The 111,004-nt window shown below is 74.1% G+C and carries 99 protein-coding genes and 1 pseudogene (2 of these 100 cut by a window edge); 35 read left to right on the top strand and 65 right to left on the bottom strand.

The genetic code is table 11. From position 1 onward, the window contains the following. The 6 genes from AC07B0_RS06370 to AC07B0_RS06345 all read right to left on the bottom strand — a co-directional run. A protein-coding gene (locus AC07B0_RS06370) for a class I SAM-dependent methyltransferase (protein ID WP_478897006.1) crosses the window boundary here: on the bottom strand, nt 1–693 show its 5' portion. It extends 243 nt beyond the left edge of the window; the window shows 693 of its 936 coding nt (coding positions 1–693); the start codon lies at nt 691–693; its stop codon lies off the left edge, out of view. Nucleotides 694–871: 178 nt separating this feature from the next. Beyond that, nucleotides 872–1,816 carry a TIGR04222 domain-containing membrane protein gene (locus tag AC07B0_RS06365; protein ID WP_478897004.1) on the bottom strand — a complete coding sequence of 315 codons (945 nt, stop codon included), beginning with the start codon at nt 1,814–1,816 and terminating at the stop codon, nt 872–874. A gap of 83 nt (nt 1,817–1,899) precedes the next feature. After that, nucleotides 1,900–2,460 (bottom strand): hypothetical protein, encoded by a 561-nt coding sequence (locus AC07B0_RS06360; protein ID WP_478897002.1) that lies wholly within the window; start codon nt 2,458–2,460, stop codon nt 1,900–1,902. Between the two features lie 64 nt (nt 2,461–2,524). Further along, complete coding sequence (locus AC07B0_RS06355; protein WP_469377790.1) at nt 2,525–3,259, bottom strand: SDR family oxidoreductase; 735 nt, start codon at nt 3,257–3,259, stop codon at nt 2,525–2,527. Between the two features lie 98 nt (nt 3,260–3,357). Further along, nucleotides 3,358–3,888 carry an SRPBCC domain-containing protein gene (locus tag AC07B0_RS06350; RefSeq protein WP_356878422.1) on the bottom strand — a complete coding sequence of 177 codons (531 nt, stop codon included), beginning with the start codon at nt 3,886–3,888 and terminating at the stop codon, nt 3,358–3,360. 61 nt (nt 3,889–3,949) lie between these two features. Next, nucleotides 3,950–4,957 (bottom strand): NUDIX domain-containing protein, encoded by a 1,008-nt coding sequence (locus AC07B0_RS06345; protein WP_478897000.1) that lies wholly within the window; start codon nt 4,955–4,957, stop codon nt 3,950–3,952. Between the two features lie 220 nt (nt 4,958–5,177). On the opposite strand from AC07B0_RS06345, the gene AC07B0_RS06340 reads away from it, so the two are divergent. The 5 genes from AC07B0_RS06340 to AC07B0_RS06320 all read left to right on the top strand — a co-directional run bounded on the left by AC07B0_RS06340 (nt 5,178) and on the right by AC07B0_RS06320 (nt 15,105). Continuing rightward, the gene (locus AC07B0_RS06340; protein WP_478896998.1) at nt 5,178–6,929 is read left to right on the top strand and encodes a VanW family protein; all 1,752 of its coding nucleotides are present in this window, start codon (nt 5,178–5,180) and stop codon (nt 6,927–6,929) included. 80 nt (nt 6,930–7,009) lie between these two features. Then, nucleotides 7,010–7,531 (top strand): hypothetical protein, encoded by a 522-nt coding sequence (locus AC07B0_RS06335; RefSeq protein WP_478896996.1) that lies wholly within the window; start codon nt 7,010–7,012, stop codon nt 7,529–7,531. A 355-nt stretch (nt 7,532–7,886) separates the two neighbouring features. Continuing rightward, nucleotides 7,887–9,701 (top strand): RNA ligase family protein, encoded by a 1,815-nt coding sequence (locus AC07B0_RS06330; RefSeq protein WP_478897245.1) that lies wholly within the window; start codon nt 7,887–7,889, stop codon nt 9,699–9,701. Continuing rightward, nucleotides 9,701–12,613, top strand: coding sequence for a poly(A) polymerase (locus tag AC07B0_RS06325; RefSeq protein ID WP_478896994.1), 2,913 nt, complete (start codon nt 9,701–9,703; stop codon nt 12,611–12,613). Before AC07B0_RS06330 ends, AC07B0_RS06325 begins: the two co-directional genes overlap by 1 nt. 335 nt (nt 12,614–12,948) lie before the next feature. Beyond that, entirely contained in the window at nt 12,949–15,105 is a 2,157-nt protein-coding gene (locus AC07B0_RS06320; protein ID WP_478896992.1) for a discoidin domain-containing protein, read from the top strand. Nucleotides 15,106–15,211: 106 nt separating this feature from the next. Here AC07B0_RS06320 and AC07B0_RS06315 read toward each other — a convergent pair whose 3' ends face one another. From AC07B0_RS06315 to AC07B0_RS06295, 5 genes are all read right to left on the bottom strand, one after another. Then, the gene (locus tag AC07B0_RS06315; protein ID WP_356883880.1) at nt 15,212–16,129 is read right to left on the bottom strand and encodes an NADP-dependent oxidoreductase; all 918 of its coding nucleotides are present in this window, start codon (nt 16,127–16,129) and stop codon (nt 15,212–15,214) included. Between the two features lie 138 nt (nt 16,130–16,267). Further along, the gene (locus AC07B0_RS06310; RefSeq protein WP_478896990.1) at nt 16,268–17,647 is read right to left on the bottom strand and encodes a GH1 family beta-glucosidase; all 1,380 of its coding nucleotides are present in this window, start codon (nt 17,645–17,647) and stop codon (nt 16,268–16,270) included. After that, the gene (locus AC07B0_RS06305) at nt 17,644–18,537 is read right to left on the bottom strand and encodes a carbohydrate ABC transporter permease (protein WP_469384948.1); all 894 of its coding nucleotides are present in this window, start codon (nt 18,535–18,537) and stop codon (nt 17,644–17,646) included. The genes AC07B0_RS06310 and AC07B0_RS06305 overlap by 4 nt, the downstream gene beginning before the upstream one ends. Beyond that, nucleotides 18,527–19,549 carry a carbohydrate ABC transporter permease gene (locus tag AC07B0_RS06300; protein ID WP_478896988.1) on the bottom strand — a complete coding sequence of 341 codons (1,023 nt, stop codon included), beginning with the start codon at nt 19,547–19,549 and terminating at the stop codon, nt 18,527–18,529. Before AC07B0_RS06300 ends, AC07B0_RS06305 begins: the two co-directional genes overlap by 11 nt. Nucleotides 19,550–19,559: 10 nt before the next feature. Then, nucleotides 19,560–20,879: an ABC transporter substrate-binding protein gene (locus AC07B0_RS06295; RefSeq protein WP_478865784.1), complete on the bottom strand. Its 1,320-nt coding sequence runs from the start codon at nt 20,877–20,879 to the stop codon at nt 19,560–19,562. Nucleotides 20,880–21,073: 194 nt separating this feature from the next. Between AC07B0_RS06295 and AC07B0_RS06290 the strand changes: the two genes are divergently transcribed. The 3 genes from AC07B0_RS06290 to AC07B0_RS06280 all read left to right on the top strand — a co-directional run bounded on the left by AC07B0_RS06290 (nt 21,074) and on the right by AC07B0_RS06280 (nt 23,445). Next, nucleotides 21,074–22,399 (top strand): ROK family transcriptional regulator, encoded by a 1,326-nt coding sequence (locus AC07B0_RS06290; RefSeq protein ID WP_469384945.1) that lies wholly within the window; start codon nt 21,074–21,076, stop codon nt 22,397–22,399. A gap of 294 nt (nt 22,400–22,693) precedes the next feature. Continuing rightward, nucleotides 22,694–22,939: a helix-turn-helix transcriptional regulator gene (locus AC07B0_RS06285; RefSeq protein WP_055639523.1), complete on the top strand. Its 246-nt coding sequence runs from the start codon at nt 22,694–22,696 to the stop codon at nt 22,937–22,939. Next, nucleotides 22,936–23,445 (top strand): hypothetical protein, encoded by a 510-nt coding sequence (locus AC07B0_RS06280; RefSeq protein ID WP_356883873.1) that lies wholly within the window; start codon nt 22,936–22,938, stop codon nt 23,443–23,445. The genes AC07B0_RS06285 and AC07B0_RS06280 overlap by 4 nt, the downstream gene beginning before the upstream one ends. 101 nt (nt 23,446–23,546) lie before the next feature. Here AC07B0_RS06280 and AC07B0_RS06275 read toward each other — a convergent pair whose 3' ends face one another. Further along, nucleotides 23,547–24,623, bottom strand: a complete 1,077-nt coding sequence (locus tag AC07B0_RS06275; protein ID WP_467292525.1) for an RNA ligase (ATP) — start codon at nt 24,621–24,623, stop codon at nt 23,547–23,549. Between the two features lie 205 nt (nt 24,624–24,828). Here AC07B0_RS06275 and AC07B0_RS06270 point away from each other — a divergent pair, with 205 nt between their 5' ends. Next, nucleotides 24,829–25,572, top strand: a complete 744-nt coding sequence (locus AC07B0_RS06270; RefSeq protein ID WP_467292523.1) for an SDR family oxidoreductase — start codon at nt 24,829–24,831, stop codon at nt 25,570–25,572. A gap of 192 nt (nt 25,573–25,764) precedes the next feature. Here AC07B0_RS06270 and AC07B0_RS06265 read toward each other — a convergent pair whose 3' ends face one another. The 3 genes from AC07B0_RS06265 to AC07B0_RS06255 all read right to left on the bottom strand — a co-directional run bounded on the left by AC07B0_RS06265 (nt 25,765) and on the right by AC07B0_RS06255 (nt 29,340). Next, the gene (locus AC07B0_RS06265; RefSeq protein WP_478896985.1) at nt 25,765–26,508 is read right to left on the bottom strand and encodes a peptidoglycan-binding domain-containing protein; all 744 of its coding nucleotides are present in this window, start codon (nt 26,506–26,508) and stop codon (nt 25,765–25,767) included. Nucleotides 26,509–26,631: 123 nt separating this feature from the next. Further along, entirely contained in the window at nt 26,632–27,939 is a 1,308-nt protein-coding gene (locus AC07B0_RS06260; protein WP_478896983.1) for a choice-of-anchor A family protein, read from the bottom strand. Between the two features lie 195 nt (nt 27,940–28,134). Beyond that, nucleotides 28,135–29,340, bottom strand: coding sequence for an MFS transporter (locus AC07B0_RS06255; RefSeq protein WP_478896981.1), 1,206 nt, complete (start codon nt 29,338–29,340; stop codon nt 28,135–28,137). 396 nt (nt 29,341–29,736) lie between these two features. Between AC07B0_RS06255 and AC07B0_RS06250 the strand changes: the two genes are divergently transcribed. Next, the gene (locus AC07B0_RS06250; RefSeq protein ID WP_478896979.1) at nt 29,737–30,234 is read left to right on the top strand and encodes a hypothetical protein; all 498 of its coding nucleotides are present in this window, start codon (nt 29,737–29,739) and stop codon (nt 30,232–30,234) included. Nucleotides 30,235–30,323: 89 nt separating this feature from the next. Next, entirely contained in the window at nt 30,324–31,157 is an 834-nt protein-coding gene (locus AC07B0_RS06245; protein WP_478896977.1) for a MerR family transcriptional regulator, read from the top strand. On the opposite strand, the gene AC07B0_RS06240 is transcribed toward AC07B0_RS06245, so the two are convergent. Beyond that, on the bottom strand, nt 31,136–31,510 hold the full coding sequence (locus AC07B0_RS06240) for a hypothetical protein (RefSeq protein WP_467292514.1): 375 nt from the start codon (nt 31,508–31,510) through the stop codon (nt 31,136–31,138). The two genes, AC07B0_RS06245 and AC07B0_RS06240, sit on opposite strands and share 22 nt — an antisense overlap. Nucleotides 31,511–31,609: 99 nt before the next feature. Between AC07B0_RS06240 and AC07B0_RS06235 the strand changes: the two genes are divergently transcribed. Beyond that, the gene (locus AC07B0_RS06235; RefSeq protein ID WP_469377350.1) at nt 31,610–32,107 is read left to right on the top strand and encodes a hypothetical protein; all 498 of its coding nucleotides are present in this window, start codon (nt 31,610–31,612) and stop codon (nt 32,105–32,107) included. Between the two features lie 332 nt (nt 32,108–32,439). Here AC07B0_RS06235 and AC07B0_RS06230 read toward each other — a convergent pair whose 3' ends face one another. Continuing rightward, a complete protein-coding gene (locus AC07B0_RS06230; RefSeq protein ID WP_478896975.1) occupies nt 32,440–35,172 on the bottom strand; it encodes a DNRLRE domain-containing protein in 2,733 nt (910 codons plus the stop codon). A 317-nt stretch (nt 35,173–35,489) separates the two neighbouring features. Between AC07B0_RS06230 and AC07B0_RS06225 the strand changes: the two genes are divergently transcribed. The 3 genes from AC07B0_RS06225 (at nt 35,490) to AC07B0_RS06215 (ending at nt 37,043) form a co-directional block, all read left to right on the top strand. After that, nucleotides 35,490–35,792, top strand: coding sequence for a hypothetical protein (locus tag AC07B0_RS06225; RefSeq protein WP_356870669.1), 303 nt, complete (start codon nt 35,490–35,492; stop codon nt 35,790–35,792). Between the two features lie 142 nt (nt 35,793–35,934). Next, nucleotides 35,935–36,396, top strand: a complete 462-nt coding sequence (locus tag AC07B0_RS06220; protein WP_356870667.1) for a Crp/Fnr family transcriptional regulator — start codon at nt 35,935–35,937, stop codon at nt 36,394–36,396. A gap of 203 nt (nt 36,397–36,599) precedes the next feature. Continuing rightward, nucleotides 36,600–37,043 carry an SSI family serine proteinase inhibitor gene (locus AC07B0_RS06215; protein WP_356870665.1) on the top strand — a complete coding sequence of 148 codons (444 nt, stop codon included), beginning with the start codon at nt 36,600–36,602 and terminating at the stop codon, nt 37,041–37,043. Between the two features lie 111 nt (nt 37,044–37,154). On the opposite strand, the gene AC07B0_RS06210 is transcribed toward AC07B0_RS06215, so the two are convergent. Both AC07B0_RS06210 and AC07B0_RS06205 read right to left on the bottom strand, forming a co-directional pair. Next, nucleotides 37,155–37,997, bottom strand: coding sequence for a GNAT family N-acetyltransferase (locus AC07B0_RS06210; protein WP_478896973.1), 843 nt, complete (start codon nt 37,995–37,997; stop codon nt 37,155–37,157). A gap of 80 nt (nt 37,998–38,077) precedes the next feature. After that, nucleotides 38,078–38,515, bottom strand: a complete 438-nt coding sequence (locus tag AC07B0_RS06205; RefSeq protein WP_478865793.1) for a hypothetical protein — start codon at nt 38,513–38,515, stop codon at nt 38,078–38,080. A gap of 136 nt (nt 38,516–38,651) precedes the next feature. On the opposite strand from AC07B0_RS06205, the gene AC07B0_RS06200 reads away from it, so the two are divergent. Further along, a complete protein-coding gene (locus tag AC07B0_RS06200; RefSeq protein ID WP_478896971.1) occupies nt 38,652–39,386 on the top strand; it encodes an SIR2 family NAD-dependent protein deacylase in 735 nt (244 codons plus the stop codon). 18 nt (nt 39,387–39,404) lie between these two features. On the opposite strand, the gene AC07B0_RS06195 is transcribed toward AC07B0_RS06200, so the two are convergent. The 8 genes from AC07B0_RS06195 to AC07B0_RS06160 form a co-directional block, all read right to left on the bottom strand. Continuing rightward, the gene (locus AC07B0_RS06195) at nt 39,405–39,887 is read right to left on the bottom strand and encodes a VOC family protein (protein WP_356870657.1); all 483 of its coding nucleotides are present in this window, start codon (nt 39,885–39,887) and stop codon (nt 39,405–39,407) included. Nucleotides 39,888–40,003: 116 nt separating this feature from the next. Continuing rightward, nucleotides 40,004–43,579, bottom strand: a complete 3,576-nt coding sequence (locus tag AC07B0_RS06190; RefSeq protein WP_478896969.1) for a bifunctional glycosyltransferase/CDP-glycerol:glycerophosphate glycerophosphotransferase — start codon at nt 43,577–43,579, stop codon at nt 40,004–40,006. 183 nt (nt 43,580–43,762) lie between these two features. Then, nucleotides 43,763–44,137: a hypothetical protein gene (locus AC07B0_RS06185; RefSeq protein ID WP_467292497.1), complete on the bottom strand. Its 375-nt coding sequence runs from the start codon at nt 44,135–44,137 to the stop codon at nt 43,763–43,765. A gap of 95 nt (nt 44,138–44,232) precedes the next feature. Beyond that, nucleotides 44,233–44,667 carry a roadblock/LC7 domain-containing protein gene (locus tag AC07B0_RS06180; RefSeq protein ID WP_356870652.1) on the bottom strand — a complete coding sequence of 145 codons (435 nt, stop codon included), beginning with the start codon at nt 44,665–44,667 and terminating at the stop codon, nt 44,233–44,235. A 71-nt stretch (nt 44,668–44,738) separates the two neighbouring features. Next, a complete protein-coding gene (locus tag AC07B0_RS06175; RefSeq protein WP_356870650.1) occupies nt 44,739–45,503 on the bottom strand; it encodes a transcriptional regulator in 765 nt (254 codons plus the stop codon). Next, on the bottom strand, nt 45,500–45,910 hold the full coding sequence (locus AC07B0_RS06170) for a hypothetical protein (protein ID WP_356870648.1): 411 nt from the start codon (nt 45,908–45,910) through the stop codon (nt 45,500–45,502). The genes AC07B0_RS06175 and AC07B0_RS06170 overlap by 4 nt, the downstream gene beginning before the upstream one ends. 237 nt (nt 45,911–46,147) lie before the next feature. Next, entirely contained in the window at nt 46,148–46,807 is a 660-nt protein-coding gene (locus AC07B0_RS06165) for a DUF6461 domain-containing protein (RefSeq protein ID WP_478896967.1), read from the bottom strand. 67 nt (nt 46,808–46,874) lie between these two features. Further along, on the bottom strand, nt 46,875–47,438 hold the full coding sequence (locus AC07B0_RS06160; RefSeq protein WP_356870644.1) for a TetR/AcrR family transcriptional regulator: 564 nt from the start codon (nt 47,436–47,438) through the stop codon (nt 46,875–46,877). Between the two features lie 143 nt (nt 47,439–47,581). Here AC07B0_RS06160 and AC07B0_RS06155 point away from each other — a divergent pair, with 143 nt between their 5' ends. Beyond that, nucleotides 47,582–48,859: an RsbRD N-terminal domain-containing protein gene (locus AC07B0_RS06155; protein WP_478896964.1), complete on the top strand. Its 1,278-nt coding sequence runs from the start codon at nt 47,582–47,584 to the stop codon at nt 48,857–48,859. Here AC07B0_RS06155 and AC07B0_RS06150 read toward each other — a convergent pair. Continuing rightward, entirely contained in the window at nt 48,741–50,717 is a 1,977-nt protein-coding gene (locus AC07B0_RS06150; protein ID WP_469377367.1) for an APC family permease, read from the bottom strand. The two genes, AC07B0_RS06155 and AC07B0_RS06150, sit on opposite strands and share 119 nt — an antisense overlap. A 151-nt stretch (nt 50,718–50,868) precedes the next feature. Here AC07B0_RS06150 and AC07B0_RS06145 point away from each other — a divergent pair, with 151 nt between their 5' ends. After that, nucleotides 50,869–51,282: an SHOCT domain-containing protein gene (locus AC07B0_RS06145; RefSeq protein WP_356870638.1), complete on the top strand. Its 414-nt coding sequence runs from the start codon at nt 50,869–50,871 to the stop codon at nt 51,280–51,282. Nucleotides 51,283–51,330: 48 nt separating this feature from the next. Here AC07B0_RS06145 and AC07B0_RS06140 read toward each other — a convergent pair whose 3' ends face one another. Next, nucleotides 51,331–51,786: a (2Fe-2S)-binding protein gene (locus AC07B0_RS06140; RefSeq protein ID WP_356870636.1), complete on the bottom strand. Its 456-nt coding sequence runs from the start codon at nt 51,784–51,786 to the stop codon at nt 51,331–51,333. A 15-nt stretch (nt 51,787–51,801) separates the two neighbouring features. After that, a complete protein-coding gene (locus AC07B0_RS06135) occupies nt 51,802–54,030 on the bottom strand; it encodes a xanthine dehydrogenase family protein molybdopterin-binding subunit (RefSeq protein ID WP_478896962.1) in 2,229 nt (742 codons plus the stop codon). 458 nt (nt 54,031–54,488) lie between these two features. Between AC07B0_RS06135 and AC07B0_RS06130 the strand changes: the two genes are divergently transcribed. Then, on the top strand, nt 54,489–55,913 hold the full coding sequence (locus AC07B0_RS06130) for a PP2C family protein-serine/threonine phosphatase (RefSeq protein ID WP_356870632.1): 1,425 nt from the start codon (nt 54,489–54,491) through the stop codon (nt 55,911–55,913). 138 nt (nt 55,914–56,051) lie between these two features. On the opposite strand, the gene AC07B0_RS06125 is transcribed toward AC07B0_RS06130, so the two are convergent. Continuing rightward, complete coding sequence (locus AC07B0_RS06125; RefSeq protein ID WP_356870631.1) at nt 56,052–57,551, bottom strand: DNA-binding protein NsdB; 1,500 nt, start codon at nt 57,549–57,551, stop codon at nt 56,052–56,054. A gap of 229 nt (nt 57,552–57,780) precedes the next feature. Here AC07B0_RS06125 and AC07B0_RS06120 point away from each other — a divergent pair, with 229 nt between their 5' ends. Continuing rightward, the gene (locus tag AC07B0_RS06120; RefSeq protein ID WP_356870629.1) at nt 57,781–58,905 is read left to right on the top strand and encodes an aminoglycoside phosphotransferase family protein; all 1,125 of its coding nucleotides are present in this window, start codon (nt 57,781–57,783) and stop codon (nt 58,903–58,905) included. A 206-nt stretch (nt 58,906–59,111) separates the two neighbouring features. After that, nucleotides 59,112–60,890, top strand: coding sequence for a 3-oxosteroid 1-dehydrogenase (kstD, locus tag AC07B0_RS06115; protein ID WP_478896960.1), 1,779 nt, complete (start codon nt 59,112–59,114; stop codon nt 60,888–60,890). A gap of 22 nt (nt 60,891–60,912) precedes the next feature. On the opposite strand, the gene AC07B0_RS06110 is transcribed toward kstD, so the two are convergent. The 4 genes from AC07B0_RS06110 to AC07B0_RS06095 all read right to left on the bottom strand — a co-directional run bounded on the left by AC07B0_RS06110 (nt 60,913) and on the right by AC07B0_RS06095 (nt 65,759). Beyond that, the gene (locus AC07B0_RS06110) at nt 60,913–61,413 is read right to left on the bottom strand and encodes a hypothetical protein (protein ID WP_281209983.1); all 501 of its coding nucleotides are present in this window, start codon (nt 61,411–61,413) and stop codon (nt 60,913–60,915) included. 152 nt (nt 61,414–61,565) lie between these two features. Then, a complete protein-coding gene (locus tag AC07B0_RS06105; protein ID WP_478896958.1) occupies nt 61,566–62,384 on the bottom strand; it encodes a maleylpyruvate isomerase family mycothiol-dependent enzyme in 819 nt (272 codons plus the stop codon). A 34-nt stretch (nt 62,385–62,418) separates the two neighbouring features. Continuing rightward, nucleotides 62,419–65,250 (bottom strand): ATP-binding protein, encoded by a 2,832-nt coding sequence (locus tag AC07B0_RS06100; RefSeq protein ID WP_478896956.1) that lies wholly within the window; start codon nt 65,248–65,250, stop codon nt 62,419–62,421. A 101-nt stretch (nt 65,251–65,351) separates the two neighbouring features. Further along, entirely contained in the window at nt 65,352–65,759 is a 408-nt protein-coding gene (locus AC07B0_RS06095) for an ACT domain-containing protein (RefSeq protein ID WP_356870621.1), read from the bottom strand. A 26-nt stretch (nt 65,760–65,785) separates the two neighbouring features. Between AC07B0_RS06095 and AC07B0_RS06090 the strand changes: the two genes are divergently transcribed. Further along, nucleotides 65,786–66,964 carry a low temperature requirement protein A gene (locus AC07B0_RS06090; protein WP_469377378.1) on the top strand — a complete coding sequence of 393 codons (1,179 nt, stop codon included), beginning with the start codon at nt 65,786–65,788 and terminating at the stop codon, nt 66,962–66,964. Between the two features lie 96 nt (nt 66,965–67,060). Here the strand turns inward: AC07B0_RS06090 and AC07B0_RS06085 are convergent, their stop codons facing one another. The 5 genes from AC07B0_RS06085 to AC07B0_RS06065 form a co-directional block, all read right to left on the bottom strand. Further along, the gene (locus AC07B0_RS06085; RefSeq protein ID WP_469377756.1) at nt 67,061–67,288 is read right to left on the bottom strand and encodes a DUF397 domain-containing protein; all 228 of its coding nucleotides are present in this window, start codon (nt 67,286–67,288) and stop codon (nt 67,061–67,063) included. Between the two features lie 190 nt (nt 67,289–67,478). Further along, nucleotides 67,479–68,654, bottom strand: coding sequence for a thiolase domain-containing protein (locus tag AC07B0_RS06080; RefSeq protein WP_356870615.1), 1,176 nt, complete (start codon nt 68,652–68,654; stop codon nt 67,479–67,481). Next, nucleotides 68,651–69,709 (bottom strand): thiolase domain-containing protein, encoded by a 1,059-nt coding sequence (locus AC07B0_RS06075; RefSeq protein ID WP_356870613.1) that lies wholly within the window; start codon nt 69,707–69,709, stop codon nt 68,651–68,653. Before AC07B0_RS06075 ends, AC07B0_RS06080 begins: the two co-directional genes overlap by 4 nt. Continuing rightward, nucleotides 69,709–70,668 carry a Zn-ribbon domain-containing OB-fold protein gene (locus AC07B0_RS06070; RefSeq protein ID WP_356870611.1) on the bottom strand — a complete coding sequence of 320 codons (960 nt, stop codon included), beginning with the start codon at nt 70,666–70,668 and terminating at the stop codon, nt 69,709–69,711. The genes AC07B0_RS06075 and AC07B0_RS06070 overlap by 1 nt, the downstream gene beginning before the upstream one ends. Before the next feature lie 84 nt (nt 70,669–70,752). Next, nucleotides 70,753–71,553 (bottom strand): crotonase/enoyl-CoA hydratase family protein, encoded by an 801-nt coding sequence (locus tag AC07B0_RS06065; protein ID WP_356870609.1) that lies wholly within the window; start codon nt 71,551–71,553, stop codon nt 70,753–70,755. 199 nt (nt 71,554–71,752) lie between these two features. Here AC07B0_RS06065 and AC07B0_RS06060 point away from each other — a divergent pair, with 199 nt between their 5' ends. Continuing rightward, the gene (locus tag AC07B0_RS06060; protein WP_478896953.1) at nt 71,753–73,384 is read left to right on the top strand and encodes an acyl-CoA synthetase; all 1,632 of its coding nucleotides are present in this window, start codon (nt 71,753–71,755) and stop codon (nt 73,382–73,384) included. 99 nt (nt 73,385–73,483) lie between these two features. On the opposite strand, the gene AC07B0_RS06055 is transcribed toward AC07B0_RS06060, so the two are convergent. Further along, complete coding sequence (locus AC07B0_RS06055) at nt 73,484–73,699, bottom strand: hypothetical protein (RefSeq protein WP_356870605.1); 216 nt, start codon at nt 73,697–73,699, stop codon at nt 73,484–73,486. A 222-nt stretch (nt 73,700–73,921) separates the two neighbouring features. On the opposite strand from AC07B0_RS06055, the gene paaK reads away from it, so the two are divergent. Both paaK and AC07B0_RS06045 read left to right on the top strand, forming a co-directional pair. Further along, entirely contained in the window at nt 73,922–75,229 is a 1,308-nt protein-coding gene (gene paaK / locus AC07B0_RS06050; RefSeq protein WP_469377387.1) for a phenylacetate--CoA ligase PaaK, read from the top strand. 121 nt (nt 75,230–75,350) lie between these two features. Then, a complete protein-coding gene (locus tag AC07B0_RS06045; protein WP_356870601.1) occupies nt 75,351–76,205 on the top strand; it encodes a YhjD/YihY/BrkB family envelope integrity protein in 855 nt (284 codons plus the stop codon). Nucleotides 76,206–76,250: 45 nt separating this feature from the next. On the opposite strand, the gene AC07B0_RS06040 is transcribed toward AC07B0_RS06045, so the two are convergent. Then, entirely contained in the window at nt 76,251–77,768 is a 1,518-nt protein-coding gene (locus AC07B0_RS06040; protein WP_478896951.1) for a fatty acyl-CoA synthetase, read from the bottom strand. Between the two features lie 208 nt (nt 77,769–77,976). Here AC07B0_RS06040 and AC07B0_RS06035 point away from each other — a divergent pair, with 208 nt between their 5' ends. Next, entirely contained in the window at nt 77,977–80,403 is a 2,427-nt protein-coding gene (locus AC07B0_RS06035; protein WP_478897243.1) for a penicillin acylase family protein, read from the top strand. Nucleotides 80,404–80,498: 95 nt separating this feature from the next. On the opposite strand, the gene AC07B0_RS06030 is transcribed toward AC07B0_RS06035, so the two are convergent. Next, nucleotides 80,499–81,638 carry a calcium:cation antiporter gene (locus tag AC07B0_RS06030; protein ID WP_356870597.1) on the bottom strand — a complete coding sequence of 380 codons (1,140 nt, stop codon included), beginning with the start codon at nt 81,636–81,638 and terminating at the stop codon, nt 80,499–80,501. 154 nt (nt 81,639–81,792) lie between these two features. Between AC07B0_RS06030 and AC07B0_RS06025 the strand changes: the two genes are divergently transcribed. Beyond that, nucleotides 81,793–82,344 carry a DinB family protein gene (locus AC07B0_RS06025; protein ID WP_356870595.1) on the top strand — a complete coding sequence of 184 codons (552 nt, stop codon included), beginning with the start codon at nt 81,793–81,795 and terminating at the stop codon, nt 82,342–82,344. Nucleotides 82,345–82,374: 30 nt separating this feature from the next. Here the strand turns inward: AC07B0_RS06025 and AC07B0_RS06020 are convergent, their stop codons facing one another. Further along, entirely contained in the window at nt 82,375–83,931 is a 1,557-nt protein-coding gene (locus AC07B0_RS06020; RefSeq protein WP_356870593.1) for an acyl-CoA synthetase, read from the bottom strand. Between the two features lie 32 nt (nt 83,932–83,963). Continuing rightward, on the bottom strand, nt 83,964–85,070 hold the full coding sequence (locus AC07B0_RS06015) for a nitronate monooxygenase (RefSeq protein WP_478896949.1): 1,107 nt from the start codon (nt 85,068–85,070) through the stop codon (nt 83,964–83,966). A 146-nt stretch (nt 85,071–85,216) separates the two neighbouring features. On the opposite strand from AC07B0_RS06015, the gene AC07B0_RS06010 reads away from it, so the two are divergent. Further along, nucleotides 85,217–87,067, top strand: a complete 1,851-nt coding sequence (locus AC07B0_RS06010) for a serine hydrolase domain-containing protein (RefSeq protein ID WP_478896947.1) — start codon at nt 85,217–85,219, stop codon at nt 87,065–87,067. Here the strand turns inward: AC07B0_RS06010 and AC07B0_RS06005 are convergent. Beyond that, on the bottom strand, nt 87,064–87,594 hold the full coding sequence (locus AC07B0_RS06005) for a TioE family transcriptional regulator (RefSeq protein WP_478896945.1): 531 nt from the start codon (nt 87,592–87,594) through the stop codon (nt 87,064–87,066). The genes AC07B0_RS06010 and AC07B0_RS06005 overlap by 4 nt on opposite strands. 57 nt (nt 87,595–87,651) lie before the next feature. Next, nucleotides 87,652–87,789 (bottom strand): annotated as a pseudogene (locus tag AC07B0_RS06000) (MerR family DNA-binding transcriptional regulator); the annotation flags it as partial. A 90-nt stretch (nt 87,790–87,879) separates the two neighbouring features. Between AC07B0_RS06000 and AC07B0_RS05995 the strand changes: the two are divergent. Next, nucleotides 87,880–89,037 (top strand): erythromycin esterase family protein, encoded by a 1,158-nt coding sequence (locus tag AC07B0_RS05995; RefSeq protein ID WP_478896943.1) that lies wholly within the window; start codon nt 87,880–87,882, stop codon nt 89,035–89,037. Nucleotides 89,038–89,049: 12 nt separating this feature from the next. Here the strand turns inward: AC07B0_RS05995 and AC07B0_RS05990 are convergent, their stop codons facing one another. Continuing rightward, complete coding sequence (locus AC07B0_RS05990; protein ID WP_356870585.1) at nt 89,050–89,427, bottom strand: VOC family protein; 378 nt, start codon at nt 89,425–89,427, stop codon at nt 89,050–89,052. A 97-nt stretch (nt 89,428–89,524) separates the two neighbouring features. Further along, nucleotides 89,525–90,130: a TetR/AcrR family transcriptional regulator gene (locus tag AC07B0_RS05985; RefSeq protein ID WP_467292449.1), complete on the bottom strand. Its 606-nt coding sequence runs from the start codon at nt 90,128–90,130 to the stop codon at nt 89,525–89,527. Nucleotides 90,131–90,217: 87 nt separating this feature from the next. On the opposite strand from AC07B0_RS05985, the gene AC07B0_RS05980 reads away from it, so the two are divergent. After that, nucleotides 90,218–91,390 carry an FAD-dependent monooxygenase gene (locus AC07B0_RS05980; RefSeq protein WP_467292447.1) on the top strand — a complete coding sequence of 391 codons (1,173 nt, stop codon included), beginning with the start codon at nt 90,218–90,220 and terminating at the stop codon, nt 91,388–91,390. 73 nt (nt 91,391–91,463) lie between these two features. After that, nucleotides 91,464–91,913 carry a nitroreductase family deazaflavin-dependent oxidoreductase gene (locus AC07B0_RS05975; protein WP_469377405.1) on the top strand — a complete coding sequence of 150 codons (450 nt, stop codon included), beginning with the start codon at nt 91,464–91,466 and terminating at the stop codon, nt 91,911–91,913. An 11-nt stretch (nt 91,914–91,924) separates the two neighbouring features. On the opposite strand, the gene AC07B0_RS05970 is transcribed toward AC07B0_RS05975, so the two are convergent. The 4 genes from AC07B0_RS05970 to AC07B0_RS05955 form a co-directional block, all read right to left on the bottom strand. Next, nucleotides 91,925–93,511: a phytoene desaturase family protein gene (locus AC07B0_RS05970; protein WP_469377407.1), complete on the bottom strand. Its 1,587-nt coding sequence runs from the start codon at nt 93,509–93,511 to the stop codon at nt 91,925–91,927. Then, on the bottom strand, nt 93,508–95,598 hold the full coding sequence (locus AC07B0_RS05965; protein ID WP_478896940.1) for a serine/threonine-protein kinase: 2,091 nt from the start codon (nt 95,596–95,598) through the stop codon (nt 93,508–93,510). Before AC07B0_RS05965 ends, AC07B0_RS05970 begins: the two co-directional genes overlap by 4 nt. Further along, entirely contained in the window at nt 95,580–96,521 is a 942-nt protein-coding gene (locus tag AC07B0_RS05960) for an oxygenase MpaB family protein (RefSeq protein WP_478896938.1), read from the bottom strand. The genes AC07B0_RS05965 and AC07B0_RS05960 overlap by 19 nt, the downstream gene beginning before the upstream one ends. Nucleotides 96,522–96,582: 61 nt before the next feature. Continuing rightward, complete coding sequence (locus AC07B0_RS05955) at nt 96,583–96,948, bottom strand: YybH family protein (RefSeq protein ID WP_478865811.1); 366 nt, start codon at nt 96,946–96,948, stop codon at nt 96,583–96,585. A gap of 260 nt (nt 96,949–97,208) precedes the next feature. On the opposite strand from AC07B0_RS05955, the gene AC07B0_RS05950 reads away from it, so the two are divergent. Beyond that, complete coding sequence (locus AC07B0_RS05950) at nt 97,209–98,075, top strand: helix-turn-helix transcriptional regulator (RefSeq protein WP_356870569.1); 867 nt, start codon at nt 97,209–97,211, stop codon at nt 98,073–98,075. Nucleotides 98,076–98,125: 50 nt separating this feature from the next. On the opposite strand, the gene AC07B0_RS05945 is transcribed toward AC07B0_RS05950, so the two are convergent. The 7 genes from AC07B0_RS05945 to AC07B0_RS05915 form a co-directional block, all read right to left on the bottom strand. Then, complete coding sequence (locus AC07B0_RS05945) at nt 98,126–99,526, bottom strand: amino acid permease (RefSeq protein WP_478897241.1); 1,401 nt, start codon at nt 99,524–99,526, stop codon at nt 98,126–98,128. Nucleotides 99,527–99,687: 161 nt separating this feature from the next. Further along, on the bottom strand, nt 99,688–100,134 hold the full coding sequence (locus tag AC07B0_RS05940) for a MoaF-related domain-containing protein (protein ID WP_356870565.1): 447 nt from the start codon (nt 100,132–100,134) through the stop codon (nt 99,688–99,690). A gap of 95 nt (nt 100,135–100,229) precedes the next feature. Next, complete coding sequence (locus AC07B0_RS05935) at nt 100,230–101,096, bottom strand: tyrosinase family protein (protein ID WP_469377414.1); 867 nt, start codon at nt 101,094–101,096, stop codon at nt 100,230–100,232. A 19-nt stretch (nt 101,097–101,115) separates the two neighbouring features. After that, nucleotides 101,116–101,559 (bottom strand): tyrosinase family oxidase copper chaperone, encoded by a 444-nt coding sequence (locus AC07B0_RS05930; protein ID WP_356870562.1) that lies wholly within the window; start codon nt 101,557–101,559, stop codon nt 101,116–101,118. After that, nucleotides 101,556–103,088, bottom strand: a complete 1,533-nt coding sequence (locus tag AC07B0_RS05925; RefSeq protein WP_478896936.1) for an FAD/NAD(P)-binding protein — start codon at nt 103,086–103,088, stop codon at nt 101,556–101,558. The genes AC07B0_RS05930 and AC07B0_RS05925 overlap by 4 nt, the downstream gene beginning before the upstream one ends. Before the next feature lie 78 nt (nt 103,089–103,166). Further along, a complete protein-coding gene (locus AC07B0_RS05920; protein WP_356870558.1) occupies nt 103,167–104,174 on the bottom strand; it encodes an ABC transporter permease in 1,008 nt (335 codons plus the stop codon). Nucleotides 104,175–104,227: 53 nt separating this feature from the next. Beyond that, a complete protein-coding gene (locus AC07B0_RS05915) occupies nt 104,228–105,028 on the bottom strand; it encodes a class II aldolase/adducin family protein (RefSeq protein ID WP_469377422.1) in 801 nt (266 codons plus the stop codon). A gap of 394 nt (nt 105,029–105,422) precedes the next feature. Here AC07B0_RS05915 and AC07B0_RS05910 point away from each other — a divergent pair, with 394 nt between their 5' ends. Next, nucleotides 105,423–105,830: a PPOX class F420-dependent oxidoreductase gene (locus AC07B0_RS05910; protein WP_478896934.1), complete on the top strand. Its 408-nt coding sequence runs from the start codon at nt 105,423–105,425 to the stop codon at nt 105,828–105,830. Nucleotides 105,831–105,850: 20 nt separating this feature from the next. Here AC07B0_RS05910 and AC07B0_RS05905 read toward each other — a convergent pair whose 3' ends face one another. Beyond that, entirely contained in the window at nt 105,851–107,041 is a 1,191-nt protein-coding gene (locus AC07B0_RS05905; RefSeq protein ID WP_356870552.1) for an acyl-CoA dehydrogenase family protein, read from the bottom strand. Between the two features lie 64 nt (nt 107,042–107,105). Then, a complete protein-coding gene (locus AC07B0_RS05900; protein WP_478896932.1) occupies nt 107,106–107,915 on the bottom strand; it encodes an ATP-grasp domain-containing protein in 810 nt (269 codons plus the stop codon). 71 nt (nt 107,916–107,986) lie between these two features. Here AC07B0_RS05900 and AC07B0_RS05895 point away from each other — a divergent pair, with 71 nt between their 5' ends. Next, the gene (locus AC07B0_RS05895; RefSeq protein WP_478896930.1) at nt 107,987–108,523 is read left to right on the top strand and encodes a hypothetical protein; all 537 of its coding nucleotides are present in this window, start codon (nt 107,987–107,989) and stop codon (nt 108,521–108,523) included. Here AC07B0_RS05895 and AC07B0_RS05890 read toward each other — a convergent pair. The 3 genes from AC07B0_RS05890 to AC07B0_RS05880 are packed head-to-tail and all read right to left on the bottom strand — an operon-like array spanning nt 108,514 to nt 110,840. After that, nucleotides 108,514–109,053 (bottom strand): hypothetical protein, encoded by a 540-nt coding sequence (locus AC07B0_RS05890; protein ID WP_478896928.1) that lies wholly within the window; start codon nt 109,051–109,053, stop codon nt 108,514–108,516. The two genes, AC07B0_RS05895 and AC07B0_RS05890, sit on opposite strands and share 10 nt — an antisense overlap. Nucleotides 109,054–109,104: 51 nt before the next feature. Further along, a complete protein-coding gene (locus AC07B0_RS05885) occupies nt 109,105–109,941 on the bottom strand; it encodes a class II fructose-bisphosphate aldolase (protein ID WP_467292417.1) in 837 nt (278 codons plus the stop codon). After that, nucleotides 109,938–110,840, bottom strand: a complete 903-nt coding sequence (locus AC07B0_RS05880; protein WP_356870544.1) for an SIS domain-containing protein — start codon at nt 110,838–110,840, stop codon at nt 109,938–109,940. The genes AC07B0_RS05885 and AC07B0_RS05880 overlap by 4 nt, the downstream gene beginning before the upstream one ends. Nucleotides 110,841–110,982: 142 nt before the next feature. On the opposite strand from AC07B0_RS05880, the gene AC07B0_RS05875 reads away from it, so the two are divergent. Then, a protein-coding gene (locus tag AC07B0_RS05875) for a DeoR/GlpR family DNA-binding transcription regulator (protein ID WP_356870542.1) crosses the window boundary here: on the top strand, nt 110,983–111,004 show its start. The gene runs 758 nt beyond the window's last position; 22 of the gene's 780 nt are visible here — the first part of the coding sequence; its start codon is at nt 110,983–110,985; its stop codon lies off the right edge, out of view.

Raw genomic sequence — 111,004 nt, 5'->3', positions numbered from 1 at the left:
GCTGCGGCCCTCCAGCCAGGCCAGCAGGGCCGCCTGGTGGGGTGCGGGGTCGCCCCAGGTCGCGTAGAGCTTCGAGGCGGATACGGCGATCACCCGGAGTCCGCCGGTGGCCACGGCGGCCCAGACGGCCGCGGCGACGCCCGGGCAGTGCGCGGACCGGTAGTCGTCGAAGACGACGACGGCGTCCTCGGTGGCGACCCGGCGCGAGGAGGCGATGTCCTGGACGACGTGCTCGTGCAGGTGCGAGGCGTCGACGTGGACGAAGCGACAGCTGCCGGGACGCACCCGGTCGGCCACGACGGAGGTCGGCGCCTGGATGACCGTGGGCAGTTCCTCGTGGAACGCCAGGTAGTTCGTCTCGAACCCGCGCCGCGTGAGCGTCGGGTAGGAGTCCTTCATCTCCGCCAGGTTGAAGTCGTCGGGCGCGGGCGAGTCGAAGAGGTCGCAGACGGTGAACTCCTCGCCGTCGCGCAGGTATCCGGCCAGGAAGATCGCGCTCTTGCCCATGAAGGCGCCCAGTTCGAGGATGTCGCCCGAAGAGTCGGCTTCCTCGTTCTGACGGGTGAGGAACCAGTCGAACAGCACCTGGTCATACGCCGAGAACCAGCCCTTGACCTCGCCGAATGTACGGGGAACGGGCGGTGCAGGCTCGGCGTCGGGGGTGGTGACGGGAGCCTGTGAAACGTGCGACACGGAGAGTCATCCTCCAGCGGAGTGGCAGCGGTTCAACTCTGGTACCTGGCCAGGTAAGCAGACCATAATCCCCCGAACGCGCGTCTGACGAGACTTCGCGGAAGGGACTCCTTCCACTTCGGCGGCGGTGACCGCGGCGGGAACCCGGCGGGGACCGCCGCGGGCCCCCCGCGTGCGCTCAGAAACCGCCGCCGCAGCCCGCGCACCCCGCGCCCAGGGACGGGGGCTCCGAGATGCGGCCGCCGTCCGAGGAAGAGGAGGAGGCGGAGGAAGAGCGGGAGCGCGCGGGAGCGCCCCCGGCCCGCCCGGGCTCGTGGCGCCCGGGCGCGGGGCCGCCGCTCATGGCCAGCGCGAGTACGGGGAGCGTGACGGCGTCCAGTCCGCGCCGGCTGACCTGCGCGACGGTCCTGCGGCTCTTTACGGGCAGGCTGGTGCCGCGGTCGGGGCGCGGCTCCCACGACCCGTCAGCCAGGACCCGCTCGTACAGGGCCCGGCCGGCCGGGCTCGCCCCGCGGGCGCGGGGCCGGGGGTCGCGCTGCCCGTACACCACCGCCCAAACGGCCAGGAGCAGGGCGAAGGCCACGAGCGGCCGGAGCCACTGCCCGGGGCCGTCGGCGACGGCGGACCAGATCACCGCCGCGACGCCGAGGACGCCGGCGAGGAGCGCCGCCGCGGCCTCGAAGCCCGTGGCGTCGTCGGCCGCCTTCTCGCGGGCCGCGTCCATGGCCAGGCCCTGCTCGACGAGCCGGGCGGCCACCCGGAGCACCGCGGCCGAACCGGCCGCCTCGGCGCGCACGGCGGCGGCCGGCCGGGTGGCCCCGGCGCCCTTGCGGGCGAGGACGGCGGCCTGCACCGGGTCGCGCGGGCTCCGGGCCGTCAGGTCGAGCCCGTACTCCGCGGTGACCGGCAGGCGCCCCGCGAGGTGGAGCGCCGCCATCGCGGTCTCGACGACCGCCGCGTTGCCGTTGCGCAGGTACGCCACCTCGTACATCGTCAGTGGTTCCCGGGGCGGCCGCGGAGTGCGCACCGGGGGCCGGGTCATGCGGCGGTGGGCCCGCAGCCGCAGGAGATCCCCCGCCACCAGCAACAGGGCGGACGGCAGGAACAGGTACGGAAACCACACGGCTACCCCCCGGTGTACGCGCCTGGGGTGAGTGTGGCGCCGCCCCCGGGGTCCGGCAACACCCCGGGCGGCCTCGGTCGCCGCTACGCGCGGGGAAGGGCCAGCCGGCGCAGCCGCTGGGCGGCGGCGCCGCGTACGCGGCCGGTCCGGGCGGACGCGGCGAGGAGGGCCAGCGCCTCGTACGGGGCCGGGGAGAGCGCGGCCGTGTGCTGGCACCAGTCGGAGGCGGCGGTGAGTTCCGCGGCCGACCAGGCGCGGCCCGCCGCCAGGGCCTTGAGCAGGCTCCACTCGCGCAGCCGGCGGGCCGGGAAGGCCCGGCCGTCTACGGCGGGGCGCAGGGCGCGGGCCCAGTCGGGGAACTCCCCGTCGGCCGGGAGCCGTACGGCCCGGCGGTCCAGGTGGGTGACGACGGCGCTCTCGGCCATGACCGGGTCGGGGTCGCGCAGGACGGCGGCCACCGCCTCGGCCTCGGCCGCGACGGCGCCCGAGGCGGCGGCGAGCCGGTCGAGGTGTCCGGCGTAGCCCGGGCGGCCGGCGTCGGGCCGCTGCGGGAGCGGAGTCGCCGGCTCGCGGAGGGTCCGCCCGGCGGGGTCCGCCTGGTCGCCGCCCGGCTCCCGGATCGTCTGGTGCTCGCGTATCCCCATGCGGCCATTCCACACGACCGGGGTGCGCGGGCGGCGCGCAGGGGTCCCCTGGGGCGTGTGGCGGTCAGACCTGCTCGAAGTAGAAGGACTTGATGAAGCAGTCCCGGGGCTGGCCGACGGCGAAGAGGACGCAGTCCACCAGTGACTGCGCGGTGAGCGGGTCCTTTGCGGTGCGCGGGGCGCCCTCCCAGGCCGGGGAGAGCGGGTCGTGGTTGTCGAAGTCGGGCGGGTAGAGGGAGATCACCCGGACTCCCTGGCCCCGCAGGCGGCGGGAGAGGACCTCGGTGAAGCCGGCCTGGGCGCTCTTGGCGGCGTAGAAGGAGTCGTGCGCGTCGGAACGGTGGTTCCCCTTCTCGCCGCAGCCCGAGACCATGGTCACGATGTCCGGCTTCGCGGAGGCGAGGAGCAGCGGCAGGAAGGCCTTGGTCACCAGGACGGTGCCGGTGGCGCCGGAGGCGAGGGTTTCGACGACGTCCTCGTCCGAGGCGGACAGCAGGTCCGCCCCGTGCTGGTAGCGGGAGGCGTTGTTGAGGAGGATGTCGACGTGGTCGGTGCGGGCGGCGACGGCGGCCGCGAACTCCCGTACGGAGGCGGGGTCCGTGAGGTCGCAGGCGAAGGCGTGGACGCGGTCCGCGTCGAGGCCCTGCGCGCGGATCTCCCCGCGGACGCGTTCGGCGGCCTCCAGCGTCCTGGCGGAGAGGTAGATCTCGGCGCCCTCGGCGGCGCACCGCAGGGCGAGGGTCCGCCCGAAGTCCCGGCCGGCGGCGGTGATGACGACGCGGTGGTGTGCGAGTGTCATGTGGTTCCCCCTGGTTCGTGGTCGCTGCACATGATCACAGGTGTGCCGTGCCGTCGCCGCGGCGGGGCCGGGGCGCGGGCGGCCCCGCCCGGTGGGGTTCAGAGGCCGTGGGACTCGTATCCGCCGGAGCCCTGGGCCTCGTCGTGTCCCTGTTCCGGCAGCGGGGCGCCGGTCTCCAGCAGCGTCTTGAGGCTGGAGGCGAGCAGGGGCCAGGCCCGGCCGCACATGCCGATGAGGGTGCCGCCCGGTACGAATCCCTCGTGGTGGACGGTCAGCCGCGCGAGGGTGTCGCCGACCGGCTCGATCTCGTAGGTCACCCGGGTGCGCGGCTGGCCCGCCAGTTCGGCGCGCAGTTCCTCGTCGATCCCGACGGCGGCGGCCCACTGCGGGGTGAAGGTGTGCCAGGTGTAGGAGAGCCTGCGGTCCGGTACGCAGTCCAGGACCACCTGTTCGGGGTCGCTGGTGCGGGCGCCGCGCTCGACCCAGGCCATCGGTGAGCCCACCGACCAGTCCGTCTCGAAGCTCAGGCCCCAGTAACGGCGGGTGAGGGCGGGTTCGGTGAGGGCCTGCCAGACCCGGGCCGGGTCGGCCTGGACGTACAGGGTGTAGGTGATGTCACTGTCGGTCATGGCCCCATGCTGCGGGACCGGCCGCCCCCGGCGCCGGATTGGTCCGGTCGCGGCGGGGGCGTCACCAGCGGGTGCCGTGTTCGGGGAGTTCCGTCGGCGGGGTGCGGGGCGGCGCGGGGAGGGAGAGGCGGGCGCAGGCGGCGTGCACGGCCGCGAGTTCGTGGTGGCCCGCCGGTCCCCAGTCGCTGAGTTCGCGGACCTGTTCGGGGGTGGCCAGCAGCCGGGCGTACGCGGGGTCGGCGGCCGGGGACACGGCGGTGAGGCGGGCCGCGGTGCGGGCGAGGGCTCCCCGGTCGGCGTACCGGTAACCCAGCGGGAGGGCGGATACGGCCGGTTCCGCCGTCGGGGACGGCAGGTGTGCGGCGCCGGTGGCGCGGGCGACGAGCAGCAGGACCCGGCCGTCGGGGGCGAAGAGCCAGCCGGAGCGTTCCCGTACGGGCAGGTGGGCGGGGACGGGGCCGGGGATCCAGGGGCCGTGCTGCGGGGTGCGGCGGGTGCGCAGGACGCCGAGCCGGTCGAGGGCGGTGGGGGCGGTGGGGCGGCCGGCCTCCAGCAGGGCGGGGCCGGAGCCGTTGATGCGGGCGCGCAGGGCGGACAGCGCGCGGCGGGCGTCGCCGGGGTCCATCAGGGCGGGCAGGTCGGCGGGTTCGGCGAAGTCGATGCCGGTGACCTCCTGGGCGGGGAGCCGGACGGACTCGATCCGGTCGGGGGTCCAGGTGCCGCCGTCGTAGACGTGGAGGATCTCGCCGGGGAAGCGCATCTCGGGCGGGAAGCCCGGGGTGTCCGCGGGGATCCAGTCGACGGCGAGGCCGTGCGGGTAGTGGCCGTCGACGCCGAGTTCCTCGCGCATCTCGCGGGCGGCCGCGGTGGCGGGCGACTCCCCCGCGTCCACGGCTCCGCCGGGCAGCAGCCGGTCGGCGCGGTAGTCGACGCTCTGGACGAGGACCCGCCCGTCGGTGTCGGTGACGAGGACGACCGCCGCGGTCCAGAGCGTCGCGCGGGAGGCGCCGTACTCCTGCGGGGTCATCCAGGTGCCCGCCCGTCCGGGGTCGTCGGTCAGCTGCGGCATCGGTACTCCGTTCGACGTGGGTGGGCCCGTCGGCTGTGCAACAGCGGGCGCGGTGCGCGGGTTACGGCGGACACCGGGCCGGAACACCCAGATCCGCTTTACCCTCCCTATACCTCCTTATTACCTGGTTATGTCGATCTTGATACGGTCCGCCATGCGGGCTGGCGGTGTGAAAACCGCCGGTCCGACCACGTCACCGGCCCGAGGAGAGAGCACAGCCATGCGACGCGCACGCCGTACGGAGACCCGCGAGGCCACCGGAAAGCGGTGGACCGCGCCGAAGGTCGCCGGGGTCACGGGCGGCGCCGCAGTGCTCGCCTTCGGCGGGCTGTACGCGGCCGGGCTGCTCCTCGCCGGGGAGGAGGTCGCGCCGGGCACGAAGGTGCGCGGCGTCGACATAGGCGGGATGACCCGCGCCGACGCCCGCCGGGCCCTGGCCCGGGACCTCGGACCGTCCGCGACGGCCCCGCTCGGACTGCGGATCGGCGAGCGCACCGAGCGGGCGGCCCCGGCCACCCTCGGCCTGTCGCTGGACACCGCCGCCACCGTCGACCGCGCCGCGCGCGCCGGTTCGGGTCCGTTCACCGTGATCGGCCGGCTCTTCGCCGCGGGCGACCCGGACGTGCGGCCGGTGGTCCGCTTCGACGAGAAGGCGGCCCGGGCGGCCCTCGACGGGCTCGGCAAGAAGACCGGCCAGGGAGCCCGCGAGGGCTCGGTGACCTTCGAGAAGGGCAAGGCGAAGGCCACGGCCCCGGCCGCGGGGATCGCCCTCGACGCCGACCGCTCGCTCGACGTGCTGCGCGCGGCCTACCCGCGCCCGGCGGGCTCCGCGGACCCGGTGGAACTGCCCGTGCGGCGCACGGAGCCCCGCGTCGGACAGCAGGAGACGGAGCGGGCCCTGAAGGAGTTCGGCGAACCCGCGGTATCGGCGCCGGTGACCCTCACCGTGGAGGGCAAGCGCGTACCGGTCGCCCCGGCGGTGCTGGGGCGGCACCTGTCGATGAAGGACGACGGCAAGGGCCGCCTGGTGCCCGTCCTGGACGAGAAGGCCCTGCTGGCCGATCCCGCCGTCGGCGGGCCGCTGCGGCAGGCCTCGCCGGGGCCGGTCGAGACGAAGCTGCGGGTCGACGGCGCCGGCCAGGTCTCGGTCACCGAGGACGGCCGCGCGGGCCGCCAGGTCACCGCCGGGACCCTGGGCAAGGCCGTGCTGCCGCTGCTCACCCGCAGCGGCGCGGCGGCCCGCACGGGCGAGGTCGCCACCGAGGAGGTCCAGCCCCGGCTCACCCGCGAGGGCGTCGCGCGGCTCGGCATCAAGGAGAAGGTGTCCTCGTTCACCGTGCCGTTCGAGCGGGCCCCGTACCGGACGACGAACATAGGCCGGGCCGCCGAGCTGATCAACGGCTCGGTGGTCATGCCCGACGAGACGTGGAGCTTCAACCAGCGGGTCGGCGAACGCACGAAGGAGAACGGCTTCGTCGACGGCATCATGATCAACAACGGCCGGTACGAGAAGGCCGCGGGCGGCGGTGTCTCGGCCGTCGCGACCACCGTCTTCAACGCGATGTTCTTCGCGGGCGTCAAACCCGTGGAGTACGGGGCCCATTCCTTCTACATCGAGCGCTACCCGGAGGGCCGCGAGGCCACGGTCGCCTGGGGCAGCCTCGACCTGCGCTTCGCCAACGACTCCGGCAGGGCCCTCTACATCCAGGCCGAGGCCACCGACACCTCCGTCACCGTCACCTTCCTCGGGACGAAGAAGTACGACGAGGTCAAGGCGGAGAAGGGCCCCCGCACCAACGTCAAACCGCCCGCCACCCGCACCGGTACGAGCCCCGCCTGCGAGCCGCAGTCCCCGCTGGAGGGCTTCGACGTGGCCGTCGACCGGATCTTCGTGAAGGGCGGTCAGGAGGTGAAGCGCGAGACGATGAAGACCCGGTACACCCCGCGCGACACCGTCACCTGCGGCTCCTGAGAAACCGCCCGTTCCTCTCTTCTCACCCATCAGTGTGACGGCGGGCGTCCCGGGCCGCCGCGGTACGGCAGGCTGGGCGGATGCAGTCGCGCCGGGCCCTGCCCCTGATCCTCGCCGTGCTGATGCTGGCCACCGGATGTGTGACCGTGCGGCCGACCGGGCCCGCCGGGTCGCCACGGCTGGATCCGGCGGCGTCCCGCACCGTCCCCCGGCAACCCGCCTCCACCGCCTGGCCGTTGACGCCCCTGCCCGAGGCCGCCACGCCGACGCCACCGGCCCCCGGGCCCCCGGCGCCCGTGGCCGCCGCCGCGGAGCGGGCCGCACCCGAGCGGGCCGCACCGCCCCGGGCCGACGACCGGCCGCCGCGCCGGGCCGCCCCCGCGCGGCCGGCCCGGCCCGCGAAACCCGCGCGGCCCGCGCGGCCCGCGCACCGTGCGCGTGACGCCGGCCCCGCGGCGAAACCCCGCACACCGAAGGCGCCGAAGCGGCGGCCCGCGCGCCCCGCGCCCCGGCCCGCGCCGCAGCGCACGTTCGACATGGCGCCCCTGTGCGCGGCGGCCCGGGGCCGGGTGGACCCGGCGATCGTCGCCCTGTGCCGCTAGGGCCTGTCGTCAAACTCCCGTCGTCGCCCGGAGGGCGGCCCTGCGGCGTCTGGTGCGTGCTCTCGGTGCGCCGGGCGGAAGCCCGCGTACTGGACGTACTTGGCTTTCGCCCGGTGCGGCGAGAGCGCGTGCCAGGCGTCGCGGGGCAGACGGGAGTTTGACGACAGGCCCTAGGGCCGTGACCGGGGGCCCGGCCGGGCCGGCTGGTGTTCCCGGCGGGCGGACGGCCGGCGGTGGCCGTCCCGGAGGGCGCCGGCTGAGCCGAACGCCCCGTGCACGGCGGTAAATCGGGTGGATCTGCCCGATCCGGATACCTAGAGTGACCGGACACCCCGCCGCCGACCAGGAGCCCGCCATGCGCACCCACTACCCCCGTACGGCGCATCTGCCCTGGTCCCCCGGTGCGTCCTCGGACGACGTACGGGCCTCCGGGCCCTCGGCGCTGGCCGGGCGCGAGGTGGTGGTCACCGAGAAGCTCGACGGGGAGAACACCACCCTGTACGCGGACGGCCTGCACGCGCGCTCGCTCGATTCGGCGCACCACCCCTCCCGGGCCTGGGTGAAGGGCCTCCAGGGCCGGATCGGCGCCGGGATCCCCGACGGCTGGCGGGTGTGCGGGGAGAACGTGTACGCCCGTCACTCGCTGGCCTACGAGGACCTGGACAGCTGGTTCTACGGGTTCTCGGTGTGGGACGGCGACCACTGCCTGGACTGGGACCGGACCGTGCGATTCCTGCGCCGTCTCGGCGTGCCCTCCCCGCGCGTGCTGTGGCGCGGCGTCTACGACGAACGCGCGCTGCGCCGGCTGCGTCTCGACACCAGCCGCCAGGAGGGCTACGTCGTCCGGACCGTGGCGGGCTTCGGACGCGAGGACTTCGGCCGCTACGTCGCCAAGTGGGTCCGGGGCGGTCACGTGCAGACCGACACCCACTGGATGTACGCCCCGGTGGTGCCGAACGGGCTCGGCCCGGCGGCTCCGCTGTGGGCGGCCGCCTCGGGCGCGGAGCCGGACGTCCCCGGGCTGCTCGGTGCGCTCGGCATGGAGCCGCGACCGGCGCCCGGGGCGCGGGAGGCCGCCGCCGACACGGCCGCCCGGCTCGACGCGGCGGGCCGGACCGGGGAGGCCCGGCTGACCGGCGTGCTGGCCGCGGTCCTGCACCGGGAACCCCGCGCGGCCCTCGCGGCGCGGCTGGCCGGGGGCCCGCTCGGCATGGCGGCGGCGCGCCGGGTGGCGGACCTGGTGGGGCTGTACCCGGCCCTGCGGCGGCCGTTCCCGGACGAGCGGCGGCGGGCCGGGCTGGTCCGCATGGCGGCGGCCGCCGACCTCGGGGTGCTGCACGCGCTGGCGCTCTCGGTACCCGGCTCCCCCGACTCCCCCGGCTCCTCCGACTCCCCCGGGTCCGACGGTGACGCGGGGGCGCGGGAGTGCGCGGAGTGGTCCGCGCTGTACGCGGAGGAGGCGGGGCTGCTCGGCCCGGACCCGCTGGGCGCGCTCCGCGAAGGGCTGCGGCGGGCCCTGGCGGGCCTGGACGCGGACGCGGCGGACCGGTGCTGGGCGGAGGCCCGCGAGGCCTTCGGACGGGGCGGGATCTCCACCCCCGAGGAGGCCGTCGCGGCGACCTGGCGCTGGCGCGACGCCGCGTCCCGACCGCGGCTGGTGCAGTTGTGCGGGCCTTCGGGCAGCGGCAAGAGCACCTTCGCGCGGACCCTGCCGGGGGTGGACGCGTACGTCGGTCTCGACGACCTGCGCGCCGCCCGGGGCTCGCGGGCCGACCAGCGGGCCAATCCGGAAGTGCTGCGCGAGGGCCTGGACCGGCTGGACCGGGCCCTGGCCGCGGGCGGGACGGTGGTCTGGGACGCCACCTCGCTGACCGAGCAGCAGCGCGGCCTGGCCGGGGCCGTGGCACACCGCCGCGACGCGCTGGTCACCCACGCGGTGGTGCTGGTCGGGGAGGCGGAGCTGCTGCGGCGCAACGCCGTGCGGCAGCATCCCGTACCGGAGGCCGTCCTCACCGGGCAGCTGCGCCGGTTCAGCCCGCCCTATCCGGGCCAGGCGCACCGGACCTGGTACGTCGGAGCGGGCGGCACGGTCGAGGACACGGCCGGCGGCGCGGGCCCGCGGGACGAGACGCGCGGTGACGGCGCCGGCGACACGGGGGAGGACGTCTGATGCGTACCAGTGAGGAGCTCTACCACCAGGTCCGCTGGGACCCGCGGTTCGATCCGGCGCGGTTCACGCTCGGCCTGCTCCAGCGCGGCGCCGCCCCCAAGCGGGTCCCGCTGCCCTCCTTCGTGCCGGGCGGCGACATCCCCTGGCACCGGGTGCTGTTCGTCGAGGCGGACGGCGAGCTGGTGTGGGACCGCGCGACCGGGGTGGACGTGATCGACACGACCCCGGCGGGGCGGGTCCGTGAACGGCGTCTGCTGGACGCCCCCTTCTTCGCCGCCCGCACCCCGCACGCATGGGACCCCGCGGGCGGCGGCGCCTGGCGGCCGGTTCGGGCCGAGCCCGTCGCCGCGGCTCCGGCCCGGGTCCGGCTGCTGTCCTGGAACACCCTGTGGGACCGCTACGACGCCCCGCTCATCGCCACCGCGCGGCGCAGGCCGCTGCTGCTGGCCGACCTGGAGGCCGCCGACGCCGACGTGATCGCGCTCCAGGAGGTCGAACCGGCCCTGCTGGCACTGGTGCTGGCCGCGCCGTGGGTGCGGGCGGGGTACACCCTGAGCACCGATCCGCACGGCGGGGACGTGCCGGGCTGCGGGCTGCTGATCCTCAGCCGGCTGCCGGTGCGGGAGGCGGGGCTGCACGTGCTGCGGCGGCACAAGGCGGTCGCCGCCGTCACCGTGGACACCGCCGCCGGGCCGCTCGTCGTCGCCGCGACGCACCTGACCAGCGACCACACCGAGAACGGCGCCGCGCTGCGCGCGGTCCAACTGGCGCGGATCGCCGAGGGGACGGCCGGTCTCGAAGCGGACCTGGCGCTGCTCGGCGACTTCAACGACGGCCGGTCCGGGGCCGAGGGGCCGGCCGCCGCGCTGGGGCTGCGGGACGCGTGGAGCGAGGTGCACGGGGCCGGCGACGACACCCCGACCTTCGACCCCGTCGGCAACCCGCTGGCCGCGGTGGGCTCCCTGACGGGCCGGCCGGGCCGCCTGGACCGGATCCTGCTGCGGTCGTCGGCCGCGCGGGTGGCGGCGGCCGCGCTGCGGGGCGACTCCCCCGCCCCGGAGGGGCTGTTCATCTCGGACCACTACGGGGTGGAGGCGACGCTGGAGTACGGGACGCTGGAGTACGGGACGCCGGACGCGGGGCCCGCGCGGCTCGGCGTACCGGCGACCGCGCGGACGGCGGTGGCCTGGCTGCCCCCGGAGGACCCGGCGGTGGCGGAGCTGCGGCGGCGGCACGACCCGGCGTACGGCCGGTGGCCCGCGCACGTGAACCTGCTGTTCGGCTTCGTACCGGAGTCCTCCTTCGACGGGGCGCTGCCGCTGCTGGGCGACGTCGCGGCCGGGACGGCGCCGTTCACCGCCCGGCTGGAGGGCGTGCACGCCTTCGGGCACCGGGAGGAGGCCACCGTGTGGCTGGACCCGGCGGCCGACGGGGACACCGCGTGGCAGGCGCTGCGGCGGGCGTTGGCGGAACGCTTCCCCGGGTGCGCCGGGCCCGGCCGCGCCGGCGGCTACACCCCGCACCTGACGCTGGGGCGGAGCCGGGATCCGCGGCGTGCGGAGCGGGAGTTCACCGCGCGGCTCGCGGGCGGGCGCAGCGCGCCGGTCGGGCGGCTCGCGGTGCTGTCGCGGCGCGGCGAGGGGCCGATGGAGGTCCGGGCGACGGTGGAACTGGGCACGGGCGAGGTGCGCACGCTGCCCGAGGCATCGCCCCTGGCCGCCTACCGTACGGGGCCGCCGGAGGCGACCTGGCCGGAGCGGGCCGCCCGGGAGGAGCGGCGGCTGCCCACGGCGGAGGTCGTGGAGCGGGTGGCCGCGGCCCTCGGGGACGGCGCGGTGGTGCGGGTCGCCGGGTCGCGGCGGATGGGGTGCGCTCCGCCGTGGGCCGATCTGGACCTGGTCGCGCTGGTGCCGGGCGGGCCGGGCCGCGCCGGGCTGCGGGAGCGGGTGGCGGCCGCGCTGCCGGAGGCCGTGCGGCTGCGGGAGGTGACGGGGGCTCGGGTGCCGGGGCTGCGGTTTCGCCTCGGGCAGCGGGACGTCGACCTGGTGGTGGTCGCCACCGGCGGCACCGACCCGGCGGAGGCCGTCGTAAGGCGGGCGGAGCTGGGCGAGGCCGCCGCGGTGGCGCTGAGCGCGCTCGGCGACGCGGACGCCGTACGGGAGTCCGTGGGCGCGGAGGGCGCCGCCGCCTTCTCCCGGCTGGCGCTGGAGGTGAAGGCCTGGGCGCGGGCGCGGGGTCTGGACTCGGCTCCCTTCGGCGGACTGCCGGGGCTGGCCTGGGCGGTGCTGGCCGCGCGGACCGTCCGGACGGCCCGGGACCTGGAGCCGGCGGCGCTGCGGCGGGAGTTCTTCGGGACGTGGGCCGCCTGGGACTGGAACGAGCCGGTGGAGCTCCTGCCGTCCGGTCCGGCGGGGCCGGGGAGCGGATCCGGCCCCGCGCCGGTCACCGTACTGACCCCGTCGGAGCCGGTGCGCAGCTGTACCGCTCAGGTCGGGGCCGGGCTGCGGGACCTGCTGGTGCGGGAGCTGTACCTGGCCTGGGAGGTGCTGGAGGCGGAGCCGGACGGCTTCGAGGGGCTGCTGTGCGCCCCGCCGCTGCACCGGCGGCACGCGGCCTGGGCCGTGGTGACCGTACGGGGTGAGGCGCCCGGGGAGTTCGAGGAGAACCTGGGGCGGGCCCGGGGCCGGATGCGGGCCCTGCTCGGCGCGCTGGAGGAGGCCGGGGTGGCCGACGCGCACGCCTGGCCCCGCCCCTTCGAGCTGACGGCCACGCTGGCCCGCTACGCGGTCGGGCTGGGCTGCGCGCCGCCGGACGCGGACCGGCTGGACGGCGTCGGGGCCGCGTGGTCCGCATCGCTGCCCGGGGTCGAGGTCGGCCGGGCCGCCTGCGGCGAGGTGCCGGACCTGATCTGACGGGCCGCCGGACGGCGACGAGTATCGAACGCACGGCGCCGTCCGCCTCCCCGGTGCGGACACTTCCCGAAGGCCGTCCGCCTGCCCGGAGCTCCGTCCCGCCTCAGCGGGCACGGCGGAACGGAGCGGTCAGGAGCATCAGTAGAGCCTCGTCGGGATTTTTCGTCAACACTTTTCACAAGGATTGAAGAAACCCCAAGTTCACAGGCCTGACCGGCAATTGACACACCATTCGGCCTTCGTTTCATGAACGCCCAACCCCTTGACGGCCCCCGTGGCGGGCAGTTCACTCACGCTTCGATCCCCCCGGATCCAAGACGTCAGGAGTGCCCCCCATGCCACGCCTCTCCGATCACCCGCCACGACTCACCGCCGCGGCCCTCGCCGCCGCACTGGTCGCGGCCCTGCTCGTGCTGCTCCCCGGCACCGCCGCCACGGCGGCGCCCACGCTCCTCTCCCAGGGCAGGCCCGCCACCGCCTCCAGCGTCGAGGGCGCCGGCACCCCGGCCGCCGCGGCCGTCGACGGCGACAACGGCACCCGCTGGTCCAGCCAGTTCGCCGACCCGCAGTGGATACAGGTCGACCTCGGCGCGCCCGCGCAGCTCAGCCAGGTGGTGCTGCGCTGGGAGGCGGCCGCCGCCAAGGCGTACCGGATCGAGCTGTCCACCGACGGCGCCAACTGGTCCACCGCGTACTCAGCCTCCGCCGGAGCGGGCGGGACCGCGACGCACGACATCACCGGCACCGCCCGGTACGTGCGGATGTACGGCACCGAGCGCACCACCGGCTACGGCTACTCGCTGTGGGAGTTCCAGGTGTACGGCACCGACGGCAGCGGCCCGGTCATCCCCGGCGGCGGCGACCTCGGCCCCAACGTGATCGTCTTCGACCCGTCGACGCCGAACATCCAGGGCCGGCTGGACCAGGTCTTCGCGCAGCAGGAGTCGGCGCAGTTCGGCTCCGGCCGCTACCAGTTCCTCTTCAAGCCGGGCACCTACAACGGTCTCAACGCCCAGATCGGCTTCTACACCTCCGTCTCGGGCCTGGGGCTGAACCCCGACGACACCACCATCAACGGGGACGTGACCGTCGACGCCGGCTGGTTCGGCGGCAACGCCACCCAGAACTTCTGGCGTTCGGCCGAGAACCTCGCGCTCAACCCGGTGAACGGCACCAACCGCTGGGCCGTCTCGCAGGCCGCGCCCTTCCGCCGGATGCACGTGAAGGGCGGCCTCAACCTGGCTCCGAACGGCTACGGCTGGGCGTCGGGCGGCTACATCGCCGACTCCAAGATCGACGGGCAGGTCGGCAACTACTCGCAGCAGCAGTGGTACACCCGGGACAGCTCGATCGGCGGCTGGTCCAACGCGGTGTGGAACCAGGTGTTCTCCGGGACCCAGGGCGCGCCGGCGCAGTCGTACCCGAACCCGCCCTACACCACCCTCGACACCACGCCCGTCTCGCGGGAGAAGCCCTTCCTGTACCTGGACGGGGCCGAGTACAAGGTCTTCGTGCCGGCGAAGCGCGTGAACGCTCGCGGCACCTCCTGGGGCGGCGGCGCGCCGCAGGGCACCTCGGTGCCGCTCAGCCGGTTCTACGTGGTCAAGCCGGGTGCGACCGCGGCGACGATCAACCAGGCGCTGGCCCAGGGCCTGCACCTGCTGTTCACGCCCGGGGTCTACCACGTGGACCGCACCATCCAGGTGAACCGCCCGGACACGGTCGTGCTGGGCCTCGGCCTCGCCACGATCGTCCCGGACAACGGGGTGACCGCGATGAAGGTCGCCGACGTGGACGGGGTGCGGCTCGCGGGCTTCCTCGTCGACGCGGGCCCGGTCAACTCGCCCACCCTGCTGGAGGTCGGCCCGGCGGGCGCCGCCACGGACCACGCGGCGAACCCGACGACCGTGCAGGACGTGTTCATCCGGGTCGGCGGCGCGGGCGCCGGCAAGGCGACGCTCGGCATGGTGGTCAACAGCCACGACACGATCGTCGACCACACCTGGATCTGGCGGGCCGACCACGGGGACGGGGTGGGCTGGGAGACCAACCGCTCCGACTACGGGTTCCGCGTCAACGGGGACGACGTGCTGGCCACCGGGCTGTTCGTCGAGCACTTCAACAAGTACGACGTGGAGTGGAACGGCGAGCGCGGCCGCACGATCTTCTTCCAGAACGAGAAGGCGTACGACGCGCCCAACCAGGCCGCGATCCAGAACGGTTCCGTCAAGGGCTACGCGGCCTACAAGGTGGCCGACTCGGTGAACACCCACGAGGGCTGGGGCCTGGGCAGCTACTGCTACTACAACGTGGACCCGACGATCCGTCAGGAGCACGGCTTCCAGACGCCGGTGAAGCCCGGAGTGAGGTTCCACGACCTGCTGGTGGTCTCGCTCGGCGGCAACGGCCAGTACGAGCACGTCGTCAACGGCACCGGCGCGCCCACCTCCGGTACCTCGACGGTCCCTTCGACCGTGCTCTCGTTCCCCTGATCCGTCCCTGACCCCCGGAGCGGACGGGGCGGCCGGCGGGCCGCCCCGTCCGCGTACGGGAGGGCGCACGCCCTCAAGGTGTCGCGGGCGGGGACCGCCGTGCCGCTCAGACCTCGATGACGATCTTGCCGGCGGTGTGGCCGGCCTGGCTGAGGGCGAAGGCGGCCGCGAGTTCGGAGAGCGGGAAGGTCTCGGCGACGGTGACGGTGAGGCGGCCCTCGTCGGCGAGGCGGCCCAGGGCGGCGAGGTCGGAGCCGACGGGGCGCACCCACATCCACTGGCCCCCGGCGCCGAGGACCGTCTGGTCGGCGATGGAGGCGTGCCGGCCGCCCTCGGCGAGGACGGCCCGGGTGGTGTCGAGGACGCCGCCGACGAAGTCCGCGACGACGCTGACCCCGTCGGGGGCGAGGGCGCGGACCCGGTCGGCGAGGCCGTCCCCGTACTCGACGGGTTCGCAGCCCAGTTCGCGCAGCCGGTCGTGGTTGCGGGGGGAGGCGGTGCCGATGACGCGGGCGCCGAGCGCGCGGGCGATCTGGACGCCGAGGGAGCCGACGCCGCCGGCCGCCCCGTGGATGAGTACGGTGTCGCTCTTCCCGGTGTCGAGGCGGGTCAGCAGCTGGAAGGCGGTGAGCCCGGCGAGCGGCAGTCCCGAGGCCTGCTGCCAGGTCAGGGAGGCGGGCTTCGGCGCGAGGGCGCGTACGGGCACGGTGACGAACTCGGCGAAGGTGCCGCCGTGCACCCAGTCCTTGCGGGCGTAGGCGATGACCTCGTCCCCGGCCGTGAACTCGGGGGTGTCGATGCCGACCCACTCGACGGTGCCGGCGACGTCCCAGCCGGGGACGACGGGGTAGGCGACGTCCATCAGGCTGTCGAGCCCGCCCGACATGATCTTCCAGTCCACCGGGTTGACGGACGCGCACCGCACGCGGACGAGGACCTCGCCGGGGCCGACCTTGGGGACCGGCAGCCGGGTCTCGGAGAGCACCTCCGTTCCGCCGTACGTCTCGTACGCCATCGCCCGCATGGTGCCCTCGATGTCCTCGGACATGCGCCTCGCCTCTCCGTGAGCTGGTGGAAGCACTCCCTTCCTCATCCCACCACGAAAGGCCGTGCCCGACCCGGCAGGCGGGGCGGGCACGGCGCGGCGCGTCCGGCGGGGCGGTCACCGGGTCCGGTGGGCGGCGATCACCTCCGCGTAGTGGCGGCCGCTGGACTTCACGGTGCGCCGCTGGGTCGGGTAGTCCACGTGGACGAGGCCGAAGCGCTTGTCGTAGCCGTAGGCCCATTCGAAGTTGTCCAGCAGCGACCAGGCGTAGTAGCCGGCGAGGGGGGCGCCGCGGCGGGCGGCGCGGGCGCAGGCGGCGAGGTGGGCGGTCAGGTAGGCGGCGCGTTCCGGGTCGTGGACGCTGCCGTCGGGGGCGACGGCGTCGGGGTAGGAGGAGCCGTTCTCGGTGACGTGGATGCGGCGGGCGCCGTACTCGTCGGTGAGGCGCATGAGCAGGGTTTCGATGCCGCTCGCGTCGACCTCCCAGTCCATGCCGGTGCGGGGGACGCCGGGGCGGTCGATCTGGCGGGCGTGGGGGGCGGGGCCGTCCGGGTCGGCGGTGACGGTCTGCGGGAAGTAGTAGTTGAGGCCGGTCCAGTCGAGGGGGGCGCCGATGACGTCGAGGTCGCCGGGGCGTTCGGGCAGGTCGACCCCGTACACCTCGCGCATGTCGGCGGGGAAGCCGCGGCCGTGGACGGGGTCGAGCCACCAGCGGTTGACGTGGCCGTCCATGCGGCGGGCGGCCGCCCGGTCGGCGTCGCCCGGGGTGGCGGGTTCGATGGTGGACAGGTTGTTGACGATGCCGATCCGCGCGCCGGGGGCGGCGGCGCGGACGGCGGCGGTGGCCAGGCCGTGGCCGAGGAGGAGGTGGTAGGAGGCGCGGACGGCGGCGGTCAGGTCGGTCAGGCCGGGCGCCATCCTGCCCTCCAGGTGGCCGATCCAGGCGGAGCACAGCGGCTCGTTGAGGGTGGCCCACTCGGTGACGCGGTCGCCGAGGCGACCGGCGACCAGGCCGGCGTACGAGGCGAAGTGCTCGGCGGTGGCCCGTTCGGGCCAGCCGCCGCGGTCCTGGAGGGCCTGGGGCAGGTCCCAGTGGTAGAGGGTGACGGAGGGGGCGATGCCGGCGGCGAGGAGTCCGTCGACGAGGCGGTCGTAGAAGTCGAGGCCCTTGGCGTTGACCGGGCCGTCGCCGCCGGGGACCACGCGCGGCCAGGCCACGGAGAACCGGTAGGCGTTGGTGCCCAGTTCCTTCATGAGGGCGATGTCCTCCTGCCACCGGTGGTAGTGGTCGCAGGCGGTGTCGCCGTTGTGGCCGCCGTCGACGGCTCCGGGGGTGCGGGAGAAGGTGTCCCAGATGGAGGGGGCGCGGCCGTCCTCGTCGACGGCGCCCTCGATCTGGTAGGCGGAGGTGGCGGTGCCCCAGACGAAGTCGCGGGGCAGGGCGGCGAGGTCGACGGCGTGGCTGGTGGTGACGAAACGGGTTTGGGAAAGGGTCACTTGACGGCTCCTGCTGTGAGTCCGGCCACCAAGTACCGCTGAAGCAGCAGGAATCCGGCGACGACGGGGATGCTGACGACGAGCGAGGCGGCCATGATCTGGTTCCAGTACACGTCGTTCTGCGTGGAGTAGCCCTGGAGGCCGATGGCGAGGGTGCGGGTGGTGTCGTTGGTCATGACCGAGGCGAACAGCACCTCGCCCCAGGCGGTCATGAAGGCGTACACGGCGACGGCGACGATGCCGGGTACGGCGGCGGGGACGACGACGCGGAACAGGGCGCCGAGGGGGCCGCAGCCGTCGACGGTGGCGGCTTCGTCGAGTTCGCGGGGGACCGAGTCGAAGTAGCCGATGAGCATCCAGATGGAGAAGGGGAGGGAGAAGGTCAGGTAGGTGAGGACGAGTCCGCCGCGGGAGCCGTAGAGGGCGACGCCCGTGGTGTTGCCGATGTTGACGAAGATCAGGAAAAGCGGCAGGAGGAAGAGGATCCCCGGGAACATCTGGGTGGACAGCACCGTGACGGTGAACACCCGCTTGCCGCGGAACCGGTAGCGGCTGACGGCGTAGGCCGCGAAGACGGCGATGACCACGGACAGGACGGTGGCGGCGCCGGCGACGATCAGGGAGTTGAGGAAGTACTTGGCGAGCGGGATGGTGTGCCAGATGTCGGCGTACGGACGGACGGTGAGCCCGCTGGGGATCCAGCGGAACTGGCCGGCCACGTCCTCCAGCGGCTTGAGGGAGCTGGTGACCATCACGTAGACGGGCAGCGCCACGAAGCCGGCGAGCAGGGTGAGGAAGACGGCCCGCACCGCCCTGAACGAGGCGGGCGGGTCGAGCGGGCTGCGCGTCCGCGTCCGTGTTCGCGTTCGTGTTCGCGTGTCAGTGGGCATCGGATTTCCTCCGTCCGCGCGTGGTGACCAGCAGGTACACGGCGGTGACCAGCAGCAGGAAGAGCAGCAGCAGGACCGACATGGCCGATCCGGTGCCGAAGTTCCAGGTGACGAAGCTGGACTGGTAGATGTGGATGGAGACCAGGTCGGCGGCCTCGGGGGCGGACTTGCCGAAGAGGACGAACGGTGTGTTGAAGTCGTTGAAGGTCCACAGGAACAGCACCAGGAGCAGGACCTGGTTGACCGCTCCGACGGAGGGCAGGGTGATCCGCCGGATCTGCTGCCAGACGCCGGCGCCGTCGAGGGCGGCGGCCTCGTACAGCTCCCGGGGGACGTTCTGGAGCGCGGCCGTCACGATGAGGAAGGCGAACGGCCAGCCCTTCCAGACGGAGACGACGAGCAGGGCCCAGAAGCTGTTGTCGCCGAGCAGCCAGAAGGTGTGTTCGGCGCCACCGATGCCGAGCTGGTCGTGCAAGACGTGGTTGACCAGGCCGTTGTCCCGCTGGAACATGAACGACCAGGTGATGACGGCCGCGTAGACGGGCAGGGCGTACGGGACCAGGAACAGCGCCCGCAGGAACCCCCGGCCGCGGAAGTGCTCCTGCGTGAACACGGCGGCGGCGGTGCCCAGGAGCCAGCACAGGCCGACGGACAGCAGGGTGAACAGGCAGGTCGTGAGGAAGGACCCGAGCAGGGCCTCACCGACGGGCCGGTCGACGTCGACGGCGAGTTCGTAGTTGTCGAAGCCCGTCCAGGGGGCGCCGGTCCAGTCGCGGATGTGGAACTGGGTGAGCTCCCGGAAGCTCGCCACGATGCCCATCGCCATGGGGACGAGGTGGACGAGCAGTTCGAGGAGGAGTGCGGGCAGGAGCAGCAGGTAGGGCAGGGCGGCGCGGCGGGCGCGGGCGCCGCGGCGGACCCGGCGGGCGGTGCGCCGCACCGGGCCGGCCGCGGGTGGTGGCAGGGGCGGGGTCGCGGCCGGTACGGGGGGCGCGGACGGTGAGACGGTCATCGCGGGCGGCTCAGTTCGCCATCTGCTGCTGGGCCTTGGTGAGCTTCGCCCGCACCGATTCGGTGGTGACGGGGCGCCCTGCGGCGGCCTCGGCGAACAGTTCCTTCACGGCGGTGCCCACGGCGGTCTCGAACTGGGACTCCTCGGGGACCTGCGGGAGGGGTGCGGCGCTGGTGCCGAGGGTTTCGCGCAGCACGGTGAGGTCGTCGGTGGCGAAGGCGGGGTCGCTCTGGGCGGCCTTGACCGGCGGGATGGACCCGTAGGTCTTGTTGAGGAGCTTCTGCTCCTCGTCGCTGGTCATGAACTTCACGAACTTCAGGGCGCCGTCGATGTTGTCGGTGTTCCTGAAGACGGCCAGGTTGATCCCGGCGACCATGGAGTTGGTGTTCCGGCCGCTGCCGGGGGTGCCTCCGGCCGGGACGGGGACGGGGGCGACCCCCCAGTCGCCGTCCTTCATGCCGTTGGCCTTGAAGCTGGTGGCCGCGTTCTGCCACAGGACCATCGCGGTCCTGCCGTTGGCGAAGTCCTGGAGAGACTGGTTCTTGTCATACTCGGCGTTCCCCGGGGCGATGATCTTGTCCTTGGCCATGAGGTCGACGTACTGCTTGACGGCCTCGACGTTGCCCGGGCTGTCGAAGGTGGGCTTGCCGGAGGCGTCGAAGAAGGCGGCGCCGTGCTGCTGGGAGAAGACGAAGGCCTGGTGGATGTTGTTGGAGAGGTTGGCCCCCTCGGCGCCCAGCGCCCACTTTCCGTCCTTGGACAGCAGCCGGCCGGTGGTGACCATCTCGTCCCAGGTGGCGGGCGGCTTCTCGATGCCCGCTTCCCGGAACATCTTCTTGTTGTAGTAGAGCGCGTACGACATGGAGTAGAGGGGGACGGCGGCCGGGTCCTGGCCGGTGGCGCCGGCCGATCCGATGGCGGAGGCGACGAAGCGGTCCTTGCCCCCGATGGCGTCGAAGTGCTCGGCGTCCCAAGGCAGCAGGGCGCCGGTGGCCTGGAGCGAGGAGGACCAGGTGTTGCCGATGTTGAGGACGTCCGGGCCCTGGCCGGAGGCGGTGGCGGCGAGGATCCGGTTGAGCAGGTCCGACCAGGGGACGACTTCGAGCTTGACCTTGATGCCGGTCTGCTGCTCGAACTTCTTGAGCTCGGGGCCGAGGGCCGCCTCGTCCGCCGCGATGTCGGGGCCCTGGTTGGAGGCCCAGTAGGTGAGCTCCTTGGGGGCGGTGTTGGTTCCGCCCCCGCCGTCCGCGGTGCCGCCGCCGCAGGCGGTGGCGGTGACGGCGAGGAGGGAGACGGTCACGGCGGCGGCAGCGGCTCGGGTTCTACGCATGGCGGATCGGCCCCTTTCGGCAGGGTCGTGGGAAGGCCGGCACGCCGGGCCCCGGGTGTCGTCGGCCAGTGACCTCGGCAGCACCTGTTGCGTCCAGGCCTTAATTTAGGACGTGAGTTAAGCCTCGCGAAAGGGTCGCGTCAAGGGGTCGCGCAGGGGTATGTTGCGAGCGAAGTCACGGCGGAAGGAGCCAGATGACCACGGGGCGTAGCGGACGTACGGTGCGGGACCTGCGGCGCGGTAACCGCAGCGCCGTCCTGCGGCGGTTGTACTTCGGCGGACCGATGAGCCGGCAGGAACTGGGGCCCGAGACCGGGCTGAGCTCGGGCTCCGTCAGCAACGTCGTGGGTGAGCTCGTCGCGGACGGACTGCTGGAGGAGGCCGGGATCGTCGACTCCGACGGCGGCCGGCCGCGCACCCTGCTGCGGGTGGCCCCCGGCAGCGCCCACATGATCGGGGTGGACGTCGGCGAAACCCGGGTGCGGGTCGAGCTGTTCGACCTCACCCTGACCGAACTGGCCCGCACCGAACTACCGTTGCTGCCGCGCGGCTGCTACGACGTCGGCCCGATCGTGGACCACGTACGGACCGGCATCGCCACCGTCCTCGCCGACGCCGGCGTCGGCACGGACCGCCTGCTGGGCGTCGGCGTGGGCGTCCCGGGCATCGTGGACCGCGAGGCACCCGGCGGAACGGTGGTGCACGGACAGACGATCGGCTGGGACGCGGTACCGCTGGAAGCGCTGCTCCGCGCGACGAAGGCCCTCCCGGAGGAGGTCCCGTACCTCATCGACAACGGCGCGCGGACCCTGGGCCAGGCCGAGATGTGGTTCGGGGCGGGCCGGGGCGCACGGGAGGCGGTCGTGGTCCTCTTCGGGTCGGGCGTCGGCGCGAGCCTGATCACCGACGGCTCGGGCACCGCCCTGGAGTGGGGGCACTTGACGGTGTCCGTGGGGGGCCGCCGCTGCCGGTGCGGGGCGCGGGGCTGCCTGGAGGCGTACACCGGGGCGGAGTCGGTCCTCGCCCGGTGGGCCGAGCGGGGCGGGAATCCGGGCCGGGGGAACGGCGGGGCCGACGAGGCCGAAGGGGTCGAAGGGGTCGAGGGGATCGACGAGGAGGAGGCGCTGGCGGCGCTGCTGGCGGCGGCGGACGGAGGCGACGCGCTCGCGCTGGAGGTCCTGGAGGAGACGGCGGAGTACCTGGGCGCCGGCCTGTCGGACCTGATCAACCTGTTCCGGCCGGAGCGGATCCTCATCGGCGGCTGGGCCGGCCTGCTGCTGGGCCCGCACGTCCTCCCGGCGGTCCGGGAGCACGCGACGCGCTACTCGCTGCGGCACCCGGCGGCCCGGGTCTCCATCGACCTGGGCTCCCTCGGCCCGGACGCGGTCACCGTGGGCGCGGCGACGCTCCCCCTGTCGGCCTTCTTCGCCGCGGGCGGCCGCCGCACCCTCCCGGAACGCCCGCCCGAACAGCCGGGCTGGCAGACGGCGCTGGAGGTCCGGAGCACGACGGCCACGTGACCGGGCTGAGCGGACCCGGGGCGGGCGCCGGGCCGACGCGGGGCTGATCCGCCCGCGGCCTCCGCCGCGCTCCCGTCGAGGTGGACGTCGAGTCAGCCCGGGCCGGGATGCCTTGGCCGCGCTCGAATCTTCGAAGCCGACCACCGCCACGTCCTGCGGGGTCCGGCGCCGGCATTGCCGCAGCACCAGGCAGGCCCCCCTGGGCCGTGCGGCCGTCCGTCGCGAACAACACCCCGTCCGGGTAAGGCGTTCCGGATGTTGTGCTTCCGCTGCTGAATGTAGTACTTCTTATACATGAGCGAGCAGGTGCACAACAGGCTGGCGGTGGTCCGCGCCGAGCGGAAGGTGTCGCGACAGGCACTGGCCGAGGCAGTGGGCGTCCACTACCAGACCATCGGCTACATCGAGCGCGGGCAGTACAACCCCAGCCTCGACCTGGCCCTGAAGGTGGCCCGTTTCTTCGGTCTGCCGGTGGAGGCGCTGTTCTCCCTGGAGCCGTTCCAGCCGCTCACCGACGAGGTCTACGGGAGGAAGCAATGACGACCACGACGCGCTACGACCGGCGCATGTACACCCTGATGAACGACCGCCGGGCGGCGGCGGTCTATGCCACGACGGGACGCCGCCGACTGCTGGTCGGGACGCACATGGCCCTCACCGCGGTCGGGGTGGGAGCGTGGATCGCCACGGTCTTCGGCCCCGGACTCGGGCCGGCCGTCGTGGTCGCCGTCGCACTGCTGCCCTGGGTCCTGCTCACCGGCATGCTCAACGGGGCCACGCGCGGACTGCTCGAACTGCGCGGCCGGATGCTGGACGAGAGGCAGCTCGTCGAGCGCGACCGGGTACGGGCGCTGGCCCACCGCATCACCCTGTGGCTGCTGGTCGCCGCCGCGTTCGGCACCGGCGCCCACAGCGCCCTGACGGACACTCCGCTCCAGGCAGCCGCGACCCCGTTGCTCTTCGGCGTCCTCGCCGTGCACTGGATGATGCCGCTGTGGGTGGCGGGGCTGCGGGTCCAGGACGACCTGACCGACGACGAGTCGTAGGCCCGGGCACGGGCCGGACGCCGCCCGTCCGACGCGTTCACGCGCCGGACGGGGGCCGCGGACCGCGGCGCCCTGAGGCTCCGCCCCGCCGGCCACCGGCCTCACTCGAACTCCGTACCCCCCTTGCGCGTCAGGTAGCCGGGGCTGACCGCCTTCGCGATGGCGCGGCCGCCGACCACGGGGCTGTAGCGCTCCGGTACCGGCCGGATGACGACGCCCTCGCGCAGGTGCAGGCTCCGCCCCGAGACGGTCTCCCGGCCGGTGGCCAGCTCCAGTACGGTCTCCAGGGCGTACGGCCCCTCGAACAGCCTGGGTACCAGCGGCAGTTCACCCTCCTCCAGCACCTCGGCCGGGTCCAGCCAGCGCACCTGCCCGTCGATCTCCGCCGACACGTCGAAGACGGCGTAGCCGGGCGGCGCGTCGGCGGCCCCCGCCAGCGCCCCGTACGCCAGGTCCTGCACCCCGGCCCCGTACACCTCCCCGAAGACGCCGACCCGGCTCGCGCCCAGCCGTTCGGCCAGCCGCGCCGCGACGTCCGGTACGCCGTGGCCGCGTACGGCACGCCAGTACACGTTCCGCTCGTCCTCCTTGAGCGCCAGGCCCTTGGAACCGTGGCCCTTCGAGGACACGAGGACCCGCTTCTCCTCGGCGACGTACGTCAGCAGGCAGGCCGTGCCGTGGAGCTTCTCGGTCAGGACCACCGTCTCACCGGGTTCGAAGATGTGCGGGTAGCGTTGGAGGTTCTCCACGTCCACCCAGGGCAGCAGATCGGGGGCCGACTCGACGTCGCCGTTCATCGTCGTCGGGACGGGCGGGGACCACTTGACGATGCCCAGCGCCCCGGCGAAGTCGACGCCCTCCCGCGCGGCCGACGCGAGGTCCACGCCGTCCAGGGCGCGCGGACGGCACACCAGCCCCTGCGAGAGCTCGCCCCGCAGCCGGACGGCCTTGACCCGGTCGGCGGCGCTGCCGGCCAGCCGCCCGGTCAGACCCAGCTCCTCGATCAACTCGGCTGGCAGTACGGCTTGTTCGGGTATATAGAGGGCCAAGTCGCCGGTCCGGTAGACGCCTTTGGCGACGACGGCGCGGTAGAGGCCCACTTGGGCCAGTTCCAGCGCATCGGCGTTCGGATGGTCGTGGACGGTCAGCTCTTCGACGGTCACGCGCAGGGTGGACATGGTGCGGCTCCTCGGGTTCCGGCACGGTCGGATACCGGTACGGCTACGGGTACGGGGGCGGGGGACGTCGGGGACGGCCCGCCACGCCCGACCACTCTCCACGCCGCCATTCACGCTGGTCCAGCGGATATCGGGGGTGTTAGCCTGCGCCGCGCCCGACCCCCCGCACGGGGCCGCGGCCCACGGCCCGCCCCAGGAGGTTCACATGACACGTCGTCCGGTCACGGTCGTCACCGGCGGCAGCCGGGGCATCGGTGCGGCCACCTGCGTACGGCTCGCCGGCGAAGGCCACGACCTGGTGCTCGGCTACGCCCGCGACGAGGCCGCCGCGGAGTCCACGGCCGAGCGCGCCCGGGCGGCGGGCGCCCGCTGCGTGACGGTACGCGGTGACACCTCCGAGGAGTGTGCCGTGGAGCGGCTCTTCGACATCGCGGGCGCCGAGTTCGGGGTGGTCACCGGCCTGGTGAACAATGCCGGGGTGACCGGTCCGCTGGGCCGTCTCGCCGACGCCCGCACCGAGGACCTGCGGCGCGTGGTGGAGGTGAACCTCCTCGGGTACCTGCTGTGCTGCCGCCGGGCCGCCCGGGACATGGCGGAGGGCGGCGGCGGAGCCATCGTGAACGTCTCCTCGGCGGCGGCGACGCTCGGCAGCCCCGGCGACTACGTCCACTACGCGGCCACCAAGGCCGGTGTCGACACCCTCACCGTCGGCCTGTCCAAGGAGCTCGGACCGGACCGGATCCGGGTCAACGGCGTGTCCCCGGGCATCATCGAGACCGACATGCACGCGGCGATGGGCGACCCCGACCGGCCGGCCCGGGCCGCGGCCGGGATCCCGCTGGGGCGGGCGGGGCGGCCCGACGAGGTGGCCGGAGCCATCGCCTGGCTCCTGTCCGAGGACGCCTCGTACACGACGGGCGCGATCCTGCGGGTGTCCGGCGGCAGATGAGCCCGTACGGTCACGGCACTAGGGCCTGTCGTCAAACTCCCGTCGTCGCCCGGAGGGCGGCCCTGCGGCGTCTGGTGCGTGCTCTCGGTGCGCCGGGCGGAAGCCCGCGTACTGGACGTACTTGGCTTTCGCCCGGTGCGGCGAGAGCGCGTGCCAGGCGTCGCGGGGCAGACGGGAGTTTGACGACAGGCCCTAGCCGAAGGCCGCGCGGGTCGCCGGGCCGTAGACGCCGTGGGGGTCGCCCTTGATGCCGCGGTCGCGCTGGAGCTGGGCGACGCCCCGCTGGGTCTGCCCGTCGTAGACGCCGGTGGTCGAGACGTACGTGAACCCCTGCCCGTAGAGCCGTTCCTGAAGGGCCCGCACCTCGGGGCCGCGGTCTCCGGGGCGCAGCGTGCCGGAGGTACCGGCGGCGGGCTTCGCGGGCGCGGTGGTGGGCGGCCGCGGGCTCGCCGCCGGGGTCGTGGGCGGCGGGGTGGGGAGGGCCGGCGCGGTGGAGGCGGCCGGTGCCGGGGCGGGGGTGCCCGCGGTGGCGGAGCCGGAGGGGGCGGCGCTGGCCGCGGGGTCCGGTTCGGCCGTGTCGCCGGTGTCCGGGCTGCGGGCCGGCAGCGCGGGGACGGACAGCCCGGGCGGGGTGACGGCCCGCGCGGGCGGCGGCTCCGGGGAGCGCAGCAGGACCACGAGGGCGCCCGCCGCGGCGAGGGCGAGCAGCGCGAGCGCCGCCAGCGGCCGCCGGCTTCCGCGCCGCCCCTCGACGCGGGGCATCCCGGTCGGCGCCACCGGGCCGGTCGGGGCCGAAGCCGGTACGGCGGCCGTCGTCAGGCCCAGCGGCCAGGCGGGGGTCGTGGCGCGGGCCGGTGGCGCGGGCGGGGTGACGTAGGGGCGTACGAGCAGGCGGTCGTCGGGAACGAGCCCGCTCTCCTCGGTGTGGTGGGACACGATGGCTCCGGACTTGGGTGTCTTGCCGGTCAGGGCGGGCCGGGGAAGGGGCGGGCTTCCCGGCGGGCGGAGGTGAGGACGGGGGCCGGTGCGGCGGTGCGGGACCGGCCCCCGTCCGGCCCGTCAGGCCCTGCGCCGCCGGGCGACCAGGACCATGCCCGCGCCGGCGGCCAGTACCGCGGCCCCGCCGATGGCGAGGGGGACCGCCATGCCGGCGCCGGTCAGCGCGAGGTCGCCGCCGGGGCCGCCCGGGCCGGCGGCCGGAACGGCGGACGGGCCCGGCTGCCGGGAGGACGGCGAGACCGCCGGAGAGGCCGTCGGGGGCGCGGCACTCGACCCGGTGGCGGAAGCGGACCCGGGAGCGGAAGCGGAGGCGGAGGCGACGGGCTGCCGGGAAGGGCCGGCCTCCGTCTGGGGCCGGACCCCGTCCTCGGCGGGAAGGGGGTCCGGAGCGGCGGGGAGGCAGCCCGTGAACGGGTGGTGGCGCGTCTCGGCACTGCCCTTGCCGGTGAGGGACCGGGCGATGACGGTGCCGTCGACCGGACCTCCTTCGCCCAGGTCGAAGGAGGCGTGGGGCGCGAGCACGGTTCCCGGCCACGCGTGGGCACCGCTCTTGACGATCTTCGTGGCCTCGGGGAAGTTCCACAGCAGCCGCGACAGGACCGGGCCGTCCTCCCCCTCGTCCTCGGTCGCGTCCCCGCCGTCCCCGCCGTCCTGCGCGTCCTGGAAGCGGAAGCCGCCGCTGCCCGCCGCGGCCTGGTCGTACGTCACTCCGGTGACGTTGACCACCGTGACCGCGCCCGCCGGGACGTCGAGGTGGACCTCCTTCGCCCTCTCCAGGTCTGCGGCCGGTACGACGAAGGCGTTGTACCGGGAGTCGGTTCCGGTCAGCCGCAGGCGTCCGCCGCGCAGGCTCCGGTCGGTGTCCTCCGGGCTCACGCCGGCGAGGGCCGCCGAGGTCTTGCGCAGGGCGGTGAACTCGGCGGCGAAGTCGACGGGCGAGGGGCCCTTGGCCAGCTCGCCTCGGGGCGCTTCGGCGACCCCGTTCAGGGTGCCGCCGTAGGTGCCGTTGCCCTTCGCCACGCGCACCTCGCCCGTCACGCCGCCCGCCACGAGCAGGGCGTTGCCTCCGGGCAGGGCGGAGATCCGCTCCGGGCTCAGTTCCCGGCCGACGGTGAACCCGCCCCGGAAGTCGGCGTTCCCGCCGACCGCGACGGCGCCCTCGGCGCCGCGGGTGTGGCGGGCGTCGCCCTCGATGAACTCGCCGTACTGGCGGGCCACGCCCAGCACGTTGGCGCACGTGTCGCCCGCCGGGACGGCCCGGTCGAGGGCGGCCGCTCCGCGGGATGCCGCGTGGGGGCCGGTGAGAGCGAGTACGAGGGAACCGCCGACGAGGGTGGGGGCGAGCACGGAACGGACGGATATCGGCATGAGGAGCATCTCCGAGGGGCAGCCCTTACGGCGGTTCTTGATCGGACTCTTTCCCTCCAGGACCACTCCGGTCAAGCCGGATGTCCGATCCGCCCCATCCATCCGTTCCGTACGGGACGGACCCGACTCCGGTGGCTTCCGGCGGCACCGGGGTTCCACCGCCCCGCTGTGCGGGTGCCGGCTTCGGGGAGCCGCTCAGCGGTCGGAGGCCGGGGCGTTCCCGGACCGCTCCGGCGCCGCGTCGGCCGGGCGGCCGAGCGGGTGGTCGGGTACGCCGGGGACCGGCCCCGCCGGGTGCCGGCACGCCGCCGCCACGGTGAGGGCGGCGAGCAGCATGAGCGCGGCCCCCGTGAGCGGGGCGGCGGTGACGGAGACGCGGTCCACGGCGAGTCCGCCGGCGAGCGCGCCCGCCGCGATCGCGAAGTTGAACATCGCCACCATCAGGGAGGAGGCGGCCTCGGAGGCCCGGGGCGCGGCCCCCAGCATCCAGCCCTGGAGGCTGACGGAGACCCCGCCGTACACGAGGCCCCAGACGAGCAGCAGGGCGGTCCCGGCGGCGGCTCCGGGCAGGACGGCGATCAGCGCGAGGACGAGGGTCAGGGTGGCGCTGACGGTGAGCAGCGTACGGCGCGCGTCGCGCGGCCCGGCCAGGAAGTTGCCGGCGACTCCGGCGACGCCGTAGCCGAGGAGGAGGGTGCTGACGAACCCGGGCTCGATGCCGGAGACGTCCCGCAGGATCGGACTGACGAAGGTGTAGGCGGCGAACTGGCCGGTCACCACGAGGAAGGTGACGGCCACCCCGGCGCGGACCCCGCGGTTGCGGCGGAGCAGGCCGGGCAGTTCGGCGAGGGCGACGGGCCGGGTCGGGGGCAGTGGGGGCAGCAGCAGGAGCAGGGCCGCCAGGGTGAGGGCCCCGAGGACGCCGACGGCGGCGAAGGCGGTGCGCCAGCCGCCGAGTTCACCGAGCAGGGTGCCCGCGGGAACACCGAGCACGGAGGCGGTGGGGACGCCGCCGAAGACGACGGCCGTGGCCCGGCCGACGTGGCGGGCGGGGACCAGGCGGACGGCGAGTCCGCCCGCCACGGCCCAGAACCCGCCGACGCTGACGCCGACGAGCAGCCGGGCGGCCAGCACCACGGCGAAGGACGGGGCGACGGCGGCGGCGAGGTTGGCGACGGCCATCAGGGCGATGAGCAGGCACAGGACGCGTCGCCGGTCGGCCCGGGCGGCGCCGACGGTGACGAGCGGGGCGCAGAACCCGGCGACGATCCCGGGCACGGTGACCATCAGCCCGGCGGTCCCCTCGGACACCCCGAGCGCGGCACCGACGGGCGTGAGCAGCCCGACGGGCAGCAACTCGGAGGTGATCAGCCCGAAGATGCCGAGCGAAACGGCCGCCACGGCCGCCCACCCCTTGGCCCCGCCCTCCGGACCCGTCCGGGGATCCGGCTCGGGGCGTGTCCCGGGGCGGGGTTCCGGCTGGGGTCCGGGATCCGGATCGGGGCGGGGTTCCGGGACGTCGGGCGCGGCGGGGAAGGGCATGGGCGGGACTCCGTACGGGCGGCGGACCGGCAGGGGTACGCGGCACGGCGGCACCGGGCGCCGGGGGTCGCGCCTCCCCCGTCGCCCGCGCTGCCGTGCCGTGCCGCTCGCGTTCACGCCCATTCTGCGACGGCCGCCGCCGGTTGCGGCAACCCCGTGCAGGATCGATTCGGCAACGACCGGCCCCGACCCGCCGTCACCCGGACGCGTGAGGTTCGGGCTTCGGCGGGCCGCCGACTACGGCATGGTGGTCGGATGCAGTTACGCCGGGCCGCCCTGCCCCTCTCCCTCCTCGCGCTCCTCGCGAGCGCCGGCTGCGTCTCCGTCGGCCCGGAGTCCGGCGCTCCCGGCCCGGTACGCGGTTCCGTACCGCCGCTGGGCCGGCCGGACGCTCCCGGGGGGCGGCGCTCCGACGACGGGCCGCCGGTGCTGTCCCTGCCGCTGGGCGAAATCCCCGACCCCGAATCCGAACCCCCGCCGGCGCGCGGCCGGGCGGCGGAACAGGAGGAGCGGGAGGACGGGCCGCCCGCCGCGCGCGCCCCGCGCAAGGCCGGGCCGCCCGCCGGGGCGCGGCACGCGAAACCCGCCGCGCCCCGGCGCGTCCGGCCGGTGAAGCCGACGCCGCCCCGCCCTCCCCGGCCGGCGGTGCCGCGTCTGCCCCGGGGGGAGGAACTGTGCGCCGCCGCGGAGGGCACCGTGCCGCCGTCGGTCGTCGACCTGTGCGTCCGCCAGTACGGCGGCCTCGGCCGCTGAGCCCATGACGCGCTGACCTGGCCCTCCGCGCCCTTCCACCCGGCAGACTTGACCCTCACACCGTGTCAGGCCGTCCACTGGAAGGCGTCATGTTCACCATCGGAGACTTCGCCAAACACGGCCGGGTGTCGGTCCGCATGCTGCGTCACTACGACGCCCTCGGACTGCTGCGCCCGGCCCGTGTCGACCCGGCGAGCGGCTACCGCTCCTACGAGGCCGGGCAGCTGGCCCGCCTCAACCGCCTCATCGCGCTCAAGGAGCTCGGCTTCACCCTGGAACAGGTGGGGGCCGTCCTCGACGAGAAGGTGGGCGCGGAGGAAATGCGCGGCATGCTGCGGCTGCGCCGGGCGGAACTGGAGACGGCCGTGGCCGAGGCGGCCGCACGCCTGAACCGGGTCGAGACGAGGCTCCGGACCATCGAGAGCGAGGGAACCGTGCCCACCGAAGAGATCGTAGTGAAGAGCCTGCCGCCCGTCCGGCTGGCCGAACTGACCGGAGTCGCGAGCAGCTTCGCCCCGCAGGACGTCGGGCCGGTCATCGGCCCGCTGTACGAGGAGCTGTGCCGCCGCTTCGAGGCCGCCGGGGTGGTTCCGGCCGGTCCGGGCATCGCCTCGTACGAGGACGCTCCGGACGCCCCGCCCGGCTCCGTGCTGGTGCACGCGGCGCTGCCCGTGGCGGCGGCCGTCCGCGGCGAGGACCTCGGGGGCGGGGTGCGGATCGTGGAGCTGCCCGGGGTCGAGCGGGCGGCGACGGTGGTGCACCGGGGCCCGATGGACGGCGTACTGACGACCGCGCAGGCCCTGGCCCGGTGGATCGACGCGCACGGCCACCGCAGCGCCGGGTACGCCCGCGAGCTGACCCTGGCCTGCCCGGAGGACCCGCAGGGGTGGGTCACCGAGCTTCAGGAACCGCTGGCCACCTGACGGGACCTCCCGGCGGGGGCTCCTGCCGGGCCGTCCGCGACGGGACCGCGACGGCGGCGGTCCCGGACGGACGCGCATCGCCGGGCCGTTCCCTCGCGGGCGGTCCGCAGCCGGCGCATCGCTCCGTGTCCGCGCCGCCGCCATTCGGTGACGGGGAGCCCGGCGCGCTGGCCGCCGCCGCTGATCAGGGCGTTGACCGGGGCGTGCGGATCGGCGGCCACGCCCTTGGCGATCAGCACCCCCACCACGAGCGGCACCAGGACCACGGCGAGCGCGGAGCCGGCGGTGGTCACGTGCCGCATGCGCGGCGGGTGCGTGGCGGACACGGCGTCCGCGGGGGTCCCTGAGGTCATGCCGTCATTGCATCAACGGCGGCGCTCCGGGGAATCGGGGCGGATACTCAGGCCGTTGCCGGTGAGGTACTCAGACGCACGGCGGAAGGGGTGGGGGCGATGGCCGGTCCGCAGGGCTTCGAGCCCGCGAGCGGCGACGGACCGCCGGTGGAGCCGGCCGCGCGGGCGGGCGAACTCCGCACGGCGTACGAGGGGCTGTTGCAGATCCGCCGCCTGCTGGGCGGCGGGGAGGGACGCCCCGCCCCGTGGGAGCTGCGGTCCGCACCCCGGTCGGTGGCGCTCGTACTGGAGGCGGCGGGTTTCCCGCCGTCGGCGGTGGACGCGCGGGGCGGGCGCTGCCGGACGGGCTACCGGGTGACCGCCGGCCCGGGCGGCGACCCGGCCGGAACCGGAACGGGCCGCACGCGCGCGGGCACGGACGCGGACGCGGACCGGGTGACGGTGACCTGGACCGGTCCGCCCGGGTCCGGCGCCGCCGGGGAGGAGCGGGAACGGCTGACGGCCTGCGCGGCGGAACTGGAACGGCACGGGTGGGAGTGCCTGCTGTACCGGGGGCCGCGCGGCCGGCGCTTCCTGGAGGTCGAACCGCCCCGTTGACCGGCCGACCCGGCGGGCGGTCAGGCCAGGGTGATCGCGTACAGGACCTCGCGTTCCTCCGGCGGCCCGAACACCGCCGCGTGCCCGATCGCGACGCCGTCCTCGACCACGCTGCGCACGGTGACACCTCGGTCTCGGGCAGCCCACCGTCTCCGACCACTTGCGCCTGCTCCGCCACCTCGTCACCGGCCGGCGCGACGGGCGCGGCGTGGTCTACGCCCTGCACGACGCGCACGTGAGCCACCTGCTCCCACGGCCCCCGGGCGTAGCCCGCACGCGCGAAGGGGGCGCGGACCGGTCCGGTCCGCGCCCCCGCCGTCACCGCCTTCCGGTTACGGCGTACCGAAGGTCAGCGTCAGCTGCGGCGTCCCCTCGTTCGCCGCCGCCTCGGAGGACCACAGCCACAACGCGTCGGTCCCCGAGCCGGTCAGCGCCAGGCCGTAGGCGCCGCCCAGCGCGCCCGCGACGGTCGCCGTGTTCAGCCCGGCGGTGTGCACGGCCGAGCCGTCCGGGATCCCGGGGAACGAGCCGAGTGCCGGGGATCCGAGGCCCGGGCGGTTGTTGTACGTGGTCCCGTCCTCCGTCCACGCGCCGGTGACCGGGACGACCGAGACGGTGTCCGTGGTGCCGGCGCCGCCCATGGTGCTGGTCTTCACGCTGAGCGTGGCCGACTTGAGCACCGTGCCCGCGGGTGCGGCGGGCAGGTCGAAGCGGAGGTAGCTCGCGTACAGCGGGGTACCGCGGACGGCGAGGGAGCCCGAGGCGCCGTAGTTGGCGGCCGGGGCGCCCGCGTTCGCGTACGTGTCCTCGGCCGCGGTGACCCGGACGACCGAGTCCGCCGGGGCGGAGGCGAGGGTGAAGTGGTTCTGCACCTGCGCCGCGCTCAGGACGGTCGGGTACACGGCCGTCTCGTCCAGCTGGCCCGCCCAGTGCTCGCTGGTGGGACGGTCCGGCCAGCCGCCGAGGCCGTCACCGCCGACGCGCCAGAAGCCCGAGAAGTTCTCGTGCGCGGTGACGTTGAGGGTGCCCCGCTGGACCCCGTCCACGTACAGGGTCATGCCGCCGGGACCCTGGGTGGCGACGACGTGGTGCCACTGGTTGTCGTTGTACGCGCCGGGCGTGGTGATGGTGCGGGTGGCGCCCGTGTAGACGCCGAAGACCAGCCGGCCGTCGTTCGTCATGTAGACGTGCTTGTCGTACTGGCTGCTGCCGTTGATCTGCTGGTTGCCGAAGCCGACGAGCTTGCCGCCCCGGGTGGTGTTCGTCTTGAACCAGGTCTCGACGCTGTAGGTGCTGCCGACCGACTGCCGGCGCTCCCCGTACACGTGGGCGTTCGTTCCGTTGAAGCCGATCGCCGTGCTCGGGCCGCTCACCGCTCCGGGCGTCTGGCGCAGGGCCGGGCCGTTCAGGTGCACGCCGGCCTGGTTCCCGCCGTCCGAGGAATCCGCGACGTACGGGACGGCGGATTCGTCGTAGCGCCAGAACAGCTGGGCGCCGTCCGCGCGGACCCGGCTCGGGTACGGCTCCTCGGAGGCCGGTACCGTCACGCTCGCGGTCCCCGACAGGGCGCTGGTGTTGCCCGCCGCGTCCGAGGCCGTCACCCGGTAGGTGTACGACTGGCCGGCCTGGGCGGTGGTGTCCGTCCAGGAGGCCTGCGGCCGCTGGAAGAACAGCGAGTCGGCGGTGACCGTGGCGATCGGCGCCGCCGCGCCGTTGCGGTGGATCCGGTACGTCAGCGCGCTGTCGTCCAGGTCGAGGCTGGTGCGCCAGCGCACCTGGACCTTGCCCGGGCCGAAGCTGACCGCGCTCGCGACGGGCACCGTGGGCGCGCCCGTGTCACCGGTGGAGGCGAAGCGGGTCAGGCTCTGCTGGGCCGCCCCGTTGACGGTGGTGAACTCGCCGCCGACCCAGAGGTACCGCGTGCCGTCCTTGGCGCCGACCGTCATCACGCGCGGGCCGATGCCCTCGCCGATGCCGTCGTTGGTGTCGGGGGCCCAGCCCAGCTTGCCGACGCTGGTGGTGGGCTGTGCCAGCAGGTGGTGGCGCTGGCCGTCGGGGAACTCCCCGACGCTGGCGCAGTCGTGCGCGTGCGAGGCGCTGTACAGGACGTTCTGGTACGGCAGGACGGCCTGCGTGGCGCCCAGGCAGGTGTCGCGCCAGCGCTGGCCGAAGCCCGCGAGGTCGAGGGCGATGCGGCCGTCGAAGACGCCGCCGCCGGTGCCCTCGTTCGCGGTGTAGAAGCCGGTGTCGTCGGTGGCGATGTCCTTGACGACGGAGTTCGTCTCGATGAAGCCCGGATAGGACGTGGTGAGGGCGCCGCTGGTGGCGTCGACGACGGCCAGCGCGTGCGTGTTCGTCCCGTTGACGGTGAAGAAGTCCCCGCCGAGGAGGACGTTCTTCCCGTCCGGGGTGACCTCGACGGCGCGGCCCGGATCGTCGGCGTTGGCGGTGAAGGGCCGCAGCGCGCCGTCGGCGGTGGCGACGGCCGCGAAGCGCTGGCGGGGCTGGCCGGCGACGGTGAGGAAGTCGCCGCCCGCGTAGACGGTGTCGCCGGTGACGGCGATGGCCCGGACGGTGGCCGCGAACGCGGGGCGGAAGGAGGGCTTCACGGTGCAGGTCGCCACGTCGATCGCGGCGATGCTGGAGACCGGCGTGCCGTTGACCGCGCCGAAGTAGCCGCCCGCGTAGAGGGTCTTCTTGTCCGGCGAGAGGGTGAGCGCGCGGACGGTGGCGGTGCCGGAGCCGATCGTGAAGGACAGGTTGCAGGAGGTCGGGGCGCCGGTCGCGGCGTCGAACGCCGCGAAGTTCACCACCGGTTTCTCGCTGCCGCCGGAGCCCGCGGGCGGGCGTACGGCGGAGAACGTGCCGCCGGCGAAGACCGTGCCGCCCGCCTCCGCGAGGGCCCAGACGACACCGTTGGGCTGCCACGTGGGCAGCGCGTCGGCGGTGAAGGCCACGGGCGGGGTGACGGCCGCGGCCTGCGGGACGAGACCGAGGCCGACGACCGCTCCGGTGCCGGCCAGGGACAGGGCGAGAGCGGCCGCCAGCCCTCTGGATCTACGCATGAACCCCCCAGTTCGTCGTGCGTGGTGCTGCGCGTGCGGCGCGCGGGGTGCGCGGCGCCCGGCCGTACGCCCGCGGGGCCGCGAACGGGTGAGCGGACATACGTACGGGCGCACCTTAGGGCGAATCGTCCCGTCGGTCATCGGAATTGACCTATCGGATGCACAACGGTGCGACTTCGCCGGGCGCGACGCGTCAACCGCGCGGACCCCGGGCCACTCCTTCGCACACGGTCACCCGCCGAAAAGGCCCCCGGGCGGGGCCGTGCCCCTCTACCGTGCCCTCAGGGGACGGGTCATGGCACCGAAGGGTGGGGCGGATGGACGAAGAAGAAGACATGCGGCTGGCGAGGATGACCCCGGAGATCTCCCGCCGCACCCTCACGATGCTGCGCGGTCTCGCCGGCCTGGAGCCGCCGGAACAGGTGCCGGAGGACGCCATGATCGTCGCGGACGGGATCCTCGCCGACCACGGCACGGACGGCCTGCGCGTCCTGGTGATGACCTTGGCCGCCTGGGCGACGGCACAGATCGAGAACGTCGCCGAACTGAGCAAGCGCAGCCACGAGGCGGTGCTCGACGCGATGGAGCTGGCCTGCCTGGAGGCGAGCGCCGAAGAGTAGCGCGCCCCGGTCCGCGGCGCCCGCCGGCGGCGGGCCCCGCGGGCTCGCGCACATCCGCCGACACGCCGCGGCACCATCCGGGCCCGCGTCGGCGACACTGGGGGGAGCAGCAGGCTGCGGGGGGTCGTGATCGGAGGCCGTCGTGAGCACACCTTCCCCTATCCGCATCGCCGCCGTCCTGTCCGCCGAGTACCGGGGACGGCTGATGTCCCATGCCCGGGAGGTCAATTTCCGCGAGGGCGCGCGGATCTTCGCCGAGGGCGCCAAGGCCGACTCCTTCTGGATCGTGCGGTCGGGCACGGTGACCCTGGAGATCCCGGTGCCGGGCCACCGGGCCGCTCCCGTCGAGAGCCTCGGCCCCGGGGAACTCGTCGGCTGGTCGTGGCTGTTCCCGCCGTACGTGTGGCAGCTGAGCGCCGAGGCGATGACTCCGGTACGCGCCTACGAGTTCGACGGGCCGACCGTACGCCTGCTCATGGACGCCGATCCCGCCTTCGGGTCCGCCGTCGGGCACTGGGTCGGGCGCGTCCTCGCCGTCCGGCTCCAGCAGACCCGCACCCGGCTCATGGACCTCTACGCCCCGCGCACCGGCGCGACCCGCTGAACGCCGCGCCAAAGGTTTCAGGGTGGGTGTTCGGCCGATTCGCGCACGCGTTCCCCCACAGGTCACGCGTCCGGGACGGCTGCGGACTGCATTCATTCGCATACGATCGGTGACGAGAAATGGAGGTGCCCACGGGCGTTCCGGCCGCGGATGGGCAAGACTCCCGTCCGTTATCCGAAACGCCGACCCGAGGAGTGTTCGTAATGCGGTCCATCACCAGGAGTCTGGGGCTGACCTCCGGCGCCGTGGCGCTCACCGCCGTCACCGCGCTGGCCGGAACGGGTGCCGCCGACGCGGCGCCGGCCGGAACGCAGAGCCTGTACGCACCGTCCGCGCTCGTGGTGAGCCTGACGGCCGGTGAGGACGCCGACAGCGGTACGGTGCTGCGCGCCGCCACACTGACGTGCTCGCCGACGCCCGGCGGCACCCACCCCGCTGCGGCCGCCGCGTGCGCCGAATTACGGGCGAACGGCCCCGTACTGGACGCCCTCGCCGAACCCCGGCCGGACGTCGCGTGTACCAGGGAGTGGAACCCGGTGACGGTCACCGCGGTCGGGGTGTGGCAGGGCCGCAAGCTGAGCTACACCTACACGTTCGGCAACCCGTGCAACCTGCGCGCCAGCAACGGCGTGCTGTTCGGGATCTGAGGCGCCGCCGGCCGGAGCGTCCGGCAGGGTTCCTCCGGTCCGGGCGGGGCGGCGCCGTGCGACCGCCGCCCCGCCCGGCCGGCCGGGACCCCGGGCAACGGGGCTGTCCCGTCAGCCCAGTTCGAGGCTCGTGATCCCGTACAGGCCGGCCAGGTCGAGTTCCGGCGCCGGGCCCGTGTACATCCGGGCGGTCTCGAAGACCGGGACCAGGCCCAGTCCGGCCGCGAGCCGCGTCGCGGCGGGGTTCGCGTCGGGTACGTCCAGGGTGACCTCCCCTCCCGGGGCGTGCCCGGCGAGGCGCCGCAGCAGGGCGGCGGCCACCTCCGGCCCGTCGGCGTAGAGCGGCCCGATCCGGGCGGCCGCACCGCACGGGCGGATCACGCCGAGGCCCTCGATCCGCCCGTCCCGGACGGCGGCGAGGGCGGTGCGGCCGGGCAGTCCGGTCCACAGGGAGAGGAAGGCGTCGCGGGGCTCGGGGAAGAACCGCCGGTCGTAGGCGGCGAGCCGGGCGAAGGGGAGCGAAGCCGCGTCGACGATGTCCACGGCCCCGTCGTCACCGGGAGCGGGGACGCCCTGGTGGCGGACGTTGGTCCAGGCCGAACGGAACCCGGACGTACGGTAGTTGTCCTGCTGTTCGACGACGCCGTCCAGTCCGACGAGCCGCCCGTCGAGCCGGGCCGTCGCGGCCCGCCACACCCGCAGGCCGTACCCCCGGCCGCGCAGGTCGGGGCGGGTGATGTAGAAGCCGATGAAGCCGAAGCCCGCGCCGTAGCGGACGGCCGAGACGCAGGCCGCGGGCTCCCCGTCGAGCCGCCCGACGAGGAAGCCCTCGGGGTCGGCGGCCGCGAAGGCGAAACGGTCGGAGTCCCCCGGGTCCCAGCCTTCCTCCTCGGCCCAGGAGCGCATCAGTTCCATGTCGGCGCCGCTCGCGCCGGCGATCTCGAATCGCGTCATGTCCCGTGTTGTACCAGACCCGGACGCTGCCGGAACGGGCGTCGTGGACGCCCCGGTTCCGCCCCGGGCAGGGTCGGGGTTCAGCCCGCGCAGATGACGTCGTCGAGCTCGATCGGCCGCGAGTCGAGGCGTACGTAGGCCGTGAAGTCGGTGGTGCCTTCGGCCCAGTGGGTGGTGACGGTGGCCCAGCCGACGCCCGCCGACTGGGCGACGGTGGCCGTCCCGACACTGATGTGGAGGGGGGTGCTGCGGGAGCAGAGCAGCACGTCGGTGTCGGGCAGGTGCGCCTGCTTGTGCTTGAGCTGCCGCGAGACCAGCCGGCGGCGGTCCTGGTCGGAGGGACCGTGATCGCCGTAGAAGCCCGTGAGGAAGCGGGTGATGTCCTCGGCGGTGTGCCGGTGGTGGTGGCGGGGCACCGGGCCGGCGAGGGCGGTCGCGGGGGCCGCCGAGGCGAGCGGGAAGGACGCGCAGAGCAGGGCGAGCAGCAGGGCTCCGGGCCCGTAGGGGTTCGTCTTCATGTCCGATCTGTAGCCGCTCGCCCGCCCGGGGCCTCAGGGGCGCGGCGCGGGCTCACTCCGGTGGGGGCGCCGCGCAGGTGGTGGGGGCCGCCAAATGGGGTCGCGTCGCCGGAGGGGCCCTGCGTAGGGTCGGGACATGGGGAAGCCGCTCGTCGCAGTGTTCAGTGGGGCAGGAATGTCCACGGATTCCGGGATTCCGGACTACCGGGGGCCGCAGGGGCTGTGGCGGCGCGATCCGGATGCCGAGAAGCTCGTGACGTACGAGTACTACATGGCCGATCCGGAGATCCGCCGCCGGTCCTGGCGGATGCGCGCCGAGGTGTGGGCCGCCGAGGCGCGGCCGAACGCGGCGCACCTGGCCGTGGCCGGGCTGGAACGCGGCGGCACTCCGGTGCGGGTGATCACGCAGAACGTCGACGGGCTCCAGCAGCTCGCGGGGATGCCCGCGCGCAAGGTGTTCGAACTGCACGGGACGGCCCGGTCGGTGGTCTGCACCGCCTGCCGTGCCCGGTCGCAGACGTCCGAGGCGCTGGCCCGGGTGGCCGCCGGGGAGCCCGATCCGCCCTGCCTGGCCTGCGGCGGGATCCTGAAGACGGCCACCGTCATGTTCGGGGAGCGGCTCGACCCCGAGGTGCTGAGCCGGGCCGTCGCCGTGGCCAAGGGGTGTCAGGTCTTCATCGCCGTCGGCACGACCCTCCAGGTCCAGCCCGCCGCCTCGCTGGCCGGTATGGCGGCCGCGGCGGGGGCCCGGCTGATCATCGTGAACGCCGAGGAGACCCCGTACGACGCGCTGGCCGCCGAGGTGATCCGCGAGCCGATCGGCACCGCGCTCCCGGCCCTCCTGACCCGGATCACCGCCGGGGGCACCTGAGCCGGAGCGCGCGGGGTGTCAGCCGCCGTCGGCGGCCCGGCGCATCGCCGCGACGTCGAGCTTCTTCATGCCGAGCATCGCGGTGGTGGCCCGGGCGGCCCGCTCCGGGTCCGGGTCGGCGATCAGCTCGATCGCCTCGACGGGGGTGACCTGCCAGGACACCCCGAACTTGTCCTTGAGCCAGCCGCAGGCGACCTCCTGGCCGCCGTCGCGGGTCAGTTCGGCCCAGTAGTGGTCCGCCTCGGCCTGGTCGGCGCAGTGGATCTGGAAGGAGACGGCTTCGGTGAAGGGGAACTGCGGGCCGCCGTTGAGGCCGATGAACTTCTGTCCGTTGACCTCGAACTCGACGACCATCACCTCGCCGGCCGGGCCGGGCCCCGCCTCGGTGTAGCGGCCGATCCTGCCGAGCGTGCCGTCCTTGAAGACGGACAGGTAGAAGTCGGCGGCCTCCTCCGCGTTGCCGTCGAACCACAGACACGTGGTGAAACCCTTGGTGACCATGACTGCCTCCAGTCGCGAGCGGGCGGGACCTCCGCGTCCCCTCCACCAACAGACCGGCCCCGCGCCCGAAATTCATCGGTGGGCGCGGGGCCGGTCTTCAGGTGCACTCGTGCGGGCTACTTCCCGAGCATGCGGTCGACGACCCGCTCGGCCGCCCGGCCGTCGTCCAGGTCGCAGAACTCGGCGCGGAAGGCCTCGCGGGCGCCCGCGTACTCGGCGCCGAGGGCGTCCGCGTTGCGTACGGCCCCGATCAGGCTCGCGGAGTCCCTGAGCAGCGGGCCCGGCGCCTTCTCCTCCAGGTCGAAGGTGAAGCCGCGCAGGGTGTCGCGGTAGTGCTCCAGGTCGTACGCGAACAGCAGGATCGGCCGGTCGGTGAGCGCGAAGTCGAAGATCGCGGAGGAGTAGTCCGAGATCAGCACGTCGGCGACGAGCAGCAGGTCCGTGGTGTCGGGCCAGCGGGACACGTCGACGACGAATCCGTCACGGACGCCCTCGCGGACCTGCTCCGTCACCTTGTGGTGGCCGCGGACGAGCAGGACGTGGTCCTCGCCCAGTTCGCGCCGGGCCGCGTCGAGGTCGATCCGCAGGTCGAGCTTGTAGCCGCCGGTCCACGCGAGCCGGTTCTCGCGCCAGGTCGGGAGGTAGAGGACGACCTTCTTGCCCTCGGGCAGGCCGAGCCGGCGCCGGACCGCGGCGACGCGTCCGGCGTCGGGCAGGACCAGGGCGTCCGTGCGCGGGCTGCCGGACTCGACGACCTCGCCGTCGTAGCCGAGGGCCCGCTTGAGGACGGGCGTGGCGTACGAGCCCGGGGAGGCGAGCAGCGTCCACTGGGCGCTGTCGTGCCGCAGCCCCTCCAGTACCTCGGGGCTGGTGTAGTAGTCGTGGGTGAAGTCGTAGCCGATCTGCTTCAGCGGGGTTCCGTGCCAGGTCTGGACGACGGTCTGTCCGGGGCGGCGCCGGAAGGTCATCGGGACGCTGTCGTTGACGACGTAGTAGCGGGCGCGGGCCAGGACGTCCCAGGCCTCCAGGCTGCCGTACTGGACGGCGCGCGCGGTCGGCGGGACCTCGGCGCGGCCGTCGCGGACCAGCCAGACGTGCTCCAGCTTCTCGCCGCGGCGCACCAGCTCCTCGTGGATGGCGCGGGGGGAGTCGCCGGCGCCGTTCCCCTGGAAGACGTCGTAGACGACCAGGTCCTTGACCGGCAGGTTCCGCTGCGCCGGGTAGGTGACGTCGCGGGCGACGCGCTGCGCGTAGCGGGAGCGGTCGTGCGGGCTCAGCAGCGGGTCGGCGACGAGCGCCATCCGGTCGTGGAGGCGGGCCTCGACGCGCATCCGGCGGCCCTGGACGGTGATCGCGTGCGGTCCGGTGACCAGCGCGGGCGGGACCAGCTGGACGGGTACGCCGCGGTCGACGCCGAGCAGTCCGGCGGTGGTTCCGCCCTGGCTCACGGGGCGCAGCGTGGGCCACCAGCGGCCCTGCGGAAGGGTGGTGCGGCCCCCGTACGCCGGGGGCACGACGGGCTCGAAGGAGGCCTCGAAGCGGTCGCCGTCCCGGGTGACCGGGTAGCTGAACTCCGTGCCGTACTGGTCGTGCAGGACCAGCTCGTACGGCTCGTCGGCGGCGGACGCGGGCAGGCGGAAGCCGCCCCGCAGGGTCAGGGTGCCGTCCCGGGCGGTGACGGAGTCGACCAGCGGCGGCGGGGCCTGGACGGAGAGGATCAGGTGGCCGCTCATGCCGCGCTTGGCGAAGACGGCGCGTCCGGCGGGGTCCCCGGGCAGCGGTGCGACCAGGGCGGTGAAGCCGCCGCGCTCGTCGTGCGCCAGGGGGTGGCGGGTTCCGTCGGCGCGGACCACGGTCAGGTTCCAGGGCTCCGGGGTCCACTCGCCGCCCTGGTCGGCCGGGGCGGGCACGGCGCCGAGCCGGTCCAGCGGGAGGACCGCGGTGAAGGGGATCCGGCCGCCGGGTCCGCCGGTGGTTCCCTCGGGGGTGGTCAGCGGGAAGGTGTGGACGGTGCCGCTCGCGGCGTGCCGGGCGTGCAGGGTGGCGCCGGCGCCCACCTCGGCGGCCAGTTCGCCGGAGAGTTCCAGGGTGTCGTCGCCGAGGAGGCGTACGTCCAGGGCGCGGGCGCGGACGATCTCGACCTGGACGGTCAGGGCCCCGGAGACGGTCGGCAGGATGCGCACGTCGGGGGTGACCCAGTGCGCGGGCGGGGTCAGTCCGCTGTCGTGCTCGCCCCCCTTGAGGCGGGCCCGGTGGAGTCCTCCGGCGCCGGTGACGGCGATGGAGGTGGACCATATGCCCTCGCGCCACTTGCCGCCCGACTGGAAGACCGTGGGGTCGACGACGGCGGTGAAACCGGCCCAGTCGGCGTGCCTCAGGGCGAGGTGGGGGGCGTGGACGGTGGCCATCGGGGAGGCGACGGTGCGGGTGCTGACGACGGTGCGGCGGCGCTTGCCGCTCTCCCGGAAGACGAGCATCTTGCGGGAGCCCAGGCGGCTCTCGGCCCCCATGTGGCCGGGCAGGGCGTAGCCGCGCAGCAGGAGCTTGCCGTCGGTCCAGGAGGCGTGCTCCAGCCGGCTCACGACGCGGCGCTCGCGCGGGCCGAGGGTGAGGAGCTTGGGCGGGACCGGGGCCTGGAGGAAGGGGTAGTCGGCCTGCGGGCGGGCCAGCCCCTTGACCGGCACGCTGTAGGTGAAGTCCCGCTGGTGCTGGACGAGGGCGATGAACTCGTCGACGCGTCCTTCGCGGGCCAGGTAGGCCTTCAGCCGGTCGGCGACGGTGAGGTCGTTCCAGGGGTCGGTGCCGATCTCCCGGATGAGGCCGCCGACCTCCTTGACGAAGGCGTCGCGGAAGTCCTGGCCGCCCTCGCCGACGTACTTGTAGATGAGGGGGAGTTCCTCGCTCAGCACGTTGCGGTCGTAGTCGCGCAGGTAGCGGGCGTACTTCTCGCCGGACTTGCCGAGGAGGGCCTCGCGGACCAGGCGGACGGAGGTCACGCGGTCGATGACGGAGACGGGGTCGGTGGAGCGCTGGGTGATGGAGCGCTCGCCGGTCTCGCGGACCCGCCAGTGGTAGACCACGTCGCCGATGACGTCGACGCTCTTGGCGAAGTAGTGGGCGGGGATGCTGACGGGGGCGTCCTCGTAGAGGATGCCCTCCGGGTACCGGAAGCCGTGCTCGTCCCAGAAGCTGCGCCGGTAGACCTTGTTCCACGCGGTGCGGTCGGTGACCAGCGCCGGGAACTTGGAGATGTGGGTCTTCAGCTGGGTCTTCGCGAACGCGACGCGGTGGCCCCAGGACTGCTGCATGCCGACGGAGCGGAAGCGCCTGACGTTGCCCGCCGCGAAGTCGGAGCCGGTCTCGTCGAGGGCGTCGACCAGCCGCTGGTAGGCGTGCGGGGGCATGGTGTCGTCGCTGTCGACGAAGGCGAGGTACTCGCTGCCCTCGGAGGCGTGCCGGGCGCCCACGTTGCGGGCGGCGCCCAGGCCGGCGTTCTTCTGGAGGACCAGCCGGAAGCGTTCGTCGCGCGCCGCGAAGGCCTCCGCGATCGCCGCGCTGGTGTCGGTGGACCCGTCGTCGACGATCACGACCTCGAAGTCGTCGAACGTCTGAGCGGCGATGGACTCCAGGCACTCGTCGAGGTAGAGCTCGACGTTGTAGACGGGGACGACGATGCTCAGGCGCGGGGGCATGGGTGGCGGGTTCTCCAGCGTTTTTACTTTGTTGATGAGTTGTTGATCAGCCGATTACAGCATCTTACTCTGTAACGGGATGATAAAGTCCGCCCATCCCGGACATATCCCTGAGGGCCGCCGGGGCGGACGGCAAAGAATTCAACCGCCCGCCACCGCGCCGTCGCGGCCTTCCCGTCGGCGTCAGACTTCGAGCTCGCTCTCGATCTTCTTCAGCTGGTGGCGGGCCATCGCGAGGTTCGCCCGGCCGCGGTCGAGTGCCAGATAGAGGAAGAACCCGTCCTGGTTCCTCCCCTTCATCAGCCGGATGAGGTGGTACTGACCGCCGAGCGTGATCAGGATGTCCTCGATCTCGTCCTTCAGACCGAGCATGTCCATCGTGCGCACCTTGGCGCGCACCACGTCGGTGTTGCCGGCGGCCGCGACCGCGAGATCGAGGTCCTTGCCGCCGCCGACGGTGCCCAGCGGCATGCCGCTGCCGTAGTCGACGAGTGCCGCGCCGAGCGCGCCGTCGATGGTGGTGAGGGCTTCCTTGAGGGCGGTCTCCACGTTGACCATTGGGATTCCTCTTTCTGCTGGGGCGTCGAACTGCGCCGGTTGCTTGATTGCTCTCGTTTGCTATGGGGGAAGGCGGGGGGCTCGGGGCGCACCGGTCAGGGCCCGGGGGCGCCGGTGGACGGCGCCGCGGGTCCCCGGCGGCCGAGGCTGTTCTCTATGAGCTCGGTGATGTGCAGGCTGGAGCGGCGGGCCTCCAGGTGGAGGCGTCCCACGTTCACGCGGGTCCCGGCGATCAGGGTGAGGACGGCGGCCTCGCCCGCGGCGTACGTGGCCACGTACCCGTGCTCGCCCCGTACGAGGAGTTCCCGGAAGGCGCCCTGGCCGGTGCTGTCGCTGAGCCGCTGGGCGACGCCGAGGGCGGCCGCGGTCAGCGCCGCGACGGACTCGGTCTCGGTGGCGGCGCTGTCCTGGGCCAGCACCAGACCGTCGGCGCTCGCGGCGAGGGCTCCGGTGAGCTGGGGCACCCTGGCCCGCAGCCGGAGGAGCTCGGCGAGTATCTCGGCTTCGGTCTCGGCGGGCACGGTGTTCATGTCGGCCCTCCTCCCCTCGGGCTGCCTACGGTCGAAGCGGTCGGTGCGCAGGACCGGCCGCAGCGGGAGCCTCACAGGCTTGCCTCCAGTGCGTCGCGTAGCCGGCGGAGCAGTGCCACGTCCGGGGATTGAGCCTCGGTGATCCAGTCGGGCAGGGTCGGTACCGGCGGCGGGACCGGCGGCGTCCGCGGGGTTTCGACCAGCCCGGCCGCCGCGAGTCTTCGTACGTCGAGCAGGGTGTGGAAGGCGGGCCGGCCCAGTACCCACGCGAGGTCGGCGGGGGTCCGCACGCCGTCCGCGCGCTGGAGCAGGATGCGCTGGCGGGCGGTGACCGTCTGGCCGGGCGCGGCGGGCCGGGGCACGACGGGTGCGGTGTCCAGCAGCGGGTAGGGCCAGACCGCGTCCAGCAGTTCGCGGCGGCGGCGGGTCTCGCGCTCGACGGCGGCGGCGGGCACGGAGCGGACGGAGCCGATCCAGTGGGTGGCCCCCCGGCGGAACCGGGAGGGGCCGCTGCCCGGGGAGAGCGCGAAGAACGCGGCGTCGAAGATGGCGGCGAGGTGGCATATCTCCAGCTCGCCGCCGGCCAGGCCGCCGCTGTCGACGAGGAAGCGGGCGACCTGGCGGCGGGCGCCGGCCGCGTTGACGGCCTCGTTCCAGCGTTCGGGTGCGAGGCCGCCGCCCGTCGTCAGGAGTACGTCCAGCCCGGGGGTGGAGGGACTCTCGGCGTGCACGATCCTGCCGTCCTCCAGGAAGAGGGTGCCCCGGTCGCGTAACAGGGCGCCGGTGGCGCGTTCGGCGGCGAGCCGGGTGAGCAGGGGGGATACCGCGGTGGTCATCTGAGCACCAGTCCTTCGGCCAGTGCGCGGAGCCTGTGCCGTGCGAGGGCGAGATTGCCTTCGGCCCTGTCGAGCCACAGGTGGAGGAATACGCTGCTGTCGAAGCTGGTCTCGACGAAGCGCAGGACGTGATAGCCGGTACGGGTGGTGACGATCAGGTCCTCGACGGGTGGGCCCGAGCCCGGTCCGCCGGGGTCGGCCGGTGTGCCCGCCGCGGGGGTGAACGACTCGTACTCGGCCGCCGCCCGGGCCAGTTCGGCGGTCTCGGCGGCGGTGGTCTCGTGATCGCCGACCGGCGAGTCCCCGGCGGTGCCGAGGGCCAGTCCGCTGCTCCAGTCGACCAGCGCGGCCCCGCGCGCACCGGGCAGGGCCATGGCTTCGAGCAGGCATTCGTCGATCCCGGGCACGCGGGCTCCCCTCCCGGCCGGACGTGCGGGGTGCACGGTCGTACGGCGCGACATGAGGGAACTTACTCAAGTTCCACAGTGCGAAAGGGCGTTCTGGCATTTTCCGCTGGAACATGCGCGGTAGCACGTGACAGCTTGGCCAGAACCCGTTCGTTTTTGATCAAGCGTGCGAACGCTGCTCACCCGATCCGATCATGAACGGCACGGCGCCCGCCACCGGGCCTCCGCCGGGTCCCCTCACCGGGTGCGGGTCACGAAGGCCGGGAGCGGGGCGTCCTCCACCAGGCGGCGGGGCAGGGCCAGGCCGAAGCGGTGCTCCAGGACGGCCAGGGTGAGGCGGTCGCGCTCCGGGCGGGGTTCGCCGTCCGGCCACGGGTGGGTGCCGTCCGGGGCGAGGATCCCCGCGCGCACCAGTTCGGGCAGCAGGAAGTCCGGCCGGTGGCCGCCGCGCCAGCACTCCTCGCCGAGCCCGAAGCAGCACACCAGTTCCCCGTCGCACGCGTACGCGAACTGCTTGGGCGGGTGGTCCGGCTGCGGATCGAGGTGGACGGCCTCGGCGCCCCGGGAGACCTCTGCGAGCCGCTCCGCCCCGGCGGGGATGCCGTGTTCGACGGCGAACGACCAGCCGCCCCACGCGCCGACGCGGGCCACGCCGTCGCCGTCCGCCGTCTCCGCGGCCATGCTCCAGGCGGCCGCCGCGCCCATGGGGCCGGGACGCACCCCCGGCACCGCCCCCAGCCGGGCGGCGAGTTCGGCCGGGCCGATGCCCCGGGCGAAGGTCAGGCCGACGAACCAGCCCTCCCAGCCCGCCAGCCACCGGATTCCGGTGCCGTCCTCACCGGTGCCCCCGTCGACACCGCCGTCTTCGCCGCCGCCGTCCTCGCCGTCCCGTGCCACGGCGTCCGAGATCCCCGCCCCGCCCACAGTCGCCCCCCGCGCTCGCTGCTCCCCGGCGGCACGATAGTCAGTCCGCGGGGCGCTCCGGGAGCAGACGCTCCACCATCACCCCGAGGAGGCGGTCCGTCTCGGACGCGTCCAGCATCGTCGGCGCCGTCAGGTCGTCCACGATCAAGCCCAGCATCGCGAGGTAGAGCAGGACCACGCCCTCGCGGTCCCCGGGCAGCCCGGCGTCGAGGTGCCAGGTGACGTTCGCCTCCAGCTCCAGCTTCTGGAAGCCGGCGAGTTCCGCCTGGAGTTCGGGCCGGCGGGTGCCCTCCAGGCGCAGTTCCAGCATCGCGACGTGCACGCTGCGCTCGCGCCGCATCCGCTCCAGGAGCTTCTCCAGGAGCGCCTTCGTGTCGAGCGGCCCGGCCAGGTCGGCCGGGTCGGGGACCAGCCGCTCGCGGGTCCGGTGCAGTATCTGCACCAGCAGCTGGCCGCGGTTGGCGAAGTAGTTGGAGGCGGTGCCCGTCGGGACGCCTGCCTCCGCGTCGACGGCGCGCAGCGTCAGGCCCCGCGAACCCTCACGGGCCAGGACTTCGATCGCCGCGTCGAGGAGCGCGGCGCGGCGTTGCGGGTTCTGGCGCATGGGCGGGTCCCTGGGGGTGTGGGCGGAGGGTGCGGGCGGAGGGCGTACGTGAGCACTGCATGTGCAGTGCTCAGGACACGCTAGCGGACCTGCGGGCTCCGGCCCCTCCCCACCGCCCCCTCCCCCGTGTCACGCTGCGGGTCATGGAGCGGATCATCGAGGAGATACGCGAGGACCTGGACCGCCGGATCGCCGTGGCGGCGGACCGGCTCGCCGACCGGACCCTGACCGAGGACCCCGCCTACGCCGCCCTGCTCGGGCGCGGGGAGCTGCGCGAGCGGATCCACCACACCCTCCGCCAGGCCGTCGAGGGTCTGGTCCGCGGCGCGCGGGGGCTGCCGCCGGACCTCTCCGACGCCCGGGCCACCGGCGCCCTGCGCGCCGAACAGGGGCTGCCGCTCGCCTCGTTGCACCGCGTCTACCGCGGCGGCGGGCGGATGCTGTGGCAGAGCCTCACCGAGGCGGTGGCCGCCCACGACCGGGCGGCGCTGCCCCGGCTGCTGCCGACGGCGCCCGCGCTGTGGGACGTACTGGACCGGATGTCGGACGCCGCATCGGAGGGCTACCACCGGGCCGAAGCGGAGCGGCGCGAGCGCGAACGGGAGCGCCGGGCGGCCCTGCTGGACGCGCTGCTGGACGGTACCGGGCTGCCCGCGGCGGAGGCCGCCGCCCAGCTCGGGCTGCCCGAGCGGGGCCGCTTCGCCGTGATCGCGCTGGACGGCGGCGACCCCGGCGGGTCGGCCGGGCCCAGACCCGGCGGGGCCGGCGGTGGCGCCGCCCCGCGCGTCCTGTGGCGGGTCCGCGCCGACGGGGAGACCGGCCTGGCCGAGCTGGGCCACCACCCGCTGGAGTCCCTGCGCGAGCTGCTCGACCCGCTCGGGGTGCGGGCCGGGGTGAGCCCGGTCGTGACGGACCCCCGGGAGCTGGCCGGGGCCCGCCGGCTGGCCGGGCTCGCCCTGCGCACCTCCGCGCGGCCGGCCGGTCCGGGCACCGCCCTGCTCGACGAGCGGCTCCCGGGGGCGCTGGTCGCCTCCGACGCGGAGCTCGCGGCCCGGCTGCGCCGGGTGGTGCTGGGGCCGGTACTGGCCCTGCCCCCGGAGGACTGCCGGGTCCTGCTGACCACCCTGGGCACCTGGCTGACCTGCCGGGGCTCGACGACGTACGCGGCGCAGCGGCTGTACTGCCACCGCAACACGGTCTCCAACCGGCTGCGGCGCCTGGAGCAGCTCACCGGCCGTACGCTGTCCGACCCGGCGCACGTGGTGGAGCTGGCGCTGGCCCACGCCGCGGTGACCCAGCGCGCTACGGGCGCGGCCCCGCCGGTTCCCGAGGGGCCCGGGGGTCCCGCGGTTCCTCCGGCCCGGGCCGGCGCGCCGACTCCAGCAGGTACGGCACGTCGATCACCGCGACCCCCGGGGTGAACAGCAGCCGTGCCTTGAGCCGCAGCGCGTTCTGGTTGTGCAGGGGCTGTTCCCACCAGTGCCCGACCACGTATTCCGGGATGACCACCGACAGCATGTCCGTCCCCTCGGCCGCCGCCTCGGCCTCCAGGTAGGCCAGCACCGGTCCGACGACCTCGCGGTACGGGGAGTGCAGCACCTTCAGCGGCATGCCCGGGTCGTGCTCGGCCCAGGCCAGGCGCAGCCGTTCGGCCTCCTCCTCGTCGGCGGCGACGGAGAGCGCGGTCAGGGTGTCGGGCCGCAGGCCCTGCGCGTAGCCGAGGGCCTTGAGGGTGGGGGCCTGGAGGGAGGCGACGAGGACCACCACGTGGTGGCGGGCCGGCCTGTGCGGTTTCACGCCGGGGGCGACGGCGACCTGCCGGGCGACGTGGTCGTAGTGGCGGCGGACCCCCTTCATGCCGATGAACAGCGCGGGCATGGCGATGACGACGAGCCAGGCGCCGTGGGTGAACTTCGTGAGCAGCACGATGACCAGGACCACGGCGGTCATCGCGGCACCGACCGCGTTGATGGCGAGCCTGCGGTGGATGTGGATGCGTTCCGTCTTCGGGGTGGCCGGCGAGGCGAGTTCGCGGCGCCAGTGCCGGACCATGCCGGACTGGGAGAGGGTGAAGGAGACGAAGACGCCGATGATGTACAGCTGGATGAGGCGGGTCAGTTCGGCGTCGAAGGCCACGATGAGGGCGATCGCGGCGAGGGCGAGCAGGACGACTCCGTTGGAGTAGACGAGCCGGTCGCCGCGGTTGAAGAGCTGGCGGGGCGCGTAGCGGTCCCTGGCGAGGATCGAGGCGAGCATCGGGAATCCGTTGAAGGCGGTGTTCGCGGCGAGGATCAGCACGCCCGCGGTGACGGCCTGGAGCAGGTAGAAGAGGAAGTGCCAGCTGCCGAAGGTGGCCCGGCCGATCTGGGCGAGGGCGGTGGACATCGGGGTGCCCGGGGGCAGGCCCAGTTCGGTGGGGTCGGCGGCGACGTGCACCTGGTAGGACATCGCGAGGACGGTGATGCCCACGAACATCGTCACGGACAGCACGCCCATAGCGGCGAGCGTGGTGGCCGCGTTCTTGGCCTTGGGCTTCTGGAAGGCGGGCACGCCGTTGCTGATCGCCTCGACGCCGGTGAGGGCGGTGCAGCCGGAGGCGAAGGCGCGCATCGCGAGGAACACGAGGGCGAGGCCGGTGTAGGTGCCGGTGGCGGTGATGGGCAGGTCGGCCGACTCGGCCCTGATGGTGTCCCCGGTCGCCATCCGGACTGCGGCGAAGGCGAACATCACGTAGATGACGAGGACGAAGCCGTAGGTGGGAACGGCGAAGACGCGCCCCGACTCCCGTACGCCGCGCAGGTTCATCAGGGTCAGCAGGACCACGAAGGCGACGGACAGGGCGACTTCGTGGTGGCTGAGCGAGGGGACCGCGGAGGTGATGGCGGCGACGCCGGAGACGACGGAGACGGCCACGGTCATCACGTAGTCGACGAGCAGGGCGCTGGCGGCGGTCAGGGCCGCGGTCGGTCCGAGGTTCTCGGAGCTGACGACGTACGCGCCACCGCCGCCGGGGTAGGCGTGGCAGGTCTGCCGGTACGAGGCGATGACGACCACGAGCAGGAAGACGATGGCGGCGGCCGCGTACCAGGTGAGGTGGAGCAGCGCGACTCCGCCGAGGGCGAGGATCAGCAGGATCTCCTCGGTGGCGTAGGCCACGGAGGAGAGCGGGTCGCTGCAGAAGATCGGCAGGGCGAGCCGTTTCGGCAGCAGGGTCTCGCCCAGGCGTGCCGTGTCGAGGGGCTCACCGACCAGCACGCGTTTCGGATTGATACGCCTCATTCCTGCATGATCGTCCATTTAGGCCGGTTTACCGGGGAACCTGCCCGTTCGTCCGGTCCGGTGGCGATCTTGGCGGGGCGCTGCGATGGTGATCACGTCGGCTGCCGCGCTCCAGGGCGCGAGCCGCCGCCCGAACGGAAGGAGGACGGCCGTGGACGGATCCTTCAATCTCGCCTACGACTACCCGGTGCTGGGCGCGTTCTGGACCGTGATGTGGATCTTCCTCTGGGTCATGTGGCTCATCCTGCTGTTCCACATCATCGTCGACGTGTTCCGCGACCACGAGATGAACGGCTGGCTGAAGGCCGCCTGGCTGCTGTTCCTGATCCTCATCCCGTTCCTGGGCGTACTGGTGTACGTGATCGCCCGCGGGAAGAACATGGGCAAGCGCGAGATCAAGCACGCGCAGGAGCAACAGGAAGCCTTCAACTCGTACATCCGCGAGACGGCCGGGACCCCCGGCAAGAGCACCGCGGACGAGCTGGCGAGACTGTCCGAGCTCAAGGCCAAGGGCGACCTGAGCGAGGCCGAGTTCCAGGCGGCCAAGCAGAAGCTGCTGGCCTGACGCGACCGTCCGCGACCGGTGAGGGGCCGGCCCGGGAGGGCCGGCCCCTCACATCTTGGCCGCCGCGCTGCGGATGGCCTCGCGGATGCGGAAGTAGGTGCCGCAGCGGCAGATGTTGGCGATGGCGTCGATGTCCTCGTCCGTCGGCTCGCTCGTCCGCTTCAGCAGGGCGACCGCGGCCATGATCTGGCCGGGCTGGCAGAAGCCGCACTGGGCGACGTCCTGTTCGAGCCAGGCCTCCTGGACGGGGTGCAGCCGGTCCCCGTCCGCCAGGCCCTCGATGGTCGTCACCGTCTTCCCCGCGCAGGCGGAGACCGGCACCACGCAGGGGCGTACGTCCACCCCGTCGAGGTGGCTGGTGCAGGCCTTGCAGACGTCCACCCCGCAGCCGTACTTGGGCCCGTTGACGCCGAGCATGTCGCGGAGCACCCACAGCAGGGGCAGGTTGTCGGGGGCGTCGACGGTGACGCTCCGCCCGTTGACGGTGAAGGTGTGCGAGGGCACGGCGTACTCCAGCGGTTAGCGCGGGTAGGGGGTGAAGTCGACGTCGAAGTCGAGGGGGAAGCTGCGCGGCTTGGAACCGGTGGCGCGGGCCCAGGCGTTGGCGATCGCGCCGACGGCGGCCGGCACTCCCAGCTCGCCCGCGCCGCCGGGCTCCGAGCCGGTCGCCGGGAGCACGAAGACGCGCACGTCGCGGGGGGTGTCGCGCTGCTGCGCCCAGTGGAACTGGCTGTAGCTGCCCTCCAGCGGGAGGCCCTTGTCCAGGTGCAGACCGGCCCGCAGGGTGGTGGAGATCGCGTCGGTGAGACCGCCGATCATCTGTGCCTCCAGCCCGCGCGGGTTGACGGGCAGGCCCACGTCGACGGCGATGACCGCCTTGGTGACGCGGACCCGCTCCGGATCCCGGGTGTCGATCTCCACGAGGCAGGCCGTACGGGACTTGTACTCCTCGTGGAAGGCGATGCCCTGCGCGCACCCGGCCGGCATCGCGCGGCCCCACTCGCCCTCGGCGGCCGCCTTGTCGAGGACGGCGCGCTGGGCGTCGCTCTTCAGGAAGGTCCGGCGGAAGCGGTAGGGATCCTTCCCGGTGGCCGCGGCGAGTTCGTCGACCACGATCTCCTCGGCCCCGCGCGTGTTGGCCGAGTACACGGAACGCCAGGACGCGGTGGGGATGCCGGTCGGCACCTCGGTGAGGGCCTGGGTGGTGAGCCCGAAGTGGTACGGGGACTTGACCGTGGTGAGGAACAGCGTCTGGGCGAGGGTGGCGTTGCCGATGCCCAGCGGCAGGCTGGCCGCCGTGGCGGTGATGATCTCGCCGAGTCCGTGCCGGAAGTCCGTCTCGGCGGCGGCGACCCGGTGCTCGAAGCTCAGTACCTCGCCCAGCAGGTGGGTGGCCCGGATCCGGTGGTGGGTGGCGGGCCGCATCCGGCCGTGCCGGGTGTCGTCCACCCGGGTCCACATGAGCTTCACCGGGCGGCGGCAGGCCTTGGAGATCCGGGCGGCCTCCAGCGCGGCGTCGAAGAACAGCCGGCGGCCGAAGGAACCGCCCGCCTGGACCACGTGCACCTTCACCTTGTCCAGCGGGAGCCCGAGGTCGGCGGCGATGGTCTGGCGCGCGACGATCGGGGACTTGAGCCCGGACCAGATCTCGGCGCGGTCGTCACGGACGTCGGCGATCGCGGAGTTGGTCTCCATGGGAGCGTGGCTGACGAAGGCGAAGTCGAACTCGGCGTCCACGTACGGGGTGAGCAGCGGCGGCACCAGCAGCGGCGGGGTGGCGGCGCGCAGCTTCGTACGGATCTGGGCGTCCGACAGCTGGTCGGCGGGCCCGGGGCCCCAGGTGACCTGGAGGGCGGCCTTGGCGTCGAGGGCCTGGCCGAAGGTCTCGGCGACGACGGCGACGCCGGTCGGGACGGTCACCACCTCCAGGACCCCGGGCATGGCCCGGACCGCGGCGAGGTTGGCGACGGCCCGCACGCTGCCGCCGAGGGTGGGCGGGCGGCGCACCACGCAGGGCTTGGCGCCGGGAACGTCGAGGTCGAGGGTGTAGCGCTGGGCGCCGGTGACCATCGCGCGGGCGTCGATCCGGCTGGTCGGAGTGCCGACCAGGGTGTGCTTCGCGGCCGGCTTCGGGGCGGCGCCGAGGACGGTCAGTCCCGGGGCGGCGGCGGCCACGGCGAGGCTGCCGTAGCCGGCGGTGCGGCCGTCAGGGGCGCGCACGGTGCCGTTCGCGGTGGCCAGGCGGGAGGCGGGCAGGCTCCAGCGCTCGGCGGCGGCCGCGACGAGCCGGGCGCGGGCGGTGGCGGCGGCCTGCCGGACGGGCCCGTAGAGGGAGCGGATGGAGTTGGAGGAGCCGGTCAGCTGGTTGAAGAGCAGCTCGGGGCGTGCGTCGTCCAGCTCCACGCGGACGGCGTCCAGCGGGGTGTCGAGCTCCTCGGCGACGAGCATGGCGACGGCGGTGGTGAGACCCTGGCCGACCTCCTCGCGCGGCAGCCGGAAGCGGACGGTGCCGTCCGTCTCCACGACCAGGGCGAGCAGGGCGGAGGTGGGCGCTCCGGCCAGGATGAACAGGTCCCCGAGGTCCACCAGGTCGGCGATGGCCGGCAGGCTCGGGATCACGGCGTGGGCGGGCTGCGGTGCGACGAGATCGGCGCCGGCGCGGGTGACCAGGGCGAGCGTCGGCGCCGCGACGAGGTGGGTGAGGAAGGAGCGGCGGCTGCGTCCGGCCGCGCGGCCCTGTTCGGTCATGTCGTCGTGTCCCCAACCCCTGCCCGGGCCCGCCGACGCGGACCGCCCCCGGCTCGTTACCGGCACGTAGCGTAGCGATCACGGGGTGAGCTGGGAAGCGGGAGGCGGAACCGGTGTCCGGTGGTGCACGTCGTCACCCCGGGGGGTCCTTCGTTCGGGGGTTAACCCGGAGGAGCAGCGGCCGTCCCGGGAAGCGGGCGCGCTCGCGCCCCCGCTCGCACAACTCGCCCGTACGAGCGAACCACCACCCCCGGAAGACCGGTTTCCGGCCGGACGCGGGGGCCCCGGACCGGATTCGTTCGCACACGGCAGGAGGCCCCGGCTCGCCGGTGGCATATGCCCCGAGCAAGACCGTTACGGATGTTGCCAAACGCCTTACAGCCCAACTCCCGCTGTGCAACAGTCGTAACCGGTCCTTCTTTCAGACCTGGCCGTGCCGCGCCTGTATCGGAGTTCTCATGCCGTCCCACCTGTACGCGGACCTTCCCGCGCAGCCGCCCGAGCCCGGGTCGGTGGACGCACTGATCTCACAGACCCGCCGGCTGCGGGGCGAAGTGGACGCGGTGCGCCGCGACACCGTCGTGGACGACGACGACGCCCAGGGCCGCTGGCAGCGCGCTCTGTGCGACCTCGCCGTACACCACCTCGACGACCTCGGCCAGCACCTCGGCCAGCTCAAGGAGGGCCTGCCGCCCGCCCCCGAGCCCCTCGAACTGCCCCACGCGGCCCCCGAGCCCACCGCCGAGGACCGCCAGACGCGCGTCGGCAGCGCCGAGTGGAACCTGCTGACCGACGAGGTGACCTGGTCCGAGGAGCTCTTCCAGATCTTCGGCCGCTCCCCCGAGGCGGGCGCGCTGCCCCTCGACGAACTGGGCTCCACCCTGTTCTCCGAGGACCAGCCGACGCTGACCGCGATGGTCACCGACTGCCTGGTGGACGGCAAGCCGATAGACGGCGAGTTCCGCATCGTCCGGGCCGACGGCCGGGTACGGACGCTGCACATGAGGGGCGAGCCGGTCCTCGACTCCGACGGCTGCACGGCCTCCATGTGGGCCGTGCTGCGGGACGTGAGTGAACTGCGCAGGAGCCAGCGGGCGGTACGCGAGTCGCGTGACTCGCTCCAGCGCCAGCGGGAGATCGCGCAGACCGAGCACCGGCTGGCGGTCGAGCTGCAGGAAGCCGTGCTCCCCCCGTGGCGCGGCTCCCTGCGGTTCCCGCACGACAACGCCGGCGCGATGGACGTGGCCGCGCACTACCTGCCCTCCGCGACCAGTGCCCTGATCGGCGGAGACTGGTACGACGCCCTCGAACTCCCCGACGGGCGCTCCCTGCTGACGGTCGGCGACCTGACCGGACACGGGGTCAGCGCGACCTCCGGCATGGCGATGATGCTCGGCGCCCTGCGCGGCATGGCCATGGCCGGCATCGAGCCGGGCCCCCTCATGGGCTGGCTCAACCAGCTGCTGGAAACCTCCGTACAGCCCGCGCTCGGCTCCGCCGTGTGCTGCCGCTACGATCCCGCCCGGCGCGTCCTGTCCTGGGCCCAGGCCGGCCACCCCGCTCCCCTGCTGTTCCGCCGGGGACAGGGGCGCTCGCTGCTGCCGCCGGAAGGCGTCCTGCTGGGAGCCACCTCCGGGGCGGTGTACGGACAGGCCGAGGAACGCCTGGAGGCGGGCGACGTACTCGTCCTGCACACGGACGGACTGACCCCGCGCAGCATCGAGTTCAGCCGCGCGGACGGCACCGAGCGACTGCTGGCGCTCGCGCCCCGGTTCTCCGCGGCCCGGTCCGCGCGGGACTGCGTGCGGATGGTGACGGAGGAGTTCGGCGAGAGCGAGCGCGAGGACGACGCCTGCGTGCTGGTCGCCCGGATCGGCGGCTAGTACGGGACCGGTCCGACGGACCGGCGGCGTCACGGGAACCGCAGGGTCACGGGATCGCCGGAACGGGATCAGGGGAATCGGGGGCCGCGCCGGAAGGCGCGGCCCTTCTCGTCCCCGCCACGGCACACCGGCGGCCCCTCAGACCCCGGTGCCGCGCGGGGCGCGCGGCGCCGGGCCGTCGGGGAGGGCCAGCTCGATCTCCTCGCGCAGGTCCTCGATGCGCGCGTACCCGGCGTACTGGCCGGTGAGCCGGTACATCTCGCGCAGCCGGTCCCAGGTGCGGTGCGAGGAGGTCTCGTTCATCGAGACCAGGGCGAGGCGGGCGTAGCGGTCGGCCTGTTCCGGATCGTCGGCGATGAAGCAGGCCGAGGCCATGGAGATGTAGTCGAAGATCTGCGAGCGCTGGTAGCCGTCACCGCGCAGCCGCAGCGCCTCCCTGGCGTGGCGCGCGGCGACCGGCGCGGCCGTCGCGTCGTGGTCGGCGAGCGTCCGGTACGCCAGGGCCTGCATGCCGTGCAGGTCCGCCTCGTCGAAGTGCTGCATCCACGAGGGCGGCGGGACGTCGCCCTTGTCGGAGACGAACAGGTCCTCGGCCTCGCCCAGCGTGCGCCGCATGGCCTGGCCCTTGCCCATGGCCGCCTGCGCCCAGGCCTCGATGGTGTGGAGCATGGCCCGGGTGCGCGGCAGGGTCTGTTCCCCGGAGCCCGACTGGGCCAGCTTCATCAGGTCCAGGGCCTCGTGGGGCTTGCCCAGGTGCACCATCTGGCGGGCGGCGCGGGACAGTGCCTCGCCCGCCCGCGGGCGGTCCCCGCCCTCGCGCGCCGCGTGGGCGGCGATGACGAAGTACTTCTGGGCGGTGGGTTCCAGGCCCACGTCGTGGGACATCCAGCCGGCCAGTACCGCGAGGTTGGCCGCCACCCCCCACAGCCTGCGCTGCAGGTGGTCGGGGTGGTGGTAGGCCAGCATGCCGCCCACCTCGTTGAGCTGGCCCACCACGGCCTTGCGCTGGAGCCCGCCGCCTCTGGAGGCGTCCCAGGCCCGGAAGACCTCGACGGACCGTTCCAGGGCCTCGATCTCCTGGGAGCCGATCGGCGCCGCCTCGTAGCGGTCGTAGCCCGCCGGATCGGCGTGGTGGGCGTCTCCGCCGAAACTCCGGGCCTCCTTGGCGGTGGCGGGGTCGGTGTGCAGCCAGTCGTACATGGCGTTGCTGAGGGCTGAGCCGGCGGTGAGCGCGGCTCCCGCGCCCATCAGGCCGCGACGGTTGAGCATGAGGTCCATTCCCGTGAATTCGGTGAGGACCGCGGCTGTGCGTTCGGGCGCCCAGGGCACTCCGTCGGGGTTCTCCTTCGCCCCGTCCGGCTGCCGTTTCGAGGTGCGCCGCTGCCGTACGAACCCGAGGTCCTCGATGGTCACGACACGACCGAGCCGCTCGGTGAACAGGGCTGCCAGTACGGTGGGAACCGGTTCGCGGGGGGTCTCCCCCATGTCGATCCAGCGCCGCACCCGCGAGGTGTCGGTGGCCAGCTGGTGGTGGCCCATGGCGGCCGCCTGCCGGTTGACCATCCTCGCGAGTTCGCCCTTCGACCAGCCGGCGAGGCCGAACAGGTCGTTCAGGCGGGTGTTTGGTCCCTTGATCACGTCAAGCCCCCAGGTTCTCGGCTGAGTTGACAGTAACCCCCCGTCAGGTGCCCAGCGACTATTCGCCAGGCTTCGCCAGGGCACGCCCGATGGTTCGCCACCTGCCGCCCGGTGTCAGGTAGGAATGCGCCTCCCCGACCCGGTCACCGGCGGAACTCCCCAGGGTGAAGCCGGGATCGGCGGGGTGGCGTACGCAACTCGTCGGCGCACGAAGGGAACCGTAAACGCCATGTACGCAGCAACGTCCTCCGTGTCCGCCCCGGTCCGGCCGCACCGCACGCTCCAGGCGGGCGGCGGCCCCTACCTCGACCCCGGCCGGCCGCCGGCCCCGGCGCAGGGCGCCGTGCGGGCCCGGCGCCTGCCGGGGGCCGGGTCACAGCCGCTCAGCGGAAGGATCGACCTGTCGGGGCCGCAGGGGGCGCAGCTGCGCACCGCGCTCGCGTCGGTGCAGCGGATCTGTCCGGAGTTCGCGCCGGTCCAGGTGCTGCGGCGCAGCGGCCGGTCGGTCCTCCTGGTGGGGACGACCGGACGGATGACCGCCGTCGCGAAGGTTTTACTGGACCATTCGCCCGAGTGGCGCGAGCGGTACCGGCACGAAATAGCGACGTACCGGGCGTTCGTCCGGCACCGCCCGCCGGTCCGGGTACCTCGGCTGATCGCCGCCGACCCGGAGAACTGCGTACTGGTCGTCGAGCGGATGGCGGGCCGGGTCGCGGCGCTCCAGCGGCATCCGGTGGAGGCCCCGCCGCGGCCCGACCTGCGGGCGGCGCTGGGCGCGGTGTGCCGGGTGAACCAGTGGCGTCCGCCGGCCGAGCTGTTCGGGCACCCGGTGGACTACGCGCGGCGGATCGCGCGGGACCACCAGCTGGGGCTGCTGACCGACCGGGACTTCGGCGACCTGCAGAAGCTGCTCCACGGGCTGCGGCCGGCGAGCATCCCGTGGCAGTTCAACCACGGTGACGCCCTGCTGTCGAACCTGCTGCTGTCGCCGGCCGGACCGGTGCTCCTCGACTGGGAGCACGCGGGCTGGTACCTGCCGGGCTACGACCTGGCGACGCTGTGGACGGTGCTGGGTGACGCCCCCGCGGCGCGCAGCCAGATCAGCCGGCTGGCCCAGTCGGCCGGCCCCGCGTCCCGGGACGCCTTCCTGGTGAACCTGATGCTGGTGCTGACCCGGGAGATCCGGATGTCGGAGACGGCCGTGCAGCGGTCGATGCTGGCGACCGCCCCGAGCCAGCCGTTGCCCGCGGGTGCCCTGTCCTCGGGCGAGGAGCAGCGGCTGCTGCTCCGCCGCCTCCACGACGACGCCGGGATGGCCCGCAGAGCCGTCCGCGCGGCCGTCGGCACGCGCTGACTCCGGCGCCCGGAGCCCCGAACGGCGATCCCGTGTCCCGCACACCCGGTGTGCGGGGCACGGGATTCCGTGCGTTCGGGGCCCGGGCCGGCGGCGGGCGGGGCGGGCGCGTGACTTGACATCACATGATCCCCCGAACACCTTTTCTGACTAAGCATCAGAAATGCTGGAGCCGCCCCCTTCCTCCCCGCCGCTGGAGCCCGCCCATGACCGACAGCCCGGAAGTTTCCCGCTCCGCCCTCCCCTCCCGCCGGACCGTCCTCGCCGGGACGGGGGCCGGGGTGCTCGCCGCCACGGTGCTTCCGGGAGCCGCCGCGCGGGCCGACGGGACCCCGCTCGGCGAGTACGACGTCGTCGTGGTCGGGTCGGGGGCGGCCGGGATGACGGCCGCCCTGACGGCCGCCAGGCGTGGCCTGAGCGTGGTGGTGGTCGAGAAGGCCCCGACCTTCGGCGGTTCCGCCGCGCGCTCCGGCGCCGGGATCTGGCTGCCGAACAACTCGGTGATCCTGGGTGCCGGAGTCCCGGACACCCCGCAGAAGGCGGCGACGTACCTCGCGGCGGTGGTGGGGCCCGAAGTGCCGGCCGACCGGCAGCGGGCGTTCCTCGCCAACGGGCCCCGGATGCTGGACTTCGTCATGGCGAACAGTCCGCTGAGGTTCCGCTTCATGGACGGGTACAGCGACTACTACCCGAACCTGCCGGGCGGGCTGCCGAACGGCCGCTCGATCGAGCCGGACGAGATCGACGGGAACGTCCTGGGCGCCGAGCTGGCGCACCTGAACCCGGCGTACATGCCGGTGCCGGCCGGGATGGTGGTGTTCAGCCAGGACTACAAGTGGCTGAACCTGGCGGCGGTCAGTGCGAAGGGGCTCGCGGTGTCCACCGAGTGCCTGGCCCGGGGCGCGAAGGCGGCCCTGCGCGGGGAGAAGCCGCTGACGATGGGCCAGGCCCTGGCCGCCGGCCTGCGCGCCGGGCTCCAGCGGGCGGGGGTGCCGGTGTGGCTGAACACCCCGCTGGTGGACCTGGTCCAGGAGGGCGGCGCGGTGACGGGCGTGGTGGTGGAACAGCAGGGCGTACGGGGCGTCGTGCGGGCCCGCAAGGGGGTGGTCGTCGGCTCCGGCGGCTTCGAGCACAACGCGCAGATGCGGGCGCAGTACCAGCAGCAGCCGATCGGCACCCAGTGGTCGGTCGGCGCGAAGGAGAACACCGGCGACGGCATCCGGGCCGGCCAACGGGCCGGGGCGGAGCTGGCGTTGATGGAAGACGCCTGGTGGGGGCCGTCGATCCCGCTGCCCGGGGAACCGTACTTCTGTCTGGCGGAGCGGACGCTCCCCGGCGGCTTGATCGTCAACCGGGCGGGCACCCGGTTCGTGAACGAGGCGGCGCCGTACAGCGACGTGGTGCACGTCATGTACGACAAGGACCGGGGCGCGGCGGGTTCGCACATCCCGGCGTGGCTGATCGTGGACCAGAACTACCGCAACCGGTACCTGTTCAAGGACATCCTGCCGACCCTGCCGTTCCCGGACTCCTGGTACGAGGCGGGAGCGGCGAAGAAGGCCTGGACGTGGGACGCGCTGGCGGGCCAGATCGGGGTTCCGGCGGCCGCGCTGCGGGCGACGCTGGGCCGGTTCAACGCCCAGGCGTGGAACGGCACGGACCCGGACCACCACCGGGGCGACAGCGCGTACGACCACTACTACACGGACCCGGGCGTGCACCCGAACTCGTGTCTGGCGCCGGTGTGGGTGCCGCCGTTCTACGCGTTCAAGATCGTGCCCGGTGACCTGGGCACGAAGGGCGGCATCGTCACGGACGCGCGGGCGCGGGCGCTGCGGCCGGACGGCTCGGTGATCCGGGGCCTGTGGGCGGCGGGCAACGCGAGCGCGGCGGTGATGGGGCACAGCTACGCGGGGGCGGGATCGACGATCGGGCCCGCGATGACGTTCGGCTACGTGGCGGCGAACGACATCGCGGACGCGTGACGCGGGCCGTGCCCCCGAGGGCTCAGCCCTGCTGGAACAGCTCGGCGGGGAGCGGCTTGAGCAGCGCGTAGAGGTCGTCGGTGATCGGCCGGTCCCAGCTGGCGATCGTCACGAGGACGTTGTCGCTGCGGTCGAACTGCACGCAGGAGATCCGGCTCTCGGAGAGCTTGACCTTGCGGACGATGAGGAGGTTGTCGCCCTGCATGACGGGGCAGTCCTCCGAGCCGGTGACCTCGACCTCTTCCTCGTTCTCGAGGGCGTCGAGGAGCTGGGCCACCTCGAAGGGGACCTCGCCCTCGGCGAGGTCCCGGGCCGGGGACCCCTCGGGGAGGTTGCCGATGATCATCGCGGGGCCGCGGCCGCCGAACAGGTCGTAGCGGAGGAAGACGCCCTGGCAGCTGCCGTCGGGGGCGGGCAGGAGCCCGGCCCCGAGGTTGCCCGGCCAGTCCCCCGGGTCCATGGCCAGGACGTCGAAGTCCGGGCCGGCGGGTGTGGCGGCGCGGTGGCGGCGGAGGAAGGACATGCCGCCATGGTACGTGGCCGCACGCGTTTTCCGGCGCGGGGGCCCCGGGGGCCCGGCCGGCCCGAAGATCGCGGACCTGCGGAGTACGGGGCCTCGCGGGAATCGGCTCCTTACCCGGCGACTCGGGCGTCGTGATCGGCCAGGGGGACGGCCTAGACCGGCGGCACCAGGGTGAACCAGTGGTCGAGCAGCGGGGCGTCGCCGGTGACCTGCAGCCGGGCGGCGGGCAGCCGCTGCCAGAGGAAGAGCGCCAGGTCCGAGGCGGTGCCCTCGGCCTCGACGGCCACCGGGCCGGTGCCGTCCGCTTCGGTGCGGACCTCGTCGCCGGTGAATTCCACCGTCCAGGATCCGGGGCCGTCGGTGCGGCGGAAGCGGTAGCGCTCGCCGGCGCCGGCCGGGGCCGGTTTCCAGCCGCGGCGGGCCGGGGCCATCACCTCGAAGGTCTGGGCCACGGCGTCCGCGGCGAGGGCGGGGTCGAGGGGGGCGGGGTCGCCGGTGACGGTTTCGGCGTCCCAGCGGTGGACGGCCTGTTCGATGGTCTGCATGCGGGCCCAGAATCCGCTGGTGCGGTCGGGGGACCAGGTCCATACGGGTACGTCCGGTCCCAGCTCGCTCAGGGCCCCTGCCAGGTCCGCGGCGGCGGCCGCCGACCAGTCGAGGAGGGCGTCGGGGACGGGGCCCCGGTTCGGGGTCCGGTCGGGCATCGGCCAGGCCGCGCGCACGGCCGGGTCGGCGGGGATCGCGTAGAGGGAGAGGTCGCTGGGGTCGGGGGCCGCGGTGAGCTTGCCGCGCAGGACGTGCGCGAGGTATCGCTGGACCCCGCCGAGGTGGCCGACGAGGTCGGAGAGGGACCAGCCGGGGCAGGACGGGACCAGCGGGGCCTCCCGTCCGCCTGCGGCGGCGCGGCGGACGGCCTCGTCGAAGGCGGCGGCCTCGCTCCGGAAGAGGGTGAGCCGGGTCAGGTGATCCATGGGGATCACCCTTCCCGTCACGTACCGGGGTGATTCACCTTGCGCCACGGGCGAACGCCGCGAGCGCGTCGGCGAGTCCGGCGGGGTCCGTGCCCAGTTTCCGGCAGACGGCGGACAGTTCGGGTCCGGCCCGGTACGGGGATCCTCCGATCACGGCCCTGGCGGTGCCGAGTTCCTCCGGGGTCGGCTCGTCCTCCCAGGAGGAGCCGCAGGGCAGGTCCCCGCCGAGGGCGAGCAGCCGGTCCGTGACGGTGGCGGTCAGGGCGTCCGCCCCGCATTCGCGGCTGGTGAGCAGCGCGCGGGTGAGGACGGCGCGGTCCCGGGTCTCGGTGCCGAGGGCGGCGAGCGCGAGGGCCAGTTCGTAGCCGGCCGGGGAGGCGGCGAGCAGGGTGACGGCCTCTTCCAGCAGGGGGCGCCGGTCCTGCGGCGCGGCGACCTCCGCCGAGACCCGCAGGGCCTGTCCGATGCCGGAGGGGGCGCCGAAGGCCCGGGCCCGGCGGACGGCTCCGGCGGCGAGCGCCCTGGCCCTGGCGGGGTCGTCGGGTTCGACGGCGCGGGCCAGGTGCAGCCGCCAGGGGCACCAGGAGGGGTTCTGGATGCCGCGCGGGGTGAGCCGCCGGTCCACGGCCTCCAGTTCGGCGGTGGCGGCCTTGCGGTCGCCGCGGGCCAGCAGCAGTTCGGCGTACACGGTCTGGGAGTCGGGGAAGACCACGGCGGCCGGGAAGGGTTCCCCGTACTCGTGTTCCCGTGCCAGTGCCCAGGCCTCGTCGGTCCGGCCGCGGGCGATCAGGGTGGTGACGAGGATGGCGATGGCGTACCAGTGCACGGGCGTGCGGCGGCCCACGCGTTCGGCGAGTCGGAGTCCGGTGCGGGCCAGTTCCTCGGCCTCCACGAGGCGGCCGCGGCGGTAGCGGACGTAGCCGCGCAGGCTGTGGGCGAAGGACAGGTGGGCGCCGTGCCAGCCCTGGCGTTCGAACTCGGCGGTGCCCGCCTCGAAGAGTTCCTCGGCGCGGCCGGGCCGGTCGGCGTACATGTGGACCATGGCGGCCAGGACCGGGACCTCGAAGCCGCGGTCGGCGTAGGCCCAGCTGAAGTGCTCCTCCAGGACCCGTCCCGCGTGGTGCAGGCCCACGGCGACGGGTTCGCCGCGCAGGCAGGCGTCCCAGGCGCGCAGGCCGATGACGTACCGCTCGGTGAGGTCGCGGCCGGTGAGGTGGTCGGCGAGTTTGGCGAGGCGGCGGGAGCGGGCCGGGGAGTCGGGTTCGGCGGCGTTGAAGGCGTCCCACATGAACTGTTCGGACTGCAGGCGGAGCCGGGCGCGGGCGTCCTGGGTGTGCGGGATCTCCCGGGCGAGGAGCTCGGAGGCTTCGGCGAGGTGGTCGCTGTGGGCGAGGACCTGGGCGAGGCGGATGACGATGCCCTGGCGCAGGGCCGCGTCGTCGAAGGGTTCGGCGAGGGCCGCCCGCAGGTGGTTGACGGTGTTCGCCGGTTCGGTGAGCAGGGAGGCGCAGCCCAGTTCGTAGAGCACGGCGGCGCGTTCGTCGAAGTCCGGGGGTTCCTGGAGGGCGCGGGCGAGCTGGCGGCGGGCGGCTTCGGGGGCTCCGGCCCGGAGGTTCTCGGTGGCGGCCTCGCGCAGGGTGCGCACCACCCAGGGGTCGTTCTCCGGCTGGGTTTCGAGGAGGTGGCGGGCGGCGGCCGAGGGGCCGAGTCCGGCGTCGACGACCGCGGCGGCGGCCTTGCCGTGCAGGGCGACGCGCAGGGCGTCGGGGATGGCCCGGTAGATGGAGGTGGCGATGAGCGGGTGGACGAACTCCAGTCCGGTGCCGTCCTCTTCGCCGGCCGCGGAGAGGATGCGGGCGTCGCGGAGCCGGGCGGTGGCGCCGGCGGCCTCCTCGGCGCCGAGACCGGCGACGCGGGCGGCGATCTGCTGGGGGATGGCGGTGCCGAGGACGGCGCAGGCCCAGGCGAAGCGGACGGTGGAGGGGCCGAGGCTGTGCAGGCGGGCGACGAGGCCGCTGCCGCGCTGGGCGGCGGCGAGGTCGCGCAGCAGCGGGGCGCTGGCCTCGACCGGGGGCAGTCCCTTGTCGCGGACCTTGACGGTGAGTTCGACGGCCTCGAAGGGGTTTCCGGTGGTGACGGCCCACGCCTCCCGGCAGAAGGCGTCGTCGGCGTGCTCGCCGACCGCTTCGCGCACCAGTGTGGAGACGGCGGCGGCGCTGAGCGGGGCGAGGGTCAGCGGGCGCTGTCCGGCCCGGCCGGGCAGGGTGCGGAAGGCCTCGGCGTGCGCGGGCAGTTCGTCGGGCCGGTAGGCGACGACGAGGAGCAGCGGGAGGTGTTCGGCGCGGGGGGCGAAGGCGGCGAGCCAGCCCAGGGATTCGGGGTCGGCCCAGTGGGCGTCGTCGAGGACGAGGACGACGGGGGGCAGTTGGACGGTGAGGTGGGTGAGGACCCAGTCGAGTCCGTCGCGCAGGCCCTGGGGGTCGGGGGCGGCGCCCTGGGTGGGGGCGCAGAGGCCGAGGGCGGGGCCGACGATGGCGTACCAGCTGCCGAGGGCTTCGCGGAGGGCGGTTTCGGAGCGGCCGGCGAGGCGGGGCTGGATGAGCTGGCGGGCGACGTGGAAGGGCTGGCTCTGTTCCTGTTCGCCGCCGCGGGCGGCGAGCAGGGTGCAGTCGCGGGCCAGGGCCCGGCGGCGTACTTCGGCGAGCAGGGTGGTCTTGCCGAGTCCGGCCGGGCCGGAGAGGGCGAGCAGGGCTCCGCCCGCGTCGGGTCCGGCGTCGGTGAGCCGGTCGAGGGCCTCGTCGACGGCGACGAGTTCCGCTTCCCGTTCGAAGATCGTGCGCCGTGTGCGGGTCCGGCGTTCCGTCATGGCTGGTACCCCCCAGGCCTGTTCGGGGCATCAGCGTACGCCCGCGCACGCGCCGGGGAGGGCCTGCGGTCGGGAAAGATCGGAATGTTTTCCGGATTTCCTTATTCCGCCGAACGGGTGGCGAGTTCCTCCAGTACGGAGACGGCTTCGGCGGCCCGGTCGGCGGCCACGAACAGGTGGTCGTGGTGGTAGCCGGCGATCACGTTGCAGCTGAGTCCGTGGGCGGCCAGTTCGGCGGCGAAGGCTCCGGTGAGGCCGACCGCGTCGAGGGCGGAGTGGATCCGCAGGGTGATCCAGCCGGCGGTGTAGTCGTAGGCGAGCGCGGCGGCGTCGGCGTCCTCCTGGCGCAGGACCAGGGTGAGGCCCTCGGGTTCCAGGACGGTGGCGACGGGGGTGAGGCCGTCGGGGACCCGCGCGGACGCGGGGAGGGTGCAGAAGACGTACCGGCCCTCGTTCAGCTCGGGCCGCATGCCGCTCAGCAGTTTCCGCAGGTCGCTCTCTCCGCTCATGCGCCCACCCTACCTATCATCCCGATATGACCGAATCGGCGGCCCCGGCGGCGAACGAACCGGGCGAGCGGCACGCCTCCTGGCTGGAGCTGTTCTTCGACCTGACGGCGGTGGCCGGGGTCGCCCAGCTGGCACACCTGCTGCACGGCGGGCCGGACCGGGCCGATCTCGCCCTGTACACGGTGATGTTCCTGGCCTTCTGGACGGGCTGGATGCTGTTCACGGTGTACGGGAACGTCACCGGCGAGCAGGCCCGCACCCGCACGGTCCTCGTGGGGATGTTCGGGATGGCGGTGATGGCGGCCTCGGTGCACGGGGTGCGCGAGGACACGGCGTGGGCCTTCGCCCTCGCCTACATCCTGGTGCGGTCCCTGGCCGGCAAGGCGTGGGGGCGGCGCGGGGAGTACGTGGCCGACCTGCCGATCACCCAGGTCGGGCTGGGGCTGACGCCGTGGGTGGTGTCGATGTGGTGCGACGGGACGGTCCGGTACGCGCTGTGGGCGCTGGGGCTGGCCGTCGACCTGGCCGTCACGTTCGCGTTCTCGGCGCGGAGGGTGGCGGCGCGGGTGGACAAGGAGTACGCCGGGGCCGCGGCTCGCGGACGACGGCCGCGCGCGGCCGTGACGGACGCACCGCACCTCGGGGAGCGGCTCGGCCTGTTCGTGCTGATCGTGCTGGGCGAGGCGATCGCGCAGATGGTGGCCGCCGCCTCGGTGGCGGAGTGGGACTGGGCGCTGTACGGGGTGGGCGTGGGGGCCTTCGTGCTGCTGCTCCAGCTGTGGTCGCTGTCGCTGCGCAACGGCGCGGACGGGATCCCGCTGCTCGCGGCGGACGCCCTGCCGGTACGGCTGGCCCTGCCGCTGCACGGTTTCACGGCCGGGGCGGTGGCGGCGTTCGCGGCCGCCACGGGCGATGCGGTGGCGCACGCGGACGGGGACGTACCGGCCGCCGTGCGGTGGCTGATGTGCGGGAGCCTGGCGGTGTACCTGCTGATCGCGGGGGTGGCGGCGAGGTGTTCGGGGCGGGGCGCGGGGCGTGCGCTGCTCCTGGTGGCGCCCGCGCTGGTGCTGGCGGCGGCCCTGGGAGCGGCCGCGGACGGCTGGGGGCCGGTGGCGCTGGTCTGGACGCTGGTCCTCGCGGTGCGGTGGCCGCTCCTGGTGGAGCGGCTGCGTCCGTCGCCGCCCCCGGCCCGGGTGCCGTCGTAGCGGCGCGATGCCCGAGGGGGCGGGCGGGCGAAGGCGACGGCGCGGTGCGGCGGTGGCCGGGGGCGGCGGCCGCCCCCGGCTCCGTGCGTGCGGCCGTCAGGTCAGGCCGAACCTTCCGCCCCGGGCCTCGACGACGAACTTGCGCCACTCGTCCGGCGCGAAGATCACCGAAGGGCCGTCCGGGCGCTCGCTGTTGCGCATCGCGATGAACCCCTCGACGAAGGCGATCTGAACGTCCCCCACCCCTCGGCTGCCCGGCTGCCAGTCCGCTCCGCTGAGATCGAGATCGGGCCTGCTCCAGCCGGCGAAGGGTCGCGAAGTCATGCTCTCGGCCACGTGCGTGCTCCTCCCGGTACGTCGTCCGGCCGCCCACAGTAGCCATCGCGCCGGGTGCCGCACAGGCCACGGTGCGCCACCGGTGCCCGGGAACCCGCCCGGGCACCGCCGGGCCACCGCCCGGCTGCCCCGCGGACACCTCCGGGTCACCGTCCGCCCGTGGCCGGGGCGGGGCCGGTCAGGTGCCGGGGGGCTGGGAGCCGACCAGCCACATCGCGAAGAACTGGGCCCCGCCTCCGTACGCGTGGCCCATCGCGCGGCGGGCGCCCGGCACCTGGTGCTCCCCGGCCAGCCCCCTGACCTGGAGCGCCGCCTCCGCGAAGCGGATCATGCCGGAGGCGCCGATCGGATTGGTGGACAGCACCCCGCCCGAGGGGTTCACGGGGAGGTCGCCGTCGAGTTCGGTGACCCCGGCCTCGGTGAGCTTCCAGCCCTCGCCCTCCTCCGCGAAGCCCAGGTTCTCCAGCCACATCGGCTCGTACCAGGAGAACGGGACGTACATCTCCACCGCGTCGATCTCCCGCCGCGGGTCGGTGATCCCGGCCTGCCGGTAGACGTCGGCCGCGCAGTCCTTGCCGGCCTGCGGGGAGACGAAGTCCTTGCCCGCGAACAGGGTCGGCTCGCTGCGCATGGCACCGCCGTGCACCCAGGCCGGCGGTTTCGGCGAACGGGCCGCGCCCGCCCGGTCGGTGAGGACCATCGCGCAGGCGCCGTCGGAGGACGGGCAGGTCTCGGAGTACCGGATCGGGTCCCACAGCATCGGCGACGCCTGGACCTTCTCCAGGGTGATGTCGTGCTCGTGGAGGTGCGCGTACGGGTTCTTCAGCGCGTTGCGCCGGTCCTTGTACGCGACGAGCGAGCCGACGGTGTCGGGGGCGCCGGTGCGCCGCATGTACGCGCGCACGTGCGGGGCGAAGAACCCGCCCGCGCCGGCCAGCAGCGGCTGCTGGAAGGGGACGGGCAGGGACAGGCCCCACATGGCGTTGGACTCGGACTGCTTCTCGAAGGCGAGGGTGAGGACGGTCCGGTGCACGCGGGCGGCGACCAGGTTGGAGGCGACGAGGGCGGTCGAGCCGCCGACGGAGCCCGCCGTGTGCACGCGGAGCATGGGCTTGCCGACCGCGCCGAGGGCGTCCGCCAGGTACAGCTCGGGCATCATCACCCCCTCGAAGAAGTCGGGGGCCTTGCCGATGACGACCGCGTCGATGTCGGCCCAGGTCAGTGCGGCGTCCGCGAGGGCGCGGGCCGCGGCCTCGCGGACCAGTCCGGCGATGGACACGTCGTGGCGGGCGGCCACGTGCTTGGTCTGGCCGATCCCGACGATGGCCACCGGCTCCTTGCCCGTCGTGCTCATCGGCGTTCTCCTTCCAGGACCGCGACCAGGTTCTGCTGGAGGCAGGGGCCGGAGGTGGCGTGGGCGACGGCCCGGTCGGACTCGCCGCGGTGGATCCGGGCGGCGGCCTCGCCGATCCGGATCAGGCCCGCCGCCATCATCGGGTTCGCGGCGAGGGCTCCGCCGGAGGGGTTGACGCGCACCGCGTCGCCGAGCCCGAGGGCCTTGCGGAGCACGACCTCCTGGGAGGAGAACGGCGCGTGCAGTTCCGCCGTGTCCACGGGGGCTTCGAAGACCCCGGCGCGTTCGGCGGCGAGCCGGGTGGACGGGGAGTCGGTGAGGTCGCGCAGGCCGAGGGCGTGGGCTTCGATGCGGTGGTCGATGCCGGTGATCCAGGCGGGGCGTTCGCACAGCCGCCGCGCCACGTCCCCGGCCGCCAGGATCACGGCGGCCGCGCCGTCCCCGACGGGCGGGCAGTCGCCGGTGCGCAGCGGCGCCACCTGGTAGTCGCCCTGCGGGACCTCCCCGGTGAGCTGGGCGTGCGGGTTGTCCGCGGCGGCGGCCCGGCTGCGGGCGGCGATGGCGGCCAGGGCCTCCTCGTCGGTCTCGCCGGCGTCGATCAGGGCCCGGGCCTGGAGCGCGGCCAGGGCCACGGAGTCGGGCCAGAGCGGGGCGAGGTAGTAGGGGTCGAGCTGGCGGGTGAGGACGTCGCGCAGGGAGCCCGGGGAGGACTTCCCGTACGAGTAGACGAGCGCTGTGTCCGCCTCGCCGGTCTGGATCTTGACCCAGGCCTCGTACAGGGCCCAGGCGCCGTCCATCTCCACGTGCGACTCGGAGATCGGCGGCCAGGCGCCGACGCCGTCGAGGGTCATGGTGAAGGAGAAGGCCCGGCCGGCGAGGTAGTCGCTGGATCCGGAGCAGGTGAAGCCGATCTCCTTGGCCTTGAGGCCGGTCCGCGCGAGCACCTGGTGGAGGACCGGCATGACCATCTCGACTTCGCTGAGCTCGTCGGTGCGGCGCAGGTGGTCGCTCTGCGCGAAGGCGACCACCGCGACCTCGCGGGCGTATCGGGCCATCAGATGAGCTCCTTGTACGCGTCGTAGTCCGCGTCCGGCTCGCCGGTGGGGCGGTAGTGGTCGGGGTAGCGGCCGCCCTCGGTCCACACCGGTTCGACGCGCAGGCCCATGCGGACCCGGTCGTACGGGATGCCTCCGATCCGGCCGTGGAGGGCGAGGCCGGCGCCGTCGAGGGCGATGTGGGCGTAGACGTAGGGGACTTCGATGTCCAGGTTCCTGGCCTTGATGTTGACGATGCAGTACGTGGTGACCGTGCCGGCCGGGCCGACCTCGACCTGGTCGGTGGTCGCGACCCCGCAGGTGGGGCAGGCGCCGCGCGGCGGGACGTACACCTTGTGGCAGGAGGGGCAGCGCTCGCCGACGGTCTTCCGCTCGGACAGGGCGTTGATGTAGGCGGTCTGGGCGCGGCCGGGGCTGTAGGTGTAGTCCAGGCGGGCCTCGGCGACGATGCCGGTGACGGCGTCGGCGAAGAGCCCGTCGTGCGGGGCGGCCTCCGGCGCGGCGGGGCCCTCGTACGGCTCGAAGCAGGCGATGTCGGTGATGGCGCCGGTACGCTCGGCCGCCCAGCGGATCCGGACGCGCATGCCGGTGGTCACGGCGTCGGGGCCCGGTGCGTCGAGGGCGTGCAGGATCGCCGTGTCGGCGCCGTCGAGGCGGACCAGGGCCCAGGCGAAGGGGGTGGCGAGGGGCTGGTGGGGGCGGGGGGCGGCGTTCCAGGCCCAGGTGGTGACGGTGCCGGTGGCGGCGACCTCGACGAGCTCGCGGATCTCCTCGGCGGTGACGGGGTCGTATTCGGCGGGCGGCACCATCACCTTGCCGTCGGAGGTCCGCACGCCCAGTACGACGCCCTCGCGCAGGCCGGTGAGGAAGGCGCTCTGGACGGGGCCGAGGGAGCGGGTGAAGGGGAACTCGACGACGAGGGGCGCGCGCAGCACCTCGGGTGGGGAGGCGGCGGTCATGGGGGTCTCCGATTCTCCGGGGCGGGGGCCAAGCGGGCGGGGGCGGGCGGGGCCGCGGGCGGGTCAGGTCGGGGCAGGGCGGGGTCAGGTCCGGCGGTACACCGGAGGGCGCTTCTCCGCGAACGCCCGGGCCCCTTCCTTCGCGTCGTCCGTGTCGAAGACCGGCCAGCCCCGGGTCAGTTCGGCCGCCAGGCCCTCCGTCTCCGTCAGCTCTGCGGTCTCGTAGACGGACGCCTTGACCGCCTCGACGGCGAGGGGCCCGCACGCGTTGATCCGGCCGGCGATCTCCAGGGCGGTCTCCAGGGCGGTCCCGTCGGGGACGACCCGGCCGATCAGGCCGATGCGGGCGGCTTCCTCCGCCGGGTAGGGGCGCCCGGTCAGCAGCATCTCCAGGGCGTGCGTGCGCGGGATCTGCCGCGGCAGCCGCACCGTGGAGCCGCCGATCGGGAACAGGCCGCGCTTCACCTCGAAGAGCCCGAAGGTGGCCCCGGCCCCGGCGACGCGGATGTCGGTGCCCTGGAGGATCTCGGTACCGCCCGCCACGCAGTACCCCTCGACCGCCGCGATCACCGGTTTGCGCGGCCGGTGGTGGCGGAGCATCGCCTTCCAGTGCAGGTCCGGGTCGGCCTTCAGCCGGTCCCGGTACTGGTCCCCCGCCATGCCCTTGCCTGCCAGCGCCTTCAGGTCCATGCCGGCGCAGAAGTCCCCGCCCGCCCCGGTCAGCACCACCGAGCGGATCGCGTCGTCCGCGTCCGCCTCCAGCCAGCCGTCGTAGAGCCCCACCAGCAGCGGAAGCGAGAGCGCGTTCTTCGCTTCCGGCCTGTTCATGGTGAGCACCAGCGTGGCGCCGTGGCGTTCCACGGTCAGGTGTTCCGTCCCACCCATTGCCGTCCTCCCGTCTCAAGACCTAGAACAGGTTGCAGTAGGGGCGGGTGCAGTTCAATAGTTTTCTGACACACAGTCAGTTTTCTTGGGCGGCTCCCTTCCCACTTGCGTGCGGCGGCGCTGTAATGACCGCCGAAGCGGACGGGCCGGCGCCCGGACACGGGCCGGCCATCGGATGTCACCAGGGTCAGGAGGAACGGTGGAGTACAACCTTGCCGACCTGTTCGAGTCGGTCGTGGACGTGGTCCCGGACCGCGAGGCCCTCGTGTACGTGGACCACCCCGGGACCGGCGCCGAGCGCCGCCTCACCTACGCGGAGCTGGACGCGGCGGCCAACCGCCTCGCGCACCACCTGCTGGACAGCGGGCTGAAGGCCGGCGAGCACCTGGGCCTGCACCTCTACAACGGCGTCGAGTACCTCCAGACCGTGCTCGCCTGCCTGAAGGCGCGCCTGGTTCCGGTGAACGTCAACTACCGGTACGTGGAGGAGGAGCTGGTCTACCTCTACAACGACGCCGACCTCGCCGCACTGGTCTTCGAGGGCGAGTTCACCGGGCGGGTCGCGGCCGCGCTGCCGCAGACGCCGAAGCTCCGGCACCTGATCCGGGTCGGGGAGGCCCCCGGGGGATCCCCCCGGCCGGCGGTCGAGCCGGTCCCGTACGCGGACGCCGAGGCGGCCGGCTCCCCCGGGCGCGGCTTCCCGGCCCGCAGCGCCGACGACCTGTTCATCATCTACACCGGCGGCACAACCGGCATGCCCAAGGGCGTCATGTGGCGGGCCGAGGACCTCTTCTTCGCGGGACTCTTCGGCGGCGAGCCGACCGGGGAGCCGGTGAAGCGGCCGGAGGAACTGGCCGAGCGGGTCGCCGCGCGCGGCGCCGGGCTCACCTTCTTCCCCGCTCCCCCGCTGATGCACGGCACCTCGGCGCTGACCTCGTTCATCGCCTTCAACTACGGGCAGCGGGTGGTCATCCACCGCAAGTACGTGCCGGAGGAGGTGCTGCGCACCATCGAGAAGGAGAAGGTGTCGAGCGTCTCGCTCGTGGGCGACGCGATGCTCCGGCCCCTCATCGACGCCCTGAACGGTCCCATGGAGGGGACGGACCTGTCCTCGCTGTTCAGCGTCTCCTCGTCCGGGGCGATCATGTCGGAGACGGTGCGCGCCGAGTTCCAGCGGCTCGTGCCGAACGTGCTGCTCCTGAACAACTTCGGCTCCTCGGAGTCCGGGTCCAACGGCCGGGCGACGAACGACTCCGGCCCGGAGAAGGGCCTCCGCCTGGAGGTCAACGACCGCACCCAGGTGGTGGACCCGGTGACGTACGAGCCCGTGGCGGTGGGCGTGCCGGGCCGTCTCGCCCAGCGGGGGCACGTCCCGCTCGGGTACTACAACGACCCGGCGAAGACCGCCGAGACCTTCTTCCGCAAGGGCGAGGAGCGGTGGGTGCTGCTCGGCGACATGGCGACGGTCGACGGGGAGGGCATCGTCACGGTCCTCGGCAGGGGCTCGCAGTGCATCAACACGGGCGGCGAGAAGGTCTACCCGGAGGAGGTCGAGCAGGCGCTGAAGTCGCACCCCGACGTGTACGACGCCCTGGTCGCGGGCGTCCCGGACCCGACCTGGGGCAGTCACGTGGCCGCGGTGGTGCAGGTACGGGCCGGAGCTGCGGAGCCGACGCTGGACGAGATCCAGAACCACTGCCGGACCAGGCTGGCGGGCTACAAGATCCCGCGGCAGCTGGTCATCGCGCCCGCCATCCAGCGCTCCCCGAGCGGCAAGGCGGACTACCGGTGGGCGAAGTCGGTGGCGACGGAGGCGGACGCGGCACGCTGACGGCTGACGGCTGACGGCTGACGGCTGACGGCTGACGGCTGACGGCTGACGAGACATGGGGGTGTCCGGCGACCGGCCGGGCACCCCCTAGGACTGCGGCTAGAACTGCGACCGGAGCTCGGCGGCGACGCCCCGGGCCCAGCCGGCGAGTTCGGGGCGGCTCGCGCCCTGACCGAGGGCCTCGGCCTGGGCGTCCGCGAGCCGCTGCGGACCGGAGTCCTCCAGCAGGTGGGCCGTCTCGGCGAGCAGCCCGGCCAGGCGGCGGGCTTCGGACGCGCTGAGCCGCACCGACACCGCGGGGTCGATGACGGACATGGCCGTCGCCTCCCTTCGCGCCTCCTCCGGCGGGGGCACCTCATTTCGACCGTACGCCCCCGCGCGGGGGCCCGCCGCCCAGGAGGCCCGGCCGCCGGTCACCGCCGGCCGGCTCCGCGAGGGACCCGATCAGACGATCACTCGTTCGAGTCATTGATTTACCCGGCAGGGTCCGGCACTCTACCGAATGAACGTTCGGTTGGCTCTCGGTGAGGTGACGGCATGACGGCGTACGCGGATCTCCACGACGAAGGCGAGCGGCTCAGCGCCGACGAGCTGGCGGCGCTCCAGCTCAAGCGGCTGCGGGCGACCCTGCACCGGGCGTACGACCGGGTGCCCTTCTACCGGAAGGCCTTCGAGAAGGCGGGACTGCATCCCGACGACTGCCGCTCCCTCGCCGACCTCGCGCTCTTCCCGCTGACCACCAAGGCCGACCTGCGCGACCAGTACCCCTTCGGGATGTTCGCCGTCCCCCGCGCCGAGGTGCGCCGCATCCACGCCTCCAGCGGCACCACCGGCCGTCCCACGGTCGTGGGCTACACCGAGGGGGACCTGTCCACCTGGGCCGATGTCGTCGCCCGGTCCCTGCGCGCGGCCGGCGCCCGGCCTGGACAGCTCGTCCACATCGCCTACGGGTACGGCCTCTTCACCGGCGGCCTCGGCGCCCACTACGGCGCGGAGCGGCTCGGCTGTACGGTCGTGCCCGCCTCCGGGGGCATGACGGACCGCCAGGTCAGACTCATCCAGGACTTCCGGCCCGAGGTCATCATGGTGACCCCCTCCTACATGCTCACGCTGCTCGACGAGATGGAGCGCCAGGGCATCGACCCGCGCGGCACCTCGCTGCGGACGGGCGTCTTCGGCGCCGAGCCGTGGACCGAGGAGATGCGCCGGGAGATCGAGGAGCGGCTGGACATCGACGCCGTGGACATCTACGGCCTGTCGGAGGTGATGGGGCCGGGCGTGGCGCAGGAGTTCGCCTCGCACAAGGACGGCCTGCACATCTGGGAGGACCACTTCTACCCCGAGGTGGTGGACCCCTTCACCGGCGCGGTGCTGCCCGACGGCGAGACCGGGGAGCTGGTGTTCACCTCGCTCAGCAAGGAGGCCATGCCCGTCATCCGCTACCGCACCCGGGACCTGACGCGGCTGCTGCCCGGTACGGCCCGGCCGTCCTTCCGGCGGATGGAGAAGGTGACGGGCCGCAGCGACGACATGATCATCCTGCGGGGGGTGAACCTCTACCCGACGCAGATCGAGGAGATCCTGCTGCGCTCCCCCGCCCTCGCACCGCACTTCCAGCTGCGGCTGACCCGGGAGGGCCGGATGGACGCCCTGACCGTACGGGTGGAGGCGCGCCGGGACGCCGACGGCGGGCAGCGGGAGGCGGCGGCCGCCGAGGTGGTGCGGGCCGTCAAGGAGTCCGTCGGGGTGTCCGTCGCCGTGGAGGTGGTCGACCCGGAGACGCTGGAGCGCTCGGTCGGCAAGATCAAGCGGCTGAAGGACCTCCGCGAGGGCGGGGAGGGCTGAGGAGGGCCGGTGCGAGCCGGGGCGAGCCGGACGGGCCGGCGGGCGTCCGAAACCACCCCTTCGGGCCCACTTCGGTACCGCTCCCGGGAGCCGGCGGCCGCGTCCGGGTAGTGCATGAGGCGTGACCTCGATCCTCCGGCAGCTCTACGACCGGCTCCAGGGCTCCCAGGCCGGGCTGGCCTGGAGCCGCGGCCGGGAGATCGAGCTGATGCACCGGGCGATGGGCTTCGCGGCCCTCGGGTTCCTGACCCTGGTGCCGCTGCTGGTGGTCGTGGCGGCCGCGGCGCCCGGCAGCGGTTCGGGCTTCGGCCGCTGGCTCGGCCAGGCCCTCGGGGTGTCCCCCTCCTCCCGGGCCCGGGTGGAGATGCTGTTCGGGGCGGCGGACCTGGCGCTGGAGCGGACCACGGCCTTCGGTCTGGCCGCCCTGGCGGTGTTCGGCCTGACCTTCGGCTCCGCCGTGCAGACCGGGTACGAGAAGGTCTGGGACGTGCCGACCGCCCGCTGGCACACCATGTGGCGCCACGTCATCTGGCTGGCCATGCTCGTCTGCTACCTGGCGCTGCTCGTGGGGATCCCCGCCCCCTCCGACGATCCGCTCGGCACGGTCCTCGGCACGGCGGGTGACCTGTGCGGCACCTGCCTGTTCTTCTGGGGCTCGGGGCGGCTCCTGCTCGGCGGCAGGGTCCGCTGGCGGGCGCTGCTGCCCGGTGCCGTGGCCACCAGCCTGGGCCTGCTCGGCCTGCGGGTGTTCTCGCAGCTGGTGTTCTCGCCGCTGATCGCCTCCAACGCCGTCACCTACGGCCCGTTCGGGACGCTGCTCGTCGTCCAGTCCTGGCTCGTCGGAGTCGGCTTCGTCGTCTACGGCGGCGCCCTCGTCGGGCGCCTGGTCCACGAGCACCTCACGCTGCGCCGCCTGCACCGCAGCGGCGTGCTCGCCGACGGTCCCGGCGAAGGCCACCCGCCGGAACCGGGATGAGCGGGCGCGGCTCCGCCACCGCGGCGGCGGCCCGGGGAGCGGTGCTCAGTCACCGGTCCCGGGCGGCGCGGCCGCGAGGCGGTCGCGGAGTTCACGCTTGAGGATCTTGCCGCTGGCGTTGCGCGGGAGGGACTCGGCGAACACCACCCGCTTCGGGGCCTTGAAGTGGGCCAGCCGCTCCCGGGCGTGGGCCATGAGCTCCGCCTCCGTCACCTGCCCGCGCGGCACGACCACCGCCGTGACGGCCTCGATCCACTTGTCGTCCGGCAGCCCGATCACGGCGGCCTCCACCACCCCCGGGTGGGTGTACAGCGCGTCCTCGACCTGCCGGGAGGCGACGAGCACGCCGCCCGAGTTGATGACGTCCTTCACCCGGTCGACGACGGTGAAGTACCCGTCGGCGTCCCGCACGGCGAGGTCCCCGGAGCGGAACCAGCCGTCGCGGAAGGCCTCCTCGGAGGCCCGCGGGTCGTTCCAGTAGCCCTCGCACAGCTGCGGGGACCGGTAGACCACCTCGCCGGCCGTGCCGTCGGGGACGTCCGCGCCGGCCTCGTCGACGACCTTCGCCTCCACGTGGCGCACGGGCCGTCCGCAGGAGTCCATCCGGCCCTCGTGTTCCCGCGGCCCCAGCACCGTGGCCAGCGGGCCGATCTCGCTCTGGCCGAAGCAGTTGTAGAAGCCGAGCCCCGGCAGCCTGGCCCGCAGCCGCTCCAGTACGGGCACCGGCATGACCGACGCCCCGTAGTACGCCTTGCGCAGGGCGCCCAGCTCCCGCTCGGCGAACTGCGGGTGTCCCGCCAGCGCGATCCACACCGTCGGCGGGGCGAAGAGGCTGTCCGCGCGGCCCGACTCCACCAGGTCGAAGACCGCCTCGGCCGCGGGCGCGTCCAGCACGGTGTTCTCCGCGCCCACCGCCAGGTACGGCAGCAGGAAGACGTGCATCTGCGCCGAGTGGTAGAGCGGCAGCGAGTGGACGGGACGGTCCTCCCCGGTCAGGTCCAGGGCGTCGATGGCGCTCTCGTACTCGTGCGCCAGGGCCCGGTGCGTCATCATCGCGCCCTTGGGCAGGGCCGTGGTCCCCGAGGTGTACAGCAGCTGGGCCAGCCGCGACGGGTCCGGGTCGGCCGCGAAGGGCCGGGATTCGGCGAGCTCGTCGAGGAAGGAACCGGGCGCGTCGCGCAGCGCCCGTACGGGCGCGCCGCCGGGGATCCGCCCGGCCAGGTCCGGATCGGCGAGGACCAGGGCGGCCGCGCAGTTGCCGAGGATGTGCGCGAGGTCGTCGCCGGTCAGGTTCTGGTTGACCGGGACGTGGATCAGGCCTGCCCGGGCGCAGGCCAGGAAGGCGATGAGGTAGGCGTCGCTGTTGTGGGCGAAGGTCACGACCCGGTCGCCTTCGGCCAGGCCGTGGCGCCCGCGCAGGACGGCGGCGCCGGTGGTGACGGCCGCGTCGAGTTCCGCGTACGTCAAGCTCCGCTCCCCGTAGCGGAGGGCGACGCGGCCGGGTACCCGCCGTGCGCTGTCCGTCAGGAGTCCGTCGACCGTGTTGTCCCGCACTGCCGTCATGGCGCGATCCTCACCCCGGCGCGCGCCCGGGGTCAACAGCGCCGCGCCGCCGGGGATACCGAACGGCATGTTGACAGACCGCCGGCCGGCCTGCATGAGTGTGGGGGCACGCGGGCCCGGCCTGTACACGGGCAAGTGCGCCCGTACACAGGCTACTTGGGGGGTCAGTTTGCGCTCATCGGACGGTCACCGCCGTACCGGCCCGCTCCTGCGCCGCATCGCCGTCACCGCGGCCGCGTTGCTCGCGGCGACGGCCGCGGCGCCGCAGGCCGGCGCCGCCACGGGTTCCGCCACCGGTCCCGACACGGGTTCCGGTCCCTCGGGCGGGGGCCTGTCGGCGGTCATCCGGTACACCGAGAACGGCATCCCGCACATCCTCGCCCGGGACTACGCGCACCTCGGGTTCGGCACCGGCTGGGCGCAGGCCGCCGACCAGGTGTGCGTCCTCGCCGACGGGTTCCTGACCGTGGCCGGGGAACGCTCGCGCTGGTTCGGCCCGGACGCGGCGCCCGACTTCTCGCTCTCCTCGGCCACGAAGAACCTCTCCAGCGACCTGTACTTCAAGGGCGTGCGGGACGCCGGAACGGTCGAGAAGCTGCTGGCCACGCCCGCTCCGGCCGGTCCCGGCAAGGACGTGCGCGAGCTCATGCGGGGCTGGGCCGCCGGGTACAACGCCTGGCTGGCCCAGAACAGGATCACCGACCCGGCGTGCAAGGGGGCCGCCTGGGTGCGGCCGGTCACGGTCACCGACGTGGCGGCGCGGGGCTTCGCGGTGTCGGTCCTGGGCGGTCAGGGACGCGGAGTCGACGGGATCACGTCTGCGCGGCCACCCGCACCGGGCGCGGGGACGGCGCCGCCCGCGGCCGCGGATCCGGGAGCGGCCGCCGAGGCCGCGCGGCAGCTGTTCGACACCACCCGCTACGACATGGGATCCAACGCGGTGGCCTTCGCCGGCGCGACGACGGCGAACGGCCGGGGCCTGCTCCTCGGCAACCCGCACTACCCGTGGCAGGGCGGGCGGCGGTTCTGGCAGTCCCAGCAGACCATCCCGGGCGAGCTGAACGTATCGGGCGGCTCCCTGCTCGGCACCGCCGTGGTGAACATCGGCTTCAACGACAAGGTCGCCTGGAGCCACACGGTGGCCACCGGCACGCCCGTGAACCTGCACCAGCTCGCCCTCGACCCGGCCGACCCGACGGTCTACCTCGTCGACGGCAAGCCGGAGCGGATGACGGAGCGCAAGGTCGGCGTCCCGGTGGCGGGCGGCGGGGCTCCGGTCGTCCGCAGCCAGTGGTGGACCCGTTTCGGGCCGGTGGTCTCGAACCTCGGCCCGACCCTGCCCCTGCCGTGGACGGCCACGACCGCCTACGCGCTGGCGGACCCCAACGCGGCGAACCTGCGCGGTTCCGACACCGCGCTGGCGATGGGCAAGTCCCGCTCGGTCGCCGGGATCCAGGACGCCCTGAAGCGCACCCAGGGCCTGCCCTGGGTGAACACGGTCGCCGCCGACGCGGCGGGCGACACCCTGTTCACCCAGTCCCAGGTGCTGCCCCGGATCACGGACGAGCTCGCCGCCCGCTGCTCGACCCCGCTCGGCCGGGCCACGTACCCCGCCTCGGGGCTGGCGGTGCTGGACGGTTCGCGCGGGGACTGCGCGCCCGGCACCGACCCGGACGCGGTACAGCCCGGGGTGTTCGGCCCGGGCAGGGCTCCGACGCTGCGGGGCGCCCCGTACGCGGAGAACTCCAACGACAGTGCCTGGCTGGCCAACGCGGACCGGCCGCTGACGGGCTACGAGCGGGTCTGGGGCAACGTCGGGACGCCGCGTTCGCTGCGCACCCGCGGCGCCGTCGAGGACGTGTCGGCGATGGCCGCGCGGGGGCGGCTGACGGTCCGCGACCTGGAGCGGCAGCAGTACGCGAACCGGGTCCCGGCCGGTGACCTGGCGGCAGCCGACGCGGCGAAGGCGTGCGCGGCCCTGCCCGGCGGTACGGCGGCCGGGAGCGACGGTACGGCGGTGGACGTCTCGGCGGCCTGCGGGGTGCTGGCGGCGTGGGACCGTACGGCCGACTCCACGAGCCGCGGGGCCCTGCTGTTCGACCGCTTCTGGCGGAGGCTGAGCGCGTCCACGGCGGCCAAGGACCTGTGGCTGGTGCCGTTCTCGGCGGCCGACCCGGTCCGTACGCCCCGTACGCTCAACCAGGCGGCCCCCGGCATCGGCCGGGCCCTCGCGGACACGGTCGCCGAACTGCGGGCGGCCGGGATCGCGCTGGACGCCCCGCTGGGCGAGCACCAGTTCGTGGTGCGCGGCGGGGAGAAGCTGCCGGTGGGCGGCGGCTCGGAGGCGCTCGGCGTCTGGAACAAGATCGAGGCGCCGTGGAGCGCGGCGGCCGGCGGCTACCCGGAGGTCACGCACGGCTCCAGCCACATGCAGGCGGTCGGCTGGGACGGCGGGAAGTGCCCGGTGGCGCGCACGCTGCTGACGTACGGCCAGTCGGCGAACCCCGAATCGCCGTTCCACGCCGACCAGACCCGGCTGTTCTCCCAGGAGCGCTGGGTGACCTCGCGGTTCTGCGAGCGGGACATCCTCGCCTCGCCGCGGCTGAAGGTGGTCTGGCCGCGCGAGCGGCGCTGACCGCGGTCGCCGACCGTCCGGTGGGCCGGGGCGGCCCCCCGGCCCACCGGACGGATCACGGGCTCACGGATGCACGGCGTCACGGGCTCACGGGCTCACGGGCTCACGGCGAGGAACAGGTAGGCCGCCAGCAGGACGATGTGCACGCCGCCCTGGAGCAGCGTCGCGCGGCCCGGCACGATCGTGAGGGCGCCGACGACCACGGTGAGGGCGAGCAGCACCATGTGGATCGGGCCGAGGCCGAGCATCAGCGGCCCGGAGAGCCAGATCGAGGCGAGGGCGATGGCCGGGATGGTCAGGCCGATGCTGGCGATGGCCGAGCCGTAGGCCAGGTTGAGGCTGGTCTGGACGCGGTCGCGGCGGGCGGCGCGGACGGCGGCCAGGGTCTCGGGCAGCAGCACGAGCAGGGCGATGATGACGCCGACGACGGCGTTGGGCAGGCCCGCGTCGGCGACGCCCTTCTCGATGGTCGGGGAGACGGCCTTGGCGTTGCCCACGACGGCGACGAGGGCGACGAACAGCAGGCCGAGGCTGATGAGGGCGGCCCGGGTGGTGGGCGGTTCCGCGTGGTCGTCGTCCTCTCCGGCGGCCGCCGCCGCGGCCGCCCGAGCGGCTTCCTTGCGGATGCGCTTGGTGTCCACGGGCAGGAAGTAGTCCCGGTGACGGACCGTCTGGACGGCGATGAACAGACCGTAGAGGGCGAGCGAGGCGACGGCGGCGAAGGCCAGCTGGGCGGTGGAGAACTCGGGGCCGGGCTTGCTGGTGGTGAAGGTCGGCAGGACCAGGCTGAGCGTGGCGAGGGTGGCGACGGTGGCCAGGGCCGCGCCGGAGCCCTCCGCGTTGAACACGGCGACCCGGTTGCGCAGGGCCCCCACGAGCAGCGACAGGCCGACGATGCCGTTGCACGTGATCATGACGGCGGCGAAGACGGTGTCCCGGGCGAGGGAGGAGGTCTTGGGCCCGCCGTCGGCCATCAGGGTGACGATGAGCGCCACTTCGATGACGGTGACGGCGACCGCGAGGACGAGGGAGCCGAAGGGTTCACCGACGCGCAGGGCGACGACCTCGGCGTGGTGGACGGCCGCCAGGACCGCGCCGGCCAGGCAGAGGGAGACCAGGACCACCGCGAGTCCGGGCAGGTCACGTCCCCAGCTGAAGACGAGCGCGACCAGCGCCACCACGGGGACCAGGACGGTCCAGTCGGTCAGGGGGGATCTGTGGGTTGCCGTACTCATATGTGCCAAGTTGCCAGAACTGTTCCCCGGGTGCGGTGTGCGGCGCGGATCAGGGGCCCTGACGTGGCACTTCTCACGGAAACTCCGGGCGTGGCGGGCATCGCCGGCCGCCGGGGGCTTCCGCGGGAACTCCCGGCCGGTCCATGATCCCGGGATGGAGAGCGTGCGGAGACGAGCGGGACTGTTCACCGGCGCCGGGGACGACCCCCGGTTCACCTTCCCGGCGACCGGGGAGGAACGGCCGCTGCTGGCCGGCGTGCTCGCCGCGCAGCGCGCGACCCTGGAGCTGAAGTGCGCCGGGCTCGGGGCGGAGCTGTCCCGGCGTTCCGTGGAGCCGTCGACGCTGTCGCTGCTCGGCCTGGTGCGCCACCTCGCCGATGTGGAGCGCCGCTGGTTCCGGCAGGTGCTGGCCGGTGAGGACGTCGGGCCGCGCTTCTCCTCCGCGGCGGATCCGGACGGGGACTTCGAGGGCGTGCGGGAAGGGCCCGGGGCCGTGGCGGAGGCGTGGGGGGCCTGGCGCGAGGAGGTGGCCTTCGCGGAACGGTTCACCGAGCGGGCCCCGGGGCTGGACGTCGAGGGGTACGACGGGTGGCGCGGGACGGTGTCGCTGCGCTGGGTGCTGATCCACATGGTCGAGGAGTACGCGCGGCACAACGGCCACGCCGACCTGCTGCGGGAGCGGATCGACGGGGCCGTCGGGGTGTAGGCGGAGCCGGCCGGGCCGGACCGCCCCCGGTCACAGGGCGCGTTCGCGGCCCTCCCAGTAGGGGTCGCGCAGCCGGCGCTTGTACAGCTTGCCGTTGGGGTCGCGGGGCATGGTCTCGATGAAGTCGACCGACTTGGGGCGCTTGTAGCCGGCGAGCCGGCGTTCGCAGTGGTGCAGGATCTCGGCGGCCAGCGCGTCCCCGGCCGCGAAGCCCTCGGCGGGCTCGATGACCGCCTTGACCTCCTCGCCCCAGGACTCGTGCGGGATGCCGAACGCGGCGGCGTCCGCGACGGCCGGGTGGGTGAGGAGGGCCGACTCGATCTCGGCGGGGTAGATGTTCACCCCGCCGGAGATGATCATGTCGATCTTGCGGTCGCGGAGGAAGAGGTAGCCCTCCTCGTCGAGCAGGCCGAGGTCGCCGACGGTGAAGAAGTCCCCGATGCGGTTCTTCTTCGTCTTGTCCTCGTCCTTGTGGTAGCTGAAGCCGCCGGTGTTCATCTTGATGTAGACGGTGCCCAGTTCGCCGGGCGGCAGCCGGTTGCCGTCGTCGTCGAAGACGGCGAGTTCGCTGATCGGCCAGGCCCTGCCGACCGTTCCCGGCCGCTTGAGCCAGTCCTCGGCGGTGGCGAAGGCGCCGCCGCCCTCGCTCGCCGCGTAGTACTCCTCCACGCAGCGGCCCCACCAGTCGATCATCGCCCGCTTGACGTGGTCGGGGCAGGGTGCGGCGCCGTGGATGGCGTGCCGCATCGAGGAGACGTCGTAGGCGTCCTTGACCTCCTGCGGGAGCGCGAGGAGGCGGTGGAACTGGGTGGGGACCATGTGGGTGTGCGTGCAGGCGTGCGCGTCGATGAGGCGCAGCATCTCCTGCGGCGTCCACTTGTCCATCAGGACCAGCGGGTGCCCGATGTGCAGGGAAGCCCCGGCGAACTGGAGCACGGCGGTGTGGTAGAGCGGCGAGCAGACGAGGTGGACGTTGCCGTCGAAGGGCCGGATCCCGAAGATGCCGAGGAAGCCGCCGAGGTACGTCTCCTCCGGGAGCTTGCCGGGCAGTGGCCGGCGGATGCCGCGGGGGCGGCCCGTCGTGCCGGAGGTGTAGTTCATCACCCAGCCGAGGGTGCGCCCGGGGGGCGGCGAGTCGGGCTGTCCGTCGAGGAGTTCGGCGTACGGGCGGAAGCCCTCGACGGCTCCGACGGCGAAGCGGTGGCTCCCCGGCAGTCCCGCCTCGTCGGCCGCGTCGGTGGCGGCCCGCGCGAAGCGCTCGTGGGCGATGAGGACCTTGGCGCCGGAGTCGGAGACGATCCAGGCGATCTCGGGGCCGACGAGGTGGTGGTTGACCGGCACCAGGTAGAACCCGGCCTGGGAGGCGGCGAGGTAGGCGGTGAAGAACTCGACGCCGTTGGGGAGGACGACGGCGAAGGCGTCGCCCTCCTCCAGGCCCGCCGCGCGCAGCCCGTGGACGAGCCGGTTGACGTCGGCGTGCAGCCGGGCCGCGCTCCACTCCTCGCCCTCGGGGGTGATCAGTGCGGTGCGGCCGGGGTCCGCGGCCGCCTGGGCCCAGAAGCCGTTGGGGGGTTGTCCGTCGCTCATGCTGCTGCCCACTCCTCTCGGGACCGCGCGCCTCAGGCCCGGCCCGCGATGCGGTTGATGCGGTCGATGGCGCGCTCGAAGCCGCTGGTGAGGTCGTCGAAGACGGCCTGGACGCCGCGTTCCTCGTTCATCCGGCCGACGATCTGCCCGACGGGGGTGCCGAGCAGCGGCTGGACCTCGTACTTCTGGATCCGGGAGACGGCCTCGGCCACGAGCAGGCCCTGGAGCGGCATGGGGAGCGCTCCGGGGCCGTCCGGGTCGTCCCAGGCGTCGGTCCACTCGGTGCGCAGCTGGCGGGCCGGCTTGCCGGTGAGGGCGCGGGAGCGGACGGTGTCGCCGGAGCCCGCGGCGAGGAGCTTCGCGGTGAGGGCGCGGGAGTGCAGGTCGGCCTCGGTGGTGGTGAGCCAGAGGGAGCCCAGCCAGGCGCCCTCGGCGCCGAGGGCGAGGGCGGCGGCGATCTGTTCGCCGCTGCCGATGCCGCCGGCGGCCAGCACCGGGAGCGGGGCGACGGCCTCGACGATCTCGGGGACGAGGACCATGGTGGCGATGTCGCCGGTGTGGCCGCCGGCCTCGTAGCCCTGGGCGACGACGATGTCGATGCCGGCGTCGGCGTGCCGGCGGGCGTGCTTCGCGCTGCCCGCGAGGGCGGCGACGAGGACGCCGTGGTCGTGGGCGCGGCGGATGACGTCGGCGGGCGGGGAACCGAGGGCGTTCGCCAGGAGTTTGATCGGGTAGTCGAAGGCGACGTCGAGCTGGTTGCGGGCGACCTGCTCCATCCAGCCGGTGATCCGCCAGCCGGAGGCCTCGCCCTCGGCCAGTTCGGGTACGTGGTGCTTGGCGAGGGTGTCGCGGACGAACTCGCGGTGCGCGGCCGGGATCATCGCCTCGATGTCGGCCTCGGAGATGCCGTCGACGGCCTTCTTGGCCGGCATGACGACGTCGAGACCGTACGGCTTGCCGTCGGTGTGCGCCTGCATCCAGTCGAGGTCGCGTTTGAGGTCGTCGGGGGCGGTGTAGCGGACCGCGCCGAGCACGCCGAAGCCGCCCGCGCGGGTGATGGCCGCGGCGACCGCGGGGAAGGGCGTGAAGCCGAAGAGGGCGTGCTCGACTCCCAGTTTCTTGCTCAGCTCCGTCTCCATGGGCGTGAGGATGCCGCAGGGCGGCGGCCGAGGGAAGAGATTTTCTGATGCTGTGTCAGATTCTTTGGGGGCCGGTCGGTGCGGAGGGTGCGGGGCGGGCGGGCAGATACCCAGTAGCGTGCGCGGGCAGGGACAGGAGGGCCGACATGGGCGGTACGGGTACGACCGCGGAAGCGGATGCGGCGGCCGGGCGGGAGACGGTCGCGGCCCGGGGCGGCGGGCTGAGCCGGCGGCGGCTCGGGGCGCGGCTGCTGGCACTGGGCGGGGTCCTCGTCCTGCACGCCGCACTGCCGGGCGCGGGGGCCGGGGCCGCGGGTAACCCGGCCGAGCGGCGCGCGTTGCAGGGCCTGCGGCTGCGCTACGGGTCGGCCCGCCAGGCCGGGTTGCTGGAGAAGCACCTCGAAGGCGTCGTGGACGAGGCCCGGCGCTTCCTCGGCCCCTCCCCCGAACACCCCTACTACGCGGGGGCGGTGGTCCTCGCCGGACGGGGCCGCACGATCGCCCTCCACCGGGCCGTGGGTGACGCGGTCCGGTACGCGGACTACGACGGACGGACCGACCGGCCCCGGGAGTTCCCGGCCGCCGAGCGGATCGCGATGGCCGAGGACACCGTCTTCGACCTGGCCTCCCTGAGCAAGCTGTTCACCTCCATCCTGGCCGTGCAGCAGATGGAGCGGGGCCGGCTGGAGCTGGAGGCGACGGTGGACCGTTACCTGCCGGAGTTCACCGGCGGCGGCAAGGAGTCGGTGACGGTCCGGCAGCTCCTCACGCACACCTCGGGGCTGCGCTCGTGGGCGCCCTTCTACCAGGAACCCACCCGTGAGGGGCGGTTGCGCCTGCTGTGGTCGGTGCGCCCGCAGGAGACCCCGGGGACGGTGTACCGGTACTCCGACCTCAACCTCATCGCGCTCCAGCTGCTCCTGGAACGGATCACCGGCCGCACTCTGGACGCCCTGCTCCACGACGAGATCACCGCTCCGCTCGGGATGCACCGCACGCGCTACAACCCGCCGCTCTCCTGGCGCCGGGTCACCGCCGCGACGGAAGTGCAGCGTCCGCCCTGGTCGGGGCTGGACCGGGGGCTGGTGTGGGGCGAGGTCCACGACGAGAACGCCCACGCCCTGGGCGGGGTCGCCGGCCACGCGGGAGTGTTCGGCACGGCCTGGGACCTGGCCGTCCTGGCCCGCACCCTGCTCGACGGCGGGGTCTACGCGGGCAGGCGCATCCTGCGCCCGGCCTCCGTCGAACTGCTCTTCACCGACTACAACACCGCCTTCCCGGGCGACGACCACGGCCTCGGGTTCGAGCTGTACCAGCACTGGTACATGGGCGCCATGGCCACCCCGCACTCCGCCGGGCACACGGGCTTCACCGGCACCTCCCTCGTCCTGGACCCGTCCACCGACTCCTTCCTGATCCTGCTCGGCAACTCCGTCCACCCCGTGCGGACGTGGCGGGCGGGCAGCGCGCCCCGCGTCGCCGTCGGCAACCGCTTCGCCCGGGCCGTGCCCGTCCGTACCAGGCACGGCGGCGCGGCCTGGTACTCCGGCATGGAGACCGGCGGCTCGGGCACCCTCACGCTCCCGCCGCTGACCCCCGCCACCGCGAACGCCCGGCTGCGCTGCGCCGTGTGGTGGGACACGGTGCCGGGCGAGGGCGCGTTCCACCTGGAGGTCTCCGAGGACGGGACGGGCTGGGAGCCGCTCCCGTTCAGCACGGTACGGACCACGGGCGGCACCCCCGAGCAGTGGCCGCGGGGCTCCGCCGGCGGCTGGTCGGGCCGCATCTGGCACCGCCTGGAGGCCGCCCTGCCCGCCCGCCCGGGCCGCGAGGTCCGGCTCCGCTTCCGCCACGGGGCCACCGGCCGCTACGTCGGACGCGGGGTGTACGTGGACGTCCTGCGCGTGGCCGAACCGGCCCGCCTGCTCTTCGCCGAGGACCGCCCCGCGGACGCGGCCCGCATCGAAGCCGTCGGCTGGACCCGCTCGGCGGACTAGGTGTCGAGGCGTTCCAGGTAGGGGGCGAGCCTCGTCGCCGCGTCGAGCATGGCGCGGCCCCGGGCGGTGAGCGCGCGCCGCCGGTCGGTCAGGGCGGCGGACAGGGCTTCGGTGCCGCCGGCCGTTCTGACCTGCCGGACCACGGTGGAGATGTGGTCCAGCGGGTGGCCCCCGCGTCGCAGCAGGTGGGCGAGCTCGGCGTCCCGTACGTCCCCGGCGCGGTAGACCCGGTACCCGGTGGCCGGGTCGCGGGCGGGGGTGAGGATGCCGAGGCGTTCCCAGGTGCGCAAGGTGGCCGGGGTGACGCCGAGTCGGTGCGCGAGGACCCCGATGGTCCGGGTGCCGGGACCGGCCGGACCGGCCGGACCGGTCCGGGGCTCCGGTGCGGTTCCCGGCCCCGCCGCCGTGAGGTGGTCCAGGGCCCGTTCCACCGCGTCGAGCGTCTCGCGGTCGCGGAGCAGCCGTTCGTGGCCGCGGTCGATGACGGTGAGGGCTTCGTCGGGGGCGCCGTCGTGGAGCGCCTTCATGATCTGTCCGGCGGCGGCGCGTCCGTAGGCCGGAACGAGCGAGAGGTACGCGCGCAGGGCCGCCGCGTGGACCGCGGTGTAGACCCGGTAGCCGCTGGGCGTGCGGTCGGCGGGCGGGAGGTACCCGTCGCGTTCGTAGTTGCGGACCGCCTGGGTCGAGATGCCGTGCTCGCGCGCGAGGTCAGCGGGCCTCAGGGTTCCCTCCTCTTTGAGAGTTTCCGGCCCTAATAGGCGGCGGATGCAGGAAAAGTCTCCACCGGGCTTTCAAGGATACGCTTGTGGCACATGACTCAGGACATCCGAGACTTCGTGACCCCGTCGTGTGAACTGCTGGCGCTGGGCGAGCCGACGCACCGGGCGCGCGCCTTCGCGTGGATCCGCAACGCGCTGTTCGCGCAGCTGGCCGGCCACGGCTTCCGGTCGATCGCCCTGGAGACCGACCGCGTCACCGCGCTCGCCGTGGACGACTTCGTCCGGAACGGCGCGGGCACCCTCGACTCCGCGATGGACACGGGCTTCTCGCACGGCCTCGGCGAGCTGGACGCCAACAGGCAGCTGATCGCCTGGATGCGCGCCCACAACGAGGACCGCCCCGCGCGGGAACGGCTGGCCTTCCACGGTTTCGACGTACCGACGGAGATGACCGGCGCGCCCAGCCCCCGCCCCTACCTCGCGCACGCGCGCGACTACCTGGGCCTCGACACCGACCTGGCGGCCCTCGCCGGAGACGACGAGCGGTGGAGCCGCCCGGAGGCCGTCCTGGATCCGGCCGCGTCCATGGGCGCGACGGCCGGGGCCGAGAGACTGCGGTCGGTCGCCTACGACATGCTCGACTCCCTCCACGCGCGCGCGGCGGAGCTGGTCCCGGCGACCTCGCGCGCCGCCTGGTTCCGGGCCGAGGCGCACCTCACCACCGGGCTCGGGCTGCTGCGCTACCACCGGGAGTCGGCCCGGCCGGGAGACCGGACGGAACGGTTCTCGCGGCAACTGGCCACCCGGGACGCGCTCATGGCCCGCAACCTCCTCGCCGTCCGCAACGTCGAGGCCGGACGCGGTGCGACGCTGGTCTTCGCCCACAACCTCCACCTCCAGCGGAACCCGAGCAAGTGGCCGTTGCCGGAGACGGACCTCGCGTGGTCGGGCGCCGGCGCCATCGTGGGGTCCCTGCTGGGCGAGCGGTACGCCTACGTCGCCGGCGGCCTCGGCCGCAGCGAGGCGATCGGGCTTCCCGAACCCCGGCCGGACACCCACGAGGGCCTGCTGCAACGCCGCGTCACCGGGTGGGGCCTCGTCCCGGCGGACGCCGCCGGTCCCGCCCGCACCCGTACGGACACCACCCCGCAGCAGGGCTACGCGCCGCTCGACCGGGAGACCCTGGGCGCGGCGGACGCGGTCCTCCACGTCGGCGCGGACGCGGACCGCGGCGCCCTTCCGGGCACATAGACCGGCCGGACCTCAGGCGCGGACCAGGCAGAAGGGGTGGCCGGCCGGGTCGGCGTACACGTGCCAGCCTTCCGCGTCGTGGCTCGTGTCGAGGAGCGTCGCCCCGAGGGCGAGCACCTGTTCCCGTACCCGGTCGAGATCGGGAACGCCGAGGTCCATGTGGTACTGCTGCGGGCGGGCGGGGTCGGGCCAGGCGGGGGGCCGGTGGCCGGCGACCCGCTGGAAGGCGAGGACCGTCCCGGTGGGGGTGTGCAGGGTGGCCCAGTCCGCGTCCACCTCCCAGCGCCGGTCCGGCTGGTTGACGGCGCCGCCCAGGAGCGCCGCGTAGAACTCGGCGAGGCGCAGCGGGTCGGGACAGTCGAGGGCCACGCACTGCAGTTCAGCGATCATGGCGGGATCGTAGACGGGCCCGATGCCCTACGGCCCGAGCCGCCACGGCGCGGTCCGACACGGCCCGCCACGGCGCGGTCCCCTGCTGCCCGGTCGGTTACGGCGCGAGGACCGCGTCGAGCATGCGCCGGACGGTGGCCGTCAGTTCGGCCGGGTCCGGGACGGGGCGGGAGCGGGCCAGGGAGCCGGCGAGACGGTCGTAGAGCAGGCCGTCGGTCCAGGCGGCGACGAGTTCGGCGGCCTCCTGCGGCCGGGGGGCGCCCAGGGCCGCGAGGAGGGCGGCCGCGCGGGCCCGGGCGTGCAGGCCCGCCCGGTGCAGTTCGGGCTCCAGTTCCGGGTTCCGGGCGGCCTCCAGGCTGAGTTCGAAACGGGCCAGCTGGCGCTCGCGGCCCTCGGTGAGCCAGCGGTGGAGCAGCGCGCCGAGGGCTCGCGCCGCGGTGTCCCGGTCGGGCGGTACGGGCGGGGCGTCCCCGTCGAGGTCGTGCAGGTCCAGCTCGGCGAGCCGCCGGTAGCAGGCGCCGATCAGCGCCGTCCGCGTCCGGAAGTAGTACGAGGTGCTGCCCGCCGGCAGCGCCGCGGCGCCGTCGACGGCGCGGTGCGTGAGGCTCCGCAGTCCGCCCGCGGCCACCAGGCCGATCGCGGTGTCCGCGATCAGGGTCCTGCGGTCCGGGGCGGGCGGTGGGGCGTCGTCGGGGGTGGACATGCCCTCACTCTACAGCTGTAGAGTGAGGGCATCGGGCTCTACGGATGTAGAGGCTCCGGGGACCGTCGAGCAGCAGGAGGCCGTGCCATGCCGGAACGCCCACGCCACGCCGTCATCGCCGGGGGCGGGATCGGCGGCCTCACCGCCGCCCTCGCGCTGCACCGCCGCGGCTGGCGGGTCACCGTCTGCGAACGGGCCGACGGGCCGGCCGCCCTCGGGGCGGGCATCGTCCTCGCCCCCAACGCCCTGCGCGCCTTCGACGCCATCGGGTTCGACGCGACCCGGGCGGCGGGCGGCGCCGTCCCCGCCGGGATGGGGCTGCGCCGGCCGACGGGCGCCTGGCTCAGCCGCGCCGACACCGCCGGCCTGGTCGCGCGTTACGGCCGGCCGCCGCTCGCCGTGCACCGCTCCGACCTCGCCGCCGCCCTGGCCGCGGGCCTCCCCGGGGGCGCCCTGCGGTACGGGGCGGACGTCACGGGCGTGGAGGAGGCCGGGGGCCGCCCGGTGGTCCGTACCGCGTCCGGGGAGTTCACCGCCGACGTGGTGATCGCCGCCGACGGCATCCACAGCCCGCTGCGCCGCCGGTACTTCCCCGGCCACCCCGGCCTGCGGTACAGCGGGGAGACCGCCTGGCGCACCGTGCTCCCGGCGGGCGCCGCCCCCACCGAGGCGGCCGAGACCTGGGGCCGCGGCCGCCGCTTCGGGACGGTCCCGCTGGCCGACGGCCGGACCTACCTCTACGCCACCGCCGTCGTGCCCGCCGGCTACCGGCCCGCGGACGTCCGCACCGAACTCCTGCGGCACCACGGCACCTGGCACCATCCGATCCCGGCCCTCCTGGAGCGGATCGACCCCGCGACGGTGCTCCAGCACGACCTGTACGACCTGGCCGCCCCGCTCCCCCGCCTGCACCACGGCCGCGTCGCCTGGGTCGGCGACGCCGCGCACGCCATGACCCCCAACCTGGGGCAGGGCGGCTGCCAGGCCGTCGAGGACGCCGTCGTCCTGGCCCACCTGCTGGACGGGCGGCCGGTGCCGGAGGCCCTCGCCGCCTACACCCGGGCCCGCCTCGCCCGTACCGACGCCATCCGGGTCCGTGCCCGCCGCGCGGGCCGCGTCGCGGGCCTCACCCACCCGCTGGCCGTGGCCGCCCGCGACCTCGCCGTCCGGGCGACGCCGGCCCGCGCCGCGCGGCGGGCCCTGGACGACCTCTTCGAGGGGTTCACCCTCCCGGGCGTCCCTGCCGGACGCGCGGCCTGAGGAGCGTGCCCGGGGGCATCGGCGGTCGTTGTCGAGACGGTTGACCGTTCAACACGAAGGCAGGCGAAGCCGTATGACCACCGACATCGACTGGGACCACCCGACCGACCCCCGGGAAGGCACCTGGCAGCTGGACCACGTCAAGCTGTACGTGGGCTCGAACGGTGCGCAGGGCCGGGAGTGGAACGGCACCCAGACCCTCCTGCTCACCACCCTCGGCCGGGTCTCCGGCAAGCCCGTGCGGACCCCCCTCATCTACGGTGAGGACGGGGGCCGTTACCTGGTCGTCGCCTCCAAGGGCGGCGACGCGGCGCACCCGCTCTGGTACCGGAACCTGACCGAACACCCCGAGGTCCGCGTGCAGGTCGGCCCGAAGGTCTTCCAGGGCACGGCCCGCACCGCGACGCCGGCGGAGCGCGCCGCGTTCTGGCCGGTCATGGTCGGGCACTGGCCCGCGTACGACGAGTACCAGGCCAAGACGGACCGCGAGATCCCGGTCGTCGTCATCGAACCGGCCGAGTAGCCCCTCCCGGTTCAGCGGCCCAGTACCGCCATCGCCGCGTTGTGGCCCGGGATGCCGCTGACTCCGCCGCCGCGTGCCGCGCCGGCTCCGCACAGCAGGACGGTGGGGTGGGCGGTCTCCACGCCCCAGCGGCCCGGCGTCGCGGCGTCCGCGTACGGCCAGGACAGGTCGCGGTGGAAGATGTGGCCGCCGGGCAGGCGCAGTTCGCGTTCCAGGTCGACGGGGGTCTTGGCCTCGATGCAGGGCCGGCCGTCGGCGTCGAAGGCCAGGCAGTCGGTGAGCGGTTCGGCCAGGTGCGCGTCCAGCTGGGCCAGGGTGGCGGTCAGCAGGACCTCGCGGGCCTGCCGGTTGTCCTTCTCGAACAGCCGGGCCGGGGTGTGCAGGCCGAACAGGGTGAGCGTCTGGTAGCCCTGCTCCACCAGGTCCGCGCCCAGGATCGAGGGGTCGGTCAGGGAGTGGCAGTAGATCTCCGAGGGCGGTACGGAGGGCAGTTCGCCGGCGGCGGCCTCCGCGTGGGCGCGGCGCAGCTGCTCGTAGCCCTCGGCGATGTGGAAGGTGCCCCCGAAGGCCTCGCGGGGGTCCACGGAGGTGTCCCGGAGCCGGGGCAGGCGGCTCAGCAGCATGTTGACCTTCAGCTGGGCGCCCTCCGGGGCGGGAGCGGCGCCGGGGTCCTCGCCGAGGAGTTCGGCCAGGGCCCGGGGCGAGGCGTTGACCAGGACGGTGCGGGCGGTGACGCTGCCCTCTCCCGCCTCCGTGCGGAAGGAGACCTCCGCGGGGGCGGTGCCGTCCGGGTGGATGCGCAGCGCCTCATGGCCGGTGACGATCTCCGCCCCGGCGGCCCGGGCCGCGCCGGCCAGGGCGTCGGTGAGCGCGCCCATGCCGCCGACGGGCACGTCCCAGTCGCCGGTGCCGCCGCCGATGACGTGGTAGAGGAAGCAGCGGTTCTGGGCGAGGGAGGGGTCGTGGGCGTCGGCGAAGGTGCCGATGAGTCCGTCGGTCAGGACCACGCCGCGCACCAGGTCGTCGTCGAAGTGGTCCTCGACGGCCCGGCCCAGCGGCTCTTCGAAGAACGTCCGCCAGGCCTCGTCGTCCCCTACGCGGGCCCGCAGTTCCTCGCGCGTGGGCAGCGGCTCGGTGAGGGTGGGGAAGACCTTCCGGGCGACCTCGGCGGTGGTCCCGTAGAAGGCGCGCCAGCGCTCGTACTCCCGGTCCGAGCCGGTCAGCCGGGCGAAGGACTCCCGGGTACGGTCCTCTCCGCCGCCGACGAGGAGGCCGCCCGCGCGGCCCCCGCGCTCGACGGGGGTGTACGAGGACACCGTGCGGCGGCGCACCGCGAACCGCAGGCCGAGGTCGCGGACGATCTTCGCGGGGAGCAGGGAGACCAGGTACGAGTAGCGCGACAGGCGGGCGTCGAGCCCCACGAAGGGGCGGGTGGAGACGGCGGCGCCGCCGGTGTGCCCGAGTCTCTCCAGGACCAGCACCGAGCGGCCGGCCCGGGCCAGGTAGGCGGCGGCGACGAGGCCGTTGTGGCCTCCGCCGACGATCACCGCGTCGTACACGTCGTGCGCGAAACCCCGGGAGCCCGTGTTGGCTGTCATGGCTCTTGGTAACACACCTGGCCGAGCCGCTCCAGACAGTGTGCCTCGTCGGCGTGGGCCAGGGCCGTGTCGGGGTGGTCGTCGCCGAGGGAGCGTTCGCGGATGCCGGACAGTTCCCGGTAGAGGGGCAGGGCCTCGTCCCAGCGGCCCAGCCGGCCCAGTCCGACGGCGAGTTCGCGGCGGCTGACCAGGGTGTCGGGGTGTTCCGCGCCCAGGGTGGCGGCGCGGGCCGCGCCCACCTCGCGGGCCTCGGCGACGGCTTCCTCCCAGCGGTCGAGGCGGCCGAGGTTGACGCCGAGGACGTGGCGGGCGCGCAGGGTCTCCGGGTCGGCGGCGCCGTAGGCCCGGGTGCGGTCGGCGGCCAGGGCCCGGAACACGTCGACGGCTTCGGCGGCGCGGCCGGTGCGGCCGAGGGCGATGCCGGTCTCGTAGCGGGCGGCCAGGGCGTCGGGGTGGTCGCGGCCGAGGACGCGTTCGCGGGCGGCGGCGACCTGGCGGAAGCCGGTGAGCGCCTCCTCCCAGCGGCCGAGCCGACCGAGGGCGTAGGCGGCCTCGTAGCGGGTGAGCAGGGTGTCGACGTGCTCGGCGCCGAGGACGGCGGCGCGGTCGGCGGCGACCTCCGCGGCGGCGGCGTACGCGTCGGCGTGCCGGCCGAGGGCGCCCAGGGCGCAGGCGAGGTTGTGCCGGCAGCGCAGGGTGTCGGGGTGGCGCGGGCCGATGGTGCGGGCCCGGGCGGCGAGTACGGAGCCGTAGACCTCGTAGGCCTCGCGGTGGCGCCGCAGGCGCCCCAGTTCGTACGCCTCCTCCTGGCGGGCGGCGAGGGTGTCGGGGTGGTCGGGGCCCAGCACCCCGGCCCGGCCCCGGGCCACGGCCGCGTACACGGCGAGGGCCTCCTCGTTGCGGCCGGCCCGGCTGAGGGCGAACGCGCGGGTGTGCCCGGCGGCGAGCGCGTCGGGGTGCCCCGGGTCGCCCGGCTCGGGCAGCGGGGTGCGCGGCAGGGCGTACATGCCGGTCAGCCGGGGGTCCTCGGCGGCGTCGGGCCGCAGGATGCGCTGCTCCCCGGAGCCGTACGCGGTCCGTCCGGCGGGGCGGGCGGCGGTCCAGGAGCCGGTGAGGACGGCCCACTCGCCGCTGGCGGGCCGGGCGTCGGTGCCGGCCTTGCGGCCGGCGGTCATGCCCTTGGCCCACGCGGGCAGCGGCGCCCGGGAGGCCGGCGGGCCGGCCGGGCCGAAGCGGGCCTCGACCAGGCGCCGGTGCAGGTGGCGGGCGTCGCCCGGGCGGTCCTCGGGGCGCTTGGCCAGCAGGTCGAGGACCAGTTCCTCGAAGTGGCCGGGCAGCTCGGGGCGGTGTTCGCGCAGCGGGACGGGCGCGGTGTCGCGGTGGCCGACCAGGACGGACCAGGAGTCGCCGAGGTCGAAGGGCGGTGCGCCGGTGGCGATCTCGTAGAGGACGCAGCCGAGGGAGTAGAGGTCGCTGCGGTGGTCGACCTCGCCGCCGGCGATCTGCTCGGGCGACATGTAGTGGGGGGTGCCCATGGCCATGCCGCCGCCGGTGAGTTTGGCGGTGAAGCCGATGTCGTGGGCGAGGCGGGCGATGCCGAAGTCGCAGATCTTCACCGTGCCGTCCGTGAGCCGCATGATGTTGGCGGGCTTGAGGTCGCGGTGGACGACGCCCTGGTCGTGGGTGTAGCCGAGGGCGGCGGCCATCTGTTCGGCGATGTCGAGGACCACGTCGACGGGCAGGGGGCGTGCCTCGTTGTCCTCCATCAGCTGGCTGAGGTTGCGGCCCTCCAGCAGTTCCATGACCAGGTAGAGGGGGCCGCCCGCCGCGCTGTCGTCGCCGAAGTCGTGCACGACGGTGACGCCGCGGTGCTGGAGCGAGGCGGCGACGCGCGCTTCGCGCCGGAAGCGCTCGCGCAGGACCTGGGTGAAGTGGGCGTCCTGGTCGTGCCCGACCGGCTTGAGGCACTTGACGGCGACCTGCCGGCCCAGCGACTCGTCGCGGGCGCGCCACACCTCGCCCATGCCCCCGCGCCCGATCAGATCGAGCGACCGGTACCGGCCCTGGATCAGTCTGGACTCCGCCATGTCTTGAAGCCGCCCCCGTCGTCGTGCCACGCCCTCCCCGGCCGGTCCAGTATGGCCGCTGATGTACGCAGTGTGTACGCCGAGGGGCGGGTCCCGGGGCCCAGTCGGCGCATCGCTTTCAAGATGTGACCTGGCGGCAGCTGCCACCGCAGACCTGCGGGAATGCTGCGCAGGATGTGGCCGGTGAGGCGCAGGCGCCGGGTGGTGGTGCGCGGGGGCGGGGCGGGTCTGCCGTAGAGCGCGTGCGCCCAGGCCGGGAGGGAGCCGTAGGCGAGTGCGGCGAGCGGGCTCCACAGCAGGTTTCGGCCAGGGACGAGGAGGGGGTGGACGGGCGGCGCGCGCAGGAAGTCGTCGACGGCCCGGGCGTCGGGGCCCGCGGTCAGCTCGGGGCGCACGCCCTCGAAGTACGCGGCGAGGGCGGCCCTGTCCGCCGGGACCTCCTCGGGGTCGAGGCCGACCAGGCGGGCGTTGACCCGGTTCTCGTCCACGTAGCGGTCGGCCTGGGCGGGGGTGAGGGGGGTCCCGGAGCGGAGCAGGACGTGGAGGAAGCTGTCGATCTGGGCGCAGTGCACCCAGAGCAGCAGGGCGGGGTCGTCGACGGGGAAGCGTTCCCCGGTGGCGGGATCGGTGGCGGAGAGCCGGCGGTGGATGGCGCGGACCCGGGCTCCGGCCGCTTCGGCGGCCTCGCTGGTGCCGTAGGTGAGGGTGCCGACGAAGTCGGCGGTGCGCAGCAGCCGGCCCCAGGCGTCCCGCTCGAAGGCGCTGTTCGCCAGGACTCCGCGCACCGCGCGGGGGTGCAGGGCCTGGAGGTAGAGGGCGCGGACCCCGGCGATCCACATGACGGGGTCGCCGTGGCACTGCCAGGTGACGGAGTCCGGCCCGTACAGGCCGGGGTCGGCACCCTCGTACGGAGCTGCGTCCATGGCCCGCCTCCCGCTCGGCCGCCCGGCCCGTTCCGGGGCTGGGAGCCTACCCGGCGGGGGCTCAGGTCAGGCGTGAGACGTGGTACTGGCGGATCCGCCAGGCACCGCCGAGGTGCTGGGCGGCGACGGAGAGGCGGACGGGGAGCGGCCCCTTGGCGGGGTCCGTGAAGGTGACGGTGGCGAACCCGGCGAGGGCGTCGGCGGCGACGGTGCGCGAGTGCAGGACCTCGACGGCGGCCGTCGTTCCGGGCGGGACGTTCTCGTAATAGGTCCTGATCTGTGCGCGGCCTTCGAGGAGTTGGGGGGAAAGGCCCTGGAAGAGGGCGTCCTCGGCGAAGAGGGCGGTGATCTCGTCGACCTTGTGCGCGTCGAATGCGGCGCGCCATTCCTCCAGGATGTCGGCCAGTACGCCAAATCTGTTCGCCATATTCCTGTTACCTCCGGTTCCATGGTCAAGATGACATTAAGACATCATGATGCCAACCAATCTGCCCACATTGGCTAGATTTCCAAGTGCATAATTGAGCCATGCAGGATCATGCAAGGCAGTACCCGGGGGAATGTTGTAACCGTGACGACTCTGCAGACCGAGGGAGCGGCGTATGCAGTGAAGGCCTGACCGTTTATCGCAAGGCCGTGGTGAAGGGCTGCACGGACAGGGAAGGAGCACCGGCGTGCCTCCTGCGGATGGGGCTGCTGGTCCCGCCGCCGGACGATCCGACCGTGCTCGTCCCCGTCTCACCCGACGTCGCCAAGGCCGAACTCGTCAGACCCATCGAGCAGTCACTGGAGAAACAACGCCTGGACGCCCAGGCCATCGCCGGGAGTTTCGTACCGGTCAGCGCCATCTACACCGCGGCCAAACGCGAACACACCGGCTGGGCCACCGCGATCGACGGCGAGCGGGTCATCCACTCCACGCTGGCCCACGCCGTCCGCGAGTGCCGCGAAGAACTGATGACCGTACAACCGGGGGGCTCCCGGGTCTCGTACGACCTGGACGGACTCGACCACGTCCGCGGCCCCGTCCGGCACCGCACCCTGTACCAGCACGCGGTACGGACCCACGCCGCCACGCTGCGCCACATCGAGCGGCTCATCGAGGCGGGCGGAGAGGTCCGCACCCTCGACCACGTCTTCGACCGGCTGATCGTCATCGACCGGACCATCGCCTACGTACCGGGCCACAGCGAGGCCCGCACCTCGGCGCTGGAGATCCGCCAGCCCTCCATCGTCTCCTTCCTCGTCCAGGTCTTCGAGGAGGCCTGGGAGCGCGGGTCGTCCATCGACCCGCGCGCCTCGCGCACGGTCGAACCCGACATCGCCGACGAGATCCAGCGGGCCATCATGCGCCTGCTCGTCGCCGGACACACGGACGAGGCGATCGCCCGTCGGCTCGGCACCAGCCGCCGCACGGTCGCCGCCCACGTCAGCCGCATCGCCGCCACCCTGCAGAGCCGCAGCCGCGCACAGCTCGGCTACCTGATCGCCACCACGGGGATGCTGCCCGCGGACGAGCTCGCCGAGCCGGACTGCGGACGCCTGTCGGCCTGACCGGCGGCACGCCCCAGGCCCGGCCGGGAAGGACCCGGCCGGGCCGGACCTCAGCGCCCGCCCGTGCGGCGGGCCCGCAGCGCCCGTACGCCGGCGGCCGCGAGCAGCACCAGGACCAGGAGCGTCGACCAGCCCAGCTGGCCGCGCGCCTGCGGATCGCGGGCCATCAGCACCAGCACGCACACGATCCCGCCGGCCGCCAGCCACGACAGGTACGGGAACCCGCGCATCCGCACCACCAGCAGGTGCGGCGCCTCCCGTTCCAGCCGCCGGCGCAGCACCAGGTGGGCGGCCGCGACGGTCAGCCACATGTAGAGCATGGAACCGCCCATGGCCTTCGCCAGGAACGGCAGGATCTGCTCCGGCCAGCGGTGGTCGAGGCCGATCGAGACGAACGCGAAGGCCGCCGAGGCCGCCACGGCCGCTCGCGGGGCACCGCGCCGCGAGGTCCGCAGCAGGACCCGGGGGGCGTCGCCGCGCGCGGCGAGCGAATGGGCCATCCGCGAGGCCCCGTACAGGTTGGCGTTCATCGCGGACAGCAGGGCGATCAGCACGACCACCTCGATGAGCCGCCCCGCGCCCGGGATGCCGAGCTCGTCCAGGACCGCGACGTAGGGGCTGCGGCCGGGTGTGGCGGAGTCCCACGGCAGCAGGGTGACGATGACGGCGATCGAGCCGAGGTAGAACAGGCTGATCCGCCAGATCGCGCTGCTCACCGCCTTGGTGACGGAGCGGGCCGGGTCGCCGGACTCGGCCGCGGCCATGGTGATGACCTCCATCCCGCCGAAGGCGAAGACGACGGTCAGCAGTCCCGCGACGACGCTGTTCCAGCCCTGCGGGAGGAAGCCGCCGCGGCCGGTCAGGTTGGCCATGCCCGGCGAGTCGACGCCGGGGACGGCCCCGCACAGCGCGGCCACTCCCAGCGCGAGGAAGGCGATGATGGCCGCGACCTTGATGCCCGCGAACCAGAACTCGGCCTCTCCGAAGGAGGAGACCGAGAACATGTTGGACTGGGTGAAGACGGCCAGGGCCACCAGGGCGATCAGCCACTGCGGGACGCCCGGCATCCACTGGTGCAGGATCGTGGCCGCGGCGATCAGCTCGATGGCGATGGCGATGGCCGTCACGGCCCAGTACAGCCAGCCGGCGGTGAAGCCCGCCCAGCGGCCCAGGGCCCGGTCGGCGTAGACGGAGAACGAGCCGCTGGCCGGCATCGCGGCGGCCATCTCGCCGAGCATCCGCATCACCAGCAGGGCCAGGGCGGCGGCGAGCGCGTACGAGAGGATGATGGCCGGGCCCGCGACGCGCAGGCCGGTACCGGAGCCGACGAACAGCCCGGCGCCGATCACTCCCCCGAGGGCCAGCATCGTCAGGTGGCGCGGCCGCAGGGAGCCCGCGAGCTCCGGTGCGGTGGCGGTCGTGGGTGCGGGCGTGCTCCTGGGTGCGGGCATCGTGGGTGCGGGCGTCGTGGGTGCGGTCGTCTTCGCGGGTGCGGGCGGGCGCGGTGGTTCCGGCGCCTTGGTGCGTGGAGCGGGCATGCGTGGATTCCCCCCTGGGAACGGGTGCGGGCGGGGCCGGCCCCCCGTGGACCGGCCCCGCCCCACCGTGCCGGTCAAGAAGAGACGCGCTCGAGCGTCGCCGTGTGCAGCTCGCCGGCGCGGCCGCCGTCGGGGGTCGCGTACGTCCAGTAGACGCTGACGGTGCCCCGGCCGAGGTCCATGACGTGGCTGACGGTCATGCCCGAGGCCTCGACCCAGTTGACGAAGTACAGGCCCTCGCCCACGGCGCGGACGGAGAGCTTCTCCTGCCCGCTGTGCCCGGCCATCGGGCCCGCCAGGGCGGTCCAGTCGAGCGTGGAGCCGTCGGCGGAGTACGAGTTGCGCAGGACGGCCCCGTTGTCGAGCGTCAGGACGTAGGTGTGGCCCGCGAAGGCGGGGGCCTCGGCGCGCACGCCCGCGGCGGCGGGCGCCGGCGCGGTGGCGGCCTGCGCGGACGGCGCCCCGGCCAGGGCGATCAGGGCGGCGGCGGCGAGGGCCGGGACGGTGTGACGGATGCGCATGACGGTTCCTTTTCGGTGGTCGTACGGAGCGGGCCGTACGGGGGTGTGGTGCCGGGCTTGCCGGGCGTCGCCGGGGTTCGGACCCGGCGGGCGCGTCATTCGGCGTACTGGTAGAAGCGCGTGTGGTCGAGGAGCGCGGAGGGCCGCACCTGCCAGGGCGCCATCGGCTCGTCGAGGCTGATGACCCGCCCGTGCTGCGGGTCCCCGGCCGGTACCGGCCGGCTCGGCTCGTAGCCCGCGCCCGGGTGGCGGCGCTGCCAGCGCGCCCAGATCAGGTCGATGAAGGTGTGGTGGAGCCAGAAGACCGGGTCGTTGGGCGAGGTTCCGCCCGTCATCTGGCCGCCGACCCACAGGTGGACCCGGTTGTGGTTGTGCCAGCCCTCCTTCTCACCGACCGTCCAGCCCTCGACCTTGTTGCGGAAGCCGGCGGTGGTGGCGGTGGAGTCCCAGGGGGAGGCGTCGTAGACCGGATCGTCGATCGCCCAGGCCAGTTCGGCGGGCGTCGGGAGCGCGACCGGGTCGGCCGGGCGGCCGAAGTCGCGCACGAGGTACTTCTCCTCGGTGACCCCCACATTCACCGGCCAGTTGCCGGCGTCGAAGGCGAACGGGCCGGTCATGACCCGGTGGTCGCCGGGGCGCCCGTTGCCGCCGAGGAAGTCGTCGGCCCACAGGCCCGAGGTGGGCGACTGGTCGGCCGTCCAGTCCCAGTACGGCAGGGTCACCTTCGGGTCGACCTGCTGGAGGGCCCGTTCGAACTCCAGGAGGTACTGGCGGTGCCACGGGAAGAACGACGGGGACATATGTCCCACCCGCTGTCCGCCCTCGCCGTCGGAGACGAAGTACTGGCCGTGGAGCCGGACGAACTCGTCGTAGACGCCCCGGCGTTTGATCTCCAGGACCGCGTGGACGAAGCGGGCGCGCTCGTCGGGGGTGAGGTCCTTCTGGTTCTTGCGCGTGTACACGTGTGCTCGTTCCTCGACGTCATGCCGTGTGGTGGTGGAGCTGCGCCGTCGACAGCTGGGCGGTGCCGATCTCGTCGACCGCGGCCCGTGCCACCTCCAGCGGGGTCGGGAAGGACTGGTAGTGGTTGACCAGGCTCAGGTAGCTGCCGTCGGCCCGCCGCATGACGTGCAGCGGCCGGCCGTCGATGCTGACCTCGATGCCCGGGCCCGCGGCCGGCGCCGCCGCACGGGAGGACGCGTACCGCACGGGCGTGGGCCCGCCCTGGATGCGGCGGCCCCGGTACACCTCGTCGAAGGTCCCGGGGGGCGGGTTCGCCCCGGTCCCGTCGCCGGCTCCGGAGGCCGTACGGGCTCCGGAGGACGGGTCGGCGAGGACGATGGGGGCGACGGCCGCGCTCGTGCCGAGGACGACGGCCGTGGTCATGGCTGCCCTCATCATGTCCCTGCGGGTGATCGTGTTCACGCCTGGGGCTCCAGTCCGGTCGTGGCGGTGATGTCCTCGACGACCGCCCGGACGATGTCGTCCGCCCGTTCGAGGACCGAGGGCATGCCGGAGGTGAAGAACAGCGTCCCGGCGCCCATGTCGCCGATCGCGTGCATCCGCCGGTGGGCCCGGCCCGCGCCCACGGCGCGGCTGGTCGACGGCTCGATGTGCAGGCCGCCGTACGGGTGGTACTCGCCGATGCCGTCCTCGACGAGCGAGTCGACGAACGGGCGGGCCTGCGCCGGAACCCGGTGGGAGGGGGCGCTGACCGCGTTGACGACGACGTCGCTGCGGTACTCCTCGCCGTCCGCCGCCACGTGGAACCCGGAGTCGGCCAGCGGCTTGACGTTCCACAGGCCGCGCAGCACGCGCAGCCGGCCGGCCTCGTGCAGGTCGAGCAGTTTGCGGGCGTTGGCGGGCGGCATCGGGCAGCACAGGCTCATCACGGCCCGGTAGTGGGTCTCCCGGATGAACTCCTGGTCCTCGGTGCGCAGCAGCGTCCAGGCGTCGGGGCCGCTCTCGGGGACCACGTGCTGCATGACGCGCATGCCGACGTCGGCGCCGTCGATGCAGTCGTACTGGCGGCGCAGCCGGTCGAGCGGCGCCTCCACTCCGAGGGAGAACAGTTCGGCGAGGACCACGGACGGGTCGGCGTCGTGATCCGCCAGCTCCCGCACCAGCAGGTCCAGTACGTCGCCCAGGCCGATCCGGCCGTCGTCGCCGCGTGCCGCGGCGGCGTGCAGGGCGGCGGGGGTGAAGTGGGCGATCTCGGGGAAGACGGGCCGCTGACGGACGGCCGGGAGCGCGCCGTTGCGGGAGGCCATGGTGATGCGGCCCCGGTGCCCGTGGGCCTGGAGGGAGACCACGGCGTCCACCGCGGCCAGTCCCGTGCCGAGGACGGTGACGTCGGCGTCGGCGGGTATGCCGGTCAGGGTGGTGCGCAGCGGGTACGGGTCGCCGAAGTAGCCCGGGGTTCCGTCCAGTTCGTAGTGGTCGGCGGGCCGGCCGGCGCCGACGGCGCAGATGACGTAGTCGAAGGTGTGCGTACGTCCGTCGGCGCCGGTCAGGACCACCTCGTCGCCCGCCTCGCGGGCGCCGACGACGGTGTCGCGGACGACCTGGACGGGCCAGCCGCCGAGGGCGAGCTCGCCGACGGCGTTCTCGGCGGTGCGCTCCAGGTAGCTGCCGAACACCCGGCGCGGCGGGAAGTAGCCTTCGGCGGCGTAGTCGCCCTCCCCGTAGGGGAGTCCGGATTCCCGCAGCCAGCGCAGGAAGTCGTCCGGGTCTCCGGTGCGGGCGCTCATCTCGGCCGGGATGATGTTGGCGAGGACCGAGTCGGCGTCCTGCTGGTAGGCGCGGCCGCGCCACAGGTTCTCCGAGGGTTCGAAGACGGTGATCGATCCGCGGCCGCGGCCCGGGGTGCGGGAGAGCCGGTCCAGCAGGCATACGGCGGCGGCCCCTCCGCCGACCAGGCCGATGCGCGTCGGCGGGCGGTCACTTGTACTCATGGTGATCTCGACCTTCACGAAAGGGAGTTGGGGAAGAGGGGCGCGTCGCGGCGCCGGGGGTTTCGGTGCGGCGGCGGGTCAGCGCGCCGCGGCGGGCTGCGGTTCGCCGGTGCGGGCGGAGCCCTGGGCGGCGTCCTGCCGCGGGGCGGCGGGCTTCCGCCTGGAGCCGGCGTAGAGCAGGGTCAGGCCGACCAGCGCCCAGACGGCCAGGACGAGGACCGGGCCGCCCGCTCCGGCTCCGTCGAACGGGCCGGCGGTGCGCAGCAGGCCGGCGGCGGCGCCCGCGGGCAGGAACTGGCCGATGGTGCCGAGCGGCTGCGGCAGCATTTCCGGGGCGGAGGCCAGGCCGGAGAGCGGGTTGCCGATGACGAACATGAGGACCGCGCCGACGGCGATGCCGGGCGGGCCGACCAGCGAGCCGAGGCCGGTGATGACCCCGACCATGGCCAGCTCCAGCAGGGCCACGATGCCGGCGTTGACGAAGTAGTTGCCCGGCAGGACCCCGCTCAGGTGGGTGAGCATGAGGGAGCTGAGCAGGCCGGAGAGGACCGCGAACCCGATGACGCCCATGAACTTGGCGGCCGCGCCGCGCACTTTGAGGACGAAGAGCAGGCCGGCGATGACGGCGGTGATCAGCAGGGGCAGGAAGCCCATGGACAGGCCCGCTCCGTGCGGGTCGTCGGGGTCGGCGGGCACCACGTCGGTGACGTGGACCGGTCCCCCGGCGAGCTGCTGCGCCCGGCCGGTGAGGTTCTGGGCGACGGTGGGCGAGGCGGCGGAGGCGAGGTGCAGTTCGAGTCCGTCCGCGGTCGGCAGCAGGGCGCCGTACGCCTTCCGCTCGCGCAGCGCGGCGTCGGCTTCCTCGGCGGTGGCGGCGCCCTTGATCTCGTACGCGCCCGGGGCCGCCTCGCGCAGCCGCTCGGTGAGCTGTTCGGAGCCCTGGGCTGCGACCACGAGGACGGGCAGGTCGCGCGGGGCGGCGTGGGAGGCCGACCACGAGAACCAGCCGCCGATGACGAACTGCACGATCGCGACGATGACGAGGATGGTGCGCGCTTCCGCGCGCGGTGAGGCAGTTGAGCTCATGATTGCTTCCTGGATCTGGTGCGGCCGGCGGGTCTGCGCGTCGCTGCCCGTCGCTACTCGTCGAGCAGGTCGGGCTGTTCGGCCGTGATCTCGTCCCACATGATCTGGAAGCTGTAGCGGCCGAGCTGCTCGTCGCCGAAGCCGTCGCGGGCCAGGAGGGCCTGCTCGTGGGACATGGGGACGGGCCGGCCGGCGGCGAGGGCGAGCAGCTGGACCTGGGCGCAGCTCTCGTAGGTGAAGAACCAGTGGACGGCTTCCTCCAGGGAACCGCCCACGGTGATCAGCCCGTGGTGGCGCAGCAGCATGGCGCGCTTGGCGCCGAGGCGGTCCGCGATGTCCTGGCCGTGCTCGATCTTGATGGCCGGGCCCTCGTAGTCGCCGTAGAGGACCTGGTCCTGGTAGAAGGCGGCGGACTCCTGGTCGTAGGGCTCCAGCAGCCGTTCCAGGGCGCCGAGGGCGCGGGCGTGGACGGTGTGGCCGTGCGCGATGGCGTTGGCCTCGGGGCGCTCGTGGATCTTGGAGTGGATGGTGAAGGCGCTCGGGTTGACCTTGCCGGTGCCGTCGACGACGCGGCCGGTCGCGTCGACGCGGATCAGGTCGGCCACGCGGACCCGGTTGAAGGAGACGCCGAAGGGGTTGACCCAGAAGGTGTCCAGGTCCTCGGGGTCGCGCACGGAGATGTGGCCGGATATGCCTTCCGCGTAGCCCGCCTTGCCGAACAGGCGCATGGCGGCGGCCAGTCGCTGCTTGCGGTGGCGGCGTTCGTCCGCGGCGGAGGTGAAGACCGGGTCGGCCGGGATGGGCAGGCCGGTGTGGGTGTCGGCGATGAAGGCGGCCGCGGTGGTGGTGGACACGCTCATGTCTCCTGGAAGTTCGGTACGGGCCCCCGCCCCACGCCCGCGCCGGGGCATGGCGAAGCCGGTCTGCGGGTAGGTGGGATCGGCACCGAAACCCCTGGTCAGTGGGGGTTCGGCGCGCTGGGAGGGCGTCAGCTCCTGCACCTGAATCCTGACCCACGCAGGCGTGCGTTTTCGGCCTCGGCGGCCGCTGCGCGGCTTCATAACCGTGCGATTCACATTTGCGCAGCGGCCCCGATTACGGACGTACCGCCAGAAAACGCCGCTCCGTACGGATCGCGGGCGTAAGAAACGCGCCGTCGGCCCGCCTTTCGCGGGCCGTCCGTTGCCGATCCCCGCTGACGGCCGTTGGTCGGGGGACAGCAGCCAGCCGAGGGAAGGAACCCGCCCCGTGTCCGCCGAACTCTCCGACGACCTGAAGAAACTCATCGACGACAGCCCGGTCTTCGCGACCGTGGCCACGATCCAGCCGGACGGCAGCCCGCAGCTGTCCGTCACCTGGCTCGGCCGGGACGGCGACGAACTGCTGGTCTCCACGACCGTCGGCCGCCGCAAGGAGAAGAACCTGCGCACCGACCCGCGGATCACCGTCATGATCAACCCGCACAACGCGCCCTACACCTACGCGGAGGTCCGCGGCACGGCCACGCTGACCACGGAGGGCGGGCAGGAACTGATCGACGAGCTGTCGCGCAAGTACACGGGCAAGGACTACGCGGACTTCAACCCGGCGGCGGCGGACGACGCCGACCGCGTCGTCGTCCGCGTCACCCCGCGCAAGGTCGTCGGCTCCCTCTGACGCGCCCCCGCGCCGTCGCGTCAGCGGCGGACGCGGGGCATGCCCAGGCCGATCCAGGAGATGATCTCGCGCTGGATCTCGTTGTTGCCGCCGCCGAAGGTGAAGATCACGGCGCTGCGGTAGCCGCGTTCGAGTTCGCCGTGCAGGACCGCGCCCGCGGACCCGTCCTTGAGGGAGCCGGCCGCGCCGACCACCTCCATCAGCCACGCGTACGCGTCCCTGCGCGCCTCGGAGCCGTACACCTTGACGGCGGAGGCGTCCTGCGGGGTGAGGGTGCCGGACTGCACGGCGTTCACCATCTGCCAGTTGAGGAGCTTCATCGCGTCGAGGCGGGCGTGGGTGCGGGCCAGACGGCCGCGCACCCAGGACAGGTCGATGACGCGGCGGCCGTCGGCGAGCTTGGTGCCGGCGGCCCAGCGCTGCACGTCGTGCAGGGCGCGGATGGCCATGGTGCCGTGGGCCGCGAGGGTGACCCGCTCGTGGTTGAGCTGGTTGGTGATCAGGCGCCAGCCCTTGTTCTCCTGGCCGACGCGGCGGCTCGCGGGGACCCGGATGTCCTCGTAGTAGCTGGCGGTGGTGTCGTGCGACGCGAGCGTGTTGATGAGGGTGCAGGAGTAGCCGGGGTCGGCCGTCGGCACGAGGAGCATCGTGATGCCCTTGTGCGCGGGGGCGGCGGGGTCGGTGCGGACGGCGAGCCAGACCCAGTCGGCCGTGTCGCCGTTGGTGGTCCAGATCTTCTGACCGTTGACCACGTAGGTGCCGCTCTCCTCGTCCCCCTCGCGGACGGCCTTGCACTTGAGCGCGGCCAGGTCCGTGCCGGCGTCCGGCTCGCTGTAGCCGATGGCGAAGTCGATCTCCCCGGCGAGGATCCTGGGCAGGAAGTACGCCTTCTGCTCCTCGGTGCCGAACTGCATGATGGTCGGGCCGACGGTGTTCAGGGCCATCAGCGGCAGCGGGACGACCGCCTGCGCCGCTTCGTCGAAGAAGATGAACTGGTCCATGGGCGACATCCCGCGCCCGCCGTACTCCTCGGGCCAGCCGACGCCGAGCCAGCCGTCCGCGCCCAGCCGGCGGATCGTCTCCCGGTAGAAGCGCTTCTGGGCAGCCGGTTCCCCGTAGCGGGCGGACACGTCCTGCGGTACGAGCTCGGCGAAGTAGGCGCGCAGTTCGGTGCGCAACCGCTGCTGCTCAGGCGTGTATTCGAGGTGCACGGCCCCTCCGGGAGTCTCGCGGTCCAGCCGGTCTCTGTGGTGGCGGCGGTCAGAGTAGAACCCGTTACAAGAATTCGGAAGGCCCGGCGGGGGCCGGGCGCGCGAAGGCGCGGTCCGCGTCCGCCGCTTCGGTGGCGGGTCCGGCCGCGCGGCACACCACGTCCAGCACCCGTTCCGGGTCGCAGGCGTAACCGCCGCTGGCCCAGGCCGGGTTCGCCTCGACGGCCGCCCAGACGCCGTCCTGGAGCAGGCCCACGTCGACCACCGAGGCCGAGGGCAGCCGGCAGGCGGAATCGGCGAGGAGCTCCGCGGCGAAGGCCCGGACCTCCGCCGCGTACGGGTCCTCGTCCAGCGGCAGCGGATCGAGGGCGGGACCGACGGCGTACCGGCTGCCGGTGTGCACCGCGCCGTCGAGGACGAACAGCCGGTACTCGCGGGCGAAGCAGGCGATGTCGCTCACCAGCACGGGCAGGTCGTCGTCGAAGGCGTCCGGGCCGGGCAGCCGCGAGCCGTCGGGGTAGATCCGGGCCGGGAAGAACTTGTCGGTCGGCGGTTTGACGAAGGCGGGACGGCGCAGCCGCCGGGCCTCCGCCAGCGTGACGGACTCGACCTGCCGCCCCGACAGCTCCCGCGGCAGCCGGGCCAGCCAGTCAGCCGGGGGCTCCAGCGGCAGCACGCCCAGTTCCCCGGCCACGGAGTCGGCGAGCAGCGGCCCCCCGTACAGGTGCGCCGGCCCGGCGGCGGGCGCGGCGGCCGGCACCCTCCAGTCCCGGGCGGTCAGGACGCGCAGCCCCCGGCGGGCGGCGGCCGCGCCGAGTCGGGGCGCGGTGTCGTTGGGGCGGGGGGCGAGGAGCAGGACGCGGTCGGTGGTCATGCCCCCATCCTGCCGCCGGCCCGGATCCGCGGGCCGCACCGGGAGTCCGCCGGGTAGGGTCACCGCTCGTGATGGACGCGGAGGCAGTGGTGGCGGGCAGTGAGGTCGTCGTGGAGTGCCCGGGGGTCCGCAGCCGCTACGGCGGCGCCCCGGTCCCCTTCCGGCTGCGCCGGCGGGCGTCCGACGGTCAGTGGCTGTTCGAGGTGGGGACCTGGCTCGACGCGGTGCCGTTCCTGGCCGGCGTGGCTCCGCGGGAGGGCGTACGGGCCTTCGCGCAGGGGATCCTGGACACCCTCGCGGAGGGCGGCGGCGAACCCGACTTCACGCTCTTCGACGACGGCCGCACCGAGCTGACGGCGACCGTGGGCTACGGCCCCGGGCCGTACCTCGCGCTCCAGGCCGTCTTCGACCCCGCGCAGGACCGGGTGGGGACCTCGGAGAAGGGCGAGGCCCTGTACGCCAATCCGTTCGGCTGGTGCCTGGCGGAGCTGGGGGAGATCGACCCGGCCGAGCCGGCGGCCCTGACCGCGTTCGCCCGGGCGCTGCTCGCGGCCCTGGACGGCCCGGTCACCGCTCCCCTGCGGCGGGGCGGCGCCGGTCAGGTGTAGCGGAAGAGGACGTCGAACCAGACGAGGTCGCGCGCCGCGTCGAGGCGGTAGGTGCCCGAGGGCTGTACGGAGGCCCCGGGCCGGTTCGCCGCCCGGTCGAAGTCGGGGCTGCCCTGCCACCGCGCCCCGGCGGGTACGTGGGGCTCCAGCGGGGCGGGCAGGTCGGGGAGCCCGGCGGGGGCGAAGGCGTGGCCGGGGCGGGCCAGGACCTCGGCGGCGGCTCCGGCCCGCATCCGGGCGATGCCGACGAGGCGGATGCGGGAGTCCGGGCTGGGCAGGTAGCGGTCGGCGGAGGAGGCGTCGACGTCGTAGCCGAGCCAGTGCGGGTCGGAGAGGGGCCCGAGGGCGTGCTCGAAACGGCTGTTGAGGGGGGCGGGGTCGGTGCGGACGCGCCGCCGGTCCGGTTCGGGCTCCGGCTCGGGCCACAGGACAGCCACCCCGACCGCCCCGGCGGCGCCGAGGAGCAGGGCGGCGGCGCCGGTGAGGGCGAGGAACCGGCGCCGGCCGGTGCGGCCGCTCTGTTCGTCCATGGTCCCCGCTCCCCCGCTCCCCGCCGACGCCCTCGCGGCCGTCGCGCCCGGTCAGTTCAGGGCGCTGATCATAGCCTCGGCCGTGGCCGCCATGGCCGTGCGGGCGGCCGTGAGGTACGGGCGGGGGTCCGCCGGGGTCAGGTGGGTGCGGATGGCCTCGGTCATGGCGACGTTGAGGGCGGTGCCGATGTTGACCTTGCGGATGCCGCCTGCCACCGCCGCGGCCAGTTCCGCGTCCGGGAGGCCGGAGGAGCCGTGCAGCACCAGCGGTACGTCGACCGTCTTGGTGAGCCGGGCCAGCAGCGCGTGGTCCAGTGCGGCGGTGCGGCGGGTCATGGCGTGGCTGCTGCCGATGGCGACGGCGAGGGCGTCCACTCCGGAGTCGGCGACGAACCGGCGCGCCTCGTCCGGGTCGGTACGGGCGCCCGGCGCGTGCGGGTCCAGCGGGGCGGCGCCGTTCTTCCCGCCGACCTCGCCCAGTTCGGCCTCGATCCACAGCCCGTGGGCGTGGGCCCAGTCCGCGGCGGAGCGGGTGGCCTCCAGGTTCTCGCCGTACGGCAGGTGCGCGGCGTCGTACATCACCGACCCGAAGCCGGCGTCGGCGGCCTGCCGCAGCAGGTCGGGGCTCTTGACGTGGTCGAGGTGCAGCCCGACGGGCACCCGGGCGGCTTCGGCGCAGGCCGCGGCGGCGCGGGAGATGGGCAGCAGGGCTCCGCCGCGGAACTTCACCGCGTTCTCGCTGAGTTGCAGGATGACGGGGAGCCCGGCCCGTTCGGCGCCCTCGACGACGGCCTCGGCGTGTTCCAGGGTGATGATGTTGAAGGCGGCGACGGCGCGGCCGGCGGCGGCCGCCTCCGCGACGAGGGTTCCGGCGGCGGCGAGGGTCATCGGACCGCTCCCTCGGCGTCGGTGAGGATGACCGAGCGGGTCAGGTTGCGGGGCGCGTCGGGGTCGAGTTCACGGTGCGCGGCGACGGCGACGGCCAGCCGGTGCACGCGGACCAGTTCGGCGAGCGGGTCGAGCCCGCCGGGTACCCAGGTGGCGCCGGTGCCGAGGACCTGTTCGGCGATCCCGTCGGGGGCTTCGTCCAGCGACCAGGTCACGGAGCCGGGGCCGGTGACGCTGACGGGGCCGTGCCGGTACTCCATGGCCGGGTAGGACTCGGCCCACGACAGGGAGGCCTCGCGCATCTTCAGGGCGGCCTCGTGCGCCAGGCCCACGCTCCAGCCCCGGCCGAGGAAGGTGAACTGGCCCCGGGCTTCGAGTCCGGCGGGCAGGGGGGCGGCGAGCGCGGTGCGGGCGTCGGCGACGACGGCCGGGGTGTGCGCGCCCGCGTGGGCCCGCAGCAGGGTGAGGGCCGTGGTGGCGAAGCGGGTCTGCACGACCGAGCGCTCGTCGGCGAAGTCGAGGACGACCAGCTCGTCCGCGAGGGCGATCACCGGGGTGTCGGGGTCGCCGATGACGGCGGTGGTAGCCACCCCGGCGTCGCGGAGTCCGGCGAGGAGGTCCAGTACCTCCGTGGTGGTGCCGGACCGGGTCAGGGCCACCACCCGGTCGTAGCGGCGGTGACGGGGGAACTCGGAGGCGGGGAAGGCGTCGGTCTCGCCCTGTCCGGCTTCCTCGCGGAGCACGGCGGCCGCCTGGGCCATGTAGTAGGAGGTTCCGCACCCGACGAACGCGGTACGCTCCCCCGGCCTCGGCAGTACGGCCCGCCGGGCCGGGGCCAGTTCGGCGGCCCGCTCCCAGCATTCGGGCTGCGTGGCCAACTCGTACGCGACGTGACTCATGCGGGCTCCCTGCGCGTTGGGTGCGTGTTCTTGCAAGGTAGCGGGCGCTTTCGCGCAACTTCAAGCATCTACCGGGTGATGGCCTGGGTTAATCTCGACGACCGGGCCGAAACGGAGGCCGGGGAGAGCTGGGGAGGGCGCCATGACCCGCAAGGAACGCTGGC

It is taken from the genome of Streptomyces sp. NPDC044704, assembly GCF_056433525.1.
This window is presented reverse-complemented; position numbering and strand designations above follow the sequence as displayed.

Coding starts and splice junctions, on each gene's coding strand:
- AC07B0_RS05940 (WP_356870565.1), bottom strand. CDS start 100,134: ATGCGCATCCGTCACACCGTCCCGGCCCTCGCCGCCGCCGCCCTGATC.
- AC07B0_RS06130 (WP_356870632.1), top strand. CDS start 54,489: ATGCCGTCCCACCTGTACGCGGACCTTCCCGCGCAGCCGCCCGAGCCC.
- AC07B0_RS05950 (WP_356870569.1), top strand. CDS start 97,209: ATGGGGCTGCTGGTCCCGCCGCCGGACGATCCGACCGTGCTCGTCCCC.
- AC07B0_RS06040 (WP_478896951.1), bottom strand. CDS start 77,768: ATGACGGCAGTGCGGGACAACACGGTCGACGGACTCCTGACGGACAGC.
- AC07B0_RS06190 (WP_478896969.1), bottom strand. CDS start 43,579: ATGCCCCCGCGCCTGAGCATCGTCGTCCCCGTCTACAACGTCGAGCTC.
- AC07B0_RS06105 (WP_478896958.1), bottom strand. CDS start 62,384: ATGGATCACCTGACCCGGCTCACCCTCTTCCGGAGCGAGGCCGCCGCC.
- AC07B0_RS06250 (WP_478896979.1), top strand. CDS start 29,737: ATGCAGTTACGCCGGGCCGCCCTGCCCCTCTCCCTCCTCGCGCTCCTC.
- AC07B0_RS06320 (WP_478896992.1), top strand. CDS start 12,949: ATGCCACGCCTCTCCGATCACCCGCCACGACTCACCGCCGCGGCCCTC.
- AC07B0_RS06350 (WP_356878422.1), bottom strand. CDS start 3,888: ATGACCGACAGTGACATCACCTACACCCTGTACGTCCAGGCCGACCCG.
- AC07B0_RS06360 (WP_478897002.1), bottom strand. CDS start 2,460: ATGGGGATACGCGAGCACCAGACGATCCGGGAGCCGGGCGGCGACCAG.
- AC07B0_RS06075 (WP_356870613.1), bottom strand. CDS start 69,709: ATGGCCCGATACGCCCGCGAGGTCGCGGTGGTCGCCTTCGCGCAGAGC.
- AC07B0_RS06270 (WP_467292523.1), top strand. CDS start 24,829: ATGACACGTCGTCCGGTCACGGTCGTCACCGGCGGCAGCCGGGGCATC.
- AC07B0_RS06090 (WP_469377378.1), top strand. CDS start 65,786: ATGACCGAATCGGCGGCCCCGGCGGCGAACGAACCGGGCGAGCGGCAC.
- AC07B0_RS06135 (WP_478896962.1), bottom strand. CDS start 54,030: ATGACCGAACAGGGCCGCGCGGCCGGACGCAGCCGCCGCTCCTTCCTC.
- AC07B0_RS06180 (WP_356870652.1), bottom strand. CDS start 44,667: ATGAACACCGTGCCCGCCGAGACCGAAGCCGAGATACTCGCCGAGCTC.
- AC07B0_RS06355 (WP_469377790.1), bottom strand. CDS start 3,259: ATGACACTCGCACACCACCGCGTCGTCATCACCGCCGCCGGCCGGGAC.
- AC07B0_RS06015 (WP_478896949.1), bottom strand. CDS start 85,070: ATGGAGACGGAGCTGAGCAAGAAACTGGGAGTCGAGCACGCCCTCTTC.
- AC07B0_RS05990 (WP_356870585.1), bottom strand. CDS start 89,427: ATGATCGCTGAACTGCAGTGCGTGGCCCTCGACTGTCCCGACCCGCTG.
- AC07B0_RS05985 (WP_467292449.1), bottom strand. CDS start 90,130: ATGTCCACCCCCGACGACGCCCCACCGCCCGCCCCGGACCGCAGGACC.
- AC07B0_RS05965 (WP_478896940.1), bottom strand. CDS start 95,598: ATGGCGGAGTCCAGACTGATCCAGGGCCGGTACCGGTCGCTCGATCTG.
- AC07B0_RS05925 (WP_478896936.1), bottom strand. CDS start 103,088: ATGAGTACAAGTGACCGCCCGCCGACGCGCATCGGCCTGGTCGGCGGA.
- AC07B0_RS06055 (WP_356870605.1), bottom strand. CDS start 73,699: ATGTCCGTCATCGACCCCGCGGTGTCGGTGCGGCTCAGCGCGTCCGAA.
- AC07B0_RS05895 (WP_478896930.1), top strand. CDS start 107,987: ATGGACGCGGAGGCAGTGGTGGCGGGCAGTGAGGTCGTCGTGGAGTGC.
- AC07B0_RS06290 (WP_469384945.1), top strand. CDS start 21,074: ATGACCACGGGGCGTAGCGGACGTACGGTGCGGGACCTGCGGCGCGGT.
- AC07B0_RS06280 (WP_356883873.1), top strand. CDS start 22,936: ATGACGACCACGACGCGCTACGACCGGCGCATGTACACCCTGATGAAC.
- AC07B0_RS06200 (WP_478896971.1), top strand. CDS start 38,652: ATGGGGAAGCCGCTCGTCGCAGTGTTCAGTGGGGCAGGAATGTCCACG.
- AC07B0_RS05920 (WP_356870558.1), bottom strand. CDS start 104,174: ATGAGCTCAACTGCCTCACCGCGCGCGGAAGCGCGCACCATCCTCGTC.
- AC07B0_RS06230 (WP_478896975.1), bottom strand. CDS start 35,172: ATGCGTAGATCCAGAGGGCTGGCGGCCGCTCTCGCCCTGTCCCTGGCC.
- AC07B0_RS06345 (WP_478897000.1), bottom strand. CDS start 4,957: ATGCCGCAGCTGACCGACGACCCCGGACGGGCGGGCACCTGGATGACC.
- AC07B0_RS05880 (WP_356870544.1), bottom strand. CDS start 110,840: ATGAGTCACGTCGCGTACGAGTTGGCCACGCAGCCCGAATGCTGGGAG.
- AC07B0_RS06300 (WP_478896988.1), bottom strand. CDS start 19,549: ATGACCGTCTCACCGTCCGCGCCCCCCGTACCGGCCGCGACCCCGCCC.
- AC07B0_RS05900 (WP_478896932.1), bottom strand. CDS start 107,915: ATGACCACCGACCGCGTCCTGCTCCTCGCCCCCCGCCCCAACGACACC.
- AC07B0_RS06070 (WP_356870611.1), bottom strand. CDS start 70,668: ATGACCGCCGCCTCCCCACCCGAGGTGCTGCGCGCGCCCCTCGTCGTC.
- AC07B0_RS06225 (WP_356870669.1), top strand. CDS start 35,490: ATGGACGAAGAAGAAGACATGCGGCTGGCGAGGATGACCCCGGAGATC.
- AC07B0_RS06030 (WP_356870597.1), bottom strand. CDS start 81,638: ATGAGTACGGCAACCCACAGATCCCCCCTGACCGACTGGACCGTCCTG.
- AC07B0_RS06330 (WP_478897245.1), top strand. CDS start 7,887: ATGCGCACCCACTACCCCCGTACGGCGCATCTGCCCTGGTCCCCCGGT.
- AC07B0_RS05960 (WP_478896938.1), bottom strand. CDS start 96,521: ATGGACGCAGCTCCGTACGAGGGTGCCGACCCCGGCCTGTACGGGCCG.
- AC07B0_RS05975 (WP_469377405.1), top strand. CDS start 91,464: ATGACCACCGACATCGACTGGGACCACCCGACCGACCCCCGGGAAGGC.
- paaK (WP_469377387.1), top strand. CDS start 73,922: ATGACGGCGTACGCGGATCTCCACGACGAAGGCGAGCGGCTCAGCGCC.
- AC07B0_RS06305 (WP_469384948.1), bottom strand. CDS start 18,537: ATGCCCACTGACACGCGAACACGAACGCGAACACGGACGCGGACGCGC.
- AC07B0_RS06295 (WP_478865784.1), bottom strand. CDS start 20,879: ATGCGTAGAACCCGAGCCGCTGCCGCCGCCGTGACCGTCTCCCTCCTC.
- AC07B0_RS06025 (WP_356870595.1), top strand. CDS start 81,793: ATGGAGAGCGTGCGGAGACGAGCGGGACTGTTCACCGGCGCCGGGGAC.
- AC07B0_RS06080 (WP_356870615.1), bottom strand. CDS start 68,654: ATGAGCACGACGGGCAAGGAGCCGGTGGCCATCGTCGGGATCGGCCAG.
- AC07B0_RS06175 (WP_356870650.1), bottom strand. CDS start 45,503: ATGACCACCGCGGTATCCCCCCTGCTCACCCGGCTCGCCGCCGAACGC.
- AC07B0_RS05980 (WP_467292447.1), top strand. CDS start 90,218: ATGCCGGAACGCCCACGCCACGCCGTCATCGCCGGGGGCGGGATCGGC.
- AC07B0_RS06325 (WP_478896994.1), top strand. CDS start 9,701: ATGCGTACCAGTGAGGAGCTCTACCACCAGGTCCGCTGGGACCCGCGG.
- AC07B0_RS06260 (WP_478896983.1), bottom strand. CDS start 27,939: ATGCCGATATCCGTCCGTTCCGTGCTCGCCCCCACCCTCGTCGGCGGT.
- AC07B0_RS05890 (WP_478896928.1), bottom strand. CDS start 109,053: ATGGACGAACAGAGCGGCCGCACCGGCCGGCGCCGGTTCCTCGCCCTC.
- AC07B0_RS06275 (WP_467292525.1), bottom strand. CDS start 24,623: ATGTCCACCCTGCGCGTGACCGTCGAAGAGCTGACCGTCCACGACCAT.
- kstD (WP_478896960.1), top strand. CDS start 59,112: ATGACCGACAGCCCGGAAGTTTCCCGCTCCGCCCTCCCCTCCCGCCGG.
- AC07B0_RS06205 (WP_478865793.1), bottom strand. CDS start 38,515: ATGAAGACGAACCCCTACGGGCCCGGAGCCCTGCTGCTCGCCCTGCTC.
- AC07B0_RS06065 (WP_356870609.1), bottom strand. CDS start 71,553: ATGGGTGGGACGGAACACCTGACCGTGGAACGCCACGGCGCCACGCTG.
- AC07B0_RS05955 (WP_478865811.1), bottom strand. CDS start 96,948: ATGGCGAACAGATTTGGCGTACTGGCCGACATCCTGGAGGAATGGCGC.
- AC07B0_RS06195 (WP_356870657.1), bottom strand. CDS start 39,887: ATGGTCACCAAGGGTTTCACCACGTGTCTGTGGTTCGACGGCAACGCG.
- AC07B0_RS06150 (WP_469377367.1), bottom strand. CDS start 50,717: ATGAGGCGTATCAATCCGAAACGCGTGCTGGTCGGTGAGCCCCTCGAC.
- AC07B0_RS06340 (WP_478896998.1), top strand. CDS start 5,178: ATGCGACGCGCACGCCGTACGGAGACCCGCGAGGCCACCGGAAAGCGG.
- AC07B0_RS06095 (WP_356870621.1), bottom strand. CDS start 65,759: ATGAGCGGAGAGAGCGACCTGCGGAAACTGCTGAGCGGCATGCGGCCC.
- AC07B0_RS06005 (WP_478896945.1), bottom strand. CDS start 87,594: ATGAAGGCGCTCCACGACGGCGCCCCCGACGAAGCCCTCACCGTCATC.
- AC07B0_RS06160 (WP_356870644.1), bottom strand. CDS start 47,438: ATGCGCCAGAACCCGCAACGCCGCGCCGCGCTCCTCGACGCGGCGATC.
- AC07B0_RS06020 (WP_356870593.1), bottom strand. CDS start 83,931: ATGAGCGACGGACAACCCCCCAACGGCTTCTGGGCCCAGGCGGCCGCG.
- AC07B0_RS06245 (WP_478896977.1), top strand. CDS start 30,324: ATGTTCACCATCGGAGACTTCGCCAAACACGGCCGGGTGTCGGTCCGC.
- AC07B0_RS06240 (WP_467292514.1), bottom strand. CDS start 31,510: ATGACCTCAGGGACCCCCGCGGACGCCGTGTCCGCCACGCACCCGCCG.
- AC07B0_RS06215 (WP_356870665.1), top strand. CDS start 36,600: ATGCGGTCCATCACCAGGAGTCTGGGGCTGACCTCCGGCGCCGTGGCG.
- AC07B0_RS06110 (WP_281209983.1), bottom strand. CDS start 61,413: ATGTCCTTCCTCCGCCGCCACCGCGCCGCCACACCCGCCGGCCCGGAC.
- AC07B0_RS06235 (WP_469377350.1), top strand. CDS start 31,610: ATGGCCGGTCCGCAGGGCTTCGAGCCCGCGAGCGGCGACGGACCGCCG.
- AC07B0_RS06335 (WP_478896996.1), top strand. CDS start 7,010: ATGCAGTCGCGCCGGGCCCTGCCCCTGATCCTCGCCGTGCTGATGCTG.
- AC07B0_RS06285 (WP_055639523.1), top strand. CDS start 22,694: ATGAGCGAGCAGGTGCACAACAGGCTGGCGGTGGTCCGCGCCGAGCGG.
- AC07B0_RS05945 (WP_478897241.1), bottom strand. CDS start 99,526: ATGCCCGCACCCAGGAGCACGCCCGCACCCACGACCGCCACCGCACCG.
- AC07B0_RS06185 (WP_467292497.1), bottom strand. CDS start 44,137: ATGGTCAACGTGGAGACCGCCCTCAAGGAAGCCCTCACCACCATCGAC.
- AC07B0_RS06315 (WP_356883880.1), bottom strand. CDS start 16,129: ATGCGGGCGATGGCGTACGAGACGTACGGCGGAACGGAGGTGCTCTCC.
- AC07B0_RS05970 (WP_469377407.1), bottom strand. CDS start 93,511: ATGACAGCCAACACGGGCTCCCGGGGTTTCGCGCACGACGTGTACGAC.
- AC07B0_RS06100 (WP_478896956.1), bottom strand. CDS start 65,250: ATGACGGAACGCCGGACCCGCACACGGCGCACGATCTTCGAACGGGAA.
- AC07B0_RS06010 (WP_478896947.1), top strand. CDS start 85,217: ATGGGCGGTACGGGTACGACCGCGGAAGCGGATGCGGCGGCCGGGCGG.
- AC07B0_RS05885 (WP_467292417.1), bottom strand. CDS start 109,941: ATGACCCTCGCCGCCGCCGGAACCCTCGTCGCGGAGGCGGCCGCCGCC.
- AC07B0_RS06210 (WP_478896973.1), bottom strand. CDS start 37,997: ATGACGCGATTCGAGATCGCCGGCGCGAGCGGCGCCGACATGGAACTG.
- AC07B0_RS05995 (WP_478896943.1), top strand. CDS start 87,880: ATGACTCAGGACATCCGAGACTTCGTGACCCCGTCGTGTGAACTGCTG.
- AC07B0_RS06155 (WP_478896964.1), top strand. CDS start 47,582: ATGGAGCGGATCATCGAGGAGATACGCGAGGACCTGGACCGCCGGATC.
- AC07B0_RS06120 (WP_356870629.1), top strand. CDS start 57,781: ATGTACGCAGCAACGTCCTCCGTGTCCGCCCCGGTCCGGCCGCACCGC.
- AC07B0_RS06085 (WP_469377756.1), bottom strand. CDS start 67,288: ATGACTTCGCGACCCTTCGCCGGCTGGAGCAGGCCCGATCTCGATCTC.